Below are 115,343 nucleotides of genomic sequence, written 5' to 3'. Positions count from 1 at the left end.
TGATGAAGGTGATAAGTGAGTGATGAATGGCGGAAGTAAATAGTAGCATCTATGGTGGCGAGGATGCATCGGCGTTGCGGACTGTATTGCAGCTATTTGGCGTTTTTCGTGTGTTTATTAGCAGTATCGGACTGTATAGCTCTTATCGCCGCGACTTTGAACAAAAGTAGGGTGTGTTAGAGCGAATAGCTGCATCTGAGTCCGAAAGTAGAGCAAAAAGGCATGAATTTGCGAAATAAGGGCTTCTGGGTCCGAACGATCAATGGAGACGAAGATGTAATGAATGTATAATAAAGGATGTAGTATACGAGCAAGAGCTCCAGGGTCCGAACGTTTTACGGTGGCGAGTGTGCGCTAATGTATCGGACTGTATTGCAGCTATTTGGTGTTTTTCGTGTGTTTATTAGCAGTATCGGACTACATAGCTCTTATCGCTGTGATTTTGATTAAAAGTAGGGCACATATGAGCGAATAGCTGCAACTAGGTCCGATAGTACAGCGAAATGGACTGAATTTGTGAAATAAGGTCATCTGAGTCCGAACGATTCACGGTGGCGAGTGTGTGCTAATGAATGGGACTGTATTGCAGCTATTTGGTGTATTTCGTGTGTTTATTAGCAGTATCGGACTGCATAGCTCTTATCGCCGCGACTTTGAACAAAAGTAGGGTGTATTTGAGCGAATAGCTGAATCTGAGTCCGATAGCAGAGCAAAAAGGCATGAATTTGCAAAATAAGGGCTACTGGGTCCGAACGCTGCGACGAGGATGTAACGAAGGCGTAAAGGATGTAGTATACGAGCAAGAGCTGCTGAGTCCGATCGATTTGTAGAGGAGAGTTTGCGCTGACGTTGCGGACTGTATTGCAGCTATTTGGTGTTTTTCGTGTGTTTATTAGCAGTATCGGACTGCATAGCTCTTATCGCTGTGATTTTGATTAAAAGTAGGGCACATATGAGCGAATAGCTGCAACTAGGTCCGATAGTACAGCGAAATGGACTGAATTTGTGAAATAAGGTCATCTGAGTCCGAACGTTTCCCTGAGGCGAGTGTGCTCTAACGTTACGGTTATGGACTTAGAATATACTTAGCATACGATAGTTACAGAGTCCGAGCTGCTCAACTGTGCGACGAGGGGCAAGGAGCATTTGAGTGAATAGCTCGCCACACCTATAGTTAACGTATAGGCAAAATCTGAGAAAGCATCCCGGTAGCTTGATGCAAATCCTAAGTCTTTTATGCTAAAATTAACGCAATTCCGTAAAATATACTTTTGATTAGGCAGGGTTGATAATAGTGTGGCATTGGTAAAGGAGGCTGCGTATATGGGGATGATGTCTTGGTTAGCTGAGCAGCGGATTCAGGAGTCTATGCGTAACGGGGAATTTCGAGATTTACCTGGGCATGGCAAGCCGCTGGAGCTTGAGGATTTATCAGGTGTGCCAGAAGAATTACGGATGTCTTTTAAAATCATGAAGAACTCCGGACTTGTTCCTGAGGAAATCTCTCTGCGAGCTGAATGTGTTACGTTGGAAGGATTGCTAGCGGCGTGTCATAATAGCGGAGGTGCAGAAACCAGTGAGGGCAAGGCTCTGCGGTCAAAACTGTCTATGAAAAGACTGCATCTACAGGAGTTATTGCGTGAACGCGGCTTGGATAGTAACCCTGCTTTTATGCAATACAGTGCTCAAATACACGGACAGATGATAAAGGAAGAGGATTAATGCTGGTTAGGTTACTGCCTAAATACCTACGGTCATTTGGACATCAGAATAAATAGTGTAAAATAAAAGGCATCTCTTGGTCGTTTTAGACAGAAGAGCTGCCTTTTTGCTTGTTGTGTGTAACTAATCATGTATGCTCATCTAATTTGTTTGAAATAAACCCATTCCGGGTCGCCATCATCTAAATTCTCAATGACTCCGCTTTTAACAAACCCTTGAGAAAGACATAGTTGCTGCATGATCGTATTGGATTCATTGGTAGAGGTGAAAAGCTTGGGGGTTGGGCATTGTTCCTCGATGTAGCTAAGGAGTGTTTTGGCTATGCCTAGGCGTCTGAACTCAGGATCCACAATGACCAGCTGAATAAAACAACATTCGAAAAAGGTGGTATCGTAGCAAGCAAATCCTACAAGCGTTCCATTATGCGATGCTACGTAACACTGCTCATGATTGATATATTTTTCAATCTTCGATTTGCGGCTTTCATTGCCAATGATCTTGCTGTCTACTTTGGTTAGCATGGGTAGATCTGAAATTGTAGCTTTTGTTACGAATATCATAGTAAGTCTCCTTATTAATATTATAGAGGGTATGAATGGTAAGTCTTGATCTTTAAGGTTTTTTCACACATGATGAAGATGATCTAAGATAACTTCTAGGAAAATTATAACATATGATTATAGACGATGGAGAGATAGAATGAAACAGCTTCCGATTATACAGGTGCTTCCTGACCTGAAAAACATACTTAACACTGCGCAGGCAGCAGTACTTATCGCTGAACCGGGTGCAGGCAAAACAACTGGAACGCCTCCGGCGTTTTTGGACGAACCCTGGATGGCGGGTAAAAGCATTTTAATGTTAGAGCCTAGAAGGCTTGCTGCTAGATCTGCCGCCACTTACATGGCATCCTGCCTTGGAGAAAGTGTTGGACAGACGGTAGGTTATCGGATGCGGAATGACACTAAAGTAGGCAAAAATACGCGGATTGTTGTAGTCACTGAAGGAGTATTAACGAGAATGCTGCAAAGCGATCCTTCTTTGGGTGATGTGGGTTTAGTTATTTTTGATGAGTTCCATGAGCGCAGTCTTCATGCGGATTTGGGACTTGCCCTTGCACTGGAAGCACAGGCTGTGCTGCGGGAGGATCTAAGGATTCTTATCATGTCAGCTACCTTGGACAGTGAGCGGGTGTCTGCTTTACTAGGGGATGCGCCTGTAGTAAATTGTCCGGGCAGAACCTATCCTGTAGAAACAATCTATGTGCCAACTACTGGGAATCTTCCACTGGAAAAAACTGCTGCAGCTGCTGTGAGACGTGCGCTTGCTGAACAACCCGGAGATATTCTCGTCTTTTTACCGGGGGAAAGAGAAATACGCAGAACTCAAAGTGAGTTGGAAAATGGGAGCTTGCCAGTTCCGGCAATTATTCGCCCTTTATATGGTCAGCTGCCACAAAATATCCAAGATGCAGCCGTGGCTGCATCTGTGCAAGGTGAACGAAAAGTAGTGCTCGCGACTTCTATCGCTGAGACAAGTCTAACGATTGAAGGCGTGCGAACGGTGATTGATACAGGGCAACGCCGTACACAGGTATTCTCACCACGCACAGGAATGCCGAGTCTTACGACGGTCCCGGTATCAAAAGCCTCCGCGGATCAACGGCGGGGACGTGCCGGACGGACAGCCCCAGGCGTGTGCTACAGGCTGTGGAGTCAGGAGGAGCATAATCGACTTCCGGATGACAATGTGCCGGAGATTATGCAGACGGACCTTGCGCAGCTTGCTTTGGAGCTGGCGCTGTGGGGCGTGCGCGATCCTGCCGCGCTATCTTGGCTTGACGCGCCGCCCGCTGCGCCTTATGCGCAGGGCACCGCGTTGCTGCGCCAGCTCGGCGCGCTGGACGCCGGCGGCGCCATTACGCCGCACGGCCACAGCATGGCCGCGCTTGGCGCGCACCCGCGAGCCGCGCATATGCTGCTGCGCGCGGCAGAGCTTGGCGCAGCACCGCTCGCCTGCCGACTGGCGGCGCTGCTGCAAGAGCGGGACCTTTTCAAGGGTCCCGCGGCCCTAGATTGCGACCTCACGCTCCGCGTTGAGGCGCTGCTCCGGTTCGAGCGCTCCGCTGATAGCGGCGGAGCGGACCCGGCAGCTCTGCGCGCTGTGCAGCGCGAGAGCCGCCTTTTCCTGGCGCAGCTGCAAGCCGCGCCGGGCGAGAACGTGAACGACATCAGCCGCTGCGGGCTGCTTCTGTCGTTCGCCTATCCCGACCGGATCGGGCAGAAACGCGGCGATGGCGCGTTTCTGCTCTCCTCCGGTCGGGGGGCGGCCATGCGGGAAGGACAACCGCTGGCCCGGTCACCTTATATCGTAGCTGCTTCGATCGATGATCGCGCTACACTGGGCGCAATTATGCTGGCAGCTGAGATAGAAGAAGGACAACTGCTTACCTATCATGCAGACCGCATCACCGAGGAAGCGGATGTGTATTGGGATAAAGAAAGTGGGAGTGTGAAGAAACGTCGTCGCACAATGCTCGGCGCGTTGGTCTTAAAAGAAACTTCACATGAAAGACCCTCCGCGGAAGAAACGGCAAATGTACTGTTAAGTGTCATCGCTACTGATGGCATTGAAATCCTACCGTGGGAGAAGGGAACCTTACAGCTTCGCGAACGTTTGATGTTTATGCATACCTTACGTTCAGATTGGCCGGATGTCTCAGATGTTGCTTTAATTGCTACGTTGGATGAATGGCTTTTGCCATATCTTCAGGGTATGAGGAACCTCCGCGACCTTCAGCGTGTACCGTTAGCACGGGTGCTTGAGGGGATGTTGGACTGGAATCAGAGGAAGATGCTGGAAAAGGAAGCACCTACACATATATCTGTTCCTAGTGGCTCGCGTGTGCCCGTAGATTATACTAATCCTGCTGCCCCGGTATTGGCAGTAAGATTGCAAGAGATGTTTGGACAGCTGGACACACCTCGAATTGGAGGGGGAAAGGTGCCGGTATTGCTGCATCTTTTGTCACCAGCTAGACGACCTGTGCAGGTAACCTCTGATCTAGCAAGTTTTTGGCGGGGGACCTATTTTGAGGTCAAAAAAGATCTGAAAGGACGGTATCCGAAGCACTATTGGCCAGATGACCCATTACAGGCTATTCCGACTAATCGTACACGTCCCGTAAAATAATTTATGGTACATATGCTCTTGAAATTTTTCCTTAGATGTTTGGTCTCCCGTTTAAAGGGTAATTACTAGCGAAGACAATTACTAAGGAGGGCTTCAAGTGACTAAAAAAATCGTAGGTATTTTCGACACAGAACAAGAAGCAACCAGAGCAATTGAAGGACTTCACAATCAAGGATTTAGTAATGATGAAATATCAGTAATCACACGTGATCGTGATGAGCTTAGAAACATCTCAGAGGATACAGGCACAAAAGCTCCAGAAGGAGTAGCAACAGGCGCTGCTACAGGTGGTGTAGTTGGCGGCGTTGCCGGACTATTAGCAGGGATCGGAGCATTGGCGATTCCGGGGATTGGACCGATCCTGGCGGCAGGGCCTATAGTTGCTACCCTTACAGGTGCAGCAGTTGGTGCAGGCGCAGGTGGATTAGTCGGCGGCTTGATCGGACTCGGTATTCCTGAGGATGAGGCTAAAGAGTACGAAGGTTATGTGGAAAGCGGCAAAATCCTTGTACTAGTCGATGATAATGGACGCGGCTATCAAGCGCATGATGTGTTCCGCGGCAACCGTTCGCTGAATACTCAGCGTTACGAAGGCGTCTATAACGAAGACACTAGACTAGGAAATTCGATGGCTAACAGAGCGGATCGGACGGCTGAAGTCTACAACCGCGATAAAATATAATCATTATAATAACCTGCTTTAAAAGCGGTAAAAGGTTACAAGGAGCGATTCTCCGATTAATGGAGAATCGCTCCTTTGCGTTTTTAGTCCATCGCGTCTCATGGAATCACCCATAACTCATCCACTTTTGAGGCATAGGGACCCAGAGGACGCTATTGGCTAATTTTTAGCCTTTGCAGCAGGATTTCGGACTCCATGGACGCTATTCTATAGAATGAGGCTCTTATTTGCTGTTTTTTTTGCCAATAGCTGCAATGGGGTCCGATAGGGCTCCAAATATTGAATAATATTGCGTTTAAGGTCCCCTGTGTCCTTTGCTAATACGTACCTGCATCGTTTCGGAGTGTCCCTATGCTGCTACGCCACGTGCTGTCTTTGTACTGCTACGTACACGCCCGATCACTGTGTCCTTTCCCACTACGTACCTGCATCGTTTCGGAGTGTCCTTATGCTGCTACGCACGTGCTGTCCTTGTATTGCTACGTAAGCGCACCCGGTCACGTGTCCTTATGCTACAGAGTATTCGCATCGGATTGCAACTCCGAACGTGCCCCATTTCGCAGTGTCCCTATACTGCTACGCACGTGCTGTCATTGTACTGCTATGTATGCGTACCCGATCACTGTGTCCTTATGCTGGAGGTGCATCGTTCCGCTGTGTCCTAATGCTGTTACGTACATGCAGGGTTCCCTAGAGTCCTTATGCTGCTACGCACGTGTTGTCTTTGTACTGCTATGTATGCGCACCCGATCACTGTGTCCTTTTGCTATACATACGTGCATCGTTCCACTGTGTCCTTATATTGCTACGTAAGCGCACCCGGACTCTGTGTCCTTATCCTACTGAGCATACGCCCCCGGTTTGCAGCTACGAAATCGCCCAGTTCCGCAGCGTCCTTATGGTTGCTAAGCATATGCCCCGTTCCGCAGTGTCCATATGTGCTGCTACGTGCACGATCTTAATCAAGGATACGAAGCATGCGGACGAAAGAATCAGCTGCTACGGATAACCTCATATCGCGATGGATTGCGAATCCTATATTCCGGGGTGGAGGCGGATCATCTAATTGCAGCTCGAAAAGTTCTCCTTTTTGAATCTCCTCAATTACAAAAGAACGGCTAATAAACGCTACCCCGTAACCAAGTCTTGCGAATTCAGAGAGTAAATCGATGCTGCCCAGCTCTATATCTGGTTTAACGGACAAACCCTTACCAGCAAACCAATAATCAACAAACAGTCTGGTACTGCTTTCTGGGGATAATAAAATAAAAGGTAACTCTGCAAGTTCTTTCGCCGTAAGCGAACGGTTTGCCAGTTGCTGAAAGGCTCGTCCCACTACAAAACAATCTTCAAGGGTGGCAAGCGTCTGAATATTTAATTGTGGATCGTCAATAGGCATATGGACGAGCGCACAGTCTATTTCGCCTTCTTTCAAACGTTTGGTGATCTCATGCGTTTTTCCGTGTGATAGCCGAATTCGTATACCGGGATATTGTTTGTGGAATGCGTTCAATTGTGGAAGCAATAGATTTTTAATAAGGGAATCACTCGCTCCAATCCGAACTTCTCCTTCGTTTAACTGCTTTAGATTGTGAAGATGCTTTTGTGCAGAATCCAGCATGACTAAAGAGGGCTCAACATATTCCAATAACGCCAGTCCTTCCTCAGTTAGCTCTACACCTTTAGATAAACGATGAAATAATTTGAGTCCTAAAGAATCCTCCATTTGTTTAATGGCATAACTTACGGATGGCTGTGTAATATGCAATTCATTTGCAGCCTTTGTTAGATTTTTGTAACGAGCCGTATATAAAAAAATGCGATACCATTCAAGATTAAAGAATTTGATATAGATCACCTCTATGACAGTCTATTGAAAATGTGATTTCATTAATTGCAACAATCTTATTATAATTTGGATAGATAAATAATAAAAGAGTCGGCAATGGAGGTTTGAATATTATGGCAGGTAACACATTTGGGGAAGTATTTAAGATTACTACCTTTGGAGAGTCACATGGTGCAGCGGTTGGGGTCATAGTGGATGGAGTTACACCTAATGTTGAAATTGATGAAGCATATATCCAGAAACAGATGGATAGAAGGAAACCAGGCCAGTCCTCAGTAACTTCACCGCGTAAGGAATATGATGTTGTGCAAATACAATCAGGAGTATTCGAAGGGAAAACAACCGGAACTCCACTCTTTGTGGTCCTGTACAACAAAGATATGAAACCGGAGGCCTATAACGATATTCAGCATTCATTTAGACCCGGCCATGCGGATTATACTTTTTTGCAGAAATACGGAATTCGCGATCATAGAGGCAGTGGGCGGGCATCAGGTAGGGAAACAGCGGCAAGAGTAGCTGGCGGAGCGATCGCTCGGAAACTGCTTGAAAGAAGAGGAGTTGAGGTACTGGCCTACACGCAAGAGGTCGGAGGGATTAAGTGCCAAACCTTTGATGAAGATGTCATTGAACAAAATGCAGTCCGCGCCTGCGATGCTAAGGCAGGAGCTGAAATGATTAAAAAAATTGAACACTTAGCTTCGATTGGAGACAGCTGTGGAGGTATCGTGGAGTGTCGGATTAGAGGGGTTATTCCGGGTCTTGGAGAACCCGTATTTGATAAATTGGATGCAGAGTTAGCTAAAGCGATGTTATCTATCGGTGCTGTAAAGGGAATAGAGTTTGGAGCTGGATTCGAAGCGGCCTCTATGCTTGGAAGTGAACATAATGACGCGATGAATAAGGATGGATTTCTTAGTAACCATTCCGGTGGGATTATAGGCGGAATTAGCACAGGAGAAGAAATTATTTTTCGAATAAGTGTAAAACCTACATCATCGATTTCTGTTACTCAACAGACCATAAACACGAATGGTGAAGAAGTAGAGATTAAAACGGAGGGCAGACATGATCCATGTATCTGTCCGAGAATCGTGCCGGTTGTTGAAGCAATGGCTTGCTTGGTATTGGAAGATCTTTATAAAAGACAAGCTGCTATTTTTGGATAAAAACACTTTATGATAATGATTCAACTCAAAGATTGCACCTCTTAGCCTGCTGTGAGGTGCAGTCTTTTTTGCATATGTGGTATCATATGGATAATCATTCAAATTATGCTTTAACTCTAGCTATGCCATAAGATACGGTACAGCAAAAAGGAGGGAATAGATGAAAATCTTTGTTGCAGGTGCTGCAGGTGTGATTGGACGGCTATTGCTTCCTAAGTTACTTCAAGCGGGGCATGAGGTTATCGGTCTGACCCATAAAGAAGAAAACAAAACAATCCTTGAGAGCATTGGGGCACAAGCGGTAATCGCGGATGTGTATGAGCGTGAGTCTATATTTGCGGCTATTCGCGCAGCTCAACCTGAAGTGGTGATTCATCAGCTGACTTCACTAAGTCAGCGGAATTTTGCAGATAATTCAAGGATAAGAATAGAAGGAACACGAAATATTGTCGATGCTTCATTGGCATCCGGGGTTGAACAGATCATTGCCCAAAGTATCTCTTGGGCATATGAAGCTGGTGAGGGACCTGCCACGGAGAATACTCCATTAGATACTAATGCTTCTGAATCACGGATGAGAACCATTGAGGGTATCCGCTCCCTTGAAAAAGCAGTCGCTGAGATTCCTAATCATGTGATTTTGCGGTACGGAATGTTGTACGGCCAAGGGACTTGGTATGATTCTGCAGGATTAATGACAGAAGAAATTCGGCATGGAAGACTGACAGCAACAGAAGCAGTTACGTCATTCCTTCATGTGGAGGATGCAGCTAACGCGGCGGCGCTTGCTCTGAACTGGCCTTCTGGTCCAGTCAATATTGTGGACAATGAACCTGCGCGAGGAATAGATTGGATGCCTGTTTTTTCAGAACTCTTGGGAGCTCCTGGACCTGCTTCGCAAATGGGCAGAGAAGGCTGGGAACGGGGGGCGTCCAATACAAAAGCTCGAATGGATTACGGATGGAGCCCATCTTACCCGTCATGGAGGTCAGGTTTTGCTCAGAGCTTGAAGGGTTAGAGAGATGAATCCTTACATGTAGAAGGAGAGATGACATGAGTAAATTAAAGAATTTTTCTTTAGTAGTCGTGAATTTAATTGCTGATCTATGGTTTGGAATTGTTCGAAAACCAGAGTTTTATGATAAGCACGCCGTTACTAGAACAAAGAAAGGGTATGTCCTGTTTGTAACTATGGCAGGCATTCTCGCAGTGGGTTCTGCTTTTTGGTTATGCTCGAGAATATATTAGAAAAAAGACTGCCAATTGGCGGTCTTTTTTTTAGATATTGGACGTCAGAAAGCTACAATGTTATGTTAGTATTTAATAGATGGTTAAAAATTGAATTTTTTAAAAAGAGGAAGGTTCCAATGAATTCTCCTACACCGAACTAACGGGCGCTCACTTATTCTCAACAATCTATAATTGCCTCACGAGTCACCATTCCAAAGCAGGCTCCTTATTATGTTCAGCGCATAAGATTAATGTCCAAACTCATGGATGAAAACCGTGCTAAAGTAACGCTTATTGCCGCCTCAGCTGGATTTGGAAAAACGACACTTGCGGCTGAATGGGCTCGCACTCATTCCGATGAGGTTGCATGGTTGTCACTGGAACTTGCAGATAACCATCTTGTACGGTTCTGGTTAAGTTTGCATAGCGCAATTGAGAGAATCTTTCAGCCCTATTTAAATCGCTGGGGATTGTTTATCCAGTCTGTTCGTGACGGTTCAGTAGAAACTGCGATTTCTCTTTTACTAAACGATTTGCATACTCTTCCGGGTTCAAATACACTTATAGTGGATGATTATCATGTGATTACAAATCCATCGATTCATGAGAGTATGGGCTTTTTCCTCGGACATCTTCCGGCTAATGTGAAGCTTGTAATATTGAGTAGAACCCTCCCGCCACTCGCCTTATCCCGCCTAAGAGCACAACAGGAACTACTAGAATTAAGTAACGATGATTTGAGGTTTACGTTTGACGAAATAGATGAGCTGCAATCGCAATCCTTGAGCGAGCATCTTTCGCAAGAAGAGTTATTTTTGCTCGAGCAAAAAACAGAAGGATGGGTGGCGGGTTTGATTCTTGCCTTCCTCTCTTTTTCAGAGAAACAAGATCGTACGGCTTATATGAATGCTTTTTCAGGGAACACGCGCAATATCTTCGATTATTTATTGGATGAAGTCCTCTCTAGGCAGTCAGCCGAAGTACAAGAGTTTTTACTCGCGACGTCTATTCTGAATTCTTTTGCTCCTTCTCTAGCAGCAGCGGTACTGGAGCAATCGAATGCGGAGGCTCTATTACAAGAAGTTGAAGAAGCACGTCTTTTTATCATACCGCTGGATGACACTAGGAACTGGTTCCGATATCATCATTTATTTGTAGAAATGTTAAAAACAAGATTAAATAAAAAAATGAATATAGCAGATAAAGTAAAGCTACATAGAAGGGCAGCAATCTGGTACGACAAGGAAGGGCTGGCCTTGGAAGCAATCCAGCATGCCTTTGAGGCAGAGGATTATGCGTTTTCTGCATCATGTATGGATAGGCACTTCAATTCGATTATCAAAAATGGCGATGAATCTACATTGCTAGATTTACTAGATAAGTTGCCGATCAAAAATATGATTGTGCACCCTGATTTGTTTTATTTTCAAGCGGGTTCGATGGCTGTCGCTGGACGATCAGATGATGCCAAACGCTTTTTACAAAAGGTAGAACTTTTCATGGAAGAGGAATTTCTTATTCCGGAAAAAGAGCAAGCCCTAATTCAAATGCGGTTGGATCTGTATCGTGCTTCGGTTGCTTTTTATCAGGGGGACGTGGATACGTTCGTTGAGTTATTGGACCAAAACAGGGAAGGCATAGAGAGATTTGCATCTATCGTAAAAGTAGTGAATGTAGGAGAAGCCCTTTTACTTCGTGGCCCAATTGGTTTTGGTGGCAGATTGAACAAAATGGCTTATTTATCAGCTAAAGTATCAACCTCAGAAGAAAGAAGAACGTTGCTTCATTTTGCGTTACAGGGACATGGTTTTGTATTTTTGGCAGATCTTTTTTATGAATGGAATCATCTTAATGATGCAAGTGTTCAACTGGATAAGGCGCTTGTCATGTGTAATTCTTCGAAGCATGTGAGCGTGTGGGTGCCAGGGATTATTTTGCAATCCAAAATGTTAAAAGCATTGGGTCGTGGGGAAGATGCAGCGGAGGTTTTGCAGACAGCTATTGCGGAACTTAAGCAATATCATTCTCCCCGCTGGGAAAGATTGCTGGAAGCCGCATATATTCGAATTCAGCTCTCGCAAGGACTGTTAAGTAGTGGTGAAGAATGGCTAAAGAAAAGGCATATTAGTGCAAACGATAAACCTAATGTTGCCCGGGAATACGAACAAATCACGCTCGCGCGTATGCTGATGGCACGTCAAGCCTTTAGAGAGGTAATACCTTGGTTGAACAAACTTCTGAGTGAGGCTAGACGAACGGATCGAATCGGCAGCCAGATTGAGATTCTGTTGCTACTTGCTATATCTTATGAAAGTCTCAGTAAAGATAATCAAGCCTACGAGGTTTTAGAACAGGCCCTTGAACTCGCTGAGCCAGAGGGTTATATCCGTATTTTTCTTGATGAAGGACTGCCACTTATACGATTACTACAACACTGGTTAACTGCCAAGAGAGCAGCTTCCGGACATGATTATGTAAGTCAATTGATTCAGTCTTATCAGAGCGAGCAGATAGATAACGTCAATACTATAAATATTCATTTTACAAAAAGAGAACTAGAACTCATGCATCATATCGTTGATGGACTTTCAAATGATCAGATTGCTCGTCAATTATTCCTTTCTCCGGGAACTGTTAAAAGATATATTCACCATATTTATCAAAAGTTAGAGGTTAAAAACCGGGTACAAGCCGTTTCTATGATAAAAGAAAAGCATTTGCTTTAAATCGGCAAAAGATTAATATAACAGTTTATTACCAAACATTTACTTTAAGAAGTGATACTATGGAATACAGAAGGTGATAGGACTAGCGAGGAGGAAATGTAAATGCAATTAATGGCATGGTCTGAATACGAGATTTCATATGACTTAAATAATGATTATTCTATTCGTATGGCAGACTCGGAAGAATGGGGACTGTACTGTTCCATTTATTATAATATGCAATATAATGGTTTTTTTAAAGAAGAAGGGTTCAATTCTGCCCAAAGAAACGCTTTTTGGATCTATAGAGGGGAGTCAAAAATAGGTGGAGTAAGGATGTCGCCTAATCGGATATATCATTTATTTGTTATTCCACCTTTTAACGATACATTTGTGGTGCTGAAGCTATTAAAAGAGCTTTTGATTTATTGGTCAGATAGCACAAAACCTATAAAAACCTTCGAGGTTCTGCCAGACCAGGTTCAATTATTTGCGCGGGCAGGGTTTTGGCCTGATGAGTTCAGATGCCGTTGGATGCACCGTCCTACAGATCATTTTGAGGTCGAATGGAACGAAGAGTTAAGGATTGAAAGTCCTCAGATCGAAGATAATGGTATGGGCGCTAAACGATTTATTCTTGAAGAGCAGATCGCCGAATGTAACTATGCGAGCTTTGATGGAAGTCTTGAGGCAACAAGAAGAAAGAAATTCTCTTATGAAGATTTTATCCCAAGTGAAGAACCTAATTATACAAATGAAGTATTACTTACAGCGTCCACGCTTGTGTATGATAAGAAATCGGGACAGCTAATTGCGAATTGTCTCTTGGGTTTACAAGATGATTACGCAGCAGTTTACAGTATTGGTGTAATACCTGCTTACAGAGGAAAAGGGATTGCTACACGGATGTTGAAAAGAGGACTTAATCTCCTGAAAGATAAGTATCCGATCCTAAGGTTATATGTCATGGAAGGTAATGACGCGGAGTCTGTTTATTTAAATCTAGGATTTGTCCCTGGAGTACAAGAGATACAGAGTATGTATATTCCTATGCACGATTAAGAAAGGCTGCCATGTGGCAGCCTTTCTTTTCGTTAACTAGGCATGAGAGGTAATAGGAAACATGAAATGTTGAGGGAGTTCTTTTAATAGCGGACGTATAAATAAGGTATCTTCACTTTGGAAAATTAATTCTGCCTTAACTTGATCGATTGGATAATCTGGTGTGAAATAAAAATGTATAACCTCAGTTTCCGGAGAAATAATGCTTTTCAATACTGTGTTGATATCAAAACTTGTTGTACTGATAATATCAAAAATATGAAGCTGATGATCCTCATGTTTAAAGATCACAATAACGTCAGCCTCTTCAATATAATAAAAGGAATCATGAAAAGGAAGAATAAAATAAAACAGCAGCTGATGTTCATTATTTATCACACTTAGCGCGGAGGATACCGGTGTTCTTTTGACAGCAAAATTTTTGATCATGCTAAAATCAACGGGGTTACCTATAGATAAAGGCCGCACAGAGTAGGTTGTAGTTGGCTGATTGCTAAGATGAGCAACGTTAAGTGAAAAGCTGCTTTCTTGCATGCGTTCAAACCCGAATTTAGGATAAAAATCCAAAGCGCGCTCATTAGCAAATAAGTAGAGGAAGTCGTATTCATGTTCGTACTTAGCGATAATGTGGTCTATTAATTTTCTGGATAAACCTTGCATACGATAATCAGGATGTGTCATCACCGTCCCAATTTGGATGGCATTGTATTCTTTTTTGTTGATGAGAATAGTCATTTTATTAATAGATGCATTCGCAATGACGTGATCTTCATCGATAAAGGAATAACAAATATATTTGTCATTCCAGCCCCCTTGTTCATACCAAGGTTTAAAATCAATACCAAAGTTTGATTGGGCTAAAGAATTGAAGCTAAGCTTATATTTATCGATGTGTTTATAATCGCTAATCAATTGATATTCATTCATAGTATATACCTCTATTTCAGATGATTTCGGGAATCGCGTTTTATGAATATATAATACTATGCTTTTAAACCGTAAAGTTGATTTTAAAAATACTATACCAATATAATCCTGTAGATGTGTTATTATAATCTCTAAATTATTAACTCGGAGGTATAAGATGAGAGAGATAGATTACAGTCATTATTTTTGGCAGGATGAGAAAATAAGACTAAGATCCGTTCAGGAAGAGGATTGGGAAGGTCATTACATCAATCGTTTCGATACACCAGCGCGGCGACTTTTAGAGTGTACTGTTGAACTACCACCTACCATAGCTGAATCCCGAAAATTTGTAGATACATTTGCAGAATTCTCATCACAGCGGCTGATGTTTACGATCGAGAATCTAAATGGCGAATATGTGGGTGGAGTAAATCTTAATAGCATAGACGAGAAAAATGGTACGTTCAGTATAGGCGTGCAAGTGGATAGAGATCATCGAGGTAAGGGGTATGGGACAAGAGCTATCAACATCCTGTTGAAGTATGCTTTTTTGGAGCTAAGACTCAACAAGTTTAACGAATGTGCGCTCGAAGGTAACGAACCCTCAGCAGCTATGCTCAGAAAAGTGGGCTGTGTCCAAGAAGGCGTGCGCCGGAAAGTAATTTATACAAATGGACAGTATTTAGACTTACTGTTGTTTGGATTGACGAAGGATGAATTTATGGAGAAAAACGCTATGAAATAGTGATTAGGAGAGGCTACTTGGAATGCGATTCTTCAATAACTGGAGGATCGCTTTTTTGCGTTTCGTTTTGTGGATTGATGTTCTATTGAAGCTTTCGGACCCAGAAGACGCTATTTGCAAATATTAAGCTTTTTCAGAGTAGTATCGGACACCAGTGCAGCTATTCCCCAAGAATAGCTGTATTAATGTTACTTTTTATGCCAATAGCGCCCATGGGGTCCGATAGGACAGCAAAAGTGGGGAAAAGCAGCAAATAGGGTCAACTGGGTCCGAAAGTAGCTCCAACAAGCAAAAACAGTAGCTCGAACGAGCAAAACTGATCAAACCAACAAAGAATGGGAGGGGGGGCGTGCTGAAGTATGCGGACCTACTTCTTCGAGGAATCATTCAACGCAATCAACGATGTACAGCCATTTATTCCGTACTTTCATCATATGAAAAATTCACAATAGAAAACCACAAAAAACTAAACTCTCCCTACTCACATCCATATAAATCATCCTGTATCCCACCAAATCTCTATAAACAACGGAATAAGTGAACCCTCTATCAAATTTCAGGTTGTGAAAGTTGGAAAATAGTGCTTATACTAGAGTAATAGAAGGAAAGATTAGCCAACAACATTTACAACATGAGGAGGGTTTATATGGCGTTTATGATTGCTCAACGAGCGTTTATCAAGGTGTATCTTATAACAATGGTAGAACAACACCGCGGTTACGGATATCAAATGCTGGAGGATTTACGTCGGGATTTCAAAGCCCATGGTTATTCCCCTCCACAGAGTGAAATCTATCGCGCCCTGCATGAGCTGGTGCAGCAAGGGATTTTATATCGTACCAAGCAGCTGAAAGGCAATGACCCTAAAGTGGATTTTCAAGAAATCGTACTTTACCATTTCACTTCAGATGGAGAAGAGAAAGCAAAGTTATATAAAAAGCAGGTAAAGACAGATCTTGACCGCTGCTTAGGCATTTTGAATAAAGCTGTTGTGGACAACTATTAGAACTGCAACTATAGTAATATTTTCAGGATGCTCTCACCCTGTTATAATGGTTACTGCCGGATGATTGCAGTATATACTTGGAGGTAGCAAAAGATGGATGAACATATGAAACGTCGGTTAGACAAACAGCGGAAGCTGTTCAGTCAACTCGGCATCACATTAGACGCTCTAACCATACATGAAAAAGAATTCAGCATGAAGCTGCGTGGCTACGATGCGGAGGAAGTAGATACATTTCTGGACAGCGTAATCAAGGATTACGAACGTTTCTATGCGACGATCGCTGATCTGATGGATAAATGGCAAGAGCAGCAGCTGGAAATGCGGGAATTAAAGGCAGAAACCAAAACAGAGGTAATCCAGGTACCTGTTTCCCGAGGCATTGATCCAAAAGAATTGGAAGAGGTTATTCTGAGGCTTGAGACTAACGTCCGCCAGCTTAAAGATAAGCTTCCTCGCGTGGAAGAGTTTTTATAAGGAGTTGTTTGGTGTAAAGGGAGCTCCGCTTGACATTTCTAAATTTACCATTGACGAGTTAGCAGTTCATGAATTATGATATGTTCATAAATGATCATTTATATTTTAGTGGCGTGTTACCGTTAAGGGCATGAGCCAAGAATTGTCTTTATTTCCATTAGACAATTCTTGGCTTTTTTTGTTCCAATTTGACGATAATTAGGGAGAGGAGTGATGAGCTTGTCGCGAGAGATCGAGCAATTTCAAGTACAGCGTGTAATAGGGAATAACGTTGTAATGGTTCAGGGAAGCAAAAACGGGAAGGAATATGTCATCATTGGCAAAGGTATTGGATTTGCAGTGAAGGGTTCTGGTGTGATCGAAGGAAATGATGCTCGGATTGAGAAATTGTTTCGTCTAGAAGATCGCGAAGCCTGGAGCCAATATCAAGTTTTGCTGGAAGACATAGATCCCAAGGTTATGAAAATAACTGATGAGATAATTGCAGATATCCAAAGTCAATTTCCTGACAAGTTAAACGACAAGATTTATCTGGCACTCCCGAGCCACATACAGTTCACCATCTACCGTCTGCGCAACGGGATGGATATTATTAATCCGTTTTTGCAAGAAACCAAAATGTCATTTCCGAAGGAATTTGAGATCGCTTACAAGGCATCGGAGAAAATCAATGCTGAATTTCAAGTACAAATCCCCGAAGATGAGATTGGATTTCTTACTTATCATGTGTATTCGGCAGTTAATAATGTATCGGTTGGTCAGTTAGTCAAGGCCTCTAATATTGTCAATGAGCTTCTAGACATGATTCAGCAAGAACGAAAGATAACTTTTGAGCATGGCAGTATGAATCATATCCGATTAATGATCCACTTGCGTTTTTCGCTGGAACGTATTTTAAAAGGATCACTAATAGATAATCCCTTTGTGAAACATATTAAGAAAGAATACAAAGAGGAATACAAGCTGGCTCAAAAGCTCGGTAAAGTAATGCAAAGGTCGCTTGAAGTCGAAATCCCGGAAGAAGAACTATGTTTTCTAGCCATGCATTTGCACCGGTTATTTCAGACCTTAGTGAAATCAAATTAACATCTTAAGAGGAGTGGAGCATATGTTTTCCAAATGGAAATCAAAAAAAGAAGAGAAACATACTGAACATACCATCGAAATCATGGCACCAATCAGCGGGGAGTCAGTTCCACTAGCACAGGTTCCGGATGAAACCTTTGCTGGCGGTCATATGGGTAACGGAATTGCAATAAAACCATCTGAGGGAATTTTGAAAGCGCCTTTTGACGGTAAGGTTGCTCATATCGTGAAATCGAGTCATGCAGTCATTCTGGAACATTCCTCCGGTATGCAATTGCTATTACATATCGGAATCGATACTGTCAGCCTCAAGGGCAACGGTTTTGTCAGTCATATAACCTCTGGAGATCAAGTAAAAGCAGGTCAAACCCTAATCGAATTTGATCTGGACGTAATTCGCGCGGCAGGTTGTGACACAATTTCGCCTGTAATCGTGACCAGCACAGAGGAGAATCCACCTCAAGTAAGCGGACATTATGGTCAGGTTACAGCAGGACAGGATCTGATTCTTACCGTGGCTTCAAAGTAATTGGTTTATAGAGCACTACTACTATTGAACCGAAAGGATGATTTTAAATGTTGGCTTTTCTACAAAAACTAGGTAAGTCGTTAATGCTTCCTGTTGCAACCATGCCGGCGGCAGCTATTCTTCAAGGGTTTGGTTTGCTTAACTACGAAAAAGATATTCCGCTAGGAGCGACCATTGGTGGATTTCTGAATCAATACTTTGCTCCATTTCTAAACGCCGGAGCGAATGCGATCTTCGGTAACCTAGCCTTAATCTTCGCGGTAGGGGTTGCCATTGGATTTGCCGGTGACGCCGTAGCAGCTTTGTCAGCAGTAATTTCTTACATGGTACTGACTAAGATTCTGCTTATCGTACCGCTTCAATTCTCTTTCATCAATGATGATGTTGTATTGAACATGGGTGTGCTTGGTGGTATTTTTGCCGGTGCTTGGGCAGCGTTCTTATACAAGAGATATCACAATATAAAAATGCCTGATTGGCTCGGATTTTTTGCAGGTAAACGTTTTGTCCCAATCATTACGGCAGCTTCTATGATGGTTCTTGCTGTATTTGTGGGTATGATCTGGAGTCCGATACAAGATGTTATTAGTGACTTCGGGAACTGGGTTGTGTCACTGGGGGCTGTTGGAGCATTCATCTTCGGTACAGCTAACCGCTTGCTGATTCCGTTCGGTCTTCACCACGTGCTTAATACGATTGCTTGGTTCCAAATTGGTGATTTTACGAATGCAGCTGGTGAACTGGTGCATGGTGACTTGTACCGCTTCTTCGCTGGAGATAAAACTGCTGGGATGTTTATGACTGGATTCTTCCCAATTATGATGTTTGCGCTTCCAGGGGCAGCACTTGCATTTATTCATACAGCTAAACCGGAAAAACGTAAAATGGTTGCTTCCATCTTCATCGGTTCTGCCATTGCTTCTTTCTTAACAGGGATCACTGAACCACTTGAGTTCTCCTTTATGTTCGTAGCACCACTCTTGTACGGAGTTCATGCTTTATTAACAGGATTCTCCATGGCCTTGATGTACATTTTAGATGTTAAGCTTGGTTTTGGTTTCTCCGCAGGTTTGATCGATTATCTTGTAAACCTGAAACTGTCTACTAATGCATGGATACTTATTCCTGTGGGTCTTGGATTCTTCGTCTTGTATTATGTACTATTCCGCTTTATTATCTCATTGTTCAAGCTAAAAACACCTGGACGTGAAGATGATGAGGAAGAAAGTCTGTTAGCACCACCTGGAGGTAATGGAACGCCTTCATCGTCTTCTAAAGCTGCTCAAATTCTTGAGAACATCGGCGGTCCATCGAACATCCGCAATATCGATGCATGTATTACACGTCTTCGGTTGATTGTTAATGACGAAAAAGCCGTTAAAGATTCCGCATTGAAACAGCTCGGAGCTTCCGGTGTTATGAGACTGGGTCAAGGGGCTGTGCAGATCGTATTTGGTCCAAAATCAGAGCAAATTAAAGACGATATTCAAAAGCTGTTATAACTAAATTGATCATGTTAAATTCATTAAACAGGGCTGGTTCTTATACCAGTCCTGTTTTTTTGCTGTGTCCAGAGATAAAGGGTTGCTTTATAGATAATGCCTAGTATAATACTTGGTATAAGTAGGAAAAGGAGTCGGTACACATGTCAGTCGATGATTATTTGGATCTTTTAAATTACGCCAAGGCGATTAAAGATGGACAGTGGCAGGCTGACATCATTGAGCGCTTAAAGAATCTTAGTGCAGCAGAGGAAAGTCCTCAGATTCAAGAAGAAAGTGTAATAGAATTATGGTCAAGATTTGATGCCATTAACATAATGATCATGAAGCTGTTTGAGAAGCTACGTGAGAATGAACATTCAGAGCAACAGTTTCAGTGGAAAGAGCAGCTCTGGGAGCTTAGGCTGGAACGAAGTATTTTATCAAAAAAGATTCTTAATCGTTACATTCGAATTAGGTAAACACTAAAAGACAGTTTCCTTATTAATTTAGGGGCTGTCTTTTTTTACGTAATCTTGATACAAAAATGCATTGATAGTCGTCTTACTTATAGCTGCAGCTGATAAGGAGGATTTACAAGATGGAAATTCCGGAATCTGAAATTTTTAAAGCAATATTCTATGAACATTATCCTATTGTCAGACGTAAGCTGACCGCTTTGGTTCGTGATGAGTCGGCAGCAGATGATTTGGCACAAGAAGTTTTTCTGAGATTGTATCGTAACCCCCCAGATGATCCAGCAGCGCTGGGTGCCTGGCTTCATAGAGTCCTTACTCGTATTGGATATGATTATCTAGACAAAAAAGCAAGGGAACGGCGGCTGCAAAATAAACAAGAACAGTTATACGAAGTGGGGGAATCACCTCCTTCAGGAGAGGAAGTCTTAATCAGTAAGCTGGATCAGGAGGATGTTCATGAATGGTTGAACGAGCTGCCTGACAGGGATAGACAAGCGCTTCTGCTTAGATACTCTGGTTACAGTTATGCGGAAATAGCAGGCGAGCTTGGTCTAAGACCTCCCGTAGTAGGGACATTACTGCACCGTGCGACCCTGAGGTTAAGACAAAATGCAGCAAAATCACTATCTCAGTCAGATTAACAAACCGAGATAAACGAAGCTCCAAATTATTTAGGAGGGTTTACTAATGACTAAACAACCGCTAAATCAAGATCATAATAAACAATATACAGATGAAGCCTGGGCCAAATTGCAAAACAAGTTAGCGTCTGAGCATGCAAGTCCTAAATGGGCTGTGTGGAGTCAGCAGTTGGCAGTGGATGTTATGAAAGATGATGATAAACCACACCCAGAAATGGGCCAGCCTCAATCTACAGATGACAATCCGATAACTAATCGCCGATCCAAGCGACCTCGCATGAATCGTCGGCGTAAGTGGGGAGTAGCAGTGGCAGGTGCCGCGATCTTTGCGGTTATACTTGGAACTCCAGTAGGAAATACGGCTATGGCATCGCTGCTGAATCAGTTTCGGATGGAAGAAGTTACAGTTGTGAATGAAAATGATATTCGGGATATTTTTTATCAGGTTAATGAAAGTCAATCCATGAATGAAGCTATGAACAAATTTGGTGTGTTTACAAGTACCTTTGGTTCAAATAAAGGGATTATTCCGTTAGATCAGGTGGAAGAGACTCTAGGTTTTACACTTCCAAGCGGAACTTTGCTCAAGAATGTGAAGAGCGCATATATAACCAATTCACAAGAAATAACCTTGAAGCTTAATATTGAAGCGGTTAATAAAGCAATGAAAAGATTGGGTGCAAAACAGCTTCTTCCAGAAGCCATAGATGGGAAAGAAATTAAATTAGATCTTTCGGAGATCGTGAATTATGATCTTTCGATGGATAATGATAAATGGGCTAATCTTACACAGACGAAGACTCCTTTAATTACTGTAGATCCAACTATAAAGGTTGATGAAGCTTTGGAAGCTATAATCGATTTTCCATTGCTGCCAGATTATCTGAAATCGAGCTTAAAGCAGAGCCGCATTTTATCAGGTGAAATTCCTCTGCCACTGGTAAAAGGCCTGAATACCGACCAAATAAAGATTAAAGATACTACGGTTCTACTGAATCAGAATGAATATAGTCAAGGGATTGTATACTCGGCCATTTGGGTACAGAACGGGCAATTGTTCGATTTCAACGGGGGAAGCGTGTATACAGATAAAGCTGTATTCTTAGAGAAGCTAGAGGAGTTGATTGAATAATGACGGCTGCTGCAATAGAAGCGAAGTCTTTGACCAAAGAATATGATAACGGACGTGGTTGCCGTGATGTAACGATTACTGTTGGGAAAGGGGAAGCCTTTGGCTTCCTCGGCCCTAATGGTGCGGGGAAAAGTACCTTTGTCAAAATGTTGGTAGGTCTCATTCGTCCATCGAATGGTAGTGCTACTCTATTAGGCCATAAGATCGGTTCACTTGAAGCCAAGTCCCAAATCGGATATTTACCGGAATTATATCGCTATCAAGAATGGCTTACCGGGGAAGAAGTAGTAAGACTGCATGCCAAGCTGTGCCGTGTAGAGCGATCTGTAGCCGATAAAAGAATTCCAGAGCTTCTAGCGGAAGTTGGAATTGGAAACCGTGGACGGGATCGTGTGAAACATTATTCCAAAGGGATGCAGCAGAGATTAGGGCTTGCTTGTGCTCTTGTAAACAATCCGGCCATCGTTTTTCTGGATGAGCCCTCATCGGCGCTAGACCCGATTGGACGTCAGGAAGTTCGGAATATTTTGCAGAGGCTAAAAGAGAAGGGAGTTACGATATTTCTTAACTCTCATCTACTGGAGGATGTTGAACTCATCTGCGACCGTATGGCACTGCTGAATAACGGAGTTATACTGCGGCATGGGAAAGTATCTGAGATCTTAAATAAGCGAACAAGCTGGCATTTTAAAGTGGGCGGTTTTACGCCTATTTTGTTGTCTTGGCTACAGGATAGTACTGATCTTAAGATCAAAGTTTCAGCGGATATTGGATCTCAATCTGAAAAAGGAGCTTCAATCCCAGCTACATTGGAAAGTAGCACAGTTTGGCTGGAAGCGGAACTGGAGAATGAGGAGCAAGTAGGCTGGCTGAACACGTTAATTATTGAACAAGGAATGACCTTATATGAAGTCTCACGAAAGCAAGTACGTCTGGAAGACTGGTTTATGAGTGCTGTATCCGGCCTAAGTCACAGAGGTGAACACGAATGAGAATAATCATGGGAATGACCTGGAAGGAATTGCTGCGGAAACGAGTAATGATATTAACACTGCTTATGACCATTGTCTTTCTTATAGGATTTTGGTTTGTGGCAAATACGATCGGACAAAGTGGAATACCGAATAGAACAGATATTAGCAGTGGCGAGCATCTCTTAGCTAATTTTACAAATGGTGCTTTTATATTATCACTTGGATTCTTTTTTGGCGCTTTTGTAATCGCCTTTTTGGCGATCTTCAGTTCCTTCTCAGCTATTGCAGGTGAAGCGGAACAAGGGGTTATGCAGGCTTTACTGCCAAGACCGCTGCCGCGGTGGAAATGGTACATAGGTCGCTGGCTTGGATATGTGACGCTTGGGATTGGTTATGCCCTGATTTTATTTATTTCTATTTTATGGATTACTGAGATCCATGCAACCGTTCCTAGAGATGCCGTAGTCCTATTGAAATCATTTTTGTTATTCTCCTCTATAGTGCCTTTGCTAATTACGATTTCTATGCTGGGTTCTGGATTCTTCTCAGCAGTGGGGAATGGCGTCTTTATGACAATGTTATATGGAGCGGGCTGGTTAGGTGGGATGATTGATAAGATCGGAGGATCGCTGAGATTAGAACCCGATGTTCTTGACACATTAAATAATCTGTCAGGAATGATGGCACTGCTTATGCCAGTGGATGGTTTACAGCGGAAAATGACCGCCGTCCTGTTCAGCGCTAATGAAATGAGTGGAATGATGGGATTGTTCGGCAGCATGAATGGATTGCTGGATTTTAATACGGTTCCGTCAAACATGTTTATTATTTATGCGATAGGATATACCCTGTTAGCTTTTGTTATAGGTCTACTTCGCTTCGAGCGAAAAGACTTATAAAGGGGATGTTAATCCAAAAAGAGCCCTCTTGTCTCATGATCGGGACAATTAGGGCTCTTTGTGTTGTGTAGCGGGAATCATTTCTTAATACCAAGCTCAATCCATTCGGTAGACCAGTTTCCAATTTCACCAAGTATAGGAGCAAGCGCTGTGCCTTTTGGAGTCAGAGAGTACTCAATACGTACTGGCATTTCAGGATATACAGTTCGCTCTATAATGCCTTCGGTTTCCATTTCCTTCAATCGGTCAGATAACACCTTGCCACTGAGATTGGACAGACAGCTCTCAATTTCACCAAAACGGCGTGGCCCTGGCATAAGCACGAAAACGATCAGCGCGACCCAACGTTTACTTAGCAAGTCTACCGCTTTTTCAAAGCGAGGACACATGTTGAAATCATTCATAATATCACCTCGACATTCATTATATCATAAACTTACATAAAGTAATTATAAATATTTAAAGATATATTATAACTTGACGAAGTTATATTACAATGATAAACTTACTTACAAATAGTTACTTATAATTTAACTAATATTTTATCCTTATGCTTAGCTCTATCTAAGCATTGATGAACAATGAGGAAGGTGTAATTATGATTAAACCAGAAATCACTTCTATTTTACAGAATAAAATCACGCGAATTCCTTTAGCAAATTCCACAAATATATTGGTTGGACCCATCACGTTACCGGTGAATTTAGACGGCGAGACCGTTGTTTTTAAATGGTACAACTGGCTGAATACAACGGATGCAGAGCTTCTTCAAGAGGATAGCAGTAAAGCAACGGCAGCTTTAATTTCACGTTTGCCATCCATGAACTTAGCAGAAGGACAACAATCAAGTGTGTTGGTATATGGCGATTTCGAAGGGTCTGAGGATGCATTGATCCGGATGCATAGCATCTGCCATACTGGCGATATTTTTGGCAGTAAACGTTGCGATTGCGGATTCCAGCTGCATCAATCCATGAAAATGATTGTTGAGCATGGCTCTGGGGCATTATTTTATCTCGCGAATCATGAAGGAAGAGGCATTGGCCTGTTCAGCAAATCTTTAGCGTATCTTTTACAGGAAGAAGGATACGATACAGTTGAGGCTAATTTAGAGTTGGGATTTGCTGATGATTCAAGAAACTACGAAGAAGCAATCAGTGTTCTGCAAACTTTACGTCACAAACCAGTGACGCTGATTACGAATAATCCGAAGAAATTGGATGCGCTCAAGGCTGCAGGGATGAATGCCGTAAAAAGAGTAGCGTTATGGGGAGATGTATCTTCTTTTAACGAGAAATATTTGCGGACTAAAGTCGCTCGCTCAGGGCATTTAGAAGCTGTGAAGGACACCCATTCGCTAAATGAAAGACTGGCTAAGTAAAGATTGAAGTAGTGCTTTTGCGCTTCTTCTATTATAATGGGGTACTGGGAACCAACTCTAAGCTTAGTGAGGTACAATATGACTGCTATTCAAGTACAAGACTTACGCAAAACATTCAAAGTACAAAAAAACCGCGAGGGTCTCAAAGGGGCCTTCGCTGATTTGTTTAAAAGGGAATATACGGAAGTGACTGCAGTGAAGGACATTTCCTTTTCCATTCCTGAAGGGGAGATCTGTGGTTATATCGGCGAGAACGGTGCTGGGAAATCGACCACGATCAAAATGCTCACAGGTATTCTCGTGCCGACTTCCGGAAACCTGACAGTAGGTGGGTATGTTCCGTATTTGGAGCGCGAGAAATTCGTGAAAAATATCGGTGTGGTATTCGGGCAACGCAGTCAGCTATGGTGGGACATTGGCGTGATTGAGTCGTTCCAGCTCCTGCGCAAGGTTTACCGGGTGTCTGAACAAGATTTCAAGAAACGGCTGGATGAATTGGTCGAACGACTGCAGCTGCAAGAACTGCTGAATCGTCCGGTTCGTAAGCTTAGTCTAGGTCAGCGGATGCGTTGTGAATTAGTGGCAGCATTGCTTCATAATCCGTCGATTGTATTTCTGGATGAACCGACCATTGGCTTAGATATTGTGGTGAAGTCAGAGATCCGTGAATTCCTAAAAGATATGAACCGCGAGCATGGGACAACCATACTGCTGACTACACATGACCTGCAAGATATTGAGGCGCTTTGCTCCCGAGTGATAATGCTTGATGATGGCCGTATCATTTATGACGGAGGACTGGAAGACCTGAAGCAGCGTTGGGGAACCGGACGTGAGGTTCAATTTCAATTTGGAAATGCAACGAAACGTCAGCAACTTGAGTTATGGACTGAGGGGTTGCCTGTTACTTGGTCTGCGGAGAACGATCTAGGGGCATCTGTCTGGATACCGCTAGATATAAATGTATCGGATGTATTAAGCAGAGTAGTGGGAAAAGCAGACATTACTGATATCAAAATCATAGAGACCAATACGGACGATATTGTTCGCAGTATTTATCAATCCGGGTCTGCAGACAAGCCTGATGAAATGGCTGCCGCTCTGAAGGATGAAAGAGAGGCTTTACATGTCTGATAAGCTTAATCCTGCAACGGCTATGTCCTCCTCCTCAGGAGGCGCGTCTTCTGGTGGTCCTCAGGAGAATAGCCGTAAATTACTATTCGGGGCTTACTTAGATTTTATACGCATCCGTTTCCTTACCATGCTTGCTTATCGGATTAACTACTACTCAGGTATTCTTATCTATTCACTGAATATTGGGGTTAACTATTTCACTTGGATGGCCATCTATGGTAATGGGGATTCATTGGGTGGATTTACTGCAACGCAAATGACATCATATGTTGCTGTGTCGTGGATGGCTAGAGCCTTTTATTTTAATAACCTAGACCGCGAGATCTCTACGGATATCCGTGATGGAAGTATCGCTATCCAGTTTATAAGGCCCTATAACTATGTCTTAGTCAAAATGATGCAAGGTCTTGGAGAGGGAATGTTCCGCTTCCTCTTATTTATGATTCCCGGCATGGCCATAGCGATGCTGCTGTTCCCGGTTCAATTGCCAACAGCGCCATCTGCTTGGGCAGGGTTCCTGGTGATGCTCTTTTTCAGCTTTTTAATTAATTCACAGATCAATATCATCACAGGGCTCTCGGCATTTTTCGTGGAAAATAATGAAGGCATGATGCGAATGAAGCGGGTGATTGTAGACTTATTCTCCGGCTTAATCGTACCGATCAGTCTGTTTCCTAACTGGTTATCTTCCGTACTTGAGGTGCTGCCGTTTCAGGCGATTACCTACTTGCCAGGTTCAGTGTTTACGGGACGGGTGCAAGGGGTTGGAATATGGAATGTATTAGGGATACAAATTATTTGGTTCCTGGTATTGCTGATTCCAATTGTCTGGTTATATCATGCGGCGCGGCAGCGTCTCTTCGTGCAGGGAGGTTGAGGAAACATGTATTACCTGGGATTATTAATTGAATATATCAAAAACTATATGAAGAGCCGGCTCACCTATCGCGCTGACTTTTGGGTAGAGGTCATTTCAGACTTACTTTTTCAAGCTACCAACTTTATCTTTATTCTCGTAATTTTTATGCATACAGATAGCCTGGGCGGTTGGAATCAGAATGAAGTAGTGTTCGTTTATGGATTCTTTATGGTGCCTTTTGGGGTGTTTAGTTGTTTTGTGAATCTATGGGGATTTAGTGAACGTTACATCGTTAAAGGTGAGATGGACCGTATTTTGACACGCCCAGCTCATAATTTGTTCCAGATCTTTTTGGAAAATGTTGATCCGCCAGCACTTATGGGCTCATTCATAGGTATTATTATTATGGCCATCAGTGGCAGCAATTTGGGTCTTCCCTTTGAATGGTGGACGATACCGGCTCTGATCATTCTAACGTTAAGTGCGGTCGCCATCTATACGGGGATTTACACAACGTTGACTTCATTGTCTTTCTATTCGGATGCTCCTACTGGCATTCTTCCGTTAATGTACAACATTCAGACTTATGGCCGTTATCCGGTAACGATTTACAATCGTGCTATACAGGTATTGCTTACTTGGATCATTCCATTTGCATTCGTCGGAGTGTATCCAGCCGCGCTTTTTCTGCAGCGGGAGGAGATGACCAGCCTTGCTCTGATGACACCTGTAGTAGGTGCTATATTTCTGGGGATTGGTTTGTTAGCCTGGAGTTATGGCGTTCGCAGATACAAAGGTGCGGGGTCTTAAGTTAAGCTAGTGTCTTGTTATGTTGGAAAGGCTACCTTCGGGTAGTCTTTTTTTCACCCGGAATTCATGAATATGCTAAAATCATTAATATCTACATTGGGGAGGAATCATAGATGAATGTGTTAGATATTTTACCAGCACCCGACAACTTAAAAAAACTTATGAAAATACTTGCTTCTCTAAATATTGTCCTATGTCCTGAGGAATGGCTTCGCTATCATAATTTTGATTCTAAATTTGATAAGAATGTTTCTCTAGCATCGATCGATAATGGCTCAGGCGATAATTTGTTTATTATTTTTACACCTCAAGGAACGATAATTAAAGGTTTTGATCATGAATCCGAAGTAAGTCCATATGCGCGCGACGAACATGAAGTTTGGCCGGGAATCTATGAAGAAGTCCCAATCTCACTATTGTCTTTTATTGAAGATGAGGCGATAGCTAAGGATGATGTTACTTTTTGTTTTTGGCGTGAAAATAACGACTTGACGTGGCAGAAGGGGAAGGTAGAAATTCCAGCGGAGGTAGAAGATGGTTCGGACTTTTTGCTAGGGACTATTTTCCGCACAGCTGAGGATTTTGTGGAATTTGCCGAAGGTTATTTTGAACTCACACTCCCTTTAGAGGTCGTTGCACAAGTTTATGAGGGTGCAGTCATTACCAAAGAGATGATCAAAGCGTTAAATCCTGATGGTGATGTAGAGACAATTCTTCAGGAGTTAGCAGAGCTAGACTCTTAGGGACTTATCGATTTTGAAAACAAAGGGGGATGCGAAATGGAACTTTACGTGGAAAAGCTGAATGCTGATGCTGCTAGGGATATTTTAAGCTGGCAATATGATCCACCCTATGATTTTTACAACAATGAAACAACTCCTGAAGCTATAAGTGAAATGCTAGAGGAAGCATTTTTTTCTGTACTTGATGCAAATAAACAATTGATCGGATTCTTCTGTGTAGGAAGTCCGGCACAGGTTCCAAATGATAAATATACATATTCTCAGGATTTTATAGATGTGGGTTTAGGAATGAAGCCAGAGTTAACCGGACAGGGGAATGGGACTCTATTTTTCACAACAGTCCTTAACTATATTAATGAGAGATTCGAGGAAAAACCAAAGCGGCTGACAGTGGCGAAGTTCAACGATAGAGCGATACGCTTGTATGAAAAACTAGGATTTAGCCGGGAAGCTGAAATCGTTAAAGGAACTACAGAATTTATTATTATGATTTGTAATGAAAATGATAATCTTACTCCCATGTATGAGCGGGCAAAACCCGGCGAAATAATTACTTTTGGCTCTTATCCGCAAATGGCGGACGGAGCAGAAAAAATGCCGATAAAGTGGCGGGTGCTGCAAAATTCAGGTAGAGAGCTGTTCATTTTAAGCGAGTACATTTTGGACTGCAGGCGGTATCACAGTGAATATGTTGATGTTACATGGCATGACTCCGATTTGCGAAAGTGGTTGAACGATGATTTTTATAATGCCGCTTTTAATGACTCCGAGCACAGGCTCATCAAGACTACACAATGCACAGATAACGGAGAGGGAAGTATAAACACGGAAGATAAGATTTTTCTGCTCAGTGTTTCGGAGGCGAATGAATTGACCTTTAAACTTGGTGAAGATACTTTACGTGCGAAGCGTAGGGCGATAGGAACGGGATTCTCCAAAGTGAAAAAGAACGATGGATGTAAATTGTATGTGTATGATAAAAAAGTCAAAGCTGATTATATCCTTGAGAAGGATGAAGAGTTTGGCTGCTCATGGTGGTGGCTGAGAACTCAACCTGCGATTTCTTCACGTGCGTATTTTGTAGGTACCCGTAGCAGTATTCGCAGTTACGGACATGTAAACTTAGCTTGTTACGGTGTGCGCCCCGCTATAATCCTTAATTATTAAGCTCTTTCTCCAACATCGTTTCATGGGAAGCGAATCTTACCACAGAAACAAAACAGCCTGAACCCCTAGGAATACAGGGCTCAGGCTGTTTATTATTGTTTCTATTTCATGGAATTAGATTTGTCTTTAGCATTGAGTGTAGCAATCAGTTTCTCGCCTTCGACATCCAGGTTTGGCAGAATACGGTCGAGCCATTTTGGAAGTGCCCAAGCTTTGTTGCCGAAAATAGACATTACAGCAGGAACTAATCCCATTCGAATAATGAAAGCATCGATTAAGATCCCTACGGCCAGTGTAAAGCCGATTTGTTTAATCATGACATCATCCGTAAAAATAAACCCTGCAAAAACGGAGATCATAATTATAGCAGCGCCTACTACGACACGACTCACCTGGTTGTATCCATGAACAACGGACTCTGATCCCTCATGACCATGAACGTACGATTCACGCATGGAACTGACAAGGAAAACCTGATAGTCCATCGCGAGCCCATATAGGATACCCGTAACGATGATTGGCATAAAGCTTAGCAATGGGCCACCGGTGTCGAAACCGAAGAGAGAATGGAGCCAGCCCCATTGGAACACGGCTGTGGTGATCCCGAAGGTAGCGAGTATGCTAAGCAGAAAGCCGATCGTAGCTTTGATAGGAACGATAATCGAACGAAATACCAACAGAAGAATAATGAGCGATAGGAGAATGATGATTCCTACATAAATGGGAAATACATCTGCCAGTTTGGCCGACATATCGATGTTAACAGCGGTAAAGCCGGTAACCCCGAGTTTAACATCATTACTTTGAGCGATACTAGATTCCGTAGCCCGTAAATCATTCACCAGATTTTTGGTTGTTATATCGCTAGGACCCGTTTCTGGAATCAGACTGAAGATAGCTAAATCCTTAGTCATGCCCAGAGGAGTGACCTGCGCGACATTCTTTTGAGCTTGGAGCTCTTTTACAAGATTTCCTAAGAGCTCCGGAGTGACTGGAGTGGAAGAATTCTTTGGTTCTGCAACCAGAATAAGCGGTCCGTTAAATCCCTCTCCAAAACCCTCGGATATAGCATCATAACTTTGTCTTGCTACCGTGTCCAAATTCGCTGAGGCAGCTCCGGGAATGCCCATTTCCATTTTCGCTATGGGGGTTGCTGCTACGCCAAGTACCAGGACGATGGCAACAATAGTGACCCAACGATACTTGATGATAAATTTAACCCATCTATCAGCTATACCGCGGTTACCCGTTTTATGATGATCCTTGTTTTTCTTGCGAGCTTTAGGCGAACAGATGCGTTCACCCACCAATCCGAGCAATGCCGGCAATAGGGTTAAGGCAACAAATACGTTGATGAGGACGGTAGCTGCTGCTACTAACGCCATCGTAGATAAGAAAGTAAGCCCGATTACAAGCATACCGCAGAGAGCGATAATAACCGTCAAACCGGCGAAAAATACGGCGCTGCCGGATGTGCCAATTGCTCTAGCCGCAGCTTCTTGTGCGCTTAATCCTTGATCAATAATCATCCGGCGTTGGCGATTTACAATGAAAAGAGCATAATCGATTCCGACGGCTAATCCAATCATAAGCGCCAAGACGGAAGTGACACTAGGCATTTCAATGAATTTGGAAATAGAAAATGCTCCACCCACACCGATGCCGACTCCAAGCAGTGCAGTTATAAGGGGCAGCCCTGCTGCAACGACAGAGCCAAGCGTCACCAGCAAAACAATTGCAGCAATGACAAGTCCGACAATCTCAGCTGATCCTACACCGATAGATACTGATTTGAGTGTCTCACCCGGCAGTACAGTAATGTTGGTATCTTTCTCGACATTCATGACGGTATCAATTACAGAATCAAAAATATCTTGAGAGATAGCTGATTGCTCAATGGTAAACTGGAATTGGAACAATGCAATTCTACCGTCTGCGGAAAGAATAACACCAGGCACCGGAACACCATCTGCCATCAGAGGACCATAGGAAGGGGGTGCTGTGGCTGTTGCAGACTGATCCATACTGGCAGCCTGAGTTGCTTCAGTAGTTGAACTACTTGCTTCCGCTGCATAATCCGCAGGATTAATCACTTCGTTTATACCGTAAACCTCATTAATACCCTTAGTGATCGCTGCCAAACGTTCTGGCGTATCCAATCGCTCGCTTTGAGGTGCTTTGAACACGACACTTCCTTGTCCACCAGATGCAGCCGGAAGTTCTGTTGCTAATTGATCCAAAATCTTTTGCGATTCCGTGCCTTCAATCTTCATTTCCGAACTGATATGAATACCATTCATGCTGATCATAGAGATGACAATTCCTAAAATTAAAATCCAACCTAAAATGAAGTACCCAGGTTTACGATAAGCGGTTTTTCCCACTCTGTATAATAATGTTGACATGTATCTATTTTACACTCCCTCGATGATGAAAACTGATTGTTAGCCTATTAGAATCCGTTGCGTAAATATCCGTAAATAGTTTCCAAAAATTGATCGAACGTAAGAGTTTCAGGACTTGGATCGTCGCTCGTCGTTTGTCCCGGCAGCAGCACATTAAGTTTTCCGTCAATTAAGGGAAGTACAGTTCCGTAAACCGAATTTATAAGCAGATAAGTATAAACCTCGTCATACTTACCATTTGACAAGTGCAACAATGTTTTTTGTGCTCCAGTTTGCGTAAGGTGTATTGCTCTTAAATAATGGGGCTCGAGGGCTGGGAATTTTCGGGAAAGTAATGAAAGCTCACGCAACCTCCCTATAAGCTCAGCTGTAAGTTGCATCTTAATTAGTTGATATAAGGTATCCAGCAGGGAGGCATTTTCAGGGATTTTGGTGAGCAATTCTTCATACTCATTCGTGTTCCGTACGGTAACTGCTCCCATCGCAACTGCCTCTTCCTTGCATGTGAAATAGTTTGCGAAAGTTCTTCTGGAGTAGCCGGCTTTTTGCACGATATCTTCAACAACAAAACCGTCCAACCCATGTTCAAGTGCAAGTTCGAATGCCGCTTCAGCTAGCGCTTTTTCAGTGGCTTCTTTTTTGAAATCTCTCAACGTTTGTTTAATCATAACTTTATGTATACACCTCCCATACGGCTGTTTTTGTGGTGAAGATTAGGATTACTGACTATATACTAATGTAAACTTGCCCAAAGTGCAAACTTTCTCATTGGGCAAGTTTATGCTTTGGGATCTGCTTATAGAAAACTCTCAGCTGTTACACAGCAGAAAACAGGAAATAAAAATAGAATAATTTCTCTTTATCAACAGATGAAAAGAGTACATAATTACAGACGACCTCATTAACTCTAGAAATATTTTGTGAGTATTATAAATGATCTTTTCCAAAGAGGGGAGTTCGTTGTATGTATGGAATTCTGGCTGTTTCCGGCCTGTCTTTTCTTCTGGTGGCGGTATTTACACCTCTATTAATCTGGACGCTGCATAGACTGAGGTTAACGCAGCCGATTCGTGCCGAGCTTCCAGCAGATCATCAGGCCAAACGGGGTACACCACTAATGGCAGGGTTGATCCTGCTTATCGGGATAGCGATTTCGCTGCAGTTTCAACCCGGGCCTCTAATGTTACTCTTATGCGTTACGTTTTTGTTGTTTAGTTCAGTCGGATTTTTGGATGATTTCAAAAAGGCTTTTTGGCAAAATCCTTCCGGCATCAGCGGCCGCTCAAAACTAGTGCTTCAATTTCTTTTTACTGGAATTATATTATATGTGTTGTTCCATTCGTTCGGCCTGACGAGTGATATCGAGTTATTTAAAGGGCAAAATCTGCAGTTGCCTGTGTACCTTTATGTGGCCATCATTTTGCTGTTTGTGGTCGGCTCCGCGAATGCCATCAATTTTACAGATGGTCTCGATGGGCTACTGATCAATGTTGCCATACCGTCGTATTTTTTCTTTTTTATGATTTCGGACAAACCTGAAGTGCAGACATTTTCACTTGTTATGATCGGTTGTCTGCTAGGGCTTTTGCTTTACAATATTTATCCAGCAAGAGCGTTTATGGGCGATACTGGATCACTGGCGATCGGGGGCTCCCTTTCCGTTCTGGCTGTCATTGAGAAGGTTGAGCTTTTACTTCCAATTTTGTTTTTCGTTTATTTTGCGGAGCAGTTGTCGGTCATTTTACAAGTTTGGTACTACAAACGGACGAAGCTGCGGCTATTCCGGATGGCTCCGATTCATTACCACTTCAGCTTAAAATACGGATGGAGTGAGAACAAAATCGTGATGATTTTCGGTTTCATTTCGTGGGTATCCGTACTGCTTTGCTGGTTGATTTGGAAATATTTAATTCACTAAACGAACAATTCGATACGAAACATGAATCTACATAATGTTATTGCAACAACGAGACATCGGCATCTTTTGTATTTACAAATCTATAAAAATAGATATAATGGAACACATGGAACCTTTAATGATATTCAAAGCGTTGTCTAACGAGACTCGTAGTCAAATTATGATGTGGCTAAAAACTCCCGAGGAATTTTTTGATGAAAAGCCTTATTTACAACAAGGCCTAAATTTTCAAATCGGGATTTGCGTGGGCGATATTCAAGCTAAAGCGGGGCTTGCACAGTCGGTTATTTCGAGCTATCTATTGACCATGCAAAAAGCTGGTTTGCTGGAATCTGAGCGAATTGGGAAGTGGACGTATTATCGTCGAAACGAAAAGATAATTCAAGAATTTTCCGATTATATTAAAGAGAAACTATAGGAGAGAGGAGGAAGGGCTTTTTTTTGATAATACATATCTACAAATCTAAATATGTAAATATAAATGGAGGATTATTTTAAAATGAAAAAGGTTAACCCTTTACTTATTATTATTTTGGCTTTAGGCGTATTTGGCATTATTACAACGGAAATGGGGATTATAGGTGTTCTGCCACAGGTAACTCAAAAATTTAATATATCAACTTCTCAGTCTGGATGGCTTGTAAGTATATTTGCTTTAGTTGTTGCTATTTCAGGTCCATTTCTGACCTTATTGGCTTCTGGAATTAATCGTAAAGTAATTCTATTAACTGCCGTACTTATTTTTGCAATTTCAAATATTGTTTATGCGTATACGACCATGTTTGAAGTAATGCTGATTTTTCGTATTATCCCTGCTATTTTTCATCCCGTATTTTTTTCAGTTGCACTTGTTACCGCTGCCCAACTTGTCCCTCCGGAAAAGAGCACCAAAGCAGTTACAAAGGTTTTCGCCGGAATAACGGTCGGGTTTGCTTTTGGTGTGCCTTTGACTTCTTATCTCGCGGACAAAATTTCTTTAGAAGTCGCTTTTCTCTTTGGAGCTGTCGTAAGTATAATTGCCTTTTTAGGAATACTAGCTTGGCTTCCTTCCATGCCAGTTAAAGAAAAAATGTCTTATGGTAAACAACTTGGTATTTTACGCAAACCCCTATTGTGGTTAAATATTGTGGCAGTTATTTTTATCTTTGCAGCTATGTTTTCTGTGTACAGTTACTTTGCTGAATATCTTGGGCAGGTAACACATATGAACGGGTCATGGATTAGTATCATGTTGATGGCCTTTGGGATAATCATGATTTTTGGGAATTTTTTATTTGGAAGCCTTTTGCATAAAGGCATTACAAAGACCGTTATCATGTTTCCATTGTTATATGCGGTAACTTACTTATTCGTATATTATCTAGGTTCTTATTTCCTTCCGATGGTTGTTATCATAATCATTTGGGGGGCAGTGCATTCCGGCGGACTGATTGTCAGTCAAGCATGGTTAACGACCGAAGCGAAAGAAGCTCCCGAATTCGGTAACAGCTTGTTTATCTCATTTTCTAACCTTGGAATTACTATAGGGACTGCTATCGGTGGTTGGTTTATTTCTCATGCAGGAATACATCAACTCATCTGGATCGGAATTATGTTTTCCCTGCTTGCTTTCTTATCGATCATAATCAAAATAAAGATTTCCAAATTAAACGTGGTGGAAGTAGAGTAAAGGCGAAACAGCGATAACCAAGTATCTTTTTTCTGGTACATGGCTGTCGCTGTTTTCTATGATTAGTATTACAGTCTTGTGTTTTTAAGTGTTTTAATTTATTTTTATTAGACCCCATGAAATTACATACGTGTATAAGAAAGAGGTTATCAATGAATAAGATTTATCTATTAAAAAGCTTTCTAGCTATCACACTCTTACTTGGAACAACAACTGCCTGCAACTTAGCCGAGCAGATTACTTTAGAACCAGTTCCAACGATTACGGCCGATTCCAGTTCTGGATTAGATTCTACGCCAGACAATACAACAGAGGACAACAAACGTTTAATAGATGCAAAGGTAACACGAGTAGTCGATGGTGACACCATGAAGCTGACTATAGGCGGCAAAAAGGAAACCATTCGTTTATTGCTGGTCGATACTCCAGAGTCAGTGAATCCGAATATCCCCGAACCACAGCCATTTTCGCTAGAAGCTTCTGATTTCGCCAAAAAGATGCTTACGGATAAAGATGTACAAATTGAACTAGATGTATCGGAGCGGGACAAATATGGCCGCCTACTTTGTTACCTCTATATAGATGGGAAAATGTTCAATGAGATTCTGCTAGAGCAGGGTTATGCACGTGTAGCCTATGTATTTGCACCTAACACAAAATATGTTGATCAATTTAGAGCGATTCAGGATAAGGCGCGAGAGCGGGGATTAGGTATTTGGAGCATTGAAAATTACGCGCAAGACAAAGGTTTTCATGTGAAGAAAAAGAAATGAACTTCTATTAACGTAGGGTATTTGAGCCTATTAGAAGACAGGGGATAGTTTATTGAGCGATTATATTATGGAGTTAAGAAAGCTGGTAGGTACCAGACCGCTTATAATGGCAGGAGCCTGTGTTTTATTGTGCAGCAATCATCAATTATTATTGCAACGTAGAACGGACAACGGGTGCTGGGGTTTGCCAGGTGGTTCAATGGAGCTTGGGGAGACTTTAGAAGAGGTCGCTAAGAGGGAGCTTTTTGAGGAAACAGGCTTAACAGCCAAAGTTCTTGATTTGTTCGACATGTTCTCTGGAAAAGATCTTTATTATAAATACCCGCACGGTGATGAAGTATATAATGTTGTGGCTGCGTATCTATGCACGGACTTTGATGGGGCGCTAAAAGTAGATGGAATTGAGGTGCAAGAATTGCGTTTTTTTAGTTATGAAGAATTGCCAAGCGAGCTGTCTCCTCCAGATGTTCCCGTCATTAAGAGGTTTATGGATCGTTTTGTTTGTAACTGAACCGGCTAACGAAACCACATCTCACTCAAAGCGTCACCTTTCCCTGGGTACATTAATAAGATGAACAATGAAACATGACATCAGCCCGGAAAGGTGTGCGATTATGGACGGAACAATCCTGAATTTCTTTGCTGGCGGCAACACAGCTCACGGCTTCTCTAACCTTTATGAGTCGTCATTGCAAGATTTAACGCGTTTGTTTGTTTTAAAAGGAGGCCCCGGTACGGGGAAAACTAGAATCATTCGAGAAATCGGAGATCTTCTGGCTCAACAAGGTTATGAGATCTGGTTAATTCACGCAGCGTCAGATAATGATTCACTCGACGGAGTGGTTATTCCTGAATTAAAAGTAGGAATTATAGATGGTACGGCTCCACGGGTCATTAAGCCAGAATTGCCTGAAGAGGCCATCGTACATGTGAATTTGGAGCAGGCCGTCGATACGCTCCAGTTAAGCCAGCGTTGTGTTGAGATCGACAGCTTAGTTGATCAGTACACGGAAGAGCATGAACTCGCTTATTCAGGCTTTGCTGAAGCACTCCGCATTCATGACGAGTGGGAAGCGATTTATATTGCGACAATGAATTTCCAAGCCGCTGATGAGCTGACTCAGGAGTATATTCAACTTCTGTATGGTGATCAGAACTTCGAAAAAGTAAGCCGGGTGGATCACCGTTTTTTAGGTGCAGCTACGCCTAAGGGTGCAGTGGATTTTGTACCTAATTTAACCGCAGGACTAAAAAGATATCTTGTAAAAGGTCGCGCGGGATCCGGTAAATCTACACTTTTAAAAAAATTGGCAGCTGAAGGAATAAAACGTGGTGTCAATGTTGAGATTTACCACTGTGGTTTCGATCCGAACAGTCTTGATATGATTATCGTACGCGAGCTTGGGTTTGCTATTTTTGACAGCACAGCTCCGCATGAGTATTTCCCTGACCGTGCCACCGACGAGATTGTTGATATGTATTCACGGTGCATACAGTCAGGTACGGATGAAGCTTTTGCCGAAGCCATCGCAGGTATTAAAGAGCGATATTCCAGCACCATGAAACGATCCATTCAACATCTGACAGATGCCAAAGTATTTTTGGATGAGTTAAAGACAATCTATGCCGCCGCTACAGATTTTGACCATGTAGATCAGATTAAATCCCAAATTCAACAAGAAATCAGCGGGATTGTGGAAAGTCCTCAGGAGGTTTAACCTTCATTAAAGATCGCTCTCTTAGCGGGCGGTCTTTTTTCTATGTCAAGAAATTGGTATGGTACATACGCACCCATGCGGTTATTTCCACAAGAATTGTATCCAAGTATGCTCTCTCTAGGGACAACGATAAGGGAGAGAGAAACTTATGAGTGATCAGAAAGTGATGTTTAGAAAGGGTCTTAAGGATTCTGTAGCTATTGTTGCAGGATTTATTCCTGCTTGTTTTACGTTTGGATTGGTCGGTAAGGGATTAGGCCTAGGGAGTCTGGAAGTGTTCTTATTGTCAGCGCTCGTATTTGCGGGAGCCAGCCAATTTATTGGCGTGAAAATGCTTGCTGCTGGGGCCGCCGCTCCAATGATCCTGCTGCTTACGTTGATCATTAATTTAAGATATTTGTTTATCAGCCTATCTTTTGGGGGTCAGCTTGACCGTACAATCAATCCTCTGGCCAAAGTCTGGATTGGGTTTAGTTTAACAGAAGAAGTGTACGCTGTTAGTATGATCCCCCGCAATCATTCAAAAGAAAATATAACTCTTCCATATTTGCTGGGTCTACAAATTCCTCCGTATATAGCAAATTTACTGGCAACAGCTGCGGGAATATCGCTGGCATCCTACATTCCGGCTATATACTTACCTGCTTTGAACACCTCATTATATGCCTTACTGATAGCACTAATAGTGCCACAACTAAAGGGAAGCATTCGGAATTTGGCCATATGTTTAGCAGCGGCGGGTTCTTCATGGCTCCTACATCCCGTACTTGGAAACTCCTCGATACTTGCAGCTATGTTAATTGGTATGGCAGTAGGCTCCTTATTTCCAGAGCAAGCTGAAGTAGAAAAGGAGGTATCCGTATGACTATTTTGATCATTATCGGGATGGCAATCCTTACATTTTCATTTCGTTTTGTACCTTTGCTGCTGACAAAGCATACGAATGGCTCTTCCAAAGTCCAAGCTTTGTTGGAATATTTGCCTATCGCGGTTCTTAGTGCTCTAACGGTTCCTGGGATATTTCAGGTGGACGCAGATGACAATCTTGTAGGTATCGCTTCGGGTATAGTCGCTGTTATACTGGTATTAATTAGGAAAATCCCGCTGTTACTCGTGATCTTAGGTGCTGTTTCTGCAGCAATAATTGTAAAAATCCTTACTATGAACCATTAAGAAAACCCGGATTAGAAGGGTAGGAAATCTTATGAAGCATGAATTGCTGATTACTCTCGATAAACAAAGACCCATTCCATTAAGCCGTCAAATTTATGAGCAGGTTCGTAATGCTATCCATTCAGGAGCTTTAAGTGGGGGAGATTCGCTACCTCCATCAAGAACTTTGGCCAATCAACTGGAAGTATCCAGAAGTGTAATTCTTCAATCCTACGAGCTACTTCAAGCAGAGGGTTATCTGGAGATGAGAAAAGGGGCAGGTACCTATATAGCGGGGCTGCCGGTGGAGGAGAAAGACCCCCAGGATTCTGATAACCCTTACAATTTTATAACGAAGGGTCCTGATTTCCTTACACTCAATCCTTCTTCTATTATAGAAAACGACTTGAACACAGTATTATGTAATTTTCGGCACGGTGTACCTGCATGGGACGCTTTTCCAATGGATCAGTGGCAAAAAGCATTAATGAATGCCTGTCGTCGTGCATCTCCTGATACTTTGGGTTACGGCCCGGTCGAGGGCTCTTTGGGACTACGCCAAGAGATTGCACGTTTATTACGGTCCACACGTTCGATGCCCGTGGTTCCGGAGCAAATTGTGATTACATCCGGGGCAACGCAGGCATTGGATATATTATCGAGAATTTTTGTTTCAAAAGGTGATGATGTTATTGTTGAAGATCCATCACATAACGTTGTGCGGGAGATTTTTTCGTTCGCTGGAGCGGTGGTTACACCCATCAGGGTTGACCTAGAGGGAATCTGTGTAGATGAGCTCCAAGCAAGCTGTGATCACATCAAAGAAGGTCCTCATAAAAAACCAAAACTAGCTTATGTCACTCCTTCGCATCAGTTTCCTTTCGGGGTGACCCTGTCGATGAAACGAAGAGTGCAGTTACTGGAATGGGCCAAAGCCAATCAAGCTTTTATTATTGAAGATGATTATGACAGTGAATACAGGTACGAGGGTCCGAAGCTATCATCGCTTGCTGGACTAGATGTTGACGGTAGAGTAATTTATGTAGGCAGTTTTAGTAAAGTGTTATTTCCTTCTCTGCGCATAGGTTATGTTGTATTGCCTCCGACTTTGATTCAACCTTTTTTGGCGGTCAAATGGATAACAGATCGTATGTCTTCTGCTTTGGATCAGGAAGCGTTGGCGGAATTTATTCAGAATGGACATTATGCGAGGCATGTTACGCAGATGGGGAAACTTTATGCTGCCCGCAGGGCTTGTCTAGTAAAAAGTTTGGATGCTGAATTTGGCAGTCGTGTCCGCTATTATGGGGAAGAGGCGGGTCTTCATTTATTAATTGAGCTGGAATCTGGTGCCGAAGAGCATCGTATAGCTGAATTGGCGTTACGATATGGAGTTCGGGTCTATCCTGCGTCTTCTTATTTTGTGGGCAGTAAACCTCAAGGTCCTGTCTTTCTACTTGGTTATTCTAATCTCACCGAGAATCAGATTAAGGTGGGTGTGAACCGCTTGATGTTAGCTGAAACGGAAGCGGCAGTTAGTACTAGAACTTAATCGAAAGCGATAGATTATCTAATTCTGGAGGTTTTTATGAAACGGTATATGTTAGGCATTGATCTTGGCGGAACCAATATTAAAGCAGGGATTTACGATACTGATTTTATAGCTGTTAAAGAAAGATCTATACCAACAGAGGCTGCTAAGGGCCCAGCCCATGTGTTGGGACGGATTAGAGAAGCCGTACGTTTAATCACGGATGAAGCGAATATTCCATTAGATTTGGTAGAAGGAATGGGAATCGGAGTGCCAGGATTACTTGATCCGGTAGCGGGAATTTCTTTTTTTTCACCGAATTTTCCGGATTGGGAGCATGTACATGTTGTAGATGAGATGAAAAAATTCTATGACTTTCCTACTTTTATTGATAATGATGTTAGGGTTAATCTTTATGGTGAATGGCAACAAGGTGCAGGAAGAGGGTATAACAATCTGGTTCTGATTACATTGGGAACGGGATTAGGGTCAGGTATCGTGAATGACGGAAAAGTGATCTACGGTACGTCTTATAGCGCTGGTGAAATTGGGCATATGAATATGTACAGGAACGGACGTCCCTGCAAATGTGGAAGCTCCGGTTGTTTAGGGCGATATGTGTCCGCGATTGGCATGGTGAATACTTTTAAAGAGAAGCTGAAAGAAGGACGAACAAGTATTATTCAGACTTGGACTAAGGAACAAGAAGAGCAAATTACCGCGTTAATGATATCTGAAGCTTACGAACTTGGAGACGCTCTCTCTATGGAAGTAATGCAGGAGACTGGAGCTATACTTGGATTTGGATTAGCGAATGTTGTGAATATCCTCAACCCGGATCTTATTATTGTAGGTGGGGGAATGGCAGCGGCGGGAGATAAATTGCTCCAACCCGTAAGAGAGACTGTGCATCAGCATGCGTTGAAGCTATCAAGCATTAAGTGTAAAATTGTTCAAGCAGAGCTTGGGAGTCGGGCAGGAACAATAGGTGCGGCCTCTTATGCGTATAATAAGCTGCAAGATGCAGGAAAATTAAACTTTGGTTAGTGTTATTTGTTTTTTTTACATGAAATGGAACCAGATTGAGCCGCCCGGAATACAACTGTATAAAATCCGTGGAGGTGCTCTTATGTTTGCAATCATGCAATTAATAGGTGGAGTGATTCTTTCTTTGGGATGGATCCCGCAGATTGTTCAAATCCTCAAATCAAAATCCGTAGCCGATTTAAATCTAAAATCGTATTTACTTATGCTGCTCGGGATTAGTCTAATGGAAGCTTATGCGATTAGTTTGGCGGTTACGGGGGTTGGATTAGCTTTTTTGATTACAAATACGATGTCTTTATGTGTTGTATTGCTGGTTATTATTCTAGTGATTAAATATCGAACAAGACAATGAATGAAGCTTATAAATTTAATCTAGATAGTGAATGCAGGAGGTTAATTTGCGCGAAAAAAATTATACATATGAAATCGATGCGGTAACTTTTCAATTGCAGGAAGCCTGTGATTTTGCTTGGTTAACTAAGCTGGGAAAAGTGTTTAAAGTGTTCGATCAGCAAGACTCCGGAAATTTTTCTTTTGGTGTGGAGCAGGATGGAAAGAAGTTTTTTGTGAAATTTGCTGGAGCGAGACCTTTGACTTATGCCGGCAATCCTCAGGATGCTGTTAACCGTTTAATTGAAGCTATTCCGTTATATAACGAACTTAGATCTGATGCACTGATCACGCTACTGTCGCATTATGAGGTTGAGTCAGGGTATGTAGCAGTCTTTGATTGGTTTGCAGGTGAATGTTTACATTCGCATTGGCTATTTGCGGGAGAAGCGAAGCTGAGTCATCCGGAGTCGCCTTTTTTTCGTTATAAGCAATTATCCGTTGAAAAACGTCTGTCTTCATTAGATGTAATCTTTTTGTTTCATGAACATGTTGAGTATCGAGGGTATGTAGCTGTGGATTTTTATGACGGAAGTATTTTATATGATTTTGTAAACGATGGAACTAAAATTTGTGATATTGATTATTATAGACTAAAGCCTACTGTAAATGATCTGGGAGAGAACTTCTGGGGTTCATCCAGATTCAAGTCACCGGAAGAGTTTAGCTTGGATGCGCCGATTGATGAAGTTACGAATGTATTTAATATGGGCGCCACAGCATTTGTTTTATTAGGAGGAGCATCCGATCGATCGTTTGTAAAATGGGAAACCAGTCAAGCCCTCTACGAGGTAGCTTTACGGGCCGTCAGTGCGGTGAGGGAGCAGCGGTATCGGAATGTAGCAGAATTTAAATTGGCTTGGGATGCGGCAAAAAATGTTTGAGGCTGGTGGGAAGGCGAGGGATATAATTGCAGGTAAACTTTTTTGAGTTGGATAAGGAAAAAGAAGTTGTGCTGAAGTACGTTGTTATTATGGTTAAACATGGTGAAGAATGGATCTTAGCGAGACATCAGGACCGTTCGACGTGGGAGTTTGCCGGAGGGCATATAGAGGTTGGCGAAATCCCGGAGCAGGCTGCTGCCAGAGAATTATATGAAGAAACGGGTGCGGAACAATTCTCACTTTTTCCAATAGCTATTTATAGGGTCACTAGTATCGACGCTCCAGAAAATTATGGTAAGTTATATTTTGCAAATGTGGAACAGTTCGCAGAACTTCCTCCTTATGAGATGGCAGAAATCAGAGGATTTACTGAGATACCAAAAGAGCTGACGTATCCCTTGATATACCCAGCTTTGATTTCAAAAGTTCAGGATTTCATTAACCATTCATCTTCAGCTGTAAGATAAGAATGATAGCCCTGCTGTTGTCACATGATATGATTAATAAATAGAACAAGCAGGAGGGATTTCATTGAAAAGAGACATTCAGCATGTACCCTATGGCTATGAGCAACCAGTTGAGCAACGTAAAGGGACTTTAGTGTTTTACGATTCTTTTGAACATATAACAGATCAAGAGCTTGAAGTGGCGGCAAAAACTGCAGCAGACCGGCGTTTCACTAAACTGGTGTTATATCCACTTCATGAGGAAACGGTGCGACGGATGACCAAAGAGCCGGTGAGTGCTTATTATAAGCGAGAGGACCGGCTGCATGAATGGAAAAGAGAGCAAGGACGTAGCTTTATCACGGTAGAGAGTTTGGAAGGGAAGCGAAAAAAGTATACTCCGCTTGATTCTGCGCTGCGGCATCTTTTGGAGATCTATCCTTCGCCGATTTTTCTGTATTTAACGCCTGAGGTGGCGAATCAGTTTGCGTCTTATTCTTCTTTTGAAGAGTGGATTGTAAAGATTCGGTTATTGTTGCCAGCTGCACCTTCATCACTGCATCCACGGTTACTAAAATTTCGCCATCGCTGGGATGTTGTTGGAGAAGAGAAAGATTAAGAATTAACAAATTTAATTTGTGCTGCTTTGTTTACGTCTGTAATTGTACATTCTCCATTGATAATGGATAAAACATCCGATACAAAAACCAAAAATCGCCACAGTGGCAGCCACTGCAACGAGCGCTGTGAAAATGTAAGCTGCGATCGTCCAGCCAACGATGAAGCTGATCAGACCCCCTGCGAGGCAGAAGACAGCTATGCTTTGATTAAACTGTTGTTGTGACCAGTCTTCGAGTACATAGTGGGAACGCTCTTTTGTCAGAAACCTGGCAGCTAGCTTAATGATGGGATTATAACCGAACAAAAGACCGAGCAATCCGGCAAACAAGGGCAGCGCTAGTATCCAGTGTTGTCCTGTTAGCCATGTTAATATTACAGAAATGACGATAAACGCCTGATTAGTTTTTACTAATGGCCGGGCGATTCCTTTGGGCACGTTTTGCATTTTATTCACACCTTTCTCATTGGAATAATTATAGTATACGCTGGGATTGTGGGAATGGGAAGTAGATAATTTCGTGCGAGAGTGGATTAGTGAGGGATGGAGAAGGTATGGAGATGGCTGGAAGCGGATGGGGAAGATGGGGCGGATGGAGGTAGGTGGAGCAGATGGAGCGAATGGGGGCAGATGGAGCTGATGGAGCTGATGGAGCAGATGGGCTGGATGGAGCAGATGGAGCAGATGGAGCAGATGGAGCAGATGGAGCAGATGGGCTGGATGGAGGCAGTTGGTAATTTATTGAGAAAATACAGATGGACATTAATAGCATCCCACCCACCTAGCATGTTACGTCCTCATCTCCTCTCGACAGCACATTGGGCCTTCTCTCCTTTACCGCATCTGGTTCACTCCATTTCCTTCAGTCCAACTGATCCACTCTATCTCCTTCACTCCATCGGACTCCAGAGTCCTTATTTGCTCGAAAAGTAACCTTTTGAAAGATTAACGGACCCCAATGCAGCTATGAGCACAAAAAGGGATGAAAACAGCCCGGTTTGAGTGGAATAGCGACGGTGAGGTCCGAAAATGTGTCCAAAAGCCTGATTTAGCGCAAATAGCTGCATCTGAGTCCGATAGAAATTTAGCTTGAGAGCAAAGTGTAGTACATGGAAAACAAAAGTGTGGGAGTAAGTGCGAAGCAAGGGAGTACACGGACAAATGCATGCGCGGAAATAGTGTGGGACAAGTGTAAGAACTAACGAAGCTAATAGCTCGATGGGAAGTAAATGTGATGTAGAAGGATGCTCGAAGTTAGGAGCGATCGGACCCCAGAGTTCTTATTTGATCGAAAAGTAACCTTTTGAAAGATTAACGGACCCCAATGCAGCTATGAGCACAAAAAGGGATGAAAACAGCCCGGTTTGAGCGGAATAGCGTCGCTCAGGTCCGGAAATGTGTCCAAAAGCCCGTTTTAGCACAAATAGCTGCATCTGAGTCCGATAGGGAGGATGGAGCTAACCCAACTCAACCCAACCCCCACGATCTTCCACCAAAATTACTTTGAATTTAAGTAATTTATGTGTTGACATATCTCTTTAAAATATGGTTTTATTATGTAGACCAATTGTTATAATGCAAAGGAAGTGTCAGCTTGTCGAACAAGCCGAATACGCGTGAGGCGATTTTGGACACAGCTTCGAAATTGTTTTTTTCTCAGGGATATCATGCAACAGGACTGAATCAGATTATTAAAGACAGCGACTCGCCGAAGGGATCTCTTTATTACTACTTTCCCCACGGCAAAGAAGAACTGGCTTTAACATGTATTAACCGGACTAGTGAAGTTGTCGCTCAGAAGCTTAGACATCATATGGAGAACAGCAAGAGTGCGTCTGAGGCAATGGAGGATTTCATTCTAGGAATGGCTAAAGATGCAGTGGAATCCTCATACGAGGGGATAGTTCCGTTTAGTTTTTGGTTGGCGGCGGAAACATCCTGTATTAGTGAAGAGCTGCGGACAGCATGTAAATCTGTGTTTATGGACTTGCAGGATGTGATCAAGAAACGTCTTTTGTATGAAGGCGTAGAGAACAAGCCCGCGGCCGATAAGGCTTCAGTGGTAATCTCTTTATTTGAAGGGGCGCTTCTCCAGACGCTGACTTTTCGGGATGAACAACCGCTTCTCGCGGCGGCAAAGATTATCCCAGCAATACTTGGTTAGATACAGACAAATAGACAAGATTATCAGGAGGATTAAGGGTGGAAGCAACTATGCAAGGGAATCAACAAAAAGAGGTCAAGAAGTTTAAGACTATTCCGATTCTTGTCTCTTTATTACTAGCAGGTTTTATCGGAATGTTCAGTGAAACGGCATTAAATGTTGCTTTAAGCGATCTAATGAATGTCCTACAAATTACCCCAGCAACAGCACAATGGTTGACAACAGCTTATCTGCTTACACTGGGTATATTAGTACCAATTTCGGGGATGCTGCTTCAATGGTTCTCGACGAGACAACTGTTTATAGCGGCTTTATGTTTTTCAATTCTAGGAACATTCCTAGCAGCAGTCTCACCTAACTTTGAGTTCTTACTTACAGCAAGAGTGGTTCAAGCTATGGGAACAGCGCTTCTGTTGCCACTGATGTTTAATACAATCCTTATCATCATTGCTCCTGAAAAACGGGGGGCTGCAATGGGGATGATCGGACTGGTTATCATGGTTGCTCCGGCGATTGGACCTACCATTGCTGGACTTCTTATTGAAAGCCTCAGCTGGCACTGGATTTTCTGGTTGTCATTGCCATTCTTAGTGATTGCATTGATATTTGGGATTCTGTTCATGCAGAATGTAACAAAGGTGACGAAACCGAAAATTGATATCCTCTCCATTGTGTTATCTTCACTCGGGTTTGGCGGTATCGTGTTTGGTTTCAGCAGCGCGGGTGAAGAAGCGGGCTGGGGAAGCCCGAAAGTGATCATTGCGATCATCGTAGGTGTAGTAGCATTGTTATTGTTTGGACTTCGTCAAATGAAGATGAAGGAGCCAATGATTAATCTGCGTGCTTTTAAATATCCAATGTTCGCTATTGGTGTAGCTATGGTATTTATCTGTATGATGGTTATTCTGTCCTCCATGCTGATTCTTCCGATGTACCTTCAACAAGGACAAGGTTATACAGCTTTCAAAGCGGGTCTGTTGCTGCTTCCAGGCGGAATTATAAACGGATTGATGTCCCCAATTATGGGTCGTATGTTTGATAAATACGGTCCGAAATGGCTCGTTATTCCAGGTCTGATTATTGCAGCGGTAGCCTTGTGGTTCTTCTCCAGTATTAGTGTAGCTTCTACGGTTGTGTTCGTAATCGTACTTCACAGTACGCTTATGATTGGTATTTCGATGGTATTTATGCCGGCACAAACAAATGGTATTAACCAGTTACCACTAGAGCTATATCCAGATGGTACAGCTATCATGAATACACTGCAGCAGGTTGCTGGTGCAATTGGTACTGCATTAGCAGTCAGCATTATGTCCGCGGGTTCAAAAAGCTATATGAAAACTGTAGAGAACCCAGCAGATCCAGCTAATATGTTACCTGCGTTCACGAACGGTGTACAAAATGCTTTTATTTTCGGAATGAGTATGGCGATTGTAGGACTAATTCTTGCTTTCTTCATAAAAAGAGTAGTTGTTAATCATAAAATGAATACTCCAATGCATTAATAATTAGAGGAATTCGATTAAAAGGAGTGCTAACTGGCAACAGTTCTAGCACTCCTTTTTTGTCGTCAATCATTGTGTCCATTCCATCATATATACTCGTTTTAATTCCACGTTAAGGATCACGATACAGTAGCTATCATCATCTTTTTTCTTATAGTAATACAATCCACTTTCTTTGAGTTCTATGGGGTTAGCCTGAAATAATTTTTCGTATTTGGCTTTTTCATTTGGATAAATGGCTATCACGGAATCTTTGAAACTTGATATTCTCTCTTTTAAGGGGGCAATGGATTCAACAGTGAGGGGATGCCAAGATGTTGCATCTTTGATTTCTTTGAATTGCTTATCGTTATAATCTAATACGTAATAGCTTTCGCCATCCCCATGGAGACTGGGTGGACTTTCAAATATCACTTTTGACTCTGTAGGTTTAAAGATCGCTATTCCCCAATTTATCTTCCACGCCTCATAATAGGTCAAAGAACTGTTATGGAGCATATATCCAACGAAAATAACTATGAAAAGAACGAAAAACTCCAGATGGCTATTGTTGTTTTTTGCATGGTAGATCTCCTCAAAATGTCGCTTGTATTACCATTATTATACATGTGAGAGTGGGGAATAGGGAGGGAGTAAGGGGGGGGAATAAGAGGAACTTTACATACATAGATTTACGATGTATAGTTGTCCTAGGTATAAAAGGATAAATAATATTCATGTATACAGATATTAGTCATTGGACGAAGAAGCAAATCAACGGTATAAATCCCGTAGAATGAGCCCACGCCGGCCCGGGGGTGCAAATCAACGGTATAAATCCCGTAGAATGAGCCGAATCCGGTCCGAGGAGGCAAATCAACGGTATAAATCCCGTAGATTAAGCCCACGCCGGCCCGGGGGTGCAAATCAACGGTATAAATCCCGTAGAATGAGCCGAATCCGGACCGAGGAAGCAAATCAACGGTATAAATCTCGTAGATTAAGCCCAGTCCGGGCCAAGGAAGCAAATCAACGGTATAAATCCCGTAGAATGAGCCGAATCCGGACCGAGGAGGCAAATCAACGGTATAAATCCCGTAGATTAAGCCCACGCCGGCCCGGGGGTGCAAATCAACGGTATAAATCCCGTAGAATGAGCCGAATCCGGACCGAGGAGGCAAATCAACGGTATAAATCCCGTAGAATGAGCCGAGCCCGGACCGAGGAAGCAAATCAACGGTATAAATCCCGTAGATTAAGCCCACGCCGGCCCGGGGGTGCAAATCAACGGTATAAATCCCGTAGAATGAGTCCACGCCGGCCCGGGGTGCAAATCAACGGTATAAATCCCGTAGAATGAGCCGAATCCGGACCGAGGAGGCAAATCAACGGTATAAATCCCGTAGAATGAGCCGAATCCGGACCGAGGAAGCAAATCAACGGTATAAATCCCGTAGAATGAGCCCACGCCGGCCCGGGGGTGCAAATCAACGGTATAAATCCCGTAGAATGAGCCGAATCCGGACCGAGGAGGCAAATCAACGGTATAAATCCCGTAGATTAAGCCCACGCCGGACCGAGGAAGCAAATCAACGGTATAAATCTCGTAGATTAAGCCCAGTCCGGGCCAAGGAAGCAAATCAACGGTATAAATCCCGTAGAATGAGCCGAATCCGGACCGAGGAGGCAAATCAACGGTATAAATCCCGTAGATTAAGCCCACGCCGGCCCGGGGGTGCAAATCAACGGTATAAATCCCGTAGAATGAGCCCAGTCCGGACCGAGGAGGCAAATCAACGGTATAAATCCCGTAGAATGAGCCGAATTCGGACCGAGGAAGCAAATCAACGGTATAAATCCCGTAGATTAAGCCCACGCCGGCCCGGGGGTGCAAATCAACGGTATAAATCCCGTAGAATGAGCCGAATCCGGTCCAAGGATGCAGATCAACTACTATGATGAGTGAAATTTGTTTAGTGGATCAGATACATCCACGCCAATTGTAAAGTTTAGAATTTAGGAGGTGTTAGCCGTTGAAAGTAAGTAAAGAGATGCTGAAGGGCAGTACGGGTACGTTGATTCTGACTCTTTTACTGGAGAAGCCATTATATGGTTATGAGTTAATCAAAGCACTGGAGCTGAGATCTCAGGGTGTTTTTTCATTAAAAGAAGGAACCTTGTATCCGATTCTGCATGCGATGGAAAGTGAGCGCTGGGTGGAGGCTTACTGGATGGAGGTAGAAGGAAGGAAGCGTAAGTACTATAGAATCCTGGATGAAGGTAAAGAGAAACTCAAGGAGAAAAAAGCAGAATGGGTTATGTTCAAAGGTGCAGTTGACTCCGTTCTGGGAGAGGGTGGTGTATGATGAAAGAGAGGCAGCAGCAATTTTTGGATGTAGTGTGTGCAGAGATTAAAGCGAAAAAAACTCACCCAGAGATACGTCAAGAATTAGCTAGTCATCTAGAAGATTTAATTTGTGAAAAAGAAGCCGACGGTGTATCACGGGAAGAAGCCATAGCTTGGGCGATCGAACAAATGGGGAGCCCGCAAACGTTAGGGAAGGAACTTCATCTAATACATAAACCACATGTACCTTGGGGATTGTTTGGAGTTGTAGCTTTGTTATCCGCGATCAGTCTGATCGGAATGAGTTCTGTGGATGTAGGCTACAGTGATATCGTTAAGGGTTCTTTTTTGGATAATGCGTTTAGACGCCAAGCGATAAATATACTCATTGGAATTGTATTGATGTTTGGATTGTATTTTATCGATTTCAGAAAGCTGAAAAGTTTCTCGTGGGTATTATACGGAACATCAATAGCCGGAATTCTGTCGAGTATATTCTGGGGGATAACAATAAATGGAGTGAATTATGGTCCTAGGATTTTTTTGATCTTACCTGATATGACATCCTATCGTCCTTATGTATTGATAGTCGCGTTAGCAGGGATTTTAGTGAATCGTAAGGAATCGGCTAAAAAGAAAACTTGGCGGAGTGGTTTGTTCAACATAAGCATTCTGTTAGCACCTGCCTTGCTTCTTATCTCTTTAAACTCTCTTCCAGAGCTTGTGGTGTATCTAATTTCTTCATTAGTATTATATGTATGGATTACTCGCGATTGGATTAAGAGTGTAGTATTATTAGGATTCTTTGTAATAGTTGGACTAATGTTCATCTTCAATAGCGACTACCTGATGGTCAGAATCATTAGTGCTATAAATCCCTCTTTAGATCCAGACGGTTATGGCTATATATACCAAGTAATGCGTGAAGTTATTAGTTCAGCGGGTTGGTGGGGGCACGGATTCGGAGCAGTAGAACAAAAGCTGCCGTATGTCTACTCAGATATGTTGCCTGTCTATCTTATTCATTGTTTTGGTTGGGCGGGGGCACTGCTTTTGCTGGCAGTTATCTCCTGGTTCTTCATCAAGCTTCTATCTACGATACGAGCGATTCGTGAGACCTATGGACAAGCTCTAGTGTTGGGTTTGGCATTTTTGCTAGCGATAAGACTAACCTATGGTCTTGCTATTTTGAGCGGTGGAATGATGCTGACTTCTATCCCGTTCCCTTTCCTGAGCTATGGGAGTCATGTGTGGTTTGAATATGCGGCTATTGGACTTCTGATGGGTATTTATCGTAGGAAGGACATTGGAGGCGTCCAGAATAATACTGTACTAAGTTAGATTCAGGATCCTCTCGTATGTCTAATTATTAAGTATGAATACTTAAGGGAGGTCTTTTAATGGGATGGAAAAAAACAGGCTTGTTAAGTGTTGCCTTTGCCCTAGGCTCTATGGGAGGGTTTGGGAGTATACATACAACAGATACTGTAGCTGCCGCAACTGTGAAAGAATCTGCAAAAGTCTATAATCAATTCCAGCAATATGTACAGAAGCCGGCATCTCTGGCTAACGCACGGAATTATTTGATTAACCATATCAAAGAAGTGGATACCTGGACAGCAACTCAGATGACACTCCAGCTCGAAAATGCACAGAAGGCATATTTACCTGTGTACTCTGAGAAGGTTTTTCCGGAGAATGTTCAGAAAGAGATAAATAATGCTTTATCCAAAAGCAAAAATCTAACCTACAGCACACTCCTTAATTCGATCAAAGATGCCAATGTACGCAATATGTTAATTGAAGGACGGGATAAGGGATATAAGCTGCAGACTAGTGAGGGCATGTACTATCCAGTGATGCATTATGAGGGCTTCAAAAGCTTTAAGCCGTATGTCACGAAGGACATCGCAGCTTACATTGACATCATGGCCACTGAATCGAATCAACCAAGTGTATTTGATGCAGCTATTGTGATTAGTTGGACAGAGTTAACGAACAGGGCGCTAGCACTGGAGGATTTTGTGACGAAATATCCAGCTTCCAATCGGTCAACCGTTCTTCAAAAAGAGCTGCTTAATGCAACTTCACGCTTATTATATGGGTCAAGCAACACACCAGCTTATGACTATGATGAGCAAATAATCAAACCTGAAGTGAAAAAGGCGTATGAGAATGCATTAAAAGGAAACAAAGGCGACACCAGAATCCTAATGATTTTAGAAAAATTACTGCAGTTACTTGATTCCACGAATAATAAACTCACACCTGAAGTGGAAAAATTTCTGAATCAAACGGTTAATTCGAAATGAAGAGGCGGGATCTATTGAGAACCGGATTTAGAGGAACAAAAATCATAGTTTTCGCATTTGTGCTGTTGTTATGGACAAACACTATTGTTATGGGCAGCGCAGATGCAGCTTACGTTGGATCATCTACAGACAATGTACTGCAGCAAATGCAGCTGGAGAAGAAACACCGTCTGCCGCAAGGATTTGTCTATTTGGATGAAGTGATTCCTACTGCCCATTTTGAAATTCGTTATTACGGAGACAATAATTTTGTAGGGGAGCGGATTGATGGATATAAAGCGCCTTTAGCGATCTTTTCAAGGACTGCGGCTACAGCCTTGAAGGCAGTAAGTGAGGATTTAGCCAAAAAAGGATATATCCTAAAAATCTATGATGCTTATCGTCCGCAGACCGCGGTGAATCATTTTGTAAGATGGTCACAGAATTCCGCGGATACTAAGATGAAGCAGCAATATTACCCGCTACTGGATAAACGTAATTTATTCAAACTCGGATTTATAGCGAAAAAATCAGGACATTCCCGTGGCAGTACCATCGATTTAACGATCGTCAATAAAGAGACCGGTGTAGATGTAGATATGGGCAGCCCGTTTGATTTTTTCGGAGATATCTCTTTTTATGATACATCGTTAATCACCAAGACTCAGAAAGCAAATCGCGCAATTCTCAAAGAGGTTATGGTGAAGCAAGGCTTTAAACCTTATAGTAAGGAATGGTGGCATTTTACGCTGATAAAAGAACCTTTTCCTAAGCAGTATTTTGACTTCAAAGTGGAATAGTTATTTAAAAGAAGCGGCCCAACATAATGTTGAACGGCTTCTTTTTTTTGCTTGTCTTGATTATCATTAGGATTAGCACATGCTGGAAACGCACATAATACTTGTAATAACTAAAGGGAGGTTTCGAGCGATGATCAAAATGGCAGCGGTAGTTGTGTTAGGTGTTCTGTTTTTAACTAATGGATTTGGTGGATTTGCCGCTCCAACAGTATGGGCAGACTCCGGCCAGGTTAGCGTGATTTTGAATGGTAAACTACTGGAAACTGATCCCCATTCAGCCTACAACAAGGGTTCCACGGTCATGATTCCGCTCAGAGAGGCTTCCAATGCACTGAAATATACAACAACATATCAAAAAAGTTCAGAAACTATAACACTAACAAAGATAAATGAAATAATTAAATGGAAGCTTAACGAACATTTAGTTAGCATCAATAATGCACAAGAGTTGGTTTTTAAAGATGATTTCGAATTCAGACAGGATCATATCTATGTTCCAATCTCCTTTTTTAAGACAATTGGTTTATTAACCTCATATGATGGGGAGTCCAATCAAGTTGAAGTGTATACCCCTGAAGTGACAGCGAGTGTTATAGCGGGGTTACTGGTCGGCGGTAAATATAATGAATTATCGGAGCGATATCATTATGATGTGGTCGTAAATAAGCCAAGCTCAAATGGATTACTGGAAGACTGGAAGCAAATTACGGTAAAAGCCGGGAATTATCATGGGATTAAATCTACAAAAAGTAGCTATAACGAGGATCAATTTTCTATTCGCTGTGTATTGGATTTTGCAGAGATAGAGATTCCACTTGAAATTATATTGAACACATCGGGCAAAATTATAGAATTAAGAGAAACGCTCTAATCGGAAAATGATTCCATGATGACTATGCACATTTCCCAAGCGAGAAGATTTAAGGGGATTATGCATAGTCTTTTTGCTGTTCTAATATACATTTCAAGATAATTTCTGAAGGGTATCGTAAACTCGATGTGTTTTTAATGGAAAAAATGGTTTTATTTGTTGACTTCCAGATTCATCGAATGTAAATTAAAATTTGAAATAATCAATAAAGCATTTAATTAAATTAGAGAAATGAGTGGAGTACTGGATGACAAAAACTATGACTGGAATGAGTACTGCAGAAGATCAACCCTTTTCGTTAAAAGCAATCATCCCCCCGCTTCTTGCTATTATTGTCGGTATGATTATGGTTATTCTGGATGGTACTGTTGTGAATGTGGCCGTTCCCAAGCTGGTTGATTATTTTGCTTCCGATCTCAAAACGATTCAGTGGGCGATTACGGGTTATACTTTAGCTTTAGCGGCTGTAATCCCACTCGCGGGCTGGATGACCGATCGTTTTGGATCGAAACAAGTTTTTCTGACAACTCTTACGATGTTTATTCTTGGCTCTATGTTATGTTCGGTTGCACAAAGCTCATCTCAGCTCATTATTTTTCGAGTCATTCAAGGTCTTGGCGGGGGGATGGTTGCTCCCATTGGGATGGCGATGGTTTTTAAATTAGCTCCAGTAGAACGTCGAGGTTCTATTATGGGGATGCTTGGTATTCCAATGCTCTTAGCTCCGGCACTCGGTCCAGTCTTATCCGGTTGGCTGGTGGAGTACGTAAGCTGGCACTGGATCTTTCTGATTAATGTCCCTATTGGAATCGTTGGCATTATTCTTGGTGTTAAATATTTGCCGAAGTCTGAAAAAAAGAGCAAAGGTAGACTCGATATCCTAGGCATTATCCTTGCCCCAATTGCCTTCTCTATGTTGGCTTATGGGGTGAATGAAGGCGGTGGAACAAGCTGGTCGTCTACTCCCGCTATTGTTGGCTTATCTGTTGGAGGGGTTGCATTGATCCTTCTTGTCATTGTGGAGCTGCTTCACAAAAATCCGCTTTTACAACTGCGAGTTTTCCGTTCGTCGGATTTCACTCGGGGTATTATTTTAACTTGGGTTATGCAAGCCGCTTTGTTTGGGTCCATGTTATTTGTGCCCCTTTATCTGCAGCAGATTAGAAGCTATACCCCGCTGGAGACCGGCCTGATTCTACTTCCGCAGGCTTTAGCTTCAGCAATCGGAATGCCGATTGGCGGCAGGTTGTTTGATAAGATCGGGGCTCGTCCGCTGGCGTTTGTTGGACTTAGTATCATTACGGTCACCTTGTTCCTGTTATCCGGAATTAGTGTTACAACAAATTTATCGTTAATTATGACATACCTGGGTTTCTTAGGTTTTGGTATGGGTCTAACGATGATGCCTTTGAATACTCATGTCTTGAATGCTGCTCCACGTGAATGGGTGGGAAGTGTAACTTCACTTACTGCTGCTGCTCAACAAGTCGTTGTTTCATTTGCTATAGCTGGAATGACAGGTTACCTGACTAGTCAGATCGCTGTTCATATGGGAGCACTGAAAGCGGGAAGTAATCCTTTGACAGCCGCAGTTAGTGGTTTTGATGATGTGTTCTTCCTGTCTGGCTGCATAGGTGTGGTAGGTATATTAATGAGTATTATTTTGCGCAAGCCTAAGCTTTCCGCTGGCGATCCTTCCTCTGGAGAGGGACAGAAGGCAGATGCGGCGATGATGATGGGGCATTAATTGAACCAATAAACATAGAAAAGGCGTCGTTCAGCTTGTATAGTTGAACGACGCCTTTATTGTTATAAATGCTCTGGTTTCTTCTGAGCCCACGATGCGGGGAGTGTTGCTTTACCAAGCAATTCAGAAGCCACGATTCCGAGCAGAACAAGCGCTGCGCCAGCATAACCCTGCATCGATAACTTCTCAGCAGCGAACCAATAACCAAACATCGCAGCGAAGACCGGCTCAAGGGAGAAGATTAGTCCGGTGCGGGTCGGTGATGTATATTTTTGAGCAATAGGTTGCAGGATGAAGCCACAGGCACTGCATAAGATACCAAGCGCAAGAATTGCAGTCCAACCTGGCAAAGTAGACGGTAGCGCAGGTGTCTCGAAGAGTGCGGACAACACTAAGGCCAACCCTCCGGCAAATCCTAACTGCAAGATTCCGATATTCAGGGAATCACATTCTTTTACCGCCTTGCCTGTAAATAAGATCTGTACCGCGTAGAACACTGCCGAAAGGATACACAGGAAATCACCCGGCTGAATAGTTAAGGTTGCATTTAAGGTAAGGAGTCCAATCCCGGCTATGGCGAGGATGGAGCCGAACACTTGTGGAGGTGCAACTCTTTTTTTGAAAATAACTCGATCCAAGATCGGTACAAAAATAACCGTCAACGCAACTAGGAATCCTGCGTTTGAGGTGGTGGTTGTTTGAAGTCCGAAGGTTATACATGTGAATACGCCGAGCAGGAGGAATCCGAGTAGGGCGCCATATTTTAATGTTTTGATGTCTACTCGTCTTAATCGTTTGTGGAATATCATAGCGGCTAATATAAAAGCAAGTCCGAAGCGCAGTGCAATCAGATTGAATTCGCCTAACGTACCTAACCCCATTTTCATAAATATGTAGGAGGAGCCCCAAAATAATGTTACAACTAACAGCAGCAGCTCAGCTTTGAGCGGTTTCATCTCTTCATCCATCCTTCTTCAATTTCAACTCAATATAGTATAATACGGCTCTATACATAAGGTAACTGAATGTTTATCATAGAATACATGAGTAAAACTTATGCAATTTATAAGGGTGGGAACAGAGGTTGAGCATTAATAAATATGAGATTTTTCTGAAAGTTGTGGAGCTAGGCAGCTTAACAAAAGCAGCAGATGTACTGGGTTTTACGCAATCCGGAATTAGTCACACCATTAGCAGCTTGGAGATGGAGTTTGGGTTCGCGTTATTAATTAGAAATAGATCCGGTGTGAAATTGACGGTAAACGGAGAACAAGTTCTGCAGCCTATCCGTGAAATCTTGAAGTGGAACGAGAAATTGAAGCAGGAGGTAGCGGACATCCACGGGCTAGAGATTGGCACGATTACCATCGGTACGTTCACCAGTGTGTCTGTGCATTGGCTGCCAGGGATGATTAAGCAATTTCGCAGTGAATACCCTTATATAGAAATCAAGCTGATGGAAGGCGGTTATTTGGAGGTTGAGCAATGGATAGAGGCTGGAGTCGTAGACTGCGGTTTTATTTCACTGCCTACACGTGAGAAGTTTGACGTAATTCCTTTAAAAAAAGACCGGATGTTAGGGATTGTATCTAAAGAGAATCCGCTAAGCACGGAGCCCTTTCTTTCCTTATCGCAAATTGCTAAAGAGGATTTCATTATCCCGAAAGCAGGTTCGGATTATGATGTTAGACGTGTGCTGGATAAGGCGGGTATTAAACCTAATGTTAAATTCTCAGCAGGTGATGACTATGCCATTATGTCGATGGTGGAGAAAGGTCTTGGCATTAGTATTTTGCCAGAGCTTGTCTTAACCCGGCAAAATTATAATGTGGCCATGTTAGAATTAGAGGAACGAAGTTTCAGATCGTTAGGAATTGCTGTCCACTCTATGAAATACGCTTCTCCCGTCACCAAAAAATTTCTAAAGCATGTGCAAGTGTGGCTGAAAGATAACGCCTAAATAAATACGTCAAAAAATAAGAAACTGATACCTCTTCAACGTTAGGGGAATCAGTTTTTTTTAGATACTTAGTTGTTTTTTAGAAAAAGGGTAATACATACGGGCCTCTGTAATCGATTTTAAGGGGTTTTGGTTAATTATATGTATATCTCCATTATTGTGTAGTTATAACGGCAATGTGATGGATTCTAGGGATGTTAAAATGCGCGTTTGTTCTCTAACGATATCTGTTTTTTAGAGAATGATATGTTATAATTAGAAGAGTGGGAAAAAGAAATGTATTCCAGATGATCTGTCTATGTGATGATTTTATACACAATTACGGATGGATGAGATTAGGAGGGGGATAAACGATTGTCCGTTACAATTATTACACTAGTCGTATTAGCAGTATTTATAGGTGCCTTGATGAGAACCATGTTTGGTTTTGGTGAAGCGATTGTGAGCATGCCACTGCTTGCACTGCTCCCGATTCCTATACATACCTCAGTTTCTTTGATTGGATTGGCAGGCCTCACGGTTGCCTCACTTACAGTTGTGAGTGGGTGGCGGCATATAGAACGACCTATTCTGATTCGATTAGCACTCTCAACAGTGATAGGAATTCCTGTAGGACTAGTTATGCTTTATTTAGCACCTGCAAGTGTAATTATGACTGGACTTGGTATATTTTTGATTGTTTATGGAGTTTATTCAGTGATTAAGAAGAGAATAGTTAAGACGATCGATCATCCCTTGCTTAAGGCAAAAGGCTGGGTGTATCCCTTCGGATTCGCTTCGGGTGTACTTGGCGGTGCTTATAACTTTAATGGTGTCCCGGTCGTGATCTATGGTACTTTACGACAGTGGAATCCTGATCGCTTTCGGGGTACGTTGCAAGCTCATTTTCTTATTTCTGGTGTACTTGTTGTAACTGGTCATGCTATCGGGGGATTGTGGACTACGGATGCTCTTGTTCTTTATGGATATTCTATTCCAGCAATTATCTTAGCTACAGTGCTCGGTGTATATGTGAATAAACGTATTCCTGCTAAGAAATTTGAGAGTTACTTATTTCTGATTATCATTTTACTTGGTGTCCTATTGCTAGTACCTCGCGGATAGTTGAAAAGAAATAGAAAGACGTTCTTCTCCTTAGTGTATATGAACGTCTTTTAAATTTATCCAATCTTAGGGTTGACGAAGAGCCTTGTTCATGAGAAAATGTACGCGCGTACATTAAATGAATGCGTTTTCGAATAGTATATTGAACGAGGCTAAATGTCACTGTTCATAACCTATGAGAAGGAGGAATTTATATCGCCAGCCGTAAAGAGGTTGCCGAGCTTGCAGGTGTCTCAGAAGCCACAGTATCTCGCGTGTTAAATAACGTTGGTCCGATTAAGGAAGAAACGAAGGAACGTGTGTTGGCAGCTGCTCTGAAGCTAGGCTATACCCCTAGTTCACTCGCTCAGAGCTTTGCACGTAGACGGAGCGGGAACTTGGGTGTAGTGATGCCTTATTTGCCGAAAGCCCGCTTGTTCTCCACTTATTATTTTTCGGAAATATTAAGTGGAATAGGGAGCAAGGCGCGAGAAGAGGGTTATGATCTGTTAATGCTGTTTCGGAATGCCGAAGAGCCAATGGATTATAGCGGGTTGTTTAAGATGCGGAAGATCGATGCTTGCATTGTGCTTGGCGCTAAAGAAGAGCCAGGTGAGCTAGCCTCACTCCGCCGTTTGAAGGAAGAAAACCATCCTTTTTGTCTGATTAATCAGCATTTTGCAGGGGAAGCTTTTCACGAGGTGGATGCCGATCATGTCGAAGGAAGCTGGCAAGCGGCTAAACACTTACTGGAACAAGGTTTTACGAGGATTGCTTTTCTAAATGGGCCTGAATCTTATTCCAACAGCCGAGATCGTCTAACGGGGTATGCCCGCGCTTTGGCAGAGGTGAATCTTTCTGTAGATTCTTCACTTTTGTTCGAAGGTAACTTCAGCCGGAAAAGCGGGATTATAGCTGCCAAAGAAATGTTGCCTCTGCTGGATGAGATTGATGCGATTATGGTCGCCAATGATCGGATGGCCATTGGTTTGCAGCAAGGGCTGCAGGAGCTAGGAATACCAAGGGATCGCCTGCCAGCTATTGTGGGTTATGATGATTCGGAAGCTGCGGAGCTTACCACACCTGCATTAAGCAGTGTGCGGGTTCCCTTTTACGAACTAGGTGAACTTGCCGCAGCCCAAATCATTGAATTGCTGGGAAACAATCTGGCAGAAATACCCGCACCAGCCGTACAGATCAAATTACCGACAGAACTAGTTATACGAGCTTCATCTAAATCTATCAACACTTAGGAGGAATAAGATGAAACAGCTTCGCATTGGAATGATCGGTTATAAATTTATGGGTAAAGCCCACAGTAATGCTTATCGCAGTTTACCTATGTTTTTCCCGAAAGCGCTTAAACCGGAAATGTCTGTAATCTGTGGACGTAATAGTGAAGCGCTTGAAGAAGCTGCATCGCAGTTAGGCTGGGCGGATTGTGTTACGGATTGGAAGGATCTGATCGCTCGAGAGGATATTGATCTTATAGATATTAATGCTCCCAGCAACGCGCACAAGGAGATAGCTTTGGCAGCAGCCAAAGCAGGTAAACATATTTTTTGTGAAAAACCACTTGCGCTGACTTTGGCAGATTCCCGTGAAATGCTGCAAGTTGCTGAAGACGCGGGAGTTACACATATGGTTGGTTTTAATTATCGCTTTTCTCCGGCAGTTCGACTGGCTAAGAAGCTCATAGAGAGTGGGCGTCTGGGAAAGATTTATCATTTTCGGGCTTGGTTTCTACAAGATTGGATAATAGATCCGGATTTCCCTTTAGTATGGAGACTGCAGAAGGATATCGCCGGTTCAGGTTCGCATGGAGATTTGGGGGCGCATCTTATAGATTTGGCTCATTTCTTAGTAGGCGATATGAAGGAAGTAATCGGCATGAGCGAGACCTTCATAAAAGAGCGTCCGCTTGCCGCTGAAATGACTGGTTTAAGCGCTAAAGGAGATAAAGATGCACCCAAGGGTAAGGTTACCGTTGACGATGCCACCTTGTTTTTAGCCCGTTTTGATAATGGTGCCCTGGGCAGCTTTGAAGCTACAAGATTCGCAGCGGGTCATCGCTCTACCAATTCTTTTGAGATCAATGGGAGTCTTGGTAGTGTGAAATTCGACTTCGAACGTATGAATGAATTAGAAGTTTATTTGACCTCGGATGCCGAGGATGTACAAGGTTTTCGTCGTGTGCTGGCGACCGATCCTGCTCATGAGTATGCAGAGGCTTGGTGGCCGCCTGGTCATACGATTGGTTTTGAACATACGTTTATTCACGAAATGCTGGAGCTTTCTAACGCAATTGAAGAAGGTCGTCAGCCAGAACCAAATTTCAATGATGGAGTGAAATGCCAAGCGGTGTTAGAGGCTGTAGAACGTTCTATTGATGAACGCCGTTGGGTCGATTTATCCGAAATGTAATCTAACCTTAGAAGGAGTGCTGAAAATGAGAAAAGCATTGATTGTTTGGGGCGGTTGGGATGGTCATGAGCCTGAGCAGGTAGCTGATATAATCGCTAAAATGTTGCAAGAGGAACAGTTTGAAGTTGAAGTATCAAATACTCTGGAGGCTTTTGCTGATGCAGATAAGCTTCTTGGACTAGATTTGATCGTGCCGGTATGGACAATGGGCACAATCGAGCAGGAACTTGTGAATAATGTCTCAGCAGCTGTACAGCATGGAACAGGTCTTGCCGGTTGCCATGGCGGGATGTGTGATTCTTTTCGTAATAATGTAGATTGGCAGTTTATGACGGGTGGACAATGGGTAGCTCATCCTGGTAATGACGGCGTTAACTATACCGTAGAGATTTGTCAAAGCTCAAGTCCTCTGGTAGAAGGATTAGAAGATTTCAGCATTTGCTCAGAGCAATATTATCTTCATGTAGATCCAGCTGTTGAAGTTCTTGCTACGACTCGTTTTCCAGTAGTTGAAGGGCCTCATTCGTATAATAAGGCTGTTGATATGCCAGTAGCTTGGACAAAACGTTGGGGCTTGGGCAGAGTTTATTATAATTCACTCGGGCATCATGCGGACATTGTAGATCAGCCGCAAGTGCGTGAAATGATGCGCAGAGGATTAATATGGGCAGCTGAAGGTAAAGCGCAGGCATTGTCCAATGTTATGGAGGTTAGTAATAGCTATAGTGGAATGGCAGACAGTCAATAAATTCTGGGAGCGATCAGCGAATGGATAAAGTCAAAGTTGGTATTATTGGATGCGGTAAAATCAGTAGTATCTATATGGAGAACTGTCAAAAGTTTGAGATCCTTGATCTAGTTGCATGTGCGGATTTAGATTTGGTAAGAGCACAAGAACAAGCGGATAAATACAATATTCCAAACGTCTATACCACAGAACAATTACTGAATGATCCAGAGATAGAAATCGTAATCAACTTAACGATACCAGCTGTTCATGCGGAAGTATGCCTGAAAGCTATTGAAGCGGGTAAACATGTATACGTTGAGAAACCTCTAGCTGTGACGAGAGAAGAAGGACGCAAAGTTCTGACTGCGGCGCGGGAAAAGGGAGTACTTGTGGGCAGTGCACCGGAGACGTTCTTCGGAGCGGGAATTCAAACGGTTTTGAAGCTGATAGATGAAGGAGTAATTGGCGAACCTGTTGCAGCTACTTCGTTTATGCTGGGCCGTGGACATGAGCATTGGCATCCAGATCCGGAATTTTATTATGCCGCTGGTGGAGGTCCAATGTTCGATATGGGTCCTTACTATTTGACGGCTTTGGTGCAGCTGCTGGGTCCTATTCATACGGTTAGCGGAATGACTGGGAAAGCGCTGGAAGAACGTACGATTACAAGCGAGAAGAAATTTGGGAATAAAATTCCTGTTCAAATTCCAACTCACGTAGCCGGAACCTTGCGATTTGAAAATGGTGCCATTGCAACGTTGATTACAAGCTTTGATATCTTTGGCGGGAGCAACCTGCCGCATATAGAAATCTACGGAACGCTAGGAACGATTCAAGTTCCAGACCCGAATAACTTTGGGGGTCCCGTGAAACTCCGGCTTATGGGTGAGAATGAGTGGACGGAACAGCCGTTGTTGTCAGGGTATGATCAGAATACCCGCGGGATTGGACCAGCAGATATGGCTTACGCCATTCGAACGGGTAGAGGGCATCGTGCCAGTGGAGAACTGGCTTATCACGTATTAGAAGCAATGTGGGCTTTCCATGATTCTTCTGATGCTCATTCATTCTACGAAATGGAAAGCACCTGCACTCGTCCTGCGGCACTTCCAATCGGTCTTGCTCCTTACACTTTGGATTAGAGAATTCTTCCTGAATCTGCAACCTATCACTTCCGGTCTTCGTTTGAGAAGATGAAGAGTGGAGGTGTTAATAGGATGCGTAAGATAATTATTGGTTGGATATGGATTCCCGTTGTTATTTTGTTAATCAGTGGCTGTTCAGAGGCTCAACAAGCGAATAAGGAGCCGGTTCCTACTCCTGTAATTAGTTCAGAACCACAAATTCTAGCTTCTAAGAACCCTGCAATGGATGATCCAGGCGAGGTTAAGACTTTCTTATCTGCTCAGAAGATTCCTAACGGAGATATTTATCTGCAAGATAACAAGGTTCATATTAATATTGTAGGTTTGAACTCGGAGATTGAGCAGAGCTTTGCTCAGGCTTTCACTGCAGGTACTTATGAGCTTCATGATGTGAAATATACAATGCAAGAGTTATTAGCTGCTCAAGAATTGTTGCATGAACAAGAACTCTACCAGAAGCTGAATCTCTACGGCTCTGGTGTAGATACGATTGGTAATAAAGTAACTATTACCATTCCGTCTGATGATGCGGAAGCAGCCAAGCTTGAAATTGAAAAGTGGATCGATCCAGAAATGTTGACCTATGATATTTCAGAAATAGGTGATCCACATGTAGTGGGTACAATCGTTGAGATCGACACTAAACAGGCAAAGCGGATACTAATCCTTGAACCTGGAAACGAAGATCCATCTTACTGGTTCACAATCAATGCGAAATCTGAAATGTTTAATGAAGCTGGAGAGACCATCAGCTTTAAGGATTTGCAGGTTGGACAGCTGGTTAAGTTATGGAATACAGGGATGGTGCTGGAATCTTTTCCCGCGCTTGCGAGTGTGCGGAGAATGGAGCTAGCAGTTACTGAATAATCTAATAGACCCGTCAACAGGTAGCAAGTGCTCCACGCATTTGAACAGTAGATGGAAAGTGAGGGTGCTCTAACCCTCACTTTTTCTTAATTAGGAATAGTATACTTTTTCTACTTTGTATAATGTATGCTCGATTGTTGGACAGAGATTGGCATCTACTTTGTAATATTTAACTCGAAAATATAAACTTTTCAAAAAATTCTTTATATTATTTTTTTGTTTAAAGGCAGGAAGAAATTCTGGAGTTTTCTCCACATCACCAAAACTTCGAATCCATTGCTCTACATAAGTCTGACTAAGCATTTTTCTATCTAAAACACTCATTAAGGATCTTACCATTCGCTCATCTTCCCCATCGGAGTATATTCGATCTGTTATGGTCATCTTTTCGTAAACCAAATCGAGGATAGTTATAAGGTCATTTTTATCCAGTTCGGAACATTGAGCCAATTCATCTAAAGTATCTGCTGCATGGGCTATGGCATGAGCCCAGCCTTTTTCTTCGTCATACCCCCGGTAATCGCGCTCATTTTGCACACTGCAAAATACCTTCTCCTTTATCTGATGAATTTGCTCTCTTGAGAGAAATGGTGATTCTTTATGCCTCATGAAGAGGAGTGGGATGACTAGCATAGAGAAAGATCTGGTAAAGACAGAGTCTGCATTGGTTTCGCCAAGCTTAAAATGCAAATGGTTTTTATCCAAGATAACGGGTATAAGTTGCTCCAGTTCGTTTGTAGTTAGAGCATTACCTGGGATCCAATGTGATAAGGTTGTATAAATTAGCTCATCCCGTAGTTGGGCATCTAAAGAACCAATGTTATTTATCATTTCTTGTACCAACTGGAAGGTATCGGGAGGTGCTAGGTAATCATTTTCTTTTATGCATATCAGCGTTTCTTTTAAATTCATTTTACATGCTCCTATTTTCCAGTGTGAATTATTTTCTAATACCGGATGGTGTAGTTCCTTTATATTGCTTAAACAGCTTGGTAAAATAATTAGGATTGTCGCAGCCCACTCGTCCAGCAATCTCCGTTACAGTAAAATCTGTCTCCAGCAGCAGTCGTTCTGCTTCATTTACGCGGCAAAGATTAACATAATCGATGAAGGTTCGGCCGGTGAGCTTCTTAAAGGTTTTGCAGAAATGGTATGGATTTAGATTAACGGATCTCGCGGCGCTTTCAATAGTCATTTTCTCATCAAAGTGGTTCTCCATATACTCCAGCAGTGGCTTAAAACGCTCACGATTGAAGGAATGACGTTCATTTGTTCTGCCAGAAACCCGCTCAGGCAAAAAGGTACGGGAGAGCAATACAAAAAGCAGATGAAGTTGATTTTTGATGATTAGCTGAAATGCAGGACCTTTCTGATGCACTTCATCCACGATAGTGTCTAGAAGAGAGTAATAAGTAGAACAGGTTGGAACAAGTGCTGCTGGTTTAACTGGTAGCTGATATCGATTTTCCAAATAGGGAGCTACGAACTGCTCATGTTGAGGATCTTGCTTCCAATCTTTAAATAAAGAACTATGAAATACGACGGATATAAATCGGACATGATCATCCCGCAGACTATATCCAACGTGCAAACCTCCAGAAGGAACAAACAAAACCTCTCCGGGATGCAGTTCGTAGGGCTTGCTGTCAATGTGGAAAATGGCGCTGCCTGCTTGCATGATAATGATTTCGAAATGCTCATGCCAGTGTAGAAAAAGGATGTTCTGGCCGATTTTCGCATGTCTGCATTCATTAAAAAACAATCGAAACGGATAGGTGCTTCCTTCTAATTGAGGGTATTCTTTAAGATCATTAGGATAGCTCAATATTTATTCAACTCCCACAATATACGACTATATAAACACAATATAATAAGAGTTTTAAGCTTAAATGCAGTATATACTCGGGTTATAGAACTTACTATAAACCAATATTGGAGTGGTACACAAGATGAAGGATACAATGCGTATAGGCACATTAGTTGGTGGCGGAGATGCTGTTAGAGTGATTCCGCAAATCGTAGGTCATGGCTTCGAATCTTTTAGCTTAACCTTCTGGCAGACTACAGGTGAAACAGATCTTGTGGAAACTGGTAAGCGTGTGCAAGAACTTGCGGCAAAACATGATTTTGTGATTTCATCGGTTGGCATCTTTGGCAATCCTTTGACGAATACTGGTGACAATTCCGATGCATTAACGAGCTGGGAACGGCTTATTGATCATGCTCATGTATTTGGTACTGATATGGTATCAGGGTTCACGGGACGACTACCAGGAGTGTCCATTGATGAATCGATTCCGAAGTTTACCGAGGTATTTGGTGAGCTGACCAAAAGAGCAGCAGATCGCGGTGTACGAATTGCCTTCGAGAACTGTTCCATGGATGGCAATTGGACTTCAGGGGACTGGAATATCGCTCATCATCCAATAGCCTGGGAAAAGATGTTTAACGCTGTACCTGCTGACAATATGGGACTTGAATGGGAGCCCTGCCATCAGATGGTGCAGCTGATTGATCCGATTCCACAGCTGCGCAAATGGACAGATAAGATCTTCCATGTACACGGCAAGGATGCCACCATCGCTTGGGATATTGTAAAAGAATATGGAATCCACGGCCCAAAACCTTATGTATGGCACCGTACTCCGGGTTTTGGTGATACGAACTGGACGGATGTTATTTCCATTTTGCGTCAGGCTGGTTATAAAGGTACCATTGATATTGAAGGTTGGCATGATCCTGTCTATCGGGATGAGCTGGAAATGATGGGTCAAGTACATGCCTTGATTTATTTAAAACAATGCCGCGGGGGCAGCTTTGTGCCTAATCCGCTTTAATAAGTCAGGGGGAGAAATATGACAGCACAGTACCGTGTAGCGGTTGCAGGTTGCGGAGGAATGGCTAACGCATGGATTGAATACGCTTTATTGCGTCCAGATACTAAGATCGTTGCTCTAGTAGATATAAGGTTGGAGTCGGCTGAGGCGATGGCTGCGAAGCATGGGATTTCATGTCTGACGTTTACGGATATTAAGCAGGCAATTCAGGAGACCGCAGCAAATCTCGTCTTTGACGTTACCGTTCCCGGAAGTCATTTCAATATTTCTAGTACTGCATTGGAACTTGGGTGTAATGTGTTTAGTGAGAAACCGTTAGCTGAGACTATGGAGGAATGTAATAAGATTGTTGAGATCTCGGAACGGACTGGAAATGCTCATGCTGTGATGCAGAACCGCCGTTATGATCCTCGAATTCGTTCTTTAAGAAAAATCATAGAATCAGGAACCATCGGAAGAACAGGATTTATCGGTGCAAGCTTTTTCCTTGGGGCTCATTTCGGGGGATTCCGTGATGTTATGAAAAGTCCGCTGCTGTTGGATATGGCAATTCATACCTTCGACCAGGCCCGGTTTATTAGTGGCGCGAACCCTGTGTCCGTATACTGTCAGGAGTTTAATCCTCCCGGTTCATGGTATGAGGGGAATGCGTCGGCAGTGTGCATTTTCGAGATGTCCGACGGTTCAATATTTACCTATCAGGGATCTTGGTGTGCAGAAGGTGCATCCACGTCATGGGAAGCTTCTTGGCGGGTTAACGGGGAGAAAGGAACAGCAATCTGGGATGGTCATGAGCTGCCATATGCTGAGGTAGTTACTGCAGGAGATCAGAGCGATAAGTTCATTCGTGACGTAAAGCGTATAAATGGAGATAATGTTGAGATGAATAAAACATTCCATCACGGGTGTTTGGATGAGATGTTCTTGTCATTGGCAGAGCAACGTCCTGCAGAGACGAATTGTAGAGATAATCGGTATAGTATGGCAATGGTGTTCGGAGCGCTGGAAAGTGCTGAATCTGGCCGGAAAATCGATCTAGTGGAGTTCTGAGATTGACTTCTGTTACTACAATCGCCAGCAAGGAGATCAAAATGGATATTAGAGCTTACCGAGAATCGGATATTAGTCAAATTGTCTCATTGTTCTACGAAACAGTTCATTCCGTAAACAAACAAGACTATTCACAGGAACAGCTAGATGCTTGGGCACCTAAAGAGGAAGAGGTACTTAAGCATAATACTTGGAGAGCTTCTTTGCGTCAAAATATCACTTATGTAGCCGAAATTGATAATATTATTGTGGGCTTTTCTGATATGACAGCAGAGGGACATTTGGATCGATTATATGTTCACAAAGATTACCAAGGACTAGGTATAGCCTCTGCATTGGTGAGTAAGCTTGAATTGAAAGCGAAAGAACTGGGTCTTTATGAAATGGATGCCGAAGCGAGCATCACTGCTAAACCTTTTTTTGAACGACGGGGATACCAGCTTATTGCGAAACAAAGTGTAGAACGAAAAGGTGTTCTGTTGGTCAATTATAGGATGAGTAAAAAAATAATGTAATTCAAAAAAGCAGGTTGCTCATTAGAGCAGTCTGCTTTTTGTGATAAGAAGGATATTCAAATTCACCCATCAATCAAGTTCATTAATGCTACAGTATCAAATCGATCCCCTTGCACTAACCATTTACCGTCCACATCAAAGAGAGTCAATATACCTTCCAAAGGCACACGTTTACTTTCTTTGTCATCCTTATCCAATAGGACAAGATCCACCGTATATTTTAACTCGATAATATCTTTTTTTTGTTCGGAAAGGTTAAATTTTAGGTTTTCCGGTTTTAAAGAAAGCTTTTGTTTATCAGCGATTTTAATTGGGATAGTTGTAATTCGGCTCGCTATAGCCTTTTCAGTAAAGTATTCTGTAAAATACGGTTTCATCTCTTCATTTCGCGCAAGAATGGATTCATCAGACATTAAATCCTCAGAAGCCTTGACGGTATATTCTACATTTTTATATTCCTCTGCGGCTTTAGTAGCATCATCTACTTCTGAACTACATCCCATAATTAACGCCAGGGATAATAATATCATACTCAATATCAACGGTGATTTACGCATTAGTACACCCCCAATGTATTTGATCTTGCATTATTATACTTATATTACCATGTTGTGGTTTCATAATTTCAAGAAGAAAATGATTCAACTCCCTAAATATGGTATGGTGTAAATATGATCGTAAATTTGCGGTGATTAAACTAAAAAGTAGAATCGAAAGGATTATTAAAATGAACACATCCTTAAAATTCACACACGGGAATAAAGTAGGACTGATTGCTTGTTCAGATGGTGTGAGAGTAGAGAACTTACCTAAAGTAGAGGAATTAAAAAAAGTTTTGCATTCATTTGGACTCCATGTAGTGGTGGCTAATACTTTGTTTAGAAAAGATGGTTATTCCAGTGGAAATCCAAAGGAAAGGGCAGCGGAGCTGAATCAACTATTTAAAAATACTGAAATTAGCGCGATATTCGATATTTCAGGTGGGGATTCTGCCAACCAAATCTTAGAGTACATAGACTACGAAAGTATCCGTATGAACCCCAAACCCTTTTTTGGAATGAGTGATTTGTCAGTTATTTTGAACGCTTTATTTACGCAAAATAATTCGAAATCCTATCATTATCAGTTGATGAATTTAGTGTCTTCTGATGGGGCAGAGCAGCAGAGGGCTTTTTATCGAACATTCTTCGAGGGGCAAAACGATCTTTACGATTTCCGGTATCATTGGGTCCGTGGTAACCAGATGAGCGGGATAGTAATCGGAGGGAATATTCGCTGCTTTTTGAAGCTGGCAGGGACAAGCTATTTTCCGGATCCTTCGGACAAAATATTATTGTTGGAGAGTTTAAGTGGCAGAGCTAACAAAATAGTCTCCTTTTTTGCTCAGCTCCAGCAATTGAAATATTTTGATGCTTGTGCTGGATTGATTCTAGGGTCATTTTCAGAACTAGAGAACTTTAATGAATTTCCGATAGTAGAAGAGTATGTGAAGGAAATTAGCCATTCCACCTCCATTCCTATCATAAAGACAGCTGAGATTGGGCATGGCAGTAACAGTAAGTGTATTGTTGTGGGCGATAAAATCACTTTGTAAAAAAGGTGGAGTGTGCGATGGGCAAAATTCTTTGCTTCATATCTGATGATTTTGCGGATTTTGAGATTACCTTGGCACTACATAAGATTAGAAATGTTGGAAAAAAAGAAGTGTTATCCGTAGGATACAGTTATGAATCTGTAGTTAGCGAATCTGGTCTGACTTATCAACCTGATTTGGTCCTCAAAGAAGCAGTTAAGCTTAATGATATTGAAGGGCTAATTATTCCCGGAGGTCCGATTGTAAATCAAAAACAGGATTTAACTGATCTGATAAACCATCTTGATCGAGAAGAGAAGATGCTGGCAGCCATATGTCATGGACCACAGTATTTAGGACGAGCGGGCATTTTAGACCATTGTAAATTCACTACTTCGTGTTCAGTGGAAAGAATCAGTAAACTTAATGTAGAGGATCCATTTCCAAGAGACAATTATGTTGATAAGAGAGTAGTTAGAGATGAACATATCATTACTGCTAAAGGCCGTGCATTTGTTGATTTTTCATTTGAAATCTTTGATTATTTAGGGATTTATCAGGATCTAGATGAAGAAAAAGAACAATTGTTTAGGGATATTATGGATAAATAGCAGTGATAGATGATAAACAGGGAGAGTTGACGTGGAAACTAATTTAAACGAAAAGAAAAATGATTATAAACCATTAGGGATATCAGGACTTGGGGGATGGTTGATTCTTGTACAAATCGGTCTTTATGGGACGATTATCATTCAGTTGATGCAGCTTTTTCAGGATTCTTTTACAGCGTTTGATGCCGATATCTGGACTGCTTTTACTTCTAAAGGTTCGGATTTCTATCATCCCTTGTGGGGATTTATAATTGTTTTTGAAACCACTTTCAATATAGCTATATTAGCGTTTAGTGTATACATTCTAATTAATTTCTACAGAAAAAAAGCATTTTTACCACGGTTATTGATTATTTTCTATATTGCAATCCCTGTAGTAGGAATCATTGATGGTGTACTTCTTTATCAAATTCCTCTTGCCAGAGAACTTGGAAATGGAGATTCACTCAAAAGGATCATTAGGTCAGCGTTTACTTGTGCAATTTGGACTGCATATTTATTGAAATCAGAGCGAGTACATAATACATTTGTAAAGTAATTTAATAAAGAGATTTAAAGGAGGGGTATGATGTCAACCGATTATCTATCAAAAGAAGAATTGAAAGATGCGATTCATATTGCCTATCAGTCTCTTGATCAAGAATTTGACGGCATTGAGAACTCCCAAAGAGACAATCGTATGGAAGGGGTTGATCGTACCCCAGCAGAAATCATTGCTTATCAATTGGGCTGGTTGAATCTTGTTATGAAATGGGATAAGGATGAAAAAGCAGGGTTAACCGTTATTACACCTTCCCCGGATTATAAATGGAATCAACTTGGCGGATTATATCAATCGTTTTATCATACATATGCTGCCTACTCATTAGACGAGTTAAGATCTTTATTTCAAGAGACAGAACATCAGTGGCAGAACTGGATTGATTCTTTAAGTGATGAAGAACTTTTTACGCAAGGCGTGCGGAAATGGACAGGAAACAATCCAAGATGGCCTATGGTCAAATGGATTCATATTAATTCAGTAGCACCGTTTAAGACTTTTCGTTCTAAGATTCGCAAATGGAAAAAACTTAATGTAACTAAGGAAGTATAAATCAAGCCTCCGCCTAAGAGAAATCTCTGAAGCAGGGGCTGTTTTAGGCTGTTCAATGATCAGTATGAAGGATATAAGATTAGTGGAAGAGAATGTATAGCGGTAGGTGAATAGATTAGTAAAGGACGGATTATTTTTGAAGAAAATATCTATTATTGTAAGTACATTTATATTTTTGATTGCATTAAGCTCGATTATATTTGTCGTGGTAAACAACTCTGCAAAACCCATTAAAAGTCCTGAGAACATTGAACTAAAAGAGTTGGCGAATGGAAACAAAATACAAGTGGACTTCTCGAAGAAACCCACTGTATTCGTATTTTTCACCTCATGGTGTCCATATTGTAATGACGACGCTCCTAAGATTGTCTCATTGTATGAGAAATATAAAAATAGAGTGAACATATACGGAATCAATTTGCTTTATCAAGATGATCTTTCTGATGTAAAACAATACGTGGCGAATTACAACATTAAGTATCCCGTTCTCCTAGATGAAACAGGTGATCTCCATAAACAATTTGGTGAACAAGCTTTTCCTGCGTTGTTTTTTATAAACTCTGATGGCAAGGTTATGGATCAAATTATTGGCTCGACTGATTTTGACGCTATTGAGAGCTCGTTTAAGATTTTCATTAAAAACTATGATTAAGGAGGTTGAAATGAATACGACCCATTTAGAGATTTTTGTAGCAAAAAATCAATCGGATGTGGATATATTTTGGGGACTCTTTAATAGTTACATAAATGAATTATCTCTCCATGTATCTATGGGCGATGATTTTGACCTGGGTTACTTTTATTCAGACGAGTATAGAGAGATCATTGAAGAGCTAAGAACAAGAGAAATAAATCCTTTAAATTTGTTTCTTATACATAAGGACGGTACTATGCTTGGATTTTTAATGTATGTTACTTATTTTAATGAGGGTGGAAAGTGTTTTTTAATGGAGTATTATATTGAACCTATGTATCGGAATTTAGGGTATGGTGAATTTACCTATTCAATGGTCGAAAAACATGTTTATGCAGACGGTGCAAAGTATATCGAGTTAACCCCGACTAATGATGCAAATGAAAGGTTTTGGCGCAGTGTGGGATTTATGAAATCATCGGATATGGATGAGGATCATAAATATATTTATCGGAAATCTCTTTGTATCTAAACCGTAAGGAGTTAATCCCTATGATCAAAAGAAGAAAGAAACTCATAATCATCTCCGCATTTCTTTCATTTTTACTTCTGATGCTGATTGTAGTCTATATGATAAATCCTCAACCTATTAATGCAATGATGGTAGACTTTTCTAGTATGGAGAAGCAAGGTAAGCATATTTATGTAGAACCAGATATTTCAGAGGTCACAACAACGATACTTTTGAACGATTTCGAACAATCGAGGGAGAGAGTTTCTGGGTTCTTCGAAGATTTACAAGACAATCCAACCCTTCTTTTTGTTCAATCTCCACACGCTCTTGAGAAGTATGCTCAGAAGAATCGAACGGGCCAGACTTATTATACTTATTGGGGAAATTACATTGTTATTGGTCCAGACGGATTTAACGCGGATGTAATCGCCCATGAATTGATGCATAGTGAGTTAAGAAAGAGGTTGAAGAATAAGGATGAGGTTCCTGTGTGGTTTGATGAAGGTTTGGCTACCTTAGTTGACTATAGATATAACAGCGATAAGTTTATAAGTTTTGACAAGATAAATGAGCTAAGTAGTAGAGATGTCTTTTATGAACCCTCACATGTAAAAGAAAATTATGAGATCGCCCATTCAGAAATTAATAGATGGTTTGGAATCGTTGGAAAGTCAGGTTTAGTGGAGCTTATTGATGGATTAAATAATGGAAAAGAGTTCAAAACAATCTATAAATCAATCGAATCCCAAAGCTAGGAGGTTGAGATGAAGAAATTCATTATTGTAATTCTAGCCATAATGGCTTTATCGCCATTACATGAGGTCTCCGCGGATTGGGCCGGTTCGTTTGTTGTTTATTCAGGTGACATCTACGAAATATCAGATGATGAACTCATCCCCTCGGAAGAAATCGATAAGAAGATAGGGCATGTAACTAAATATTCCGATGAGGAAGGAACGTACAGGGGGAATTTCTCGAATATTTATCCTAAAGGTACGCCCTACTATTCAATTATCAATACCGATCCAAAAGATTTTATTGCTATTAAGACCCAAGAGGGTATCTTTGTAAAAGCTTATAATAAAGGCCATTATCCGAATGATGAATTGGTTAAAGAAACGATTTGGATGTATTTCTTATTGGGAACATCGGTTATCGTCTTATTAATTATTTGGATAATGAAGCGGAGGAAAGGATGATCTATGACAACTAATACATCACAAAAGATAGAACAAGCCTTCAAAAAAACGATAAGCTCACGTCACATTCACGAAGGCGTCCTATACATTGAGAATACAGATGGCGACTACTCCTATAATATTGGATATGGGGAGAAGAATATAGACTCACCTTTGCTAATGGCCAGCATCACCAAGCTGTTTACCACCACCTGTATTTTGGCCCTACAAGAGCGAGGTAAACTGTCGTTGGATGACAAGGTTACACAGTATTTTGATAACGCTGTGTTAAGTGGTCTTCATGTCTTTGGTGGTAATGATTATTCGTTTGACCTGACAATATCCGATTTATTGTTTCAGGTTAGTGGCTTGCCAGATGTATTTGAAGAAGGAAGAGAGAATGACAAGCGTCGTGCGATTAAGGAGGATTATTATATTACCTTCGAGGAACAGATTGCATTAATTAAAAAATTGAAGCCTCATTTTATGCCTCGTACCAAACGAAAAGCATATTATGCGGATATAAATTTTGATTTACTAGGTGAAATCATTGAGAAGGTAGAGCAGTCAACATTAGCAGAAGTCTATAAGCGGTTCATATTTGATCCCCTGTCACTCGTAAGTACATATCTCCCTGAAGGTGACAACGATTTTGTACCGAATATCTTTTATCAAAATAAATCAATTAACCGTTCCAAATTTATTAGGAGTTGTCGTGCGAGTGGAGGATGTATCACCACAGCTCGTGAATTAATGATATTTATCAAAGCTTTCTTTGGTGGGATGCTATTTAAAAATGAGTTGTTTAAGATGCTATCGGCTTCTAATAAACTTCAATTATCGATGGGACCTATTTACTATAGCAGCGGCTATATGAGAATTCCTTTGGATGGCTTGTCCACGCTTTACATGGGGAAAGGTGAGTTACTAGGGCACTCCGGTTCAACAGGTTCGTTTGCCTTTTTTTATCCTATTAAAAATTTATTCATTGTGGGGGATCTAAACCAGATGGGTAATCCTGCACTCCCCATTAGGCTATCAATGAAACTTGCTATGATGATGAAATAAAAAATAGTGAACGCCAAGAGTTAGGATATTCACTGCTGAATTATTATACTCAGTCATCCAACCTTCATAAATATTTAATAAAGGAGACGTACCAGTGAACAACATCAAAGTGCTTCATTATGATGCGTTTTCTCCTTATCCGAACAAAGGAAATCCAGCTGGTGTAGTATTAGATGCGGCTCATTTGAGCGAAAGTGACATGCAATCGATAGCTCATAAGGTCGGTTTTAATGAAACAGTTTTTGTAGTCTCATCGGATGTAGCTGATTTAAGGCTTAAGTATTTTACGCCAGGCCATGAGATCAATCTTTGTGGGCATGCAACTATGGCTTCTTTATTTGCTTTAAAGACAAAGGGTATCCTTGGAGAGGCAAGCTCGGTAAAGATCGAAACAAACGTGGGTGTGCTCCCCATTCAATTCAGTATGGACAACAATAATCACTTACTAATAAAAATGAAGCAAGATCATCCCGAGTTTATTGAATTTGACGGTGATAGAGCTAAGCTTGCCCATGCTTTAGGCTTAACAGTTGACGAATTTGATGAGGATATGCCGATTGTTTATGGCTGTACTGGCGCATGGACTCTATTAGTTCCAATTAAGAGTATAGATAGCTTTAATAAAATGAAACCGATAAATGAGTTGTTTCCGGAGATTTTAACGCAGCTTCCAAAAGCATCGATACACCCATTTTCACTCCACACGCTTGATCCGCACGCTTTAATGCACGCCAGACATTTCTCATCGCCTTTTTCGGGAACCGTTGAAGATCCAGTAACAGGTACAGCATCGGGAGTTATGGGGGCTTATTATTTAAAATATATTAATCCGCACATGGACTCAATCCAATTTGATGTAGAACAAGGACAAGAAATCGGTAGAGATGGGAAAGTAAATGTAGAAGTGTACCGACTAGATTCTGATAGAATGGATGTGTTTATTTCTGGAACTGCGGTGTTTGTGGGGGAGGTAGATTTAGGGAAATGATAAAATATACTCACTTGGAGTGTACGGAGTCTTAGTGATACCCAGTTAGAAGAGTTACATCAACCCCTTTTGTGAAGAAAATAATGCTGGGTCATTATTAGAACTTTAATGATCTATGGAATGGAGGTAACCTCATGATTGAAATTGATTGTCTGGGAGAAATCTGCCCAGTACCAGTAATGATGTTAAAAAAACATCAAAAAGCCATTCAAAATGGCGAAAAGGTGATGCTGGTTACTGATCATAGCTGCGCGAAAGTTTCTATCACGGATTACTGTCGTGGTTCAAATCTAAAATGTTCCATTCAAGAAGTCATTAATGGGGTATGGGAGATTACGATTGAGCTATAAGTTCAACATAATGTATCAATCAATGTCTTTTCTATATAACGAATTAATTGTTTCGTATCATTGTCACAACGCTGATTGTGTTTTTTTACCATGTAGACATCGTTATTTACCTGGAACTGATCAATATGAATGATCTTGAGTTGTTTACTATACAACTCTTTTTTTATGGACATATAAGGTAGGAAGGCGACACCATGTCCTCTAATGGCAGCAAGCTTTACCGCCTCAATGGAGTCCAGATTAAACAGTATATTTAATTTAAGCTCCCCTGCAGATATGTTGTTCAAAGCCCTTTGCACACAATGAAGCTGTGAGGACCAGATTAAAGGATATTTAGGGAGCTCATTCAGTGTGATTTTATCAGGACATACGGTCGTACTGCTTGCCACTAACATAACTTGATCAGAAAACACCATATTGGAGCATAATTCAGATTTCGGGGAAGGCCCGGAAATAAAGCCAACATCACCTTCTTCAAGAAGCAAACGTTCCTCTACTAGTGACGATGCCCCTTCGTTTAGAGTGATATGGCAATTGGGAAAATGTTTTTTTACCTCATATAAGGTACAGGGCAGGGCATAATTACAGACTTCTGGAATCGCATAAATAGACAGCTCATGTTGTGTTGGCTGTAAATGATTGATTTCTGTGACCATATCATCATATAATTTACAGATTTGCTCCGCATACTTCTCCGCTATAATCCCTGCTTCTGTAAGGCTGGCCCCTTTATTACTTCTCACAAAAAGCTCAGAACCCAGGGTATTCTCCCAGGATTTCAACTGCTGACTAAGTGCGGATTGGGTGATATGAGATTTCTGAGCGGCTTTAGATATACTTTTTAACGAAGCAATATCTAAAAATAATTTAAGCGTTTCCATATTCATACTTATTCCTCCTGTTGCCCGCTGTTAGTGCACACTATAGCATACTTGATTACGCTCCATCTGTGCCATTAGTAACACTTATACAGCATAAAGAAAGCAGATAACCACAGCTCGAATAAGTATGTTACTATTTTCACATAGTCAATTACATAAAACGATGGAGGTGTTAGACTATGGGGCAAACCGTAAGTCCCGAAACGAAATCAACCCGAACCAGAGCTCCTAGAAAACCTAAAAAGAGTCAGTTGCTCATCGCGTTGCTGGTTACAGTTCTCATTATTGGGTTTGGTTTTTTCCTAGACCATTCCCACGATAAAATGGTTGTCTACCTGCTTTTCGGTATTTCGTTTGGCGTTATTTTGCAAAGATCACGATTCTGCTTTACTGCATCACTTAGAGATCCATGTATTACAGGCAGCACATCGGTAACAAGAGCTGTACTGATAGCATTTTCTCTCGCTACGATCGGATTTACAGCCATTAAGTATCCAGCGTTCCTGGAAGGTAAACCGATTCCTGGGATGGACAATGTGGGTCAAATCAGTTTTGCTTTGATAATTGGCGCTGTATTATTTGGAATTGGCATGGTTATTGCAGGTGGTTGCGCTTCGGGTACATTGATGCGTGTAGGTGAAGGGTTCACAATGCAGATGCTGTCGCTTGTATTTTTTATCATTGGTTCACTTTGGGGATCACATGATATGGGTTGGTGGAGAGCTAACGTTATAAAGGATGCACCAACAGTATTTTTACCAGACGTCTTTGGTTGGCTTGGAGCACTAGTTGTTCAGTTCCTGATCATTCTTCTGTTGTACATCGCTGCAGTTAAATGGCAAGAGAAAAAGATGGGAAGCGCAGATTAGTATAAGTTATTACGTGAATATTTTCACTATTGGTATCAAAAAAATATAAAGGTGGTTTTTAAGATGGCTGAATTCACACTTGATTGCATGGGAGAAGCTTGTCCGGTACCGTTAATGAGAACAGAAAAGAAGATGACTGAACTAAATGTTGGAGACGTTTTAGTTGTTGCTATTGATCATAGTTGCGCAATGAAAAACGTACCAGAATGGGCGAGAAAACAGGGACATAATGTGGAAATCGAAGAGGTCGATGATGGCGAGTGGGAAGTTGTTATTGAGAAGGTAAAATAGGATCGCTGAGTAGGAAAGGACGGTGAATGAAACGGTGAACGAATTCTGGTTGAAGATATCGTCTAACCGCTTTTACAAGCAATTGCTCAAAGAACCGTTTACTTATGTAACTGGAGCTGTACTTCTGGCTGTGTTCGCTACAGCACATCTGGCTGTTTTCTCAAAAGGATGGGGAGTAACCAGCGCCTTTGCAGACTGGGGAGCTTGGGCTTATCGATTGGTAGGAGGAAATGTAGATAACTGGGCTTACTTTAGTTCGGAGAAAGCTCAAAAAACATTATCTTCCGGATTTTTGAATGATGGTGGATCCATTCGAAATGTAGGGATTATCTTAGGTGCATTAGCGGCGACTTTGTTTGCTTCCGAGTTCAAGCTTAAGAAAATTAAGTCCAAAAAGCAGGTAGTGGCGGCTGTACTTGGTGGGTTGCTCATGGGGTACGGAGCTAGACTGGCTAATGGATGTAATATAGGTGCATTATTTACGGCTATAGCTTCTTTATCGCTTTCAGGTTGGATTTTTGGATTGTTCCTGCTAGTTGGTGCATTTATAGGCAGTAAATTATTAGCCAAATTCTTTATGTAAAAGTGAAATAGGCTGAGCTTATAGTGCTGACGAGAGTCAGCCTATTTTATTGAAATCATAGTCTACACAGGAGGGACAATTGAAATGGAAAAGAAGACAGAACAGTATGATGTCGTCATTATCGGTGGCGGGGCTGCTGGATTAACAGCAGGGATCTATTGTGGACGAGCAAAATTGAAGACACTCCTCTTGGAAAAATCGTTGGTAGGCGGTCTTGCGACTTATACTAATGAAATAGAAAATTATCCTGGGTTTCCTGAAGGAACGACCGGAACAGATCTTATGGGATTATTTCATAAACAAGCCAAAAAATTTGGTGTTGATTTCAAAATGACAGATGTCAAATCTGTCTCGGTAGCAGAAGACATTAAAGTAGTGGAGACCTTTCGGGTTCGATATGAGTGTAAAGTCATTATCATAGCCAGTGGAGGAAAACCAAGAATTACAGGTGCAGCTAATGAAGATATGTTCTTATATGATAAAGGGATTTCCTTCTGTGCAACCTGTGACGCTGCGGCAAATACGGGGAAGACAGTTATGGTCGTTGGCAGTGGTGATGCAGCTATTGAGGAAGGGATGTTTCTAACTAAGTTTGCTGATAAAGTGATCGTATCTGTCATGCATGATCATGGGAAAATGGATTGTAATGAAATTGCCAAAACGCAGGCACTAGAAAACCCTAAAATGGAATTCATGTGGAATACGGTGGTAAATTCTTTCGAAGGTGAGGAACGTTTAAAATCCGTCGTCCTGAAAAATTTAAAATCTAATGAACTGCAAAACGTAAAGGTCGATTCATGTTTCTTATTTATTGGATACACCCCGAACACAGAAGTTTTATCAGGGGTAGTAGATTTGAATCGTAATGGATATATACTTATTAATGAGAAAATGGAAACGAATATCCCTGGGGTCTTTGCAGCAGGAGATGTGTGCGATAAGTTTCTAAAACAAGTTGCTACCGCTGTTGGCGATGGTGCCATTGCAGGGTATGGTGCAGAGAAGTATATATCTGAATGTGAGGTGTATGAGCATCAAATTCTGAATCAAGGCAAAGCATCTGTTGTTTATTTATGGAATGCCACAGATCCTTCCTGTCGGGAGTTATTGCCTCTAATTGAAGGATTTGAGCAATCCCATTCGGATGTCAGGGTCACAAAGGTAGATGTATATAAGTCACCCGGACTTGCCGCCAAGCTAGGAATAGATTCAGTTCCTTCTATTGTTTATCTGGATAATGGGAAGGTCCAAAAAGTAATTACTGAAAAGATAAATGAAGAAATACTGAGTACTCTTGCTAATTAAGGAGAAAGTCAAAGACACATGCAGATGTTATCTCTGTATGTGTCTTTTTTTATTCAAGCTTAAGGAATATGAGACGAGCTAATGCAAGAGAGTGTCAAAGTATCAATAATAGTTGTTTTGTCATATATTTTTGAAAGCGCTTAAACCTTATGATTATTTTATAAATGTTGCAACTATAGCGGAGGGAGAAAGGACATCAATTATCTGTACATATCTTCAAAATCATCACAAGGAGGATTCACCTATGGCGAACGCAAGCGTCGCACCAGACAAGAGATCCGGACCGAATCTCAACAAGCAACGAACTAGCGGGATCAGACGCTTTTTTAAGCAAATAGATCTACAGCTTATGGTATTACCAGCACTTGTTCTAGTTTTTATTTTTGCCTATATCCCCATGTACGGGATTCTAATTGCATTCCAGGATTACAAGTTAGGGAATAGTTTTATTAGCAGTGACTGGGTTGGCTTTAAGCACTTTATTTACTTTTTTAATGCACCTGAATTTGAAGTGGTTATGAAAAATACAATCATCATCAGCTTACTGAAATTTTGTTTTGGATTTCCTGCACCGATTATTTTGGCGTTAATGCTGAACGAAGTTCGTAAGATGTTCTTTAAACGGGTTATTCAGACCGTTACATATTTGCCTCACTTCTTATCTTGGGTAGTTATCGGCTCAATGGTTACCTCGATGTTATCTGTAGATAACGGCAGTATAAATATGCTGCTTGAGAAATTGAAATTTATTGATGAACCGATCAACTTCCTTTCCATGACAGAATATTTCTGGGGCATACTAGTTACAACCAATGTATGGAAAGAAATTGGATTTGCTTCAATCGTCTATTTAGCTGCCATTGCTGGTATTGACCCGCATTTATATGAAGCGGCTTCGATGGATGGTGCAAGTCGGTTTAAACAGATATATTTGATTACGTTGCCTTCAATTATGCCAGTTGTAATCATCTTTATGATTTTGGCAATCGGAAATCTGGTGAATGCAGGATTCGAAGATATTTTGATCCTAGCTTCTAATCCAGCACTACGAGAAGTGTCAGATTCAGTTGATGTATATGTTGTACGTGTCGGTATAGACAATTTCAGGTACTCCTATGCGACTGCTATCGGATTGTTTAAGGCCGTGATCAGCGTGACATTACTTACCTTTGCCAACTTCATTGCCAGAAGAGCAGGGAACAGCTTGTGGTAATGAATTACTCAATATAGGGGGACCAAACTATGAAACGTATTAATATAGGAGATCGAATATTTATAGGATTCATATATGTATTCTTGACTTTACTGGCATTTTCCGCCTTTTATCCATTTTGGAACTCACTTGTTATTTCCTTTAATGAGGGGATGGATACTTCGAAAGGTGGAGTTACTTTCTGGGTCCGTGAGTTCACGCTTGAGAATTATAAGATCGTTTTTGAAGATTCTCGTCTAATGGGTGGATTCGTCATTGCTACATTGCGGACGGTAATCGGTACAGTAACAGCGATACTGGCCACTTCGATATTCGCTTATGGAATGTCGAAGCGTGAACTGATGGGTCGCAAATACTACATGATTATGTGTATCATTACTATGTATTTCGGTGGGGGACTGATTCCGTCATACATGCTTATCAGAAGTTTAGGTCTCTTCAACTCATTTTGGGTGTTTATTATTCCTGCACTGGTCAGCGTATGGAATATGATCATATTCCGGACCTTCTTTCAAGGTCTTCCACAAGGTTTAGAGGAGTCAGCAAAGATTGACGGTTGCGGGTATTGGGGGACTTTTGTCCGCATCGTACTTCCTTTGTCGGGGCCAGTTATAGCAACATTATCTTTATTCACAGCAGTAAATCACTGGAATGAGTGGTTCGTAGCGAGTATTTACATTACGAAAGAGGAGTTAATGCCGATTCAGACCATCTTAAGACAGATACTGTTCTCTAATATTGCTTCAGAACAGCTGTCTAATGTAGATGCAAGCTCCATTGCTCATATTAACTCGGCTAAGAAAATAACCTCGAAGTCATTAACGATGGCTACGATTATGGTTGCAACCATTCCGATTGTATGTGTGTATCCATTCCTACAAAGATTCTTCGTTAAAGGGGTCTTGGTCGGATCATTGAAAGAGTAGGATGATAGAATGAGATTGGGTTTAGAGCGTATTGCTTTGAACATAGATTACAAATTGAAAGGGGAAAATACATTGAAGACTAAGAGAAAGATGCTTCTCGGTATGATGTCTACCTTGCTATTAACGACTTTGGTGGCGGGTTGTAGTGGCAACAATTCAAGCGCTCCAGCGGCAACTGCTGAACCAGAGAAAGAAGGAGGAACAGCGGTCAACACAGCAACTGAAGCTCCCGCGGCTGATTTGTATGAATTAGGGAAAGAACCGCTTGAAGTCTCATTCTACGGAAATTACGGCTGGTATCAAATGCCGAAATGGGGCAAAGATGCTGCTTCTAAATGGATTTTAGATAATCTGAAGATTAATGTCACAGGAATTAGCTCTGGTGGTAATAACGCTCAAAAGCTGCAAACGATGATCGTTGGTAACGAGCTGCCGGATATTGTGTGGACCGAGAAAGGTGCTGACGTAGAACGTCTTCGCCAAGCGGATATGCTAGTTCCTTTAGATGAATATATTGATAAATATCCAAACTTTAAGAAATACCTAACATCTGGACATTTGGAATTACTTCGTTCCCCTGATGGGAAGATTTATCAGCTGCCGAATTATTATACAACTCAACCAAACGGAAATGCCGGTTATGCTATTAATAAGAAGATTTACAAAGAGCTTGGTTCTCCTAAGCTAGAAACGACAGATGATTTGTATGCATATTTAAATGCTGTTAAGGCGAAGTTCCCTGACGTTATTCCGTTCGAGACAGGCTTAGCGAGAGATGGTAACGGAATTGACCAGTTATTTTCCTCTTTTAAAGAGAATAATCTGTCGTATACTAGAATATACGCCGTACCTGATGGCGACAAAATGGGTTCGATATACAAGGATGAAGGATTCCGTGAGTCTGTTGTATTTGCTGCTAAATTAATGCGTGAGAAGCTAATGACGCAGGATGCGAATACACAAACAGAAGATCAAATTAGAGAGAAAGCGATGAATGGCAAGTTTGCTGTTATTGCGACTTTTGATCCAATGAAATTGCTCGCCACTGCTGATGAAGAGATGAAGAAGACGGATCCAGAAGCTGGTTATATGTTTATTAAACCGATTTACAAAGCTGGTTTGGATCAAAGTAAGATTACTCCAGGAACGTACAATCAGTTAGGTTGGAACGTTGCTACAATCACTAAAAACGCTAAAAATCCAGAGGCTGTATTCGCTATGCTTGACTGGATGACAGGACCAGAAGGTTCTATGGTTCTTAACTGGGGTCCTCCAGGACCAGATGGTTATTGGGATGGATTTGAAGCAGATGGACTTACTCCTAAATTTAATAAAGATAAGTATCTGAATGAGCCAGAAGCTCTGTCCGAAATTAGCGGAAAAGCCGGTGACTTGGTATGGGTAGGTAATACAGTTTTCTTGGATAATACAAAGAAAATGATGTTGCAAACCCTTCCAGCTGACAAGATTGACTTTAGTAACCGTTGGCAGATGGAAGTTACTTGGGCTTCACAAGGTGACTTTACGGAGTTCCTGAATTGGGATCCGGCTCCAGACAGTGAAGAAGGTATTATTAGACAAAGTGTCAGAGATATCTGGTTAACAGCAAGAGCAAAATCAATGTATGCGAAGACTGATGCAGAAGCATTAGCAATTCTTGATAAAGCACATGAAGATTCTATCAAGGTTGGCTATGAGAAATTCCTCGATTATGTAACAAAAGTATGGACAGAAAATAAGAAAGCTTTAGGTAAATAATAATTTGTAATACGAAGGTTTGCTATTTAGCGAGCCTTCGTTTTTACGTCCCATTTCTAGTGCTCATTGCTTTATAAGCTGTTAGGTAAGAGAATGAATGGTATACTGAAAAAGATTGGTTAGTAGAATTCAGCAGGTTGGTTTAAAAACATTTCAAAGGAGGATTGTGTTGATGTACAACGTATTATTAGTAGACGATGAGATGCTTGATCTTGAAGGCATGAGACAATTCATTCCTTGGAATGAACTGGGTATGCAGGTCGTGGAGGCAGCGAATAACGCGTTTACCGCATGCGATATTTTAGAACAGCATGTTATTGATATTATTGTTAGTGATGTGAATATGCCGAATATGTCGGGTCTAGAGCTGGCTCGGATTGCCATAGAGAAAAAAAACGATATACGTGTGATTTTTGTAAGCGGTTACCAGGATTTCAGTTATGTGAAACAGGCGCTTTCGCTAAAAGCGTATAGCTATGTCCTTAAACCAATGGATGACAAGGAACTTATTGCTGCACTTCAGAAAGTTAAGCAGGATTTAGATGATGAAAGTAAACGGCGTGACGTTGAAGAAGCTTATCAGCATATGATTCCTATGGCCAAAAATGATTTGTTGATCCGCTTGTTTGAAGGGGAATGGGAGGGGGATACTCAAGCTGGAATGTTGAAGCTTATGAAATCCTACGGTCTGGATAAGCTGGAATGGCCTATACGTGTGGCGGTCTTGGAGCTGGACTATTTCAACTGGTTTCAAGAACAGGATAATCTAACTAAACATCTAATGTCCAAGGACTTTCTATATGAAGTGAATACAATTGCTCAGAAGCACGGGATGCCTCATTGCTATAAGGTATCGTCTTATCGAATCGCGTTGTTGATTAACGAACAGGAGATGGAGAGGTTTATTGAAGAAATTTATGACTCGATTCGTACAAAATTTCCTGTCACTATGACCGTAGGTGTAGGGAAGCCTACATTTGCTATGGAACAGGTCCACACCTCCTATCGGCAAGCTATGGAAGCCGTTGACGGAAAGATGTTTCTTGGCAAAGGCAAACTTATTATGTATGAAACGGTTAGCAGCGAACCTGGAATGATTGATGCCCGTACGTTGGATACCCGTATGGATACGCTTTTTAAAGCGATGAAAGAATATGAGTTAGTCCTTATTTATGATGAGATCGATAAGCTGTTCAGATCCGTGAGTAGTCTAAGATCTAAATTTACGATTCATAATCTAGCCATGTATATTATATGGAAGCTGGATCAGCAGTTGAAGGAGGTTAGCGAGGATTTATTTGAAATCTTAGGTATGGAGTTACATAGTTTAGATATTTTGCTTCAATTCGATACGATCAGTGATATACGCTCTTGGCTTGTACTCAAAACGTTTGAAATATCCGAGTACCTACGAAGCAAAACAGAGTCAGTGAACAATAAACTGATTAGAGAAATTATGCAAATGATGAAGGATAAGATGAGCGAGAATTTTACGTTAAAGGATATTGCACAGCAGTTCTCTTTCTCACCCAACTATTTGGGATATCTATTTAAAGAGGAAACTGGGAAAACGTTCAGCGAAGTACTCATTCAGCTGCGAATGGAACAAGCAGGCAAGCTTTTGAAAGATCCGAAGTGTAAAATCTATGAAATCGCGAGCCAGGTAGGTTACCGTTATCTTCCTTACTTCAGCAGACAATTCAAAGAAGCCTATGGTATGACACCTATGGAGTATCGTAAGCGGGAGAAGTGATGGGGGATGATGTTGCATGAAACAACCAAGAAGAAAACATAAGTATGTGCCGATAGGGTATAAATTAATGCTGACCTATATTTTTTTCATTATTATCCCTGTATCCGTGATCGGTTTTGTCTCTCACTCTATGTACAATGATTCATTACGCGAGCATACAAGTTCGAATATTAAAGGTACGTTGTTGCAGATTCGCGATAATATTGATTATAAAATGGGGGAAGTTATTCGGATATCAACGCAATTATATAGTGATTATGATTTCTATCGGAATTTGCGAAGTTATGAAGAAGGCTGGGAAAATTATGATAGGATGTCTATGAAGGTACTTCCAAAGCTGGACGTAGCTATTCAATCAACGGGTATGAGGATTGGGATGTCGCTACTTTTAAAGAATGAATCCATTCCTGAGATCTATTCGAATTCACTTGAGGGCTATCTGGATAATAGTAGCTTCTATCATCTTTACCATATGAAACGGATTGAAGGGAAATCCTGGTATTATGATTTTCCAACCGAGAAATACGCGGAGACTATGAAATGGTGGCAGATCGAGCGCGATGTAGAAAATAATCGGATCTCGTTGCTCCGTAGATTAATAGATACATACGACCCTCTCGTGCCTAAGGAGATTGGCTTCCTGCGGATTAATGTAGGCATTCCAGATCTGTTCAATAGTGTGAATTATACGAAGATAGGAAAAGGAAGTATTCTAATTTTAAAAAACGAGTTCGGAAGAACGATGTACCAATCGGGAGAACTACCAGAGCACTATACCAATGAAGCCGAAATTAATAAGGATTACCTGACGATTAGTGAAACAGTTACGGTTTCTAACCAAGCTTGGCAATTAAACGCGCTAGTTCCAATTACAATACTTGAACAGGATGCAGTGAAGGTACGACTGTTTATTATTTCAATGTGTCTCATCTGTTGTATTGTCTTTAGTTTTGTCGGCATATTTATATCCCGATATTTTTCAATTCGGATTAATAAGTTTGTGTACGTGCTGAATGCCTATCGGGAAGGTGATCTTCACAAGCGTATTTCCTATCGAGGCAAGGATGAATTCTCTCAGATTGCAACCGCGTTAAATGATATGGGCGAGAATATCGATATGTTGATTAAAGAAGTATATTTGACGCAGCTTCAGAAGAAGGAAGCAGAGCTTGAAATTCTACAATCACAAATCAATCCTCATTTCCTATATAATACGTTATCTTCTATTATTCAATTAGCCAAGTTTGGTCAAAATGAGAAGCTGCAGCAGATGGTGCTGGAATTAGCGAAGTTTTATCGCCTAACGCTTAATGAAGGACGTACCATGATTCCGGTCCCCACTGAAATTGAACAGGCTAACGCTTATTTAGAAATTCAGAAAATTAAATACGGTGATCGTCTGGAAGTTATGTTTGATTTTGATACAGAAATCTGGCCTTATGAGACCATAAAACTGATTCTACAACCATTTATCGAGAACGTGCTGAAGCACGCCTGGTGTGGTGACCACATTCATTTACGCATTGTTGGGCGTAAAGAGGGCAATGATATTCTGTTCCGCATCATTGATGATGGAATCGGCATGAGACAGGAACGTATTGATCAAATTTTTGATCCAAAGGGCCATACGAATACAGGTTATGGGGTCCGTAATGTGGATCAGCGAATTAAACTGCAATATGGATCTGAGTATGGCGTAACCATTTTTAGTCGTGTCGGAATTGGCACTTCTGTTCAGATACTTATTCCGGCTAATAAGGGCAAGCGTGGCATTCGTTCAAATATTGTACATGATGAAAAGGGGTCTTAAAGCTAGTTTTTCTAGCCTAAGACCCCTTTAGCTTTAATTAGAACCCTTTATATTGAGGCTCTTCGGACTCTAATTCGGTTACCCGGTTCTCTACTTGAGTTACGATTTGTTGTGTTTGCTCAGCTGCGTTTGTGAACAAGGTTTTTGCACTCTCGTTTTGTGTTTCTAGTGCAAATTGTTCAAGACTGGCTTGAGCACCTTTTAAAGAAGATAAACATGTTTTTACTTGTGAGGCTACTGTCATTGAGTTTCTCTCCTCTGTGTTGGATTATTAGCAAGACGATTGCTATTGTCCTCAAATGCATCTATCGTTATGCAGGAAAGAAATTCATGTTTGTAGTAATAGAGGATTTTCCATAAATAAGTAGTGGAATTCCGGAGTGAATGCGGCTTTATTGACAAATAATGAGTGTTAGTAAACAAGCTTTGATTCAAAAAGGAGGGTATTTGTAATGCCGGAGTGGTTGGAGGTTATAGTTCGAACGCTCTTTGCTGTGGTTGTACTTTTCTTTTTAACAAAATTACTGGGAAAGAGACAAGTATCGCAGCTCTCGTTCTTCGAGTATATTACGGGGATAACTGTCGGCAGCTTAGCCGCTTATATTTCTTTGGATACGGATAAGTTATGGCATTTAGGGCTCATTGCACTGATTGTATGGGTAGCTTGTTCTTTAGGGATCGAATACCTTCAGATGAAGAGTAAAAAAGCAAGAGACTTTATTGATTTCAAGTCTACCGTACTAATTAAGGACGGAAAAATTCTCGAAGATCACATGAAAAAAGAACGTTTAACCACAGATGAACTGCTGGAGGAGTTACGCAAAAAAGACGTTTTCAATATATCGGAAGTGGAATTTGCGATTATGGAATCTGATGGAGCCATAAATGTTTTACTTAAGAGTGAAAATCAGCCGCTAACCCCTAAGCAATTGGGTATAAAGGTTGCTCCAGAGAAAGAGTCACAAGTTGTCATTATGGATGGTAAAGTGCTCGACAAACCATTAGATACTCTAAATCTAACGCGAAGCTGGCTTGATGGTGCCCTTGAAAAAATGGGTCTGACTGTTGAAAATGTGTTTCTTGGACAAGTTGATTCTTATGGTGAGCTGACAGTCGATTTGTATGCCGATAACTTTAAAGTCCCACAGCCGCAGGATAAGCCACAATTATATGCTTTGCTGAAAAAGTGTGAAGCTGATTTAGAGATGTTCAGTTTATCAACAGATAACGAAAAAGCTAAAAAAATGTATGAACAATGTTCGGAGCAATTGCAAGCTTCACTGAAGGTTTTGAAACCGTTAATTCAAAACTAAGGGTATAGATAAGGCACTCTCGAGTGAGATCGAGGGTGTTTTTTTATATTAATTTAAATAAATGTAATAATATGGGTACAAAGTAGCTGTACAACTTCAAAATATTAATTATAGTTGAGATTAGGCTGGAGTTATAGATGACACAGGATTGGAGGAATGTCCTCGCTTTTTATTTAAATCACAAAAACAAGGAGGAAGATGTTCACGTGAAACTAAAAGGAAAATTTTCATTCGGAATTATGGTTACGCTTACAACTTCGCTGGTTCTAGGTAATTTGGTATGGAGTAACCCTACCGCACAGGAGCAAATATTTTTAGCAATGATTTTGAGAATGGAAATGCCGACAATTGGACGAGTACAACAGGAACTTGGTCTGTAGTTGAAGAGAGTGGCAATCATATGTATTATCAATCCAGTCAAAACGAAGGACGTTCGTTCTCCGGTAGCAACACGTGGACAGATTACAGTGTTCAAGCCGATGTGAAGATTGATAATTTCAATGGAACTAATCGAACTTATGTGTGCGGGCGCTATGTTGACGGAAATAACTATTATGCTGCATCTCTGTCTAACAGTAATGGTGGGACGCTTGAAATACGAAAAAAGGTGAATGGTTCAAGTTCAACACTGGCTAGTAAAACTGATTTTCCTATAACCACTGGAACTGCCTATACAGTTAGGCTGGAGCTTAGTGGAGATTCGCTTAAAATGTATGTAAATGATGTTTTGCAGTTAAATGCACACGATAACAATTTGACGGCAGGAGGTATTGGACTTGTAGCTTATAAGACAGCAGCGAAGTTCGACAAAATCAATGTCTCCGATATCACAACGGGCACTCCGACATCTACGCCTACCGTAGCACCAACAATTGCACCAACGGTAGCTCCTACGGCTACTCCAACAGCAAGCGCAACCCCCACTGCGACAGTAGCTCCAACCGCCACTCCAACTGCAACACCAATTGCAGGCTCGATTTATGTAGCCCCTAATGGTCTGGACAGCAACGCAGGAACAATTGGTAGTCCAACCACACTGGCCTCAGCGATTACGAAGGTAGCCCCCGGGGAAACCATCTATATGCGTGGAGGGGTTTACACGTATTCTTCAACAATAATTGTTGGACAAGATAATAGCGGAAGCTCTAACTTACGAAAGAACATCGCTGCATATGGGACTGAGAAGCCTATACTGGATTTTTACGCCCAGCCATTTGACCCAGCTCAACGTGGTTTGCAGATATACGGAAACTACTGGAAGGTAAAAGGATTAGAGATAAGAGGCTCAGGAGACAATGGGCTCTTTATTGGCGGGAACTATAACATTATTGAGAATGTTGAAACCCATCATAATCGGGATTCGGGACTGCAAATCAGCCGTTATGCTTCATCTCTGACCAGCATGAGTCAATGGCCGAGCTATAATCAAATCATTGGAGTATACTCTCATGATAATTATGATCCAGATAATGGAGAAGACGCTGATGGTTTTGCTGCTAAGCTGACTATAGGTCCTGGTAACGTATTTGATAAATGTATAGCTGCATGGAATACAGATGACGGCTGGGATCTTTACAGTAAATCAGAAACAGGCCCCATCGGAGTGGTGACGATCAAGAATAGTATCTCCTATAAGAACGGACAGACCTCAGATGGAAATTCAACGGCAAACAGCGATGGGAATGGATTCAAACTAGGTGGTAAAAAGATTGCAGTAAACCACATTGTACTGAATAGCATCGCATTTCAAAATAAAAAACACGGATTCACTTACAACAGTAATCCAGGTTCCATCCAGTTAACAAATAATACTTCTTGGAGTAACGGACAGAGTAACTTTGCTTTTGATACCGGTACTCACCAATTTACGAACAACTTGTCTTTTGCAGGAGGATCGAGCGATAAAACAAGTGGCACCGATATTCTAAGTACTAATGTGTGGTGGAAGAGTAATGCAAGTACCAATGCCAAGGGTTTGGTAGCCAGTGCCGCTGATTTTGTAAGTCTTACGCCTTCAGTGGTGCGAAATGCTGATGGATCTTTTAGTCTGGGCAGTTTCCTCAAATTAACTGGGGGTAGCGACCTAATCGGATCTGGAACACCTAGCGGAACTAATATTGGTGCTACATTTCCTTGATTTGAAATCTAGGGGTTTGATGGGCATGAGTTCGGTACTATACCGGACTCATGCCTTTTTGCTCTGATATAAGAATAAACCTTCCATTTCATTGGCAAACTAAGCCAGATTAACAAGTCACAATCTTGGAGGTATGCCGCAGATGTCTGGAATTATTGAAACAATTAAAGAACAACTAGAGGGATCTAGTGATGCAGTTTTTCAATCCATTCGCCTTCACGGGCATTCCTGCCACTTGATCTATATCCCATTCATTGTGAATTCCCTGAGTCTTCATAAGGATATTGCATTGCCGCTAAGAAATGAAGCAAATTCAGAGCACAAATGGTCTGATTTTTTAGAACGACTGGATCGAGGAGCTGTTTTTCCAATCCCGTATCTTAAGGAGTTTGACTTAAACAAGGCTGTAGATCTGATCGTCGCTGGAAAAGTAGTGCTTTGTTTTGAAGAGCTTCCTTATGTTTATTATTTTGAGATCACGCAATATCAGAAAAGATCGGTCACGGAATCACAAAATGAACTTGTGGTGATTGGACCTCAAGAGGCATTTATTGAAGATATTGAAACGAATCTGTCCCTGCTCCGACACAAAATTAAACATCCGGATCTAAAGACTATTCATTATACGATTGGTAAATATACAAAAACCGATGTGTATGTTGTATACATTGAAGGTCTTTATAAAAAAGAAGTTCTTGCTGAAATTGAAAAGCAAATAAATGAAATAGAAATTGACGGAATATTGGGCATTAGTTATATATCGGAACAATTGCGGAAGGGGAACTTGACACCATTTCCGGTATTTCAATATACAGAACGCCCCGACTCGGTGGCAGCTTCTTTAATGGAAGGCCGGATTGGAATATTACAGGATGGCACACCCACTGCAATGATTGCACCTACATCTTTTTTTACAATGCTACAATCCTCTGAGGATTATTATCAAAGCTTCTATGCAGCAAGCTGGATTCGAATCGTTCGATTTGTGTTCTCCATCATATCCATGATTCTTCCATCGCTTTATGTTGCGATTACAACCTTTCATCCTCAGATCATTCCCTCAAACCTGTTAATTACGATAGCATCTGCCAGAGAGAATATTCCTTTCTCAGCCTTGACTGAGGCTTTAATCATGGAGCTTACCTTCGAGGCCCTTAGAGAAGCTGGAACCCGAATACCAAAGCCTGTGGGCCAGACCGTTTCTATTATTGGGGGTATAGTCATCGGTCAAGCTGCGGTACAAGCAGGAATTGTATCTGCTCCAATGGTCATTGTTGTTTCTATTACCGGAATTGCCACCTACATCATTCCCCATTATGAGCTGGGTTTGACTTTTCGTTTACTTCGTTTCCCTTTATTGATTATGGGGGGGACGATGGGATTACTCGGGGTATATATTACAGCCTTTTTGATTTACGGGCATCTGGCTAATCTTAGGCCGTTAGGTTCACCGTATTTACAACCCGTTGCTCCTTTGGTGTTACAAGACTGGAAGGACACATTATCTCGTTTTCCCTCTAACTATATGAAGAAACGAAGCAACATTTATAGCAACAGGAATCTAAGGAGACAGAAACAAAAATGAGAACTCTAAAAATTGGAGTTGTTATACTTCTACTCCTAAATGTAACAGGCTGCTGGTCGTCCAAGGTGGAACTGGACGAATTAACCTTTGTATACGGCTTGTTTATAGATGTAGGCAAAGAAGCAGGCACCGTTGAAATTACGATTAACTCTCCTTTGCCCAATCGTCTTAACTCATCAAGCCAACCCGCTAGTGGTGGCGGCGATGGAAATAGTTATTCTACAGTTTCCAAGACCGCAGATACGATAGCAGATGCCATGTTACTAGTCCAAAAAGACCTAACACGTCAGCTTAGTCTTTCCCAATTAAAAATAATCGTCTTAGGGAAAGCTTATGCAGAACAAGGAATCGGTGAACTTCTGTTATGGATTAGACGAGAGCCAGCCCTTCCCCTTGGAACCTATGTCATGGCGAGTCCCGGCAGTGCCAAAGAGATGAATACATTAACACCTATCTACGAACAATTGCCTTCTGATGTACTAATGAGCTTTGGAACAGAAAAATATATGTTTTCAACTACAATCAAGGACTGCTTGTTCGCCGAGGCATCTGGAGTTGGGTTTGCTATAAATAATCTTTCATTTGGTAAAAAAGAGGAAACTACAAAAGAAGGTAAACCACAATATTGGGCAGGCATTCAAGGGGCCATGTTGTTTCAGAATGAGAAAATGAAGGGAATACTAAAGCTTAAAGAAGGTAGGGCATTGGCATGGGCCGCAGGCAAGCTTAAGCTGTCGGTTTATTCTGTTACCTGGGATGGAGGAGAAAGTGCGGCAAGTGTTGTATTTGTTAGCACCAAATCTTCAAAGAAAGTAAAACTAACGGATAAAGGCCCAGTGTTCACAGTGAAATTAAAAGGAAAAGCTAGTGTGATTTATTTAAGGGACCCTAAGAAAAGAAATCTAGAAGAGATCAGTAATATCATTACAGAGAAACTAAGCGATAAAATTACTGCTAATCTGACCGAAGCTATACGTTTATCCCAAGAAGCAGGTGCGGATGTTCTACAACTCGGCATGTTACTGGAATGGAATGATCCGAAACTTTGGAAGGAAGTAAGAGAACGTTGGGATAATTACTACACTCACGAGGCAGATATTAAGGTGGCAACGGACTTTCGCATTGTAGATTTTGGAACAGCAAAATAAAGAACTGAGGAATGAAAAGTTATGCGTACAACAAAGTGGCAACTGTTCCGGTTTATCACTATTTTTTTCAGCTCACAAACCACCATTTTTTTGATTCCAACTATTATTGCTAGTTCCTCCTATCAAGGCTGGATTGCATTAATAGTTGGCTCTTTATTAGGCTTGATTTTATTATGGTTTACAATCTATGTTGGTAAGCTGCGACCTAATCAAGCTTGGGTTCACTTTGGAAAAGAGATCATTGGCAAATGGCCACATAAATTTATGCTACTGGTCCTACTATGCTGGTGTGTTTATTATGTTTCTTACGATATAGAGAACTTTGTACTATTCTTTGGTTCAAATTATTTAAGAGGAACTCCGCCGCTGTTTATTCAGCTTGTAATTGGTTTGGTGATTATGTACACAGCAAGTCTAGGTTTTGTAACGATTACATATATGGCCGATGGATTATTTATTATTTTTCTAATAACCACGATCATTTTATTTAATTTGTTCCTTTCGAACGCGGATTTTAATATGTTACCAGCTTTTATTCATTATCATGATCCTGGAATCGCCATGAAAGACTCTATTGTGGTCATGTCATGGTTTGGAGAATGGATTGTTCTCTTGTTCGTTGCACCTGATTTAAAAATTGAAGCAAAGATGTTAAAAAGATTGGTATTTGCACAGCTCTATGTATCAATCACTGTCTTAATTGGATGGATATTGACGATGCTGAGTTTTGGTCCACATCTTGGTCAGCAGCTCCAATATCCTTTTCTTGAGATGGTGCGTAGTTCGAAAGAAGAGAATTTATTAGGGAATACTGACCCGCTTTTGATTGGAATATGGTCGTCATCTATGTTTATTCACAGCTCTTTCCTTATCTACATAGCTTCAAAATGTCTATCGAGTTTGTTCAATACTAATGGTAAAAAAATTTACGTTCCTCTTTTAACACTGGCTTCAGTGACAATAGCATACTTATATTCACGAAACGTCGGCAGATATTACGAACATTATAAAAGCTTTGCAATTGTGATCATTTGGCTAATCGTAGAAAGCATACCTATCTTTTATGGGATTGTAGCTTTCATTCGATATCGGCATAAGACTGTGAAATGAAAATCGAAAGGATGACGGGGGCTGTCTAATTATGGACAGTGCCTTTTTTGTGTGAATTATAAATTGGGTACGCTTTCTGTTATGATTAAAGCACTTATTACATAATTATCCTCAGATTGGATGGTGCATTCACATGAATCTTCAAGAAGTTACTGAACTTATCAAATCTATTAGGGCCAATCTTGCCAAAGTCATTGTAGGAAAAGAGGATGGAGTAGACTTGCTGCTGACCGCATTACTTGCGAATGGACATGTTCTGCTGGAAGATGTACCAGGAACGGGTAAAACCTTGCTCGCAAAGGTTCTTGCCAAATCATTAGATTGTTCATTTAAGCGCATTCAATTTACACCGGATTTATTGCCTTCTGATTTAAGCGGGATCAACTATTACAATCAGAAGACGGGAGAGTTTCAGTTCAGACCGGGTCCGGTATTTGCTAATATACTGCTGGCTGACGAAATTAATCGTGCAACACCTAGAACTCAATCCAGCCTATTAGAGTGTATGGAGGAACGGCAAATTACTATCGATGGCGTAACGCACGGATTAGAAGCACCATTTCTTGTCATTGCTACTCAGAATCCGATAGACAACCAAGGGACCTTCCCACTGCCTGAGGCTCAGTTAGATCGATTTTTGATGCGGATTACTACGGGTTATCCTACCTTCGATGAAGGGATACATATTTTACAGCGTTTTCGTGAGAATAATCCGCTCGAAGAGTCTTTTCCTGTAGCAACGGCACAAGATATTCAAGCCGCACAGCGTTTAGCCGCATCGGTAAGTATCAGTGATGATTTATTAGGTTATATCGTACGGATAACGGAAGCTACCCGCAAATCTACGGCAGTAAAACTGGGGGCGAGTCCACGTGCTAGTGGCGCGTTGCTTAGATCAGCTCAGGGATATGCACTTATTCAAGGCAGATCTTATGTAACACCGGATGATATCAAAGCCGTAGCTGTTTCCGTGCTTGCACATCGTCTGCTGCTTCATCGGGGATTAGGCTCAAGAGAGGGACAAGCCGCGGATATTGTATTGCAAGTGCTACGTGAAGTTGAGGTGCCTGCTGAACCCGTGACGTCCTTAAGTGGCGGAAAGGTGGAATGACCTATGGCTTTGCCTTGGTTCATTTTCATTACTGTGGCGTTGGTGTTACTTCTTGCTGACATTTATAAACGGAATGGCCTGAAAGCGCTTAGTTATTCTCGCTATTTTTCACGCAAGACTGCTTATGAAGGAGAACGTATTGAGATGATCGAGGAGATCGTTAATGCGAAACTTCTTCCTTTGCCGTGGCTCCGATTGGAGTCTAGTATTGCGAGAGGTCTGGAATTTGGAAGTCAGGATAATCTTGGGATTAGTACAGGAGAAATCTCTCAGAATCATATTAGTTTATTCTATTTAAAATCTTATCGTCATATTAAAAGACGGCATCAGGTGACATGTGAGCGTCGTGGTTTATATCGTTTGGAATCCGTGACTATGACAACGGGAGATCCATTTGGTTTGACTCGAAAAAACAAAACGTATCCACTCGAGTTAGAGTTATTGATCTATCCCGTTCTGCTGAATCTAGACGAGCTTCCATTGCCCATTCATAGCTGGCTGGGTGAGCTTCCTGTGAAAAGATGGATCGTTGAAGACCCTTTTCTGACTGCTGGCATTCGTGAGTATAGCTCAGGAGATTCTATGGGATTGGTAAACTGGAAGGCTACAGCACGTACTGGTGTTATGCAGGTTCATAAAAAAGATTATACTGCTGACTCCCGACTCGTCATCTGTCTGAATATAGAGGACAGTGATTCCATGTGGAGAACGGTGACTGATGTGGAACGAATCGAGCAAGGAATAAGATATGCAGCGACTATAGCTGAATACGCAATGCAGCATGGAATTGAGACCGGATTAATCTGTAATGGCAGATTGGACGATGCTGGCGAAAGAGATCCAATTGAAGCAGAGCCGATGGCTCAGCTCGAAGATATGTTAGAGCTGCTGGCAAGGCTGAAGCTGGATAGAACACTTCCTATGAGTCGACTATTGGAATTGCAGGTTGAGAGTGGAATTAGTGACACAGACTTTCTAATCATAAGCTGCCATAGAGGAGCAGAATTGCAAAAGGCGACGGATCTCCTAATGCAGCAAGGCAATGGTGTGGAATGGCTGGATATTCCGGAACAAGGGAGAGAGAGCGCATGAAGCTTACGTTGTCTGGCTATGTAAGGGAAACAGTCAAGCTCTGGTTGTGGTCTGTTATTGAATTGTTGCTATTTCTACCGGTTTGGGTTCTATTTCAGATTTATTTGTTGCCCCAACAAGATGAACAAATATGGTTGATTGCGCTGCCTATACTAGCTTTAGCGGGCATTCTTTTGCGCAATTTTTGCAATGTAAGATGGAAGCAATTGCTTGCCGCCTTAATCCTCGGGGTATTATTAGGTGCGGTTTCAGGGAGTTTATCCATCGAAAGCCTTCCCTTAGGTGTGGCTGGATTTATATGTACATTTTTAGGGATGACGGTAGACTCTAGAAATAATAGATTCAGAATGTTTTGGATAGGTATAATAATCTATTTTGTAGCTACTATAGCGTTTCATAGAGTTCCTGAATTGGAGCCAAGTGTGCCGTTATTGACCTGGTGTGGCAGTCTGTATTTAATACTGACTTTACTTATTTCTAATAGCAGCTATATACGATACAGCGCACTTACTGTAGAGAATGAAACGCTGCCCAAAGGGATACAACGGAATAATCGTATATATGTCATTGTGATTGGAGTTATTGCAGCTGTACTAGCAGCAGGTGTCGGCAAAGCTATAGGAACACTGGTATGGAGACTCTTACGCTCATTTTTCAATTTTATTAATCAGTTATTTTCTGGCACAAAAGAACCAGAGCCTCCGCCAGCAGAATTGCCGCCAGCAACTCCGATGTTACCGCCTGTCGGCGAGCAAAAGCGGGGCTGGCTAGCTATTATACTAGAGTATGGATTCTATATTTTGGCAGCGGTATTATTGGGGTTTGTAGCCTATTATGCACTTCGCTGGTTGTACAGAAATGCTGGAGAAAAGTGGCGGAGAGCCATAGATGCATTGTTATCGATGTTACGTAGGGAACATGCCCCTAAGAATAATACAGCATATCTTGACGAAGAGAAAAGCGTCTTTACTTGGGAACAAACCGTTCGAGGGTTGAAGGATTTCTGGAGCTCACGTCTTCCTTCAAAACATCGAAAGGATCACTGGGAACAGATGAATGGCGAGCAGGAACGTGTACGTTGGCTTTATCGGCGGTGGCTAAATATAAAGCGCGATAACGGTTATGAAATGAAAAGTTATCTTACGCCGCAGGAAACAAAAAGGGATGTTTTGCTATGGGGAGATCGTAACAAGCATAAACGTAAGGGAGATGAAGATTCTATAGCTGCGTCAGAACAATTGATTGAAATATATGAAAAAGTTAGATACGGAGAAGACCAGCCTGCGGCTTCTGATATTGCAGCCTTGAAAAATCAACTGAAATTATAGAATCGTTTTCAGAATATATGCAAATTGGAACAAATAGGTTACAAAAGGCCTGTAAGTGTTACAACATGGATACAATTGGATCTGCTCTAACCACTATAATAATTCTAGTAAAATACTCGTGGAGGGAAGTCAATGAGAAAGCATAGCAGTACATATGTTGTTTTACTCTTAAGCACCTTTGTCATAAGCCAGTTGACAGGGCATACCGCTTCGGCTGCATCAGTTAGTTCTGTTCAGCCAAAATCTGCGGTAGCTGCTGCAACTGTAGCAGCTCCTAGTAATCTGGGTTCCGTTTCTTTAGGAGCTAATATCAAAGCTACACTGGAAGATGTGAATATTTGGTCACAACCTGGAGGCAATATTTTAACTTATACAATTAACTATTCGAATGGCAGCAACAAAAGTGCTAGCCTATTGTATTATTTTTCGAGAGTTATGACCTCTGGCGGCTCTGTCATTCCAGGGAATCCACTAAGTGCTGACTCTACTAAGAAAAAAGTGGGTTCTAATGAAAGCTTGCGCGTTACATATTATGTTAATGTCGGCCAGGTAAATTCGTTAAAAGGTATCAAGATTCCAATGTACGTTTGGGATTCCAAAACCAAGGGGTATCTCAAGCAAGTAGGAACTTTTAATATACCCGCCAACTATTCGCCAACCGCTGTAAACGGTAAAACTGTAAGCACTACAATGAATGACATTCCGGTTGTTGCTAAAAGCGAATCCTTGGAGCTCTACAAATACAGCGGAAAGGTTTATGCCAAGGTGGGCATAAGCTTGACCAATAAAGGCAGCAAAGTATTAAGTGATCCTGGTTACGCAGCATATTTGGTCTCGGCAGGGGGAAGCTCGTATGAATTAGCCCTTGACCGTTCTCAGCTTAGTTATAAAATTCAGCCACAAGAGAAAAAGACCATTTATTATCTTACAGAAATTCCTTCGTATATGAAGACGGATAATATGAAACTGCAATTCACCCAAAAGGATGAGGCGCTGAAGCTGGAGATTGCCAAATCTTCGTACAAGCTGCCTGCGGCTACAACACCAAATTTGGTAGTTGGCAAAGGTGTAATCAAGAAAATTACCATCAATAACAATACGATTGAAACACAATTAAATAACGCAACCGTATACGCAGAGAACAATAAGGGATTCTGGACTTTTCAGCTGCGAGTGAAGAATACAGGGAAGACAGCCGTTACGTTACCTTCTTATGAGCTTGCCGTCAAATCCTCAACTGGGACAACCTTTCCGATCAATTCTAAGGGCTTGAGCGGATTAACCATAAAACCTCTGGAGGAAAAAATCATCCCGCTTACCGCACAAGTCCCCCTTGAAGTAGAACAGAATTCACTGCAATTGCAGATGATTGAGGCTGTTTCTGCTCCAGATAATAGTGAGACGGGAACTACCGGAGACGGAGCAGGAACTGGAAGCACTGGTGGAACCAATGTCGTTACGGGCAACACTGCTAAACTAACTGTTCCGGTTGCTTACTTTACAATCTCCTATACCTTGCGTCCAGAGATACAGAAAGGGCTCGAATATAGAGCTACAAATGAATATGGGACGTTTACTTACAGTTTAGTTTCCTTACAGCGTTTTCCATGGAAAGACGACGATATCGTAGTTGCCAGATTAAATATTACGAATACCCAATCGGTTGCCTTGTCTCTGCCGGAATTAAAGGGAGCTGTTCAGGTAGACAATGAGGACATGTCATCTTCAACGGAACTGTTTATGGATAAGGAAACTTCAACGATTGGACCAGGTAAAAACGCTGAAATCTATGTGTTTGCCAAAATTCCTTATACACAAGAGTTCGATAAACTAAAATTAAATCTTTATTCTATGGTAAAAGAAGAGAAGAGCTCGTTCCTATCAGTTACTACTAACAGCATGATGAACGCTGTAGCTTCTATTGAAACTGGAGGAAGTTATGTTATCTCTGGTAAAGGTAAGAACGCTAAAGTGCAAGAGAACAAAACCATTATTTATGAAGGACTTAACTCCAATCTCGTATACACAGAGCTCCTTTTGAGCAGTGAAGAGAAAAGACAAAGCAAAATGGCTCGCCTCCAAGCTTATTACAAAACGGGAGACGGTCAGCTATTCGAAGCTACAGCCAATCAACCAGATACTTCTGCTACTCCGGGCGGTAAGCAATTAATCACCTTCTGGGCGAAGGTTCCGAAGGCCGTTAATACTTCTGATGTTAGCCTGTTCCTAGGGCCAGGGATTACTGGGAATAAGCTGACGGAACCGGGTCAGGAATCCACTGGATTTATTAATATGGCTTCACTGTCATTAAATCCGGTTACCACTCCACCAGAGAAAAACTTGACGAAGGTGGCAATTTATCCGTATACCATGTCCGTTCTAAGTTCAGAAGGGCGCTCATTGCAAGGCAGTGACTCTATAAATATAGTTATGAATTACAATCTTCTTCGTGATAGCAGCTATGATATGGGTACCTTCACGCATAAACTGGTCCTGAAAATGACGGACCCATATGGTCTTTCTCAGGAACGAAGCTTGAACATCGGTACTGATATTCTTGAAGGGACCAACAACTCGTATACAGCAAGCTTTAGCAATAATATGTATAAGAATTTGTCAGGAGGTACCTACCGAATCACGCTGTACGATGAATTCCAAGGCGAACGGATCGAGCTGGCTAGTCAAGCTTATAACATCAAGATTGATAGAGCAGTTGTAACTGAGAAATAGCATTTCATATCTATTATTGTACGAAGAGGAGCAGCTCCAATGTTGCGAGTGGAAAATGTAACGCATTCTTATAAAAACGGTAATGAAACTACAGCAGTGCTTCATCAAATTGACTTTTCTGTGAAAGAGGGGGAGATGGTAGCACTGCTAGGGAGCTCGGGTTCCGGTAAGTCAACGATGCTGAATCTGATGGCAGGACTAATGAAACCTACTGAAGGCCATATTTATATTGCCGATCAAGATATCGTGAAGATGAGTGAGAATAAGCTATCGGAATTTCGCAGAAAAAATATCGGGTTTATCTTTCAAGCGTATGAGCTGATTACTAGCATGACAGTCCGTGAAAATGTAGAGCTGCCGCTGGTTTTTCAATCCGTTGCACCCTCTATACGTAAACAAAAAGCTTTAGAATTGTTGGAAGGGGTCGGCATTCCTGATAAAGCCGACTTGTTCCCTTCCCAGCTGTCTGGCGGACAGCAGCAGCGTGTCAGTATTGCGCGCTCCTTAATTACGGAACCGTCTGTTATTTTTGCAGATGAACCAACCGGAAACCTAGATTCGAAGACAGAAGAAGAAATTATCAATATCCTGCTTAACCTGAACAAGAAGATGAAGACCACCTTCATAGTTGTAACTCACGAGCTAAAAGTCGCGGAGCAAATGCAGCGGATATTCACGCTTCGTGACGGATATATGATTACTGAAAACCAAACTTCTTCGGATACTGAACTCGAAGGGGGTATACTCATTGAGGATTAGTGATATTTCCCGCTTGGCTTGGGAACAGGTCAAACGGCGGAAAGTTGTCACAGGTCTTTGTATGGCTGGCATATCCATTGGATGTGCTGCAATCATAGTTGCATTAAGTATAGGAGACTCCGCACAGAGCTACACGGAGCGGGAAATCAACCGCAATTTCAAAATGGATGAAATTACGGTGTCGCCCAACGGAGGTATACCCTCCCAAGGAGGAGGCAGCGGTGGCAGCGGATCGTCTGCGGCCAATGAAAAGCTTGATCCCGGCAGGCTGACGGCGCAAAAGCTGGAGATTATTAAAGGCTTGCGGCATGTAACTGCAGCAGCTCCCTTTCAAGAGCTAGGGTACATACAGATGTTGACTATCGATAATAAAATAACAGATGTACAGCTTATTGGAACCGATCTACGCCTGTTAACGAAATATGATAAGAAATTCAAACAAGGCGGGGCTTCTGATTTAGTGGGAATGGCTGTACTGAACTATGGTGCAACCGTTGGACTGATTGATAACGAAACTCGGCAGCGGCTTTTTGAACAACTGAGTACAGATCCATATAACAATAAGTTGATGGAACAGTACAACAGCTTAAGTATGCTTCCAACAGATATGTACAAGCAACAGGTTCAATTACAATCTTTTGATCCCGCCTCTCAAACCGGAGGGATGTTAGTTAGCTCACCGATTCAAGTGGTGGGGATCCTCGACAACCCGAGTGGAACGAACGAGAATATGGCTATGTACGACAAGAAGATCTATGTGTCACTAGAGACTGGCGAGCGGCTTGTAGAACAAATGAAGCTATCGAGTGGAACCGCTGGGCAAAAGGGTGTCTATAACTCAGCAATTGTAAAGGTAGACAGCACTGAGAATATCGTGGAACTAGAGAAGCTTATTCAGAAACTTACACTAACGACAAGCACGAATTTGTATCAAAAAGAGGCACTCGCTGATACCTTCAGCATGGTCAAGAAAGCGGCTCTCGGTGTAGGAGTATTTATTCTAATTATTGCTTCGATCTCCATTATCGTTGCGATGACTATGTCCACTCATCAACGACGGCGGCAGATCGGTATCATGAAAGTGCTGGGCGCCAATATGGGCCAGATCCGCAATATGTTCATTACAGAAGCGGCATTGCTCGGGATGTTGGGCGGATTGCTTGGTATAGTCTTTTCATACTTGATTGTATTAGGAATTAATAAGCTCATCGGTACCTCTTCAGGAATGGGTGGAGGCGAGCCTTTGGTGATTTATATTCCTCTGATGACTCTCCCGGTAGGGATCGCATTTGCGGTAATGACAGGGGTATTATCAGGTATTTATCCGGCGATCAGTGCATCCAGAACGAATGCACTTACGGCGATTAAACGGGATTAGCTATTTTTAAGTTGAAAGGAAGCCAAAGTGATGAAGAGGAGAATCAAGTGGATAGTATTGGTACTGATTATAATTGCAGCAGGTTATTTTCTATACAATAAGATGTATAAGCCTGAAGCGCAGTTAGAGCCTGTTGAACCCCCACAAGCAATAACTTTTGAGGTCACACAGGAGACCATTACCAATTCCATACAGGTTAAAGGTAATTCTAATTATGAGAAAGAAACGCTTGTTTATGCTCCATATGCTTCAAAGGTGACAAAGTGGAAGGTTGAGAACGGTGGACAAGTCAAAAAAGGCGATTTACTGTTTACTCTCGATCAGGAAGCCTTAAAGAATGAGATTGCTACACAAGAGGCGACTATCCGAAAAGCAAAGCTGGAAGCAGAGCTGAATGAATTTGTGAGCCAGCAAGACGAGGAGAATGCAGCCCTTGGTGCGACTGAAGCAGAACGGATTAAAGCACTCACAGCCCAAGAAGCAACACGGCTAGGGGACGAGCTTAATCAGGTCAATGCCGAAATACAGGCACGCGAATTAACAGAGAAAAAAACCAAACTCAAAACAGCACTTTATTATGCTCCGGCATCCGGCATTTTCTTATTTGACAGTGCAAGCGAAATTCCGCAAACAGTGACAGATAATCAATATATCGGAAAAATAGTAGATATGAACAAGCTTGAATTCATTGCTCTTGTAGGTGAACAAGACGTCTTCCGTATAAAGACAGGCATGAAGGTCGACGTAAAAATGACAGCTATAAAAGATTTGAAGTTATCTGGAGAAGTTACGAAGGTAGCGAAATTTGCAAAGACTGCTTCAGGTCAGAATGCCACTACCAGTTCAGTTCCTCAATTCGAAGTGGTGATCACGCTGCAGCCTGACGAGCATTTGATCGGTGGCTTAAGCTTAAACGGAGAAATTGAAACAGTTCGCAAAGAAAATGCCACCGTTGTATCCAGCATAGCTGTAATGCATGAAGGAGACCTCTCCTACGTTATGCTGGATAAAGGGGACGGGCAATATGAACGAAAAGATATCGAAGTGGGTCTGGAAACAACGGACAAAACAGAGGTTCTCTCTGGGTTGAAGGTTGGAGATGTTGTTGTTCTTCAGTAAAAATGACTAACGCTTGATTTACTTCTCAATCGTTTGACGCCAAACGTTAATATCTTTATTAAGATCGGTAAGATCAGGAACCGGGATTTGCTCATCGGAAAGGTTATATTTGGCTTTTAAGGCTAAGATCCGATAGACGCTTTCATCAATCCGTGTTTCTTGAATCTTACCGTTTTTTACGTTTTGCAGGAGGGAGTCCATGACCCGTTTTTCATTATCATAGCCATGAGCGACAAGGAGAATATCACTACCTGCATTCACAGTATCTACAGCTGCAGCAGCCAGATCGTAGTTCTTCATGATGGCTCCCATGGTTAGATCATCTGTAATTACGATTCCTTGGTAGCCCATTTCATCTCGAAGCTGTTCACCAATAATGGTACGCGATAAGGATGCAGGTTTGTCTGGATCTAATTTTGGAAACAAAATATGAGCGACCATTACGGCGTCCGTCCCCTCTTTAATGGCTGCTTGGAAGGGGAGCCATTCTAATTCGGCTAGCTGACCGGCTGTTTTATTCACAATCGGCAGAGCCAGATGGGAGTCGACAGAGGTATCTCCGTGTCCTGGGAAATGTTTGACAACAGGAACGACGCCTTCACTCTCAATTCCCTTCATTTCGGCAATCCCTAGTTGAATGACTTGGCCAGCAGCATTACCGAACGAACGATCTCCGATGACTGGATTATCTGGATTGCTATTGATATCGAGAACGGGAGCAAAGTTCATATTAAATCCGGCTGAACGTACTTCTCTTGCGAGCAGCTTTCCCATTTTCTCGGCAGCAGCAGCGTCATTACTTGCACCCACTGTTCCGTTAGAAGGGAATGTAGCATATTCTTTAGGCATCCGGCTGACTTTTCCACCCTCTTGATCCACACTCATGAATAGTGGGGCAGGGTTGCCAGTGTTACTCTTTTTCATAGAATTGATAAGACTGATCATCCCTTTCAGGTTTTTAATATTGTCCTTATAGAGGATGATTCCACCGATTTTGTCTTCGGTAATCATCTTTTTAGCTTGCTCATCAAGGACAGTTCCATCAATTCCAACTAGGAGCATTTGTCCGATTTTTTCTTCCAAAGTCATCTCAGCAACCTGAAGAGCAATTGGATCGCTGATTGCTGAGGGGGTGGGAGCCAAGCTAGCGGTTGGTGAAGGTGTGGATTGGGAGGTCGGTGTAGCGGTAGCTTCAGATTGTGAATTATTGCTGCTATTGGAACAGCCAGCTATGAGGAACAGTGACACCATAGCTGCAATAATGAAGAGTGTACCGGAAATCTTAGGCTTTAGGCTGTGACGGGTCAATCTAATCATCTGAATAGTCGTCCTTTCGTTAGCTAAATTAGATATTGGGAGAGGAATCCTTGCTGACTTAGAAGCACGGTGATAAGATAAACTTAAATATTTACATATTAAATTTGAATAATGAGGTGACGGTCCAATGAAAGATGGATTAGTACAAGCACTTAATGAACAGATGAATTTCGAGTTTTATTCCGCTCATGTTTATCTAGCGATGGCTGCTTATTGTTCCGGCGAAAGTCTGGATGGATTTGCAAACTTTTTTCTAATTCAAGCCGAAGAAGAACGGTTCCATGCCATGAAGATTTATAAGTTCCTTAACGATCGGGATAACCGTGCTACGCTAGAAGCACTACCAGAGCCGAAGAACGAATATAACTCGATGTTAGATGCTTTTGAACATGCCTTCGCGCATGAACAACAGAACACTAAACGGTTCTATCATTTGGCTGATCTTGCTCTGGATGAGCGTGAACATGCGACGATTTATTTCTTGAAATGGTTTATAGACGAGCAAGTAGAAGAAGAAGCACTCTTTAGCAACATCATCAGTAAACTGAAACGAATTGATAAAGATAGCAACGCCTTCTACATGCTGGATGCCGAGTTTGCTGCACGTACTTTTACAGCTCCGGCTGAATAAGTTATTGAAGCCCAAAAGCCTGAGAAATCAGGCTTTTTTATTTTATATATGCAGGAAGTTTAATGGCGAGCAGCTTATTATCCGTCCGAATCATCAGCATCCCTCCAGTTTTGAGGGAAGGGGCGAAGTTACGAGAGCCTGTGTTCACAGTGAAAATAGGCTTCAGAGTTAACATGTCATAAGCGTGAAATAGGCCATCAGATTGTCCACTATAAACCACGTTTCCGAACAGATCCGTCTGTACCACTGGATTCTCTCCAATATTGAGGTCGACAAGCTGTCCAGTTCCTAGCTTAAGTGCGGATAAAGTACCTTTATCTTGATTTTGAAATAACATTCTTTGTTTATAAACTTGGTTCAGTGGAGAGTCTTTTTCTTTAACCATCGAGGTCCAGGTTTGCACCGGCTTACCCTCTGCAGAATAATTCCAGAAATCATATTTCACAAACTTACTACCCTGAAAGATATAAAAGTCTTTTCCATCCAAAAACGCGTTTCCATTCATCCCATTATAAGTGTACACACCATCCTTATTCTCGGTATCTGTCCATTTATATAAACGTTCTCCTTTTAATTCTCCCGTCTTTATGTTGAACACGGATACTTTGACTTTACGATTTACCGGGTCATCATCCATCATAAATGTATTCGTAATGGAGTAGAGAAGTCCATCCTTCACTGCTAACGGCATCCATTGCCGGGTCTGGTCCCATAGTTTTTTTCCTGTCAGACTGTCATAGGCGGCTAGTCCAGCAGTAGTTAAGGCCCCTTGAGACAGATAGCTGCGAATAACGACCCCATCTGATTCCATGACCTCTGATAAGCCTGTAAAGTTATTGCTTTTCTCTACAGCCTTCCATTTGATCTTTCCGGTTACGGCGTCAACTGCTGCTAATTGTTCCTCTTGTGTAACATAAATAGTAGATCCTAAACGCTGTATATTTGTAGCTTTGGGGAGTGTTATGGAAGCCGACCATGCCTTTTTACCTGCCTCATTAACGGCATATAGTGAGCCGCTTTGGGTCAGACCGTAGATAAATCCATTGCTGTATGTGAATAGCGGCGCTAATCCACTTCCGAACTCCCATAATTTTTTGCCTGTTGCCGCATTCATTGCGGTTAATTTTTCATTGCGCTGCAACGCAAAGATCTTCCCGTTTTCCGCGAGTGCTGTAATGTCCTGTCCGGTGATTCTGTCTTTTTTTAAAATGGCGAGTTGTGCTGACCAAACAGGTTTTAGGATCGGGGCTATGACTTCACTGTAATAAGTGTTACTTAGGCTTACAACTGCTTTTTCTGCGGAAATGACTGACGTTGATCCACTGTTTGTTATTGGAATCAAAATACTCCCTATAGCTAAACATGTAACAATTTTCTTCGGAAAAGACTGAATCATCACTCCACGCTCCTTTGAATTTGTCATTACTATAATTAGACAATAAAAATAGCAAAAAGTTACTATTCCAGAAGAATGGAAGCAAAGTTGAACGGGGGCAAACTATGTTACGTCCTGCAAAACAGTTACGACCTTGCAACTCTATTTGACAGAGGGAACTATTGCGCCCCGTAGCAACACTGTTTCTCTAGACCCACCCGATTCTCAAAGTGTAGTATAGAACAATACTATTCTTTGGGGGTTCTTTTTTTGGAAACTTATAACGACATTAAACAAGGCGAAAAAGGAGCTTGGCTAAGCATCGTTGCTTATATCTTTTTATCAGCTATCAAGCTGTTCATAGGTACGGTCTCAGGATCTCAAGCGTTGCTTGCAGATGGATTGAATAACAGTACAGATATTATTGCTTCTATCGCGGTACTAATTGGCCTGAAGATTTCCAGAAGACCGCCGGATTCGAACCACAGCTACGGGCATTTTAGAGCGGAGACCGTGGCTTCATTAATTGCTTCATTCATTATGATTGCGGTAGGGCTTCAAGTTTTGTATCAAGCTGTGAACAAGTTTATTCAACCAGCACTGGAAAGTCCTGACCTCATAGCGGCGTGGACGGCAGTGGGCTGTGCTGTAGTTATGATGGCTGTCTATATGTATAATATTAGGCTGGCCCGCGCCATTAACAGTAACGCAATGCGGGCAGTAGCACTGGATAATCGATCAGATGCTATAGTTAGCGTGGGCGCTTTTATCGGAATTGTGGCTTCCTCCTTAGGCGTTCCTTGGCTTGACCCGCTTACAGCTATCATTGTCGGACTAATCATCTGTAAGACGGCATGGGATATCTTTAGCAAGGCTACGCATGATCTAACGGACGGATTTGATGCGGAAGAGCTTGAACAGATGAAAGAAACTGTGGCAGAAATTGATGGCGTACAATCCATAAAAGATATCAAAGCCCGTATCCATGGGAATAACGTATTAGTAGACACAACTGTACTAGTGGATTCTCAGCTAAGTGTGGTGCAGAGCCATGATATTACGGAAGAAATTGAAGAACAGTTAAAAGACCGGCACCAAGTTTCCAATGTACTTGTACATATCGAACCCGTGATGAAGTAGAGATTATTAAATAGGTACCAAATCAGTAGGTGCTATATGTACAGCTAAAGGTTGAATATAGACGCCTGTGATGTTGTTAATAGTTCTTTTGTGGAGAAAGGTGGAAAATAAAATTGAAATGTAATTTTCAAGAAACGGAATGGTGATTTCATGATCGCTTGGAAAGATTCATATGATATCGGTGTAGAAAAAATTGACTGCCAGCACAGACAGTTGTTAGCGAAATTGAACGAGTTCTTTGAAGCATGCAGTAATCAGCAAGGAAAAGAAAAGATTGAGGAAACGCTGAAATTCTTGAAAGAATACACGATTGAACATTTCAGTAATGAAGAGCAGCTGATGGAGGAGATCAACTTCCCTGAACTAGCTGAACATCGTCAGACGCATGCTGATTTCGTGAAGGCAGTTCTCGAATTGGAAGAAACGGTCAAAACAAAGGGAGTGTCCGTACTCTCAACCATCAAGCTTAATCGAACGTTAACAGACTGGCTGATAAATCACATCAATAAATGCGATAAGCTGATTGGTCAATGTATGGCCACACGTGATAAAGCGATATAAGATAAACCTCCAAAGAAGATGCCGAAGGGCATTTTCTTTTTTTAGTTCCGATGTTTTCCGAACACCGCATTGCAGTTTATGCTGGGTTAACGGTTTGTGTTATGATTTGAGATAAGAGGTAGAGAAGTAGTTAGGTAAAGGGGAGAGAAACGATGAAAACATTACGAATGTTAGCTTCAGGATTCGCTATGCTGCTCATTCTGGGTCTTGTTAATTTCTACATTGGCTATCACGGTTGGCTGCTTATTGATGAATGGTTTTCAGGTGTTTCGTCAGCAGTATTCTGGACATTATTTATACTCATCGCTTTTGCGTATGTCATTGGAATGATTCCATGGCCAAAATCGGTTAAACCGATCGCCAGATTCTTTAAAGTTATTGGATCGTATTATCTAGCCTGTATGGAATTTGCTATCATTACGTTACCTTTGGCAGACCTATTATACGTGATACTGGGATGGTCGGGAATCGATCGTACCTATTACATCGCAGAAGCGGGCGGGACAATTCTGATATTATTGGCAGTTTTTCTGGTCTGGGGTTCAATCAACGCCTGGAGTACCGTGATCCGCACACATTCCATTCCTATTGATAAATCCATTGGCACCAGTACGCCATTAACGATCGCGGTTGCTTCAGACCTGCACTTAGGGAATATCGTGGGCAATCGTCATCTCAAAAAAATGGTGTCACAAATGAACGCTATGCAACCCGATGTGATTTTGCTGGCTGGAGATGTCTTGGATGACAGCATTGAACCTTTTATACGCAATAGTATGAGTGAACAGATTAAACAGTTAAAAGCTCGTTATGGTGTCTACGCAGTACTGGGCAATCACGAATATTATGGTGGATCAATTAAGGAATATACCGATTTGATGAGTAGTATTGGGATCAAGGTCCTGCAAGATGAGGTTGAAGAAGTCGCAGGAACCTATATTGTAGGCCGAAAAGATAAGACAGCCGAGGCGATGGAAGCCGGTGGCAGACAAAGTGTAAGCTCCTTGCTCGAAGGACTTGATCTTACACGTCCTGTGATTATGATGGATCATCAGCCTACAGGCTTCGACGTAGCCGCTCAAGCTGGGGTAGACGTTCTACTCTCTGGTCATACACACCGAGGACAGATTGCTCCAAATCACTGGATCACTAAACGTTTGTTCGAGCTGGACTGGGGATATCTTCGTAAGGACAATTTGCATGTAGTCGTGTCGTCAGGTTATGGAACATGGGGACCCCCAATTCGTTTAGCAAGCCGGTCGGAGATCATTAAGCTGGAGGTTATGCTGGAGGGTTCTAAAAAATACAGTGAAGAGCCTGTTTCCACAAAAACGGTGTTAATCTAAGGTGAGTTTATATTTAGAGGCTGTTTCATCAGCAGATTTATTCTGCTAGGTGAGGCAGCTTCTTTTTTTTGACAACGCATGGGGATTGTAGTATGTTTGAAAAAAGTTAAGGACTTAACTATATTGGAGCTGAATTATAGATTATGGATCATTTACAACAGTTTGTGCTGAATCAGCCATTGCATACCAAAGCATTTTTTACATTAGTTGAAGCTACTGCAAATTTAGTTTCTGTTTCTGAGAAATATTGGCAGTCGAAAGGATTGAACGGAGCAAGAATTCGTATCTTGGTGGAGATCTCTAAACAAGGAGGTGCGATTTTACCTTCTACATTGGCTCAAATTATTGGAGTTACCAAAGCTAATATAAGCATGCTGTTAACACCATTGGAGCGAGATGGATTAATAACCCGTTCGAATGATACCAAGGATGGCAGAAAAAGCGTCATTTCGATTACTAGTGAAGGCCAGCAATTACTTCTGGAGCATCTTCCAGAGAATCGTCAGGCTGTCGCAGAGAGAATGCAGAATCTGAATGATCAGGAGCTGCACCAACTTATCTTTTTATTACAAAAACTCAGTACATTCGAATAACAGAAAGGGTGTTATGTATGTCGATTATGGTTACAGGAGCCACAGGCCAATTAGGCAGCTTAATTATGGAGAACCTTGAGAAGTATGTTCCGGCTAGTCAAGTTATTGCTTGTCTTCGTCAGCGAGAGAAAGCTGCTAATTATTTAGAAAAAGGGTTCGAAGTCCGTTTTGGCGATTATGACCAGTTGGATTCGTTAATTGAAGCTTTTACAGGGGTCACAACATTACTTTTAATCTCCAGCTCTCATACCGATGATAAGATCAGATTAAATCAGCATGCTCAGGTCATTCATGCAGCAAAAAAAGCCGATGTGAAACATCTGCTTTATACTGGATTTGCCTTTCCCCCCAAAGGTCCGATTCCTTCTTATCATGTTCATTTACTAACCGAGCAGATGATTCTTAAATCAGGGATAGATTATACGTTTCTGCGTAACGCTTTGTATATAGATTTTGTGGGTGTGCTTGGGTTGAAGGAAGCCATGGAAAGCGGCGAGCTAACCACTTATCTAGGGAACTGGCAGTTTAACTCAGTCACTCGTGAGGATCTCGCTTTAGCTACGGCAAAAGTTCTTACAACGAGTGGACATGAGAACCAAATCTACGAACTAGCCGCACCTAGCGTTTGGGACTTTAACGAATTAGTTGATGTATTATCAGAGTTATCAGGGAAAAGAATTACGTTTCGCGAGGATTCAAGCGTTCAACATTGGATATATTCGTTTCTTGCGAAGATAGACACTGCTTCTACATCAAAAGATCTGGAGAGACTGATGGAGCGGCCGGTTACCACACTTAGAGAGAGTATCAAGCCTTTTGTTTGATCTGACTTTAGTTGTTCTATCGTTATAAAGTTGTTACTATGAGTTCATCCATTATTCAGGGAGTGTAAATGATGAAGAAGATTTTAGTAGCAGATGACGATGTGAATATTCGAACATTATTAAAACATGTACTAACAAGGGAAGGATATCAGGTGATGGAGGCCAGTGATGGCCGAGATGCGATACATAAATTGCAGGACAGTATTGCGGATTTAGCGGTCGTAGATGTAATGATGCCACATGTAGATGGGTTAGAGCTATGTCAGCATATTAGAGAAACGTATGATATTCCGATCATTTTATTGACAGCACGCCAGCAGCTGAGTGATAAAGAGCAAGGTTATTTGCGGGGGACGGATGATTATGTAACGAAGCCTTTTGAGCCTGAAGAGTTGCTATTTCGGATCAAAGCTTTATTCCGCCGCTATTCCATTGCTTCAGATGATCGGATTCGATTAAATTCTCTAGTTATTGATCGCAAAAATTATGAAATAACCGATGGTGATGAGGTTCTGCTGCTACCGGTAAAAGAGTTTGAGCTTCTGGCTCAATTGGCGCAATATCCAGGCAGGTTATATACACGTAGTGAGTTAATTGAACTGGTATGGGGCATGGATTATGAAGGTGATGAGCGAACAGTCGATGTACATATCAAACGTTTGCGTCAGCGCTTCGTAGATTATCAGGAAGATTTTGTGATCCGAACAGTTCGAGGTATTGGCTATAAATTGGAGATGGTTAACGTATGAGATCCTTGTATGTCCGGATGTGTATTGTCTTCTGTTCAGTAATTGTGGTGAGTAGCCTTCTTGGATTTTTGGTGTCTAATATTTACTATCAAGCCCAGATTAAATCTCAGAACGATGCCAAACTTACCGGAATGGCAATAGAAGTTCAACAATTCGCAGAATCACATCCGGAGGCGATGGAGGATTATCTGCGGAGTATAGCCAAGCTGGGTTATAAAATCTATTTAACAGATGCTGAAGGGGAATCAAGATTCTACGGCAAACCCTTTCGAGAAGAAGATTTGGATGAGCAGCAACTACAAAAGGTTCTGAATGGGCAAATTTATCATGGGGTTGCTGAGTTTCCGGACAGTGCATTTATTACCGGCTTTTTTGATAATCAACTGCGCAATTCAATTGGCGTTCCTGTAAAAGTTAACAATGAGACGTATGCTTTGTTTATGCGGCCGGATGCTGAAGTACAGTTCGGGGAGCTGCGCGTCTTTTTTGCTGTGATCATTGGGTTCACCGTGTTGTTTAGCTTAGGATTTGTAATGATTAGCGTACTGCATGTGGTCAGACCTATTACACGTTTGACGACGGCCACTAAACGGATCTCAAAAGGCAGATACGATATCAAATTGAATACGTGGCGGCGTGATGAGATTGGTCAGCTAGCTTCCCATTTTATGATTATGAGCCGGGAGCTGGAACGAACAAATCGGGCACGTCAGGAATTTGTCGCTAATGTATCGCATGAAATTGAGTCGCCATTAACATCTATTCAGGGATTTGCCCAAGCTTTAAAAGATTCTACCTTACCTGAGGATGAACGGTTACAGTATCTCAATATTATTGACCAAGAAAGCCATCGTCTTTCATTGCTTAGCAAACAGCTGCTTACCTTGTCTTCACTTGATTATGATCCTAATTCCTTACAGAAAAAGTCGACAGACTTGCGTGCACAACTAAGACAGGTCGTACAAATCATGGAATGGAGATTAACGGAGAAACAACTGGCCGTGCGTTTGAATCTTGCTGACATCAGCGTTCTAGGTGATTCAAATCTATTGTTCCAGGTATGGATGAACCTGCTCTCCAACGCCATAAAATACACACCTGCTGAAGGTTCCATTATGATTTCCGCGAAGCTAGTGGAACAGAACTGTATTGTTTCTGTGTCGGATACTGGTGAAGGTATTTCAGCCGAGGAGTTACCGTTAATCTTCGATCGTTTCTATAAAGTAGATCGAGCACGAACGCATGAAACACATAGCAGCGGACTTGGACTTGCGATTTCTCAAAAAATCGTAGAAGCGCATAACGGAACCATTGAAGTAACCAGTACTTTGGGTGAAGGGACTACCTTTACAGTTACACTTCCGCTTTTGTAATTCATTATTCATACTCCGTTCATTTTCATCTTCTAAACTGTGACTATACAGATTAGAAGGAGTGGTAATATGTTTTTAGCCTTAAGGGAAATGCGACATTCTAAAGCCAGATACCTATTAATTATGGTTATCATGTTATTGGTTTCCTTTCTTGTACTTTTCGTCACGGGACTAGCCAGAGGATTAGCGTATGCAAATATCTCTGCAGTAGAGAACATGCCGGCGAATTATTTTGTAGTACAAGGTGATGCGGATCAGGCCTTTAGACGTTCTCAGTTAACAGATACGGAACTCCA

119 protein-coding genes (1 of these 119 only partly in view) are annotated in these 115,343 nt (G+C 41.8%); 101 read left to right on the top strand and 18 right to left on the bottom strand.

What is annotated here, in order from left to right:
- Nucleotides 1–26 precede the first annotated feature (26 nt).
- On the top strand, nucleotides 27–170 hold the full coding sequence (locus MHH49_RS27540) for a hypothetical protein (RefSeq protein WP_155986615.1): 144 nt from the start codon (nucleotides 27–29) through the stop codon (nucleotides 168–170).
- Nucleotides 171–1,323: 1,153 nt separating this feature from the next.
- A complete protein-coding gene (locus tag MHH49_RS27535; protein WP_076141471.1) occupies nucleotides 1,324–1,722 on the top strand; it encodes a DnaJ family domain-containing protein in 399 nt (132 codons plus the stop codon).
- A 137-nt stretch (nucleotides 1,723–1,859) separates the two neighbouring features.
- Here the strand turns inward: MHH49_RS27535 and MHH49_RS27530 are convergent, their stop codons facing one another.
- Complete coding sequence (locus tag MHH49_RS27530; RefSeq protein WP_036686651.1) at nucleotides 1,860–2,282, bottom strand: GNAT family N-acetyltransferase; 423 nt, start codon at nucleotides 2,280–2,282, stop codon at nucleotides 1,860–1,862.
- Between the two features lie 139 nt (nucleotides 2,283–2,421).
- Between MHH49_RS27530 and hrpB the strand changes: the two genes are divergently transcribed.
- Nucleotides 2,422–4,914, top strand: coding sequence for an ATP-dependent helicase HrpB (hrpB, locus tag MHH49_RS27525; protein ID WP_341138685.1), 2,493 nt, complete (start codon nucleotides 2,422–2,424; stop codon nucleotides 4,912–4,914).
- A 97-nt stretch (nucleotides 4,915–5,011) separates the two neighbouring features.
- Nucleotides 5,012–5,596: a general stress protein gene (locus MHH49_RS27520; RefSeq protein WP_051491471.1), complete on the top strand. Its 585-nt coding sequence runs from the start codon at nucleotides 5,012–5,014 to the stop codon at nucleotides 5,594–5,596.
- A gap of 958 nt (nucleotides 5,597–6,554) precedes the next feature.
- On the opposite strand, the gene MHH49_RS27515 is transcribed toward MHH49_RS27520, so the two are convergent.
- The gene (locus MHH49_RS27515) at nucleotides 6,555–7,445 is read right to left on the bottom strand and encodes a LysR family transcriptional regulator (protein ID WP_036686733.1); all 891 of its coding nucleotides are present in this window, start codon (nucleotides 7,443–7,445) and stop codon (nucleotides 6,555–6,557) included.
- A 113-nt stretch (nucleotides 7,446–7,558) separates the two neighbouring features.
- On the opposite strand from MHH49_RS27515, the gene aroC reads away from it, so the two are divergent.
- The 5 genes from aroC (at nucleotide 7,559) to MHH49_RS27490 (ending at nucleotide 13,611) form a co-directional block, all read left to right on the top strand.
- A complete protein-coding gene (aroC, locus tag MHH49_RS27510; RefSeq protein WP_036686655.1) occupies nucleotides 7,559–8,614 on the top strand; it encodes a chorismate synthase in 1,056 nt (351 codons plus the stop codon).
- 160 nt (nucleotides 8,615–8,774) lie between these two features.
- A complete protein-coding gene (locus MHH49_RS27505; RefSeq protein WP_038570616.1) occupies nucleotides 8,775–9,632 on the top strand; it encodes an NAD-dependent epimerase/dehydratase family protein in 858 nt (285 codons plus the stop codon).
- 35 nt (nucleotides 9,633–9,667) lie between these two features.
- Nucleotides 9,668–9,862 (top strand): hypothetical protein, encoded by a 195-nt coding sequence (locus MHH49_RS27500; protein WP_036686658.1) that lies wholly within the window; start codon nucleotides 9,668–9,670, stop codon nucleotides 9,860–9,862.
- 245 nt (nucleotides 9,863–10,107) lie between these two features.
- On the top strand, nucleotides 10,108–12,570 hold the full coding sequence (locus MHH49_RS27495) for a LuxR C-terminal-related transcriptional regulator (protein WP_341138684.1): 2,463 nt from the start codon (nucleotides 10,108–10,110) through the stop codon (nucleotides 12,568–12,570).
- Nucleotides 12,571–12,672: 102 nt separating this feature from the next.
- The gene (locus MHH49_RS27490) at nucleotides 12,673–13,611 is read left to right on the top strand and encodes a GNAT family N-acetyltransferase (protein WP_341138683.1); all 939 of its coding nucleotides are present in this window, start codon (nucleotides 12,673–12,675) and stop codon (nucleotides 13,609–13,611) included.
- Nucleotides 13,612–13,647: 36 nt separating this feature from the next.
- On the opposite strand, the gene MHH49_RS27485 is transcribed toward MHH49_RS27490, so the two are convergent.
- The gene (locus tag MHH49_RS27485; RefSeq protein WP_076213234.1) at nucleotides 13,648–14,538 is read right to left on the bottom strand and encodes a GNAT family N-acetyltransferase; all 891 of its coding nucleotides are present in this window, start codon (nucleotides 14,536–14,538) and stop codon (nucleotides 13,648–13,650) included.
- A 157-nt stretch (nucleotides 14,539–14,695) separates the two neighbouring features.
- Here MHH49_RS27485 and MHH49_RS27480 point away from each other — a divergent pair, with 157 nt between their 5' ends.
- From MHH49_RS27480 to MHH49_RS27430, 11 genes are all read left to right on the top strand, one after another.
- Nucleotides 14,696–15,265 carry a GNAT family N-acetyltransferase gene (locus tag MHH49_RS27480; protein ID WP_076101797.1) on the top strand — a complete coding sequence of 190 codons (570 nt, stop codon included), beginning with the start codon at nucleotides 14,696–14,698 and terminating at the stop codon, nucleotides 15,263–15,265.
- A gap of 646 nt (nucleotides 15,266–15,911) precedes the next feature.
- Entirely contained in the window at nucleotides 15,912–16,271 is a 360-nt protein-coding gene (locus MHH49_RS27475; RefSeq protein WP_036686667.1) for a helix-turn-helix transcriptional regulator, read from the top strand.
- Nucleotides 16,272–16,364: 93 nt separating this feature from the next.
- On the top strand, nucleotides 16,365–16,748 hold the full coding sequence (locus MHH49_RS27470; RefSeq protein WP_036686669.1) for a DivIVA domain-containing protein: 384 nt from the start codon (nucleotides 16,365–16,367) through the stop codon (nucleotides 16,746–16,748).
- A gap of 213 nt (nucleotides 16,749–16,961) precedes the next feature.
- Nucleotides 16,962–17,834: a PRD domain-containing protein gene (locus tag MHH49_RS27465; protein WP_036686671.1), complete on the top strand. Its 873-nt coding sequence runs from the start codon at nucleotides 16,962–16,964 to the stop codon at nucleotides 17,832–17,834.
- A 22-nt stretch (nucleotides 17,835–17,856) separates the two neighbouring features.
- Nucleotides 17,857–18,363 (top strand): PTS sugar transporter subunit IIA, encoded by a 507-nt coding sequence (locus tag MHH49_RS27460; RefSeq protein WP_036686673.1) that lies wholly within the window; start codon nucleotides 17,857–17,859, stop codon nucleotides 18,361–18,363.
- A gap of 47 nt (nucleotides 18,364–18,410) precedes the next feature.
- Nucleotides 18,411–19,865, top strand: coding sequence for an N-acetylglucosamine-specific PTS transporter subunit IIBC (gene nagE, locus MHH49_RS27455; protein ID WP_076135196.1), 1,455 nt, complete (start codon nucleotides 18,411–18,413; stop codon nucleotides 19,863–19,865).
- Nucleotides 19,866–20,008: 143 nt separating this feature from the next.
- Nucleotides 20,009–20,326: a hypothetical protein gene (locus MHH49_RS27450; protein ID WP_076143974.1), complete on the top strand. Its 318-nt coding sequence runs from the start codon at nucleotides 20,009–20,011 to the stop codon at nucleotides 20,324–20,326.
- A gap of 119 nt (nucleotides 20,327–20,445) precedes the next feature.
- Nucleotides 20,446–20,964, top strand: a complete 519-nt coding sequence (locus MHH49_RS27445; RefSeq protein ID WP_036686680.1) for a sigma-70 family RNA polymerase sigma factor — start codon at nucleotides 20,446–20,448, stop codon at nucleotides 20,962–20,964.
- 46 nt (nucleotides 20,965–21,010) lie between these two features.
- Nucleotides 21,011–22,096 (top strand): DUF4179 domain-containing protein, encoded by a 1,086-nt coding sequence (locus MHH49_RS27440; RefSeq protein WP_076297197.1) that lies wholly within the window; start codon nucleotides 21,011–21,013, stop codon nucleotides 22,094–22,096.
- Complete coding sequence (locus MHH49_RS27435) at nucleotides 22,096–23,088, top strand: ABC transporter ATP-binding protein (RefSeq protein ID WP_076275186.1); 993 nt, start codon at nucleotides 22,096–22,098, stop codon at nucleotides 23,086–23,088. Before MHH49_RS27440 ends, MHH49_RS27435 begins: the two co-directional genes overlap by 1 nt.
- Nucleotides 23,085–23,969: an ABC transporter permease subunit gene (locus MHH49_RS27430; RefSeq protein WP_036686685.1), complete on the top strand. Its 885-nt coding sequence runs from the start codon at nucleotides 23,085–23,087 to the stop codon at nucleotides 23,967–23,969. The genes MHH49_RS27435 and MHH49_RS27430 overlap by 4 nt, the downstream gene beginning before the upstream one ends.
- Before the next feature lie 77 nt (nucleotides 23,970–24,046).
- On the opposite strand, the gene MHH49_RS27425 is transcribed toward MHH49_RS27430, so the two are convergent.
- Complete coding sequence (locus tag MHH49_RS27425; RefSeq protein ID WP_036686688.1) at nucleotides 24,047–24,373, bottom strand: winged helix-turn-helix transcriptional regulator; 327 nt, start codon at nucleotides 24,371–24,373, stop codon at nucleotides 24,047–24,049.
- Between the two features lie 194 nt (nucleotides 24,374–24,567).
- Between MHH49_RS27425 and MHH49_RS27420 the strand changes: the two genes are divergently transcribed.
- The 6 genes from MHH49_RS27420 to MHH49_RS27395 all read left to right on the top strand — a co-directional run bounded on the left by MHH49_RS27420 (nucleotide 24,568) and on the right by MHH49_RS27395 (nucleotide 30,063).
- Nucleotides 24,568–25,350: a GTP cyclohydrolase II gene (locus MHH49_RS27420; RefSeq protein ID WP_036686690.1), complete on the top strand. Its 783-nt coding sequence runs from the start codon at nucleotides 24,568–24,570 to the stop codon at nucleotides 25,348–25,350.
- A gap of 78 nt (nucleotides 25,351–25,428) precedes the next feature.
- A complete protein-coding gene (locus tag MHH49_RS27415) occupies nucleotides 25,429–26,484 on the top strand; it encodes an ABC transporter ATP-binding protein (protein WP_038570639.1) in 1,056 nt (351 codons plus the stop codon).
- Between the two features lie 127 nt (nucleotides 26,485–26,611).
- Nucleotides 26,612–27,361, top strand: a complete 750-nt coding sequence (locus MHH49_RS27410; protein WP_051491475.1) for an ABC transporter permease — start codon at nucleotides 26,612–26,614, stop codon at nucleotides 27,359–27,361.
- A gap of 6 nt (nucleotides 27,362–27,367) precedes the next feature.
- Nucleotides 27,368–28,153, top strand: coding sequence for an ABC transporter permease (locus MHH49_RS27405; protein ID WP_036686696.1), 786 nt, complete (start codon nucleotides 27,368–27,370; stop codon nucleotides 28,151–28,153).
- A gap of 113 nt (nucleotides 28,154–28,266) precedes the next feature.
- On the top strand, nucleotides 28,267–28,896 hold the full coding sequence (locus tag MHH49_RS27400) for a hypothetical protein (protein ID WP_076143969.1): 630 nt from the start codon (nucleotides 28,267–28,269) through the stop codon (nucleotides 28,894–28,896).
- Between the two features lie 36 nt (nucleotides 28,897–28,932).
- Nucleotides 28,933–30,063, top strand: a complete 1,131-nt coding sequence (locus MHH49_RS27395; protein WP_080742484.1) for a GNAT family N-acetyltransferase — start codon at nucleotides 28,933–28,935, stop codon at nucleotides 30,061–30,063.
- Between the two features lie 101 nt (nucleotides 30,064–30,164).
- Here MHH49_RS27395 and MHH49_RS27390 read toward each other — a convergent pair whose 3' ends face one another.
- The gene (locus MHH49_RS27390) at nucleotides 30,165–32,468 is read right to left on the bottom strand and encodes an MMPL family transporter (protein WP_076275185.1); all 2,304 of its coding nucleotides are present in this window, start codon (nucleotides 32,466–32,468) and stop codon (nucleotides 30,165–30,167) included.
- A 47-nt stretch (nucleotides 32,469–32,515) separates the two neighbouring features.
- Nucleotides 32,516–33,136 (bottom strand): TetR/AcrR family transcriptional regulator, encoded by a 621-nt coding sequence (locus tag MHH49_RS27385; protein WP_036686703.1) that lies wholly within the window; start codon nucleotides 33,134–33,136, stop codon nucleotides 32,516–32,518.
- 296 nt (nucleotides 33,137–33,432) lie between these two features.
- Between MHH49_RS27385 and mraY the strand changes: the two genes are divergently transcribed.
- The 14 genes from mraY to MHH49_RS27315 all read left to right on the top strand — a co-directional run bounded on the left by mraY (nucleotide 33,433) and on the right by MHH49_RS27315 (nucleotide 44,615).
- Nucleotides 33,433–34,386: a phospho-N-acetylmuramoyl-pentapeptide-transferase gene (mraY, locus tag MHH49_RS27380; protein ID WP_036686705.1), complete on the top strand. Its 954-nt coding sequence runs from the start codon at nucleotides 33,433–33,435 to the stop codon at nucleotides 34,384–34,386.
- A 106-nt stretch (nucleotides 34,387–34,492) separates the two neighbouring features.
- Nucleotides 34,493–34,804 (top strand): ArsR/SmtB family transcription factor, encoded by a 312-nt coding sequence (locus MHH49_RS27375; protein WP_051491476.1) that lies wholly within the window; start codon nucleotides 34,493–34,495, stop codon nucleotides 34,802–34,804.
- An 81-nt stretch (nucleotides 34,805–34,885) separates the two neighbouring features.
- Complete coding sequence (locus MHH49_RS27370; protein WP_036686708.1) at nucleotides 34,886–36,055, top strand: MFS transporter; 1,170 nt, start codon at nucleotides 34,886–34,888, stop codon at nucleotides 36,053–36,055.
- A 152-nt stretch (nucleotides 36,056–36,207) separates the two neighbouring features.
- Nucleotides 36,208–36,828 (top strand): thermonuclease family protein, encoded by a 621-nt coding sequence (locus MHH49_RS27365; protein ID WP_341138682.1) that lies wholly within the window; start codon nucleotides 36,208–36,210, stop codon nucleotides 36,826–36,828.
- A gap of 67 nt (nucleotides 36,829–36,895) precedes the next feature.
- A complete protein-coding gene (locus tag MHH49_RS27360; RefSeq protein WP_038574424.1) occupies nucleotides 36,896–37,339 on the top strand; it encodes an NUDIX hydrolase in 444 nt (147 codons plus the stop codon).
- A 103-nt stretch (nucleotides 37,340–37,442) separates the two neighbouring features.
- Nucleotides 37,443–38,546: a PRK06851 family protein gene (locus MHH49_RS27355; RefSeq protein ID WP_076100927.1), complete on the top strand. Its 1,104-nt coding sequence runs from the start codon at nucleotides 37,443–37,445 to the stop codon at nucleotides 38,544–38,546.
- A gap of 148 nt (nucleotides 38,547–38,694) precedes the next feature.
- Entirely contained in the window at nucleotides 38,695–39,411 is a 717-nt protein-coding gene (locus tag MHH49_RS27350; protein ID WP_038570649.1) for an AzlC family ABC transporter permease, read from the top strand.
- Complete coding sequence (locus MHH49_RS27345; protein ID WP_038570653.1) at nucleotides 39,408–39,719, top strand: AzlD domain-containing protein; 312 nt, start codon at nucleotides 39,408–39,410, stop codon at nucleotides 39,717–39,719. The genes MHH49_RS27350 and MHH49_RS27345 overlap by 4 nt, the downstream gene beginning before the upstream one ends.
- 31 nt (nucleotides 39,720–39,750) lie before the next feature.
- A complete protein-coding gene (gene pdxR, locus MHH49_RS27340) occupies nucleotides 39,751–41,250 on the top strand; it encodes a MocR-like pyridoxine biosynthesis transcription factor PdxR (protein WP_076224177.1) in 1,500 nt (499 codons plus the stop codon).
- A 36-nt stretch (nucleotides 41,251–41,286) separates the two neighbouring features.
- Entirely contained in the window at nucleotides 41,287–42,276 is a 990-nt protein-coding gene (locus tag MHH49_RS27335) for an ROK family protein (protein ID WP_076275183.1), read from the top strand.
- An 82-nt stretch (nucleotides 42,277–42,358) separates the two neighbouring features.
- Nucleotides 42,359–42,628 carry a PQ-loop domain-containing transporter gene (locus MHH49_RS27330; protein WP_036686720.1) on the top strand — a complete coding sequence of 90 codons (270 nt, stop codon included), beginning with the start codon at nucleotides 42,359–42,361 and terminating at the stop codon, nucleotides 42,626–42,628.
- A gap of 46 nt (nucleotides 42,629–42,674) precedes the next feature.
- Nucleotides 42,675–43,550, top strand: a complete 876-nt coding sequence (locus MHH49_RS27325) for a serine/threonine protein kinase (protein ID WP_370510585.1) — start codon at nucleotides 42,675–42,677, stop codon at nucleotides 43,548–43,550.
- A gap of 26 nt (nucleotides 43,551–43,576) precedes the next feature.
- Nucleotides 43,577–44,017 carry an NUDIX hydrolase gene (locus MHH49_RS27320; protein ID WP_036686724.1) on the top strand — a complete coding sequence of 147 codons (441 nt, stop codon included), beginning with the start codon at nucleotides 43,577–43,579 and terminating at the stop codon, nucleotides 44,015–44,017.
- 64 nt (nucleotides 44,018–44,081) lie between these two features.
- Nucleotides 44,082–44,615: a hypothetical protein gene (locus tag MHH49_RS27315; RefSeq protein WP_038570668.1), complete on the top strand. Its 534-nt coding sequence runs from the start codon at nucleotides 44,082–44,084 to the stop codon at nucleotides 44,613–44,615.
- 12 nt (nucleotides 44,616–44,627) lie between these two features.
- Here MHH49_RS27315 and MHH49_RS27310 read toward each other — a convergent pair whose 3' ends face one another.
- Nucleotides 44,628–45,062: a DUF4395 domain-containing protein gene (locus MHH49_RS27310; protein WP_038570671.1), complete on the bottom strand. Its 435-nt coding sequence runs from the start codon at nucleotides 45,060–45,062 to the stop codon at nucleotides 44,628–44,630.
- A gap of 96 nt (nucleotides 45,063–45,158) precedes the next feature.
- On the opposite strand from MHH49_RS27310, the gene MHH49_RS27305 reads away from it, so the two are divergent.
- From MHH49_RS27305 to MHH49_RS27295, 3 genes are all read left to right on the top strand, one after another.
- Nucleotides 45,159–45,548 (top strand): hypothetical protein, encoded by a 390-nt coding sequence (locus tag MHH49_RS27305; protein ID WP_339810598.1) that lies wholly within the window; start codon nucleotides 45,159–45,161, stop codon nucleotides 45,546–45,548.
- A gap of 661 nt (nucleotides 45,549–46,209) precedes the next feature.
- Entirely contained in the window at nucleotides 46,210–46,779 is a 570-nt protein-coding gene (locus MHH49_RS27300; protein ID WP_036684998.1) for a TetR/AcrR family transcriptional regulator, read from the top strand.
- 50 nt (nucleotides 46,780–46,829) lie between these two features.
- Nucleotides 46,830–48,284 (top strand): DHA2 family efflux MFS transporter permease subunit, encoded by a 1,455-nt coding sequence (locus tag MHH49_RS27295; RefSeq protein WP_036685000.1) that lies wholly within the window; start codon nucleotides 46,830–46,832, stop codon nucleotides 48,282–48,284.
- A 69-nt stretch (nucleotides 48,285–48,353) separates the two neighbouring features.
- Here the strand turns inward: MHH49_RS27295 and MHH49_RS27290 are convergent, their stop codons facing one another.
- The 3 genes from MHH49_RS27290 to MHH49_RS27280 all read right to left on the bottom strand — a co-directional run bounded on the left by MHH49_RS27290 (nucleotide 48,354) and on the right by MHH49_RS27280 (nucleotide 50,157).
- A complete protein-coding gene (locus MHH49_RS27290; RefSeq protein ID WP_143758683.1) occupies nucleotides 48,354–48,698 on the bottom strand; it encodes a hypothetical protein in 345 nt (114 codons plus the stop codon).
- Between the two features lie 275 nt (nucleotides 48,699–48,973).
- Complete coding sequence (locus MHH49_RS27285) at nucleotides 48,974–49,546, bottom strand: hypothetical protein (protein WP_341138681.1); 573 nt, start codon at nucleotides 49,544–49,546, stop codon at nucleotides 48,974–48,976.
- The gene (locus MHH49_RS27280) at nucleotides 49,519–50,157 is read right to left on the bottom strand and encodes a hypothetical protein (protein ID WP_341138680.1); all 639 of its coding nucleotides are present in this window, start codon (nucleotides 50,155–50,157) and stop codon (nucleotides 49,519–49,521) included. The genes MHH49_RS27285 and MHH49_RS27280 overlap by 28 nt, the downstream gene beginning before the upstream one ends.
- A gap of 139 nt (nucleotides 50,158–50,296) precedes the next feature.
- Between MHH49_RS27280 and MHH49_RS27275 the strand changes: the two genes are divergently transcribed.
- From MHH49_RS27275 to MHH49_RS27250, 6 genes are all read left to right on the top strand, one after another.
- Entirely contained in the window at nucleotides 50,297–50,629 is a 333-nt protein-coding gene (locus MHH49_RS27275) for a PadR family transcriptional regulator (protein ID WP_076141697.1), read from the top strand.
- On the top strand, nucleotides 50,626–51,951 hold the full coding sequence (locus MHH49_RS27270; protein ID WP_076222663.1) for an FtsW/RodA/SpoVE family cell cycle protein: 1,326 nt from the start codon (nucleotides 50,626–50,628) through the stop codon (nucleotides 51,949–51,951). Before MHH49_RS27275 ends, MHH49_RS27270 begins: the two co-directional genes overlap by 4 nt.
- 59 nt (nucleotides 51,952–52,010) lie before the next feature.
- Nucleotides 52,011–52,922: a hypothetical protein gene (locus MHH49_RS27265; protein WP_076222661.1), complete on the top strand. Its 912-nt coding sequence runs from the start codon at nucleotides 52,011–52,013 to the stop codon at nucleotides 52,920–52,922.
- A gap of 14 nt (nucleotides 52,923–52,936) precedes the next feature.
- A complete protein-coding gene (locus tag MHH49_RS27260; RefSeq protein WP_200870206.1) occupies nucleotides 52,937–53,701 on the top strand; it encodes a M15 family metallopeptidase in 765 nt (254 codons plus the stop codon).
- 130 nt (nucleotides 53,702–53,831) lie between these two features.
- On the top strand, nucleotides 53,832–54,572 hold the full coding sequence (locus tag MHH49_RS27255; protein WP_341138679.1) for a copper amine oxidase N-terminal domain-containing protein: 741 nt from the start codon (nucleotides 53,832–53,834) through the stop codon (nucleotides 54,570–54,572).
- Nucleotides 54,573–54,819: 247 nt separating this feature from the next.
- Nucleotides 54,820–56,319 (top strand): MDR family MFS transporter, encoded by a 1,500-nt coding sequence (locus MHH49_RS27250; protein ID WP_081386838.1) that lies wholly within the window; start codon nucleotides 54,820–54,822, stop codon nucleotides 56,317–56,319.
- Nucleotides 56,320–56,381: 62 nt separating this feature from the next.
- On the opposite strand, the gene MHH49_RS27245 is transcribed toward MHH49_RS27250, so the two are convergent.
- Entirely contained in the window at nucleotides 56,382–57,275 is an 894-nt protein-coding gene (locus MHH49_RS27245; protein ID WP_076213250.1) for a DMT family transporter, read from the bottom strand.
- A 128-nt stretch (nucleotides 57,276–57,403) separates the two neighbouring features.
- On the opposite strand from MHH49_RS27245, the gene MHH49_RS27240 reads away from it, so the two are divergent.
- From MHH49_RS27240 to MHH49_RS27210, 7 genes are all read left to right on the top strand, one after another.
- Nucleotides 57,404–58,279 carry a LysR family transcriptional regulator gene (locus MHH49_RS27240; protein WP_038570683.1) on the top strand — a complete coding sequence of 292 codons (876 nt, stop codon included), beginning with the start codon at nucleotides 57,404–57,406 and terminating at the stop codon, nucleotides 58,277–58,279.
- 354 nt (nucleotides 58,280–58,633) lie between these two features.
- Nucleotides 58,634–59,383, top strand: a complete 750-nt coding sequence (locus tag MHH49_RS27235) for a sulfite exporter TauE/SafE family protein (protein ID WP_076146140.1) — start codon at nucleotides 58,634–58,636, stop codon at nucleotides 59,381–59,383.
- 188 nt (nucleotides 59,384–59,571) lie between these two features.
- On the top strand, nucleotides 59,572–60,615 hold the full coding sequence (locus MHH49_RS27230; protein ID WP_076296761.1) for a LacI family DNA-binding transcriptional regulator: 1,044 nt from the start codon (nucleotides 59,572–59,574) through the stop codon (nucleotides 60,613–60,615).
- Nucleotides 60,616–60,625: 10 nt separating this feature from the next.
- Nucleotides 60,626–61,786: a Gfo/Idh/MocA family protein gene (locus tag MHH49_RS27225; RefSeq protein WP_341138678.1), complete on the top strand. Its 1,161-nt coding sequence runs from the start codon at nucleotides 60,626–60,628 to the stop codon at nucleotides 61,784–61,786.
- Nucleotides 61,787–61,811: 25 nt separating this feature from the next.
- On the top strand, nucleotides 61,812–62,534 hold the full coding sequence (locus MHH49_RS27220; protein WP_076105575.1) for a ThuA domain-containing protein: 723 nt from the start codon (nucleotides 61,812–61,814) through the stop codon (nucleotides 62,532–62,534).
- 20 nt (nucleotides 62,535–62,554) lie between these two features.
- On the top strand, nucleotides 62,555–63,658 hold the full coding sequence (locus MHH49_RS27215) for a Gfo/Idh/MocA family protein (RefSeq protein WP_076141693.1): 1,104 nt from the start codon (nucleotides 62,555–62,557) through the stop codon (nucleotides 63,656–63,658).
- Between the two features lie 75 nt (nucleotides 63,659–63,733).
- On the top strand, nucleotides 63,734–64,528 hold the full coding sequence (locus MHH49_RS27210) for a hypothetical protein (RefSeq protein WP_076141692.1): 795 nt from the start codon (nucleotides 63,734–63,736) through the stop codon (nucleotides 64,526–64,528).
- A 90-nt stretch (nucleotides 64,529–64,618) separates the two neighbouring features.
- On the opposite strand, the gene MHH49_RS27205 is transcribed toward MHH49_RS27210, so the two are convergent.
- Nucleotides 64,619–65,440, bottom strand: coding sequence for a DUF2785 domain-containing protein (locus MHH49_RS27205; RefSeq protein WP_341042717.1), 822 nt, complete (start codon nucleotides 65,438–65,440; stop codon nucleotides 64,619–64,621).
- A 28-nt stretch (nucleotides 65,441–65,468) separates the two neighbouring features.
- Nucleotides 65,469–66,353, bottom strand: a complete 885-nt coding sequence (locus tag MHH49_RS27200; RefSeq protein ID WP_076105579.1) for a helix-turn-helix domain-containing protein — start codon at nucleotides 66,351–66,353, stop codon at nucleotides 65,469–65,471.
- A 124-nt stretch (nucleotides 66,354–66,477) separates the two neighbouring features.
- On the opposite strand from MHH49_RS27200, the gene MHH49_RS27195 reads away from it, so the two are divergent.
- Genes MHH49_RS27195 through MHH49_RS27185 form a run of 3 tightly spaced genes read left to right on the top strand, consistent with a single transcriptional unit; the run spans nucleotide 66,478 to nucleotide 68,930 of the window.
- Complete coding sequence (locus MHH49_RS27195; protein ID WP_341138677.1) at nucleotides 66,478–67,365, top strand: sugar phosphate isomerase/epimerase family protein; 888 nt, start codon at nucleotides 66,478–66,480, stop codon at nucleotides 67,363–67,365.
- 18 nt (nucleotides 67,366–67,383) lie between these two features.
- Nucleotides 67,384–68,415, top strand: a complete 1,032-nt coding sequence (locus tag MHH49_RS27190) for a Gfo/Idh/MocA family protein (protein ID WP_036678288.1) — start codon at nucleotides 67,384–67,386, stop codon at nucleotides 68,413–68,415.
- A 41-nt stretch (nucleotides 68,416–68,456) separates the two neighbouring features.
- Nucleotides 68,457–68,930, top strand: a complete 474-nt coding sequence (locus MHH49_RS27185; protein ID WP_036678422.1) for a GNAT family N-acetyltransferase — start codon at nucleotides 68,457–68,459, stop codon at nucleotides 68,928–68,930.
- Nucleotides 68,931–68,992: 62 nt separating this feature from the next.
- Here MHH49_RS27185 and MHH49_RS27180 read toward each other — a convergent pair whose 3' ends face one another.
- The gene (locus MHH49_RS27180; protein WP_341138676.1) at nucleotides 68,993–69,487 is read right to left on the bottom strand and encodes a hypothetical protein; all 495 of its coding nucleotides are present in this window, start codon (nucleotides 69,485–69,487) and stop codon (nucleotides 68,993–68,995) included.
- 170 nt (nucleotides 69,488–69,657) lie between these two features.
- Here MHH49_RS27180 and MHH49_RS27175 point away from each other — a divergent pair, with 170 nt between their 5' ends.
- From MHH49_RS27175 to MHH49_RS27125, 11 genes are all read left to right on the top strand, one after another.
- Nucleotides 69,658–70,524: a S66 family peptidase gene (locus MHH49_RS27175; RefSeq protein WP_326048041.1), complete on the top strand. Its 867-nt coding sequence runs from the start codon at nucleotides 69,658–69,660 to the stop codon at nucleotides 70,522–70,524.
- A 17-nt stretch (nucleotides 70,525–70,541) separates the two neighbouring features.
- Nucleotides 70,542–71,114: a DJ-1/PfpI family protein gene (locus tag MHH49_RS27170; protein ID WP_036678282.1), complete on the top strand. Its 573-nt coding sequence runs from the start codon at nucleotides 70,542–70,544 to the stop codon at nucleotides 71,112–71,114.
- Nucleotides 71,115–71,145: 31 nt separating this feature from the next.
- Entirely contained in the window at nucleotides 71,146–71,652 is a 507-nt protein-coding gene (locus MHH49_RS27165) for a DUF2569 domain-containing protein (RefSeq protein WP_341138675.1), read from the top strand.
- A 27-nt stretch (nucleotides 71,653–71,679) separates the two neighbouring features.
- A complete protein-coding gene (locus MHH49_RS27160) occupies nucleotides 71,680–72,207 on the top strand; it encodes a ClbS/DfsB family four-helix bundle protein (protein WP_076141689.1) in 528 nt (175 codons plus the stop codon).
- A gap of 136 nt (nucleotides 72,208–72,343) precedes the next feature.
- Nucleotides 72,344–72,859 (top strand): TlpA family protein disulfide reductase, encoded by a 516-nt coding sequence (locus MHH49_RS27155; protein ID WP_176462546.1) that lies wholly within the window; start codon nucleotides 72,344–72,346, stop codon nucleotides 72,857–72,859.
- A 10-nt stretch (nucleotides 72,860–72,869) separates the two neighbouring features.
- Entirely contained in the window at nucleotides 72,870–73,373 is a 504-nt protein-coding gene (locus MHH49_RS27150) for a GNAT family N-acetyltransferase (protein WP_340890754.1), read from the top strand.
- Nucleotides 73,374–73,393: 20 nt separating this feature from the next.
- The gene (locus tag MHH49_RS27145) at nucleotides 73,394–74,110 is read left to right on the top strand and encodes a hypothetical protein (RefSeq protein WP_340890756.1); all 717 of its coding nucleotides are present in this window, start codon (nucleotides 73,394–73,396) and stop codon (nucleotides 74,108–74,110) included.
- A gap of 9 nt (nucleotides 74,111–74,119) precedes the next feature.
- The gene (locus MHH49_RS27140) at nucleotides 74,120–74,554 is read left to right on the top strand and encodes a hypothetical protein (protein WP_340890758.1); all 435 of its coding nucleotides are present in this window, start codon (nucleotides 74,120–74,122) and stop codon (nucleotides 74,552–74,554) included.
- Between the two features lie 3 nt (nucleotides 74,555–74,557).
- The gene (locus MHH49_RS27135) at nucleotides 74,558–75,601 is read left to right on the top strand and encodes a serine hydrolase domain-containing protein (RefSeq protein WP_341138674.1); all 1,044 of its coding nucleotides are present in this window, start codon (nucleotides 74,558–74,560) and stop codon (nucleotides 75,599–75,601) included.
- Between the two features lie 94 nt (nucleotides 75,602–75,695).
- Nucleotides 75,696–76,589: a PhzF family phenazine biosynthesis isomerase gene (locus MHH49_RS27130; protein WP_076146131.1), complete on the top strand. Its 894-nt coding sequence runs from the start codon at nucleotides 75,696–75,698 to the stop codon at nucleotides 76,587–76,589.
- A 134-nt stretch (nucleotides 76,590–76,723) separates the two neighbouring features.
- Nucleotides 76,724–76,939, top strand: coding sequence for a sulfurtransferase TusA family protein (locus MHH49_RS27125; RefSeq protein ID WP_036678264.1), 216 nt, complete (start codon nucleotides 76,724–76,726; stop codon nucleotides 76,937–76,939).
- Between the two features lie 2 nt (nucleotides 76,940–76,941).
- Here the strand turns inward: MHH49_RS27125 and MHH49_RS27120 are convergent, their stop codons facing one another.
- Nucleotides 76,942–77,826: a LysR family transcriptional regulator gene (locus tag MHH49_RS27120; protein ID WP_036678261.1), complete on the bottom strand. Its 885-nt coding sequence runs from the start codon at nucleotides 77,824–77,826 to the stop codon at nucleotides 76,942–76,944.
- Nucleotides 77,827–77,999: 173 nt separating this feature from the next.
- Between MHH49_RS27120 and MHH49_RS27115 the strand changes: the two genes are divergently transcribed.
- The 9 genes from MHH49_RS27115 to MHH49_RS27075 all read left to right on the top strand — a co-directional run bounded on the left by MHH49_RS27115 (nucleotide 78,000) and on the right by MHH49_RS27075 (nucleotide 88,328).
- Complete coding sequence (locus MHH49_RS27115) at nucleotides 78,000–78,689, top strand: YeeE/YedE thiosulfate transporter family protein (RefSeq protein ID WP_341138673.1); 690 nt, start codon at nucleotides 78,000–78,002, stop codon at nucleotides 78,687–78,689.
- A 63-nt stretch (nucleotides 78,690–78,752) separates the two neighbouring features.
- On the top strand, nucleotides 78,753–78,980 hold the full coding sequence (locus tag MHH49_RS27110; protein WP_036678256.1) for a sulfurtransferase TusA family protein: 228 nt from the start codon (nucleotides 78,753–78,755) through the stop codon (nucleotides 78,978–78,980).
- Between the two features lie 22 nt (nucleotides 78,981–79,002).
- The gene (locus tag MHH49_RS27105; RefSeq protein WP_254924522.1) at nucleotides 79,003–79,563 is read left to right on the top strand and encodes a YeeE/YedE thiosulfate transporter family protein; all 561 of its coding nucleotides are present in this window, start codon (nucleotides 79,003–79,005) and stop codon (nucleotides 79,561–79,563) included.
- Between the two features lie 84 nt (nucleotides 79,564–79,647).
- Nucleotides 79,648–80,868: an FAD-dependent oxidoreductase gene (locus MHH49_RS27100; RefSeq protein WP_340890780.1), complete on the top strand. Its 1,221-nt coding sequence runs from the start codon at nucleotides 79,648–79,650 to the stop codon at nucleotides 80,866–80,868.
- Nucleotides 80,869–81,112: 244 nt separating this feature from the next.
- Nucleotides 81,113–82,081 carry an ABC transporter permease gene (locus tag MHH49_RS27095; protein WP_036678250.1) on the top strand — a complete coding sequence of 323 codons (969 nt, stop codon included), beginning with the start codon at nucleotides 81,113–81,115 and terminating at the stop codon, nucleotides 82,079–82,081.
- Between the two features lie 29 nt (nucleotides 82,082–82,110).
- Nucleotides 82,111–83,007, top strand: coding sequence for a carbohydrate ABC transporter permease (locus MHH49_RS27090; RefSeq protein ID WP_036678249.1), 897 nt, complete (start codon nucleotides 82,111–82,113; stop codon nucleotides 83,005–83,007).
- 72 nt (nucleotides 83,008–83,079) lie between these two features.
- A complete protein-coding gene (locus MHH49_RS27085; RefSeq protein ID WP_170914248.1) occupies nucleotides 83,080–84,765 on the top strand; it encodes an extracellular solute-binding protein in 1,686 nt (561 codons plus the stop codon).
- 172 nt (nucleotides 84,766–84,937) lie between these two features.
- Entirely contained in the window at nucleotides 84,938–86,518 is a 1,581-nt protein-coding gene (locus MHH49_RS27080; protein ID WP_036678246.1) for a response regulator, read from the top strand.
- A gap of 16 nt (nucleotides 86,519–86,534) precedes the next feature.
- A complete protein-coding gene (locus MHH49_RS27075; RefSeq protein WP_341138672.1) occupies nucleotides 86,535–88,328 on the top strand; it encodes a sensor histidine kinase in 1,794 nt (597 codons plus the stop codon).
- 37 nt (nucleotides 88,329–88,365) lie between these two features.
- Here the strand turns inward: MHH49_RS27075 and MHH49_RS27070 are convergent, their stop codons facing one another.
- A complete protein-coding gene (locus tag MHH49_RS27070; protein ID WP_036678243.1) occupies nucleotides 88,366–88,572 on the bottom strand; it encodes a DUF1657 domain-containing protein in 207 nt (68 codons plus the stop codon).
- 208 nt (nucleotides 88,573–88,780) lie between these two features.
- Here MHH49_RS27070 and MHH49_RS27065 point away from each other — a divergent pair, with 208 nt between their 5' ends.
- From MHH49_RS27065 to MHH49_RS27005, 13 genes are all read left to right on the top strand, one after another.
- Nucleotides 88,781–89,641 carry a DUF421 domain-containing protein gene (locus MHH49_RS27065; RefSeq protein WP_036678238.1) on the top strand — a complete coding sequence of 287 codons (861 nt, stop codon included), beginning with the start codon at nucleotides 88,781–88,783 and terminating at the stop codon, nucleotides 89,639–89,641.
- A 206-nt stretch (nucleotides 89,642–89,847) separates the two neighbouring features.
- On the top strand, nucleotides 89,848–90,021 hold the full coding sequence (locus tag MHH49_RS27060; RefSeq protein WP_341138671.1) for a hypothetical protein: 174 nt from the start codon (nucleotides 89,848–89,850) through the stop codon (nucleotides 90,019–90,021).
- 491 nt (nucleotides 90,022–90,512) lie between these two features.
- Nucleotides 90,513–91,778, top strand: a complete 1,266-nt coding sequence (locus tag MHH49_RS27055) for a right-handed parallel beta-helix repeat-containing protein (protein ID WP_445667575.1) — start codon at nucleotides 90,513–90,515, stop codon at nucleotides 91,776–91,778.
- Between the two features lie 142 nt (nucleotides 91,779–91,920).
- Complete coding sequence (locus MHH49_RS27050; RefSeq protein WP_411830555.1) at nucleotides 91,921–93,363, top strand: spore germination protein; 1,443 nt, start codon at nucleotides 91,921–91,923, stop codon at nucleotides 93,361–93,363.
- Entirely contained in the window at nucleotides 93,360–94,511 is a 1,152-nt protein-coding gene (locus tag MHH49_RS27045; protein WP_076105592.1) for a Ger(x)C family spore germination protein, read from the top strand. Before MHH49_RS27050 ends, MHH49_RS27045 begins: the two co-directional genes overlap by 4 nt.
- Nucleotides 94,512–94,532: 21 nt before the next feature.
- Nucleotides 94,533–95,621 carry a GerAB/ArcD/ProY family transporter gene (locus tag MHH49_RS27040; protein WP_038570738.1) on the top strand — a complete coding sequence of 363 codons (1,089 nt, stop codon included), beginning with the start codon at nucleotides 94,533–94,535 and terminating at the stop codon, nucleotides 95,619–95,621.
- Nucleotides 95,622–95,754: 133 nt separating this feature from the next.
- Nucleotides 95,755–96,732: an AAA family ATPase gene (locus MHH49_RS27035; RefSeq protein WP_341138670.1), complete on the top strand. Its 978-nt coding sequence runs from the start codon at nucleotides 95,755–95,757 to the stop codon at nucleotides 96,730–96,732.
- A 3-nt stretch (nucleotides 96,733–96,735) separates the two neighbouring features.
- Entirely contained in the window at nucleotides 96,736–97,824 is a 1,089-nt protein-coding gene (locus tag MHH49_RS27030; RefSeq protein WP_036678226.1) for a DUF58 domain-containing protein, read from the top strand.
- A complete protein-coding gene (locus tag MHH49_RS27025) occupies nucleotides 97,821–99,152 on the top strand; it encodes a hypothetical protein (RefSeq protein WP_341138669.1) in 1,332 nt (443 codons plus the stop codon). Before MHH49_RS27030 ends, MHH49_RS27025 begins: the two co-directional genes overlap by 4 nt.
- 132 nt (nucleotides 99,153–99,284) lie before the next feature.
- A complete protein-coding gene (locus MHH49_RS27020; protein WP_051491010.1) occupies nucleotides 99,285–101,882 on the top strand; it encodes a hypothetical protein in 2,598 nt (865 codons plus the stop codon).
- A 39-nt stretch (nucleotides 101,883–101,921) separates the two neighbouring features.
- On the top strand, nucleotides 101,922–102,641 hold the full coding sequence (locus MHH49_RS27015) for an ABC transporter ATP-binding protein (protein ID WP_036678220.1): 720 nt from the start codon (nucleotides 101,922–101,924) through the stop codon (nucleotides 102,639–102,641).
- On the top strand, nucleotides 102,631–104,019 hold the full coding sequence (locus tag MHH49_RS27010) for an ABC transporter permease (RefSeq protein WP_170914247.1): 1,389 nt from the start codon (nucleotides 102,631–102,633) through the stop codon (nucleotides 104,017–104,019). The genes MHH49_RS27015 and MHH49_RS27010 overlap by 11 nt, the downstream gene beginning before the upstream one ends.
- 30 nt (nucleotides 104,020–104,049) lie before the next feature.
- Nucleotides 104,050–105,138, top strand: a complete 1,089-nt coding sequence (locus MHH49_RS27005) for an efflux RND transporter periplasmic adaptor subunit (protein WP_036678218.1) — start codon at nucleotides 104,050–104,052, stop codon at nucleotides 105,136–105,138.
- 18 nt (nucleotides 105,139–105,156) lie between these two features.
- Here the strand turns inward: MHH49_RS27005 and nagZ are convergent, their stop codons facing one another.
- Nucleotides 105,157–106,455, bottom strand: coding sequence for a beta-N-acetylhexosaminidase (nagZ, locus tag MHH49_RS27000; RefSeq protein ID WP_341138668.1), 1,299 nt, complete (start codon nucleotides 106,453–106,455; stop codon nucleotides 105,157–105,159).
- A gap of 127 nt (nucleotides 106,456–106,582) precedes the next feature.
- Here nagZ and MHH49_RS26995 point away from each other — a divergent pair, with 127 nt between their 5' ends.
- Nucleotides 106,583–107,086, top strand: coding sequence for a ferritin (locus tag MHH49_RS26995; protein WP_036678216.1), 504 nt, complete (start codon nucleotides 106,583–106,585; stop codon nucleotides 107,084–107,086).
- 37 nt (nucleotides 107,087–107,123) lie between these two features.
- On the opposite strand, the gene MHH49_RS26990 is transcribed toward MHH49_RS26995, so the two are convergent.
- A complete protein-coding gene (locus MHH49_RS26990; protein ID WP_076105598.1) occupies nucleotides 107,124–108,482 on the bottom strand; it encodes a PQQ-binding-like beta-propeller repeat protein in 1,359 nt (452 codons plus the stop codon).
- A 249-nt stretch (nucleotides 108,483–108,731) separates the two neighbouring features.
- Between MHH49_RS26990 and MHH49_RS26985 the strand changes: the two genes are divergently transcribed.
- From MHH49_RS26985 to MHH49_RS26950, 8 genes are all read left to right on the top strand, one after another.
- Nucleotides 108,732–109,601, top strand: a complete 870-nt coding sequence (locus MHH49_RS26985; protein ID WP_036678210.1) for a cation diffusion facilitator family transporter — start codon at nucleotides 108,732–108,734, stop codon at nucleotides 109,599–109,601.
- 150 nt (nucleotides 109,602–109,751) lie between these two features.
- On the top strand, nucleotides 109,752–110,162 hold the full coding sequence (locus MHH49_RS26980) for a bacteriohemerythrin (protein ID WP_051491008.1): 411 nt from the start codon (nucleotides 109,752–109,754) through the stop codon (nucleotides 110,160–110,162).
- Between the two features lie 152 nt (nucleotides 110,163–110,314).
- Nucleotides 110,315–111,508: a metallophosphoesterase gene (locus MHH49_RS26975; RefSeq protein WP_036678207.1), complete on the top strand. Its 1,194-nt coding sequence runs from the start codon at nucleotides 110,315–110,317 to the stop codon at nucleotides 111,506–111,508.
- Nucleotides 111,509–111,651: 143 nt separating this feature from the next.
- The gene (locus MHH49_RS26970) at nucleotides 111,652–112,101 is read left to right on the top strand and encodes a MarR family winged helix-turn-helix transcriptional regulator (RefSeq protein ID WP_170914246.1); all 450 of its coding nucleotides are present in this window, start codon (nucleotides 111,652–111,654) and stop codon (nucleotides 112,099–112,101) included.
- 17 nt (nucleotides 112,102–112,118) lie between these two features.
- Nucleotides 112,119–112,925, top strand: a complete 807-nt coding sequence (locus MHH49_RS26965; RefSeq protein WP_341138667.1) for an NAD(P)H-binding protein — start codon at nucleotides 112,119–112,121, stop codon at nucleotides 112,923–112,925.
- Between the two features lie 71 nt (nucleotides 112,926–112,996).
- Nucleotides 112,997–113,674, top strand: a complete 678-nt coding sequence (locus tag MHH49_RS26960; RefSeq protein WP_036678199.1) for a response regulator transcription factor — start codon at nucleotides 112,997–112,999, stop codon at nucleotides 113,672–113,674.
- On the top strand, nucleotides 113,671–115,047 hold the full coding sequence (locus MHH49_RS26955; RefSeq protein ID WP_341042735.1) for a sensor histidine kinase: 1,377 nt from the start codon (nucleotides 113,671–113,673) through the stop codon (nucleotides 115,045–115,047). The genes MHH49_RS26960 and MHH49_RS26955 overlap by 4 nt, the downstream gene beginning before the upstream one ends.
- Before the next feature lie 69 nt (nucleotides 115,048–115,116).
- Nucleotides 115,117–115,343, top strand: partial view of an ABC transporter permease gene (locus MHH49_RS26950; protein WP_341138666.1) — the beginning only. It continues 892 nt past the right edge of the window; 227 of the gene's 1,119 nt are visible here — the first part of the coding sequence; its start codon is at nucleotides 115,117–115,119; its stop codon lies off the right edge, out of view.

Origin of the sequence: Paenibacillus sp. FSL F4-0122 (genome assembly GCF_038002845.1) — a bacterium.
In the GTDB taxonomy this organism is placed as follows: domain Bacteria; phylum Bacillota; class Bacilli; order Paenibacillales; family Paenibacillaceae; genus Paenibacillus_AQ; species Paenibacillus_AQ odorifer.
This window is presented reverse-complemented; position numbering and strand designations above follow the sequence as displayed.

What these genes read in the sequence shown, in the direction of transcription:
- MHH49_RS27205 (WP_341042717.1), bottom strand. Translation starts at nt 65,440, where the DNA reads ATGAATTTAAAAGAAACGCTGATATGCATAAAAGAAAATGATTACCTA.
- MHH49_RS27265 (WP_076222661.1), top strand. Translation starts at nt 52,011, where the DNA reads ATGGGATGGAAAAAAACAGGCTTGTTAAGTGTTGCCTTTGCCCTAGGC.
- MHH49_RS27065 (WP_036678238.1), top strand. Translation starts at nt 88,781, where the DNA reads ATGCCGGAGTGGTTGGAGGTTATAGTTCGAACGCTCTTTGCTGTGGTT.
- MHH49_RS27450 (WP_076143974.1), top strand. Translation starts at nt 20,009, where the DNA reads ATGTCAGTCGATGATTATTTGGATCTTTTAAATTACGCCAAGGCGATT.
- MHH49_RS27445 (WP_036686680.1), top strand. Translation starts at nt 20,446, where the DNA reads ATGGAAATTCCGGAATCTGAAATTTTTAAAGCAATATTCTATGAACAT.
- MHH49_RS27115 (WP_341138673.1), top strand. Translation starts at nt 78,000, where the DNA reads ATGGGGCAAACCGTAAGTCCCGAAACGAAATCAACCCGAACCAGAGCT.
- MHH49_RS27025 (WP_341138669.1), top strand. Translation starts at nt 97,821, where the DNA reads ATGAAGCTTACGTTGTCTGGCTATGTAAGGGAAACAGTCAAGCTCTGG.
- MHH49_RS27540 (WP_155986615.1), top strand. Translation starts at nt 27, where the DNA reads ATGGCGGAAGTAAATAGTAGCATCTATGGTGGCGAGGATGCATCGGCG.
- MHH49_RS27330 (WP_036686720.1), top strand. Translation starts at nt 42,359, where the DNA reads ATGTTTGCAATCATGCAATTAATAGGTGGAGTGATTCTTTCTTTGGGA.
- MHH49_RS27050 (WP_411830555.1), top strand. Translation starts at nt 91,921, where the DNA reads ATGTCTGGAATTATTGAAACAATTAAAGAACAACTAGAGGGATCTAGT.
- MHH49_RS27045 (WP_076105592.1), top strand. Translation starts at nt 93,360, where the DNA reads ATGAGAACTCTAAAAATTGGAGTTGTTATACTTCTACTCCTAAATGTA.
- MHH49_RS27375 (WP_051491476.1), top strand. Translation starts at nt 34,493, where the DNA reads ATGGAACCTTTAATGATATTCAAAGCGTTGTCTAACGAGACTCGTAGT.
- MHH49_RS27195 (WP_341138677.1), top strand. Translation starts at nt 66,478, where the DNA reads ATGAAGGATACAATGCGTATAGGCACATTAGTTGGTGGCGGAGATGCT.
- MHH49_RS27190 (WP_036678288.1), top strand. Translation starts at nt 67,384, where the DNA reads ATGACAGCACAGTACCGTGTAGCGGTTGCAGGTTGCGGAGGAATGGCT.
- MHH49_RS27370 (WP_036686708.1), top strand. Translation starts at nt 34,886, where the DNA reads ATGAAAAAGGTTAACCCTTTACTTATTATTATTTTGGCTTTAGGCGTA.
- mraY (WP_036686705.1), top strand. Translation starts at nt 33,433, where the DNA reads ATGTATGGAATTCTGGCTGTTTCCGGCCTGTCTTTTCTTCTGGTGGCG.
- MHH49_RS27490 (WP_341138683.1), top strand. Translation starts at nt 12,673, where the DNA reads ATGCAATTAATGGCATGGTCTGAATACGAGATTTCATATGACTTAAAT.
- MHH49_RS27460 (WP_036686673.1), top strand. Translation starts at nt 17,857, where the DNA reads ATGTTTTCCAAATGGAAATCAAAAAAAGAAGAGAAACATACTGAACAT.
- MHH49_RS27350 (WP_038570649.1), top strand. Translation starts at nt 38,695, where the DNA reads ATGAGTGATCAGAAAGTGATGTTTAGAAAGGGTCTTAAGGATTCTGTA.
- MHH49_RS27310 (WP_038570671.1), bottom strand. Translation starts at nt 45,062, where the DNA reads ATGCAAAACGTGCCCAAAGGAATCGCCCGGCCATTAGTAAAAACTAAT.
- MHH49_RS27090 (WP_036678249.1), top strand. Translation starts at nt 82,111, where the DNA reads ATGAAACGTATTAATATAGGAGATCGAATATTTATAGGATTCATATAT.
- MHH49_RS27435 (WP_076275186.1), top strand. Translation starts at nt 22,096, where the DNA reads ATGACGGCTGCTGCAATAGAAGCGAAGTCTTTGACCAAAGAATATGAT.
- hrpB (WP_341138685.1), top strand. Translation starts at nt 2,422, where the DNA reads ATGAAACAGCTTCCGATTATACAGGTGCTTCCTGACCTGAAAAACATA.
- MHH49_RS27335 (WP_076275183.1), top strand. Translation starts at nt 41,287, where the DNA reads ATGAAACGGTATATGTTAGGCATTGATCTTGGCGGAACCAATATTAAA.
- MHH49_RS27400 (WP_076143969.1), top strand. Translation starts at nt 28,267, where the DNA reads ATGAATGTGTTAGATATTTTACCAGCACCCGACAACTTAAAAAAACTT.
- MHH49_RS26965 (WP_341138667.1), top strand. Translation starts at nt 112,119, where the DNA reads ATGTCGATTATGGTTACAGGAGCCACAGGCCAATTAGGCAGCTTAATT.
- MHH49_RS27245 (WP_076213250.1), bottom strand. Translation starts at nt 57,275, where the DNA reads ATGAAACCGCTCAAAGCTGAGCTGCTGCTGTTAGTTGTAACATTATTT.
- MHH49_RS27505 (WP_038570616.1), top strand. Translation starts at nt 8,775, where the DNA reads ATGAAAATCTTTGTTGCAGGTGCTGCAGGTGTGATTGGACGGCTATTG.
- MHH49_RS27070 (WP_036678243.1), bottom strand. Translation starts at nt 88,572, where the DNA reads ATGACAGTAGCCTCACAAGTAAAAACATGTTTATCTTCTTTAAAAGGT.
- MHH49_RS27075 (WP_341138672.1), top strand. Translation starts at nt 86,535, where the DNA reads ATGAAACAACCAAGAAGAAAACATAAGTATGTGCCGATAGGGTATAAA.
- MHH49_RS27005 (WP_036678218.1), top strand. Translation starts at nt 104,050, where the DNA reads ATGAAGAGGAGAATCAAGTGGATAGTATTGGTACTGATTATAATTGCA.
- MHH49_RS27430 (WP_036686685.1), top strand. Translation starts at nt 23,085, where the DNA reads ATGAGAATAATCATGGGAATGACCTGGAAGGAATTGCTGCGGAAACGA.
- MHH49_RS27425 (WP_036686688.1), bottom strand. Translation starts at nt 24,373, where the DNA reads ATGAATGATTTCAACATGTGTCCTCGCTTTGAAAAAGCGGTAGACTTG.
- MHH49_RS27185 (WP_036678422.1), top strand. Translation starts at nt 68,457, where the DNA reads ATGGATATTAGAGCTTACCGAGAATCGGATATTAGTCAAATTGTCTCA.
- MHH49_RS27395 (WP_080742484.1), top strand. Translation starts at nt 28,933, where the DNA reads ATGGAACTTTACGTGGAAAAGCTGAATGCTGATGCTGCTAGGGATATT.
- MHH49_RS27475 (WP_036686667.1), top strand. Translation starts at nt 15,912, where the DNA reads ATGGCGTTTATGATTGCTCAACGAGCGTTTATCAAGGTGTATCTTATA.
- pdxR (WP_076224177.1), top strand. Translation starts at nt 39,751, where the DNA reads ATGAAGCATGAATTGCTGATTACTCTCGATAAACAAAGACCCATTCCA.
- MHH49_RS27295 (WP_036685000.1), top strand. Translation starts at nt 46,830, where the DNA reads ATGCAAGGGAATCAACAAAAAGAGGTCAAGAAGTTTAAGACTATTCCG.
- MHH49_RS27305 (WP_339810598.1), top strand. Translation starts at nt 45,159, where the DNA reads ATGGAGAAGGTATGGAGATGGCTGGAAGCGGATGGGGAAGATGGGGCG.
- MHH49_RS27180 (WP_341138676.1), bottom strand. Translation starts at nt 69,487, where the DNA reads ATGCGTAAATCACCGTTGATATTGAGTATGATATTATTATCCCTGGCG.
- MHH49_RS26980 (WP_051491008.1), top strand. Translation starts at nt 109,752, where the DNA reads ATGATCGCTTGGAAAGATTCATATGATATCGGTGTAGAAAAAATTGAC.
- MHH49_RS27420 (WP_036686690.1), top strand. Translation starts at nt 24,568, where the DNA reads ATGATTAAACCAGAAATCACTTCTATTTTACAGAATAAAATCACGCGA.
- nagZ (WP_341138668.1), bottom strand. Translation starts at nt 106,455, where the DNA reads ATGATTAGATTGACCCGTCACAGCCTAAAGCCTAAGATTTCCGGTACA.
- MHH49_RS27405 (WP_036686696.1), top strand. Translation starts at nt 27,368, where the DNA reads ATGTATTACCTGGGATTATTAATTGAATATATCAAAAACTATATGAAG.
- MHH49_RS27120 (WP_036678261.1), bottom strand. Translation starts at nt 77,826, where the DNA reads ATGAATATGGAAACGCTTAAATTATTTTTAGATATTGCTTCGTTAAAA.
- MHH49_RS27210 (WP_076141692.1), top strand. Translation starts at nt 63,734, where the DNA reads ATGCGTAAGATAATTATTGGTTGGATATGGATTCCCGTTGTTATTTTG.
- MHH49_RS26960 (WP_036678199.1), top strand. Translation starts at nt 112,997, where the DNA reads ATGAAGAAGATTTTAGTAGCAGATGACGATGTGAATATTCGAACATTA.
- MHH49_RS27470 (WP_036686669.1), top strand. Translation starts at nt 16,365, where the DNA reads ATGGATGAACATATGAAACGTCGGTTAGACAAACAGCGGAAGCTGTTC.
- MHH49_RS27495 (WP_341138684.1), top strand. Translation starts at nt 10,108, where the DNA reads ATGGATGAAAACCGTGCTAAAGTAACGCTTATTGCCGCCTCAGCTGGA.
- MHH49_RS27145 (WP_340890756.1), top strand. Translation starts at nt 73,394, where the DNA reads ATGATCAAAAGAAGAAAGAAACTCATAATCATCTCCGCATTTCTTTCA.
- MHH49_RS27345 (WP_038570653.1), top strand. Translation starts at nt 39,408, where the DNA reads ATGACTATTTTGATCATTATCGGGATGGCAATCCTTACATTTTCATTT.
- MHH49_RS27500 (WP_036686658.1), top strand. Translation starts at nt 9,668, where the DNA reads ATGAGTAAATTAAAGAATTTTTCTTTAGTAGTCGTGAATTTAATTGCT.
- MHH49_RS26955 (WP_341042735.1), top strand. Translation starts at nt 113,671, where the DNA reads ATGAGATCCTTGTATGTCCGGATGTGTATTGTCTTCTGTTCAGTAATT.
- MHH49_RS27385 (WP_036686703.1), bottom strand. Translation starts at nt 33,136, where the DNA reads ATGATTAAACAAACGTTGAGAGATTTCAAAAAAGAAGCCACTGAAAAA.
- MHH49_RS27135 (WP_341138674.1), top strand. Translation starts at nt 74,558, where the DNA reads ATGACAACTAATACATCACAAAAGATAGAACAAGCCTTCAAAAAAACG.
- MHH49_RS27150 (WP_340890754.1), top strand. Translation starts at nt 72,870, where the DNA reads ATGAATACGACCCATTTAGAGATTTTTGTAGCAAAAAATCAATCGGAT.
- MHH49_RS27080 (WP_036678246.1), top strand. Translation starts at nt 84,938, where the DNA reads ATGTACAACGTATTATTAGTAGACGATGAGATGCTTGATCTTGAAGGC.
- MHH49_RS27170 (WP_036678282.1), top strand. Translation starts at nt 70,542, where the DNA reads ATGGGCAAAATTCTTTGCTTCATATCTGATGATTTTGCGGATTTTGAG.
- MHH49_RS27140 (WP_340890758.1), top strand. Translation starts at nt 74,120, where the DNA reads ATGAAGAAATTCATTATTGTAATTCTAGCCATAATGGCTTTATCGCCA.
- MHH49_RS27040 (WP_038570738.1), top strand. Translation starts at nt 94,533, where the DNA reads ATGCGTACAACAAAGTGGCAACTGTTCCGGTTTATCACTATTTTTTTC.
- MHH49_RS27215 (WP_076141693.1), top strand. Translation starts at nt 62,555, where the DNA reads ATGGATAAAGTCAAAGTTGGTATTATTGGATGCGGTAAAATCAGTAGT.
- MHH49_RS27020 (WP_051491010.1), top strand. Translation starts at nt 99,285, where the DNA reads ATGAGAAAGCATAGCAGTACATATGTTGTTTTACTCTTAAGCACCTTT.
- MHH49_RS27535 (WP_076141471.1), top strand. Translation starts at nt 1,324, where the DNA reads ATGGGGATGATGTCTTGGTTAGCTGAGCAGCGGATTCAGGAGTCTATG.
- MHH49_RS26995 (WP_036678216.1), top strand. Translation starts at nt 106,583, where the DNA reads ATGAAAGATGGATTAGTACAAGCACTTAATGAACAGATGAATTTCGAG.
- MHH49_RS27440 (WP_076297197.1), top strand. Translation starts at nt 21,011, where the DNA reads ATGACTAAACAACCGCTAAATCAAGATCATAATAAACAATATACAGAT.
- MHH49_RS27225 (WP_341138678.1), top strand. Translation starts at nt 60,626, where the DNA reads ATGAAACAGCTTCGCATTGGAATGATCGGTTATAAATTTATGGGTAAA.
- MHH49_RS27160 (WP_076141689.1), top strand. Translation starts at nt 71,680, where the DNA reads ATGATGTCAACCGATTATCTATCAAAAGAAGAATTGAAAGATGCGATT.
- MHH49_RS27100 (WP_340890780.1), top strand. Translation starts at nt 79,648, where the DNA reads ATGGAAAAGAAGACAGAACAGTATGATGTCGTCATTATCGGTGGCGGG.
- MHH49_RS27465 (WP_036686671.1), top strand. Translation starts at nt 16,962, where the DNA reads ATGAGCTTGTCGCGAGAGATCGAGCAATTTCAAGTACAGCGTGTAATA.
- MHH49_RS26975 (WP_036678207.1), top strand. Translation starts at nt 110,315, where the DNA reads ATGAAAACATTACGAATGTTAGCTTCAGGATTCGCTATGCTGCTCATT.
- MHH49_RS27530 (WP_036686651.1), bottom strand. Translation starts at nt 2,282, where the DNA reads ATGATATTCGTAACAAAAGCTACAATTTCAGATCTACCCATGCTAACC.
- MHH49_RS27415 (WP_038570639.1), top strand. Translation starts at nt 25,429, where the DNA reads ATGACTGCTATTCAAGTACAAGACTTACGCAAAACATTCAAAGTACAA.
- MHH49_RS27270 (WP_076222663.1), top strand. Translation starts at nt 50,626, where the DNA reads ATGATGAAAGAGAGGCAGCAGCAATTTTTGGATGTAGTGTGTGCAGAG.
- MHH49_RS27355 (WP_076100927.1), top strand. Translation starts at nt 37,443, where the DNA reads ATGGACGGAACAATCCTGAATTTCTTTGCTGGCGGCAACACAGCTCAC.
- MHH49_RS27175 (WP_326048041.1), top strand. Translation starts at nt 69,658, where the DNA reads ATGAACACATCCTTAAAATTCACACACGGGAATAAAGTAGGACTGATT.
- aroC (WP_036686655.1), top strand. Translation starts at nt 7,559, where the DNA reads ATGGCAGGTAACACATTTGGGGAAGTATTTAAGATTACTACCTTTGGA.
- MHH49_RS27255 (WP_341138679.1), top strand. Translation starts at nt 53,832, where the DNA reads ATGATCAAAATGGCAGCGGTAGTTGTGTTAGGTGTTCTGTTTTTAACT.
- MHH49_RS27485 (WP_076213234.1), bottom strand. Translation starts at nt 14,538, where the DNA reads ATGAATGAATATCAATTGATTAGCGATTATAAACACATCGATAAATAT.
- MHH49_RS27360 (WP_038574424.1), top strand. Translation starts at nt 36,896, where the DNA reads ATGGAGTTAAGAAAGCTGGTAGGTACCAGACCGCTTATAATGGCAGGA.
- MHH49_RS27015 (WP_036678220.1), top strand. Translation starts at nt 101,922, where the DNA reads ATGTTGCGAGTGGAAAATGTAACGCATTCTTATAAAAACGGTAATGAA.
- MHH49_RS27410 (WP_051491475.1), top strand. Translation starts at nt 26,612, where the DNA reads ATGCTTGCTTATCGGATTAACTACTACTCAGGTATTCTTATCTATTCA.
- MHH49_RS27365 (WP_341138682.1), top strand. Translation starts at nt 36,208, where the DNA reads ATGAATAAGATTTATCTATTAAAAAGCTTTCTAGCTATCACACTCTTA.
- MHH49_RS27035 (WP_341138670.1), top strand. Translation starts at nt 95,755, where the DNA reads ATGAATCTTCAAGAAGTTACTGAACTTATCAAATCTATTAGGGCCAAT.
- MHH49_RS27030 (WP_036678226.1), top strand. Translation starts at nt 96,736, where the DNA reads ATGGCTTTGCCTTGGTTCATTTTCATTACTGTGGCGTTGGTGTTACTT.
- MHH49_RS27220 (WP_076105575.1), top strand. Translation starts at nt 61,812, where the DNA reads ATGAGAAAAGCATTGATTGTTTGGGGCGGTTGGGATGGTCATGAGCCT.
- MHH49_RS27125 (WP_036678264.1), top strand. Translation starts at nt 76,724, where the DNA reads ATGATTGAAATTGATTGTCTGGGAGAAATCTGCCCAGTACCAGTAATG.
- nagE (WP_076135196.1), top strand. Translation starts at nt 18,411, where the DNA reads ATGTTGGCTTTTCTACAAAAACTAGGTAAGTCGTTAATGCTTCCTGTT.
- MHH49_RS26970 (WP_170914246.1), top strand. Translation starts at nt 111,652, where the DNA reads ATGGATCATTTACAACAGTTTGTGCTGAATCAGCCATTGCATACCAAA.
- MHH49_RS27095 (WP_036678250.1), top strand. Translation starts at nt 81,113, where the DNA reads ATGGCGAACGCAAGCGTCGCACCAGACAAGAGATCCGGACCGAATCTC.
- MHH49_RS26990 (WP_076105598.1), bottom strand. Translation starts at nt 108,482, where the DNA reads ATGATTCAGTCTTTTCCGAAGAAAATTGTTACATGTTTAGCTATAGGG.
- MHH49_RS27390 (WP_076275185.1), bottom strand. Translation starts at nt 32,468, where the DNA reads ATGTCAACATTATTATACAGAGTGGGAAAAACCGCTTATCGTAAACCT.
- MHH49_RS27250 (WP_081386838.1), top strand. Translation starts at nt 54,820, where the DNA reads ATGACAAAAACTATGACTGGAATGAGTACTGCAGAAGATCAACCCTTT.
- MHH49_RS27480 (WP_076101797.1), top strand. Translation starts at nt 14,696, where the DNA reads ATGAGAGAGATAGATTACAGTCATTATTTTTGGCAGGATGAGAAAATA.
- MHH49_RS27110 (WP_036678256.1), top strand. Translation starts at nt 78,753, where the DNA reads ATGGCTGAATTCACACTTGATTGCATGGGAGAAGCTTGTCCGGTACCG.